At 35.9% G+C, this 115,343-nt stretch carries 127 protein-coding genes and 1 riboswitch (2 of these 128 cut by a window edge); of the genes, 31 read left to right on the top strand and 96 right to left on the bottom strand.

Annotated elements, in window-relative coordinates; all coding sequences use genetic code 11:
* The 31 genes from OCL94_RS04780 to rpsJ all read right to left on the bottom strand — a co-directional run.
* Positions 1-38, bottom strand: partial view of an energy-coupling factor transporter ATPase gene (locus tag OCL94_RS04780; protein ID WP_262995096.1) — the beginning only. The gene continues 763 nt to the left of window position 1, outside the view; the window shows 38 of its 801 coding nt (coding positions 1-38); its start codon is at positions 36-38; its stop codon lies off the left edge, out of view.
* Between the two features lie 335 nt (positions 39-373).
* Positions 374-742 (bottom strand): 50S ribosomal protein L17, encoded by a 369-nt coding sequence (rplQ, locus tag OCL94_RS04775; protein WP_096077481.1) that lies wholly within the window; start codon positions 740-742, stop codon positions 374-376.
* A gap of 19 nt (positions 743-761) precedes the next feature.
* Positions 762-1,706: a DNA-directed RNA polymerase subunit alpha gene (locus tag OCL94_RS04770; RefSeq protein WP_262995094.1), complete on the bottom strand. Its 945-nt coding sequence runs from the start codon at positions 1,704-1,706 to the stop codon at positions 762-764.
* Between the two features lie 83 nt (positions 1,707-1,789).
* The gene (rpsK, locus tag OCL94_RS04765; RefSeq protein WP_096077483.1) at positions 1,790-2,179 is read right to left on the bottom strand and encodes a 30S ribosomal protein S11; all 390 of its coding nucleotides are present in this window, start codon (positions 2,177-2,179) and stop codon (positions 1,790-1,792) included.
* Between the two features lie 20 nt (positions 2,180-2,199).
* Complete coding sequence (rpsM, locus tag OCL94_RS04760; protein ID WP_233682045.1) at positions 2,200-2,565, bottom strand: 30S ribosomal protein S13; 366 nt, start codon at positions 2,563-2,565, stop codon at positions 2,200-2,202.
* A 22-nt stretch (positions 2,566-2,587) separates the two neighbouring features.
* On the bottom strand, positions 2,588-2,701 hold the full coding sequence (rpmJ, locus tag OCL94_RS04755) for a 50S ribosomal protein L36 (protein ID WP_003156543.1): 114 nt from the start codon (positions 2,699-2,701) through the stop codon (positions 2,588-2,590).
* 35 nt (positions 2,702-2,736) lie between these two features.
* The gene (infA, locus tag OCL94_RS04750) at positions 2,737-2,955 is read right to left on the bottom strand and encodes a translation initiation factor IF-1 (protein ID WP_001118443.1); all 219 of its coding nucleotides are present in this window, start codon (positions 2,953-2,955) and stop codon (positions 2,737-2,739) included.
* A gap of 20 nt (positions 2,956-2,975) precedes the next feature.
* Positions 2,976-3,257, bottom strand: a complete 282-nt coding sequence (locus OCL94_RS04745; protein ID WP_262995086.1) for a KOW domain-containing RNA-binding protein — start codon at positions 3,255-3,257, stop codon at positions 2,976-2,978.
* Positions 3,258-3,308: 51 nt separating this feature from the next.
* Positions 3,309-3,956 carry an adenylate kinase gene (locus tag OCL94_RS04740; RefSeq protein WP_262995084.1) on the bottom strand — a complete coding sequence of 216 codons (648 nt, stop codon included), beginning with the start codon at positions 3,954-3,956 and terminating at the stop codon, positions 3,309-3,311.
* Between the two features lie 17 nt (positions 3,957-3,973).
* Positions 3,974-5,263 carry a preprotein translocase subunit SecY gene (gene secY, locus OCL94_RS04735; RefSeq protein WP_262995082.1) on the bottom strand — a complete coding sequence of 430 codons (1,290 nt, stop codon included), beginning with the start codon at positions 5,261-5,263 and terminating at the stop codon, positions 3,974-3,976.
* Positions 5,263-5,703 (bottom strand): 50S ribosomal protein L15, encoded by a 441-nt coding sequence (gene rplO, locus OCL94_RS04730; protein ID WP_262995080.1) that lies wholly within the window; start codon positions 5,701-5,703, stop codon positions 5,263-5,265. The genes secY and rplO overlap by 1 nt, the downstream gene beginning before the upstream one ends.
* A gap of 27 nt (positions 5,704-5,730) precedes the next feature.
* Positions 5,731-5,910, bottom strand: a complete 180-nt coding sequence (gene rpmD, locus OCL94_RS04725; RefSeq protein ID WP_099578977.1) for a 50S ribosomal protein L30 — start codon at positions 5,908-5,910, stop codon at positions 5,731-5,733.
* 14 nt (positions 5,911-5,924) lie between these two features.
* Complete coding sequence (gene rpsE, locus OCL94_RS04720; protein WP_099578979.1) at positions 5,925-6,422, bottom strand: 30S ribosomal protein S5; 498 nt, start codon at positions 6,420-6,422, stop codon at positions 5,925-5,927.
* An 18-nt stretch (positions 6,423-6,440) separates the two neighbouring features.
* Entirely contained in the window at positions 6,441-6,803 is a 363-nt protein-coding gene (rplR, locus tag OCL94_RS04715; protein WP_262995075.1) for a 50S ribosomal protein L18, read from the bottom strand.
* A gap of 27 nt (positions 6,804-6,830) precedes the next feature.
* Positions 6,831-7,367, bottom strand: a complete 537-nt coding sequence (rplF, locus tag OCL94_RS04710; protein WP_262995073.1) for a 50S ribosomal protein L6 — start codon at positions 7,365-7,367, stop codon at positions 6,831-6,833.
* 28 nt (positions 7,368-7,395) lie between these two features.
* Entirely contained in the window at positions 7,396-7,794 is a 399-nt protein-coding gene (gene rpsH / locus OCL94_RS04705; protein WP_262995071.1) for a 30S ribosomal protein S8, read from the bottom strand.
* 29 nt (positions 7,795-7,823) lie between these two features.
* On the bottom strand, positions 7,824-8,009 hold the full coding sequence (gene rpsN / locus OCL94_RS04700) for a 30S ribosomal protein S14 (RefSeq protein ID WP_036787751.1): 186 nt from the start codon (positions 8,007-8,009) through the stop codon (positions 7,824-7,826).
* A gap of 28 nt (positions 8,010-8,037) precedes the next feature.
* A complete protein-coding gene (gene rplE / locus OCL94_RS04695; RefSeq protein ID WP_096077493.1) occupies positions 8,038-8,583 on the bottom strand; it encodes a 50S ribosomal protein L5 in 546 nt (181 codons plus the stop codon).
* Positions 8,584-8,606: 23 nt separating this feature from the next.
* On the bottom strand, positions 8,607-8,915 hold the full coding sequence (gene rplX, locus OCL94_RS04690; RefSeq protein ID WP_262995068.1) for a 50S ribosomal protein L24: 309 nt from the start codon (positions 8,913-8,915) through the stop codon (positions 8,607-8,609).
* A 33-nt stretch (positions 8,916-8,948) separates the two neighbouring features.
* Positions 8,949-9,317 carry a 50S ribosomal protein L14 gene (gene rplN, locus OCL94_RS04685; RefSeq protein ID WP_086041702.1) on the bottom strand — a complete coding sequence of 123 codons (369 nt, stop codon included), beginning with the start codon at positions 9,315-9,317 and terminating at the stop codon, positions 8,949-8,951.
* Between the two features lie 30 nt (positions 9,318-9,347).
* Positions 9,348-9,611 (bottom strand): 30S ribosomal protein S17, encoded by a 264-nt coding sequence (gene rpsQ, locus OCL94_RS04680; protein WP_262995067.1) that lies wholly within the window; start codon positions 9,609-9,611, stop codon positions 9,348-9,350.
* A 25-nt stretch (positions 9,612-9,636) separates the two neighbouring features.
* Complete coding sequence (rpmC, locus tag OCL94_RS04675; protein WP_041635771.1) at positions 9,637-9,849, bottom strand: 50S ribosomal protein L29; 213 nt, start codon at positions 9,847-9,849, stop codon at positions 9,637-9,639.
* Entirely contained in the window at positions 9,839-10,273 is a 435-nt protein-coding gene (gene rplP, locus OCL94_RS04670; protein WP_233682053.1) for a 50S ribosomal protein L16, read from the bottom strand. The genes rpmC and rplP overlap by 11 nt, the downstream gene beginning before the upstream one ends.
* Positions 10,274-10,275: 2 nt before the next feature.
* Positions 10,276-10,929, bottom strand: coding sequence for a 30S ribosomal protein S3 (rpsC, locus tag OCL94_RS04665; protein WP_096077496.1), 654 nt, complete (start codon positions 10,927-10,929; stop codon positions 10,276-10,278).
* A 27-nt stretch (positions 10,930-10,956) separates the two neighbouring features.
* The gene (rplV, locus tag OCL94_RS04660; RefSeq protein ID WP_262995064.1) at positions 10,957-11,334 is read right to left on the bottom strand and encodes a 50S ribosomal protein L22; all 378 of its coding nucleotides are present in this window, start codon (positions 11,332-11,334) and stop codon (positions 10,957-10,959) included.
* 22 nt (positions 11,335-11,356) lie between these two features.
* Positions 11,357-11,635 carry a 30S ribosomal protein S19 gene (rpsS, locus tag OCL94_RS04655; protein WP_012656110.1) on the bottom strand — a complete coding sequence of 93 codons (279 nt, stop codon included), beginning with the start codon at positions 11,633-11,635 and terminating at the stop codon, positions 11,357-11,359.
* 66 nt (positions 11,636-11,701) lie between these two features.
* Positions 11,702-12,532 carry a 50S ribosomal protein L2 gene (rplB, locus tag OCL94_RS04650; protein ID WP_262995060.1) on the bottom strand — a complete coding sequence of 277 codons (831 nt, stop codon included), beginning with the start codon at positions 12,530-12,532 and terminating at the stop codon, positions 11,702-11,704.
* Between the two features lie 47 nt (positions 12,533-12,579).
* The gene (gene rplW / locus OCL94_RS04645) at positions 12,580-12,855 is read right to left on the bottom strand and encodes a 50S ribosomal protein L23 (protein WP_096077500.1); all 276 of its coding nucleotides are present in this window, start codon (positions 12,853-12,855) and stop codon (positions 12,580-12,582) included.
* Positions 12,855-13,478: a 50S ribosomal protein L4 gene (gene rplD, locus OCL94_RS04640; protein ID WP_133423691.1), complete on the bottom strand. Its 624-nt coding sequence runs from the start codon at positions 13,476-13,478 to the stop codon at positions 12,855-12,857. The genes rplW and rplD overlap by 1 nt, the downstream gene beginning before the upstream one ends.
* Before the next feature lie 28 nt (positions 13,479-13,506).
* Positions 13,507-14,169: a 50S ribosomal protein L3 gene (gene rplC, locus OCL94_RS04635; RefSeq protein WP_233682058.1), complete on the bottom strand. Its 663-nt coding sequence runs from the start codon at positions 14,167-14,169 to the stop codon at positions 13,507-13,509.
* 27 nt (positions 14,170-14,196) lie between these two features.
* Positions 14,197-14,505 carry a 30S ribosomal protein S10 gene (rpsJ, locus tag OCL94_RS04630; protein WP_096077503.1) on the bottom strand — a complete coding sequence of 103 codons (309 nt, stop codon included), beginning with the start codon at positions 14,503-14,505 and terminating at the stop codon, positions 14,197-14,199.
* Positions 14,506-14,887: 382 nt separating this feature from the next.
* Between rpsJ and OCL94_RS04625 the strand changes: the two genes are divergently transcribed.
* Positions 14,888-15,283, top strand: a complete 396-nt coding sequence (locus tag OCL94_RS04625) for a hypothetical protein (RefSeq protein WP_262995054.1) — start codon at positions 14,888-14,890, stop codon at positions 15,281-15,283.
* 33 nt (positions 15,284-15,316) lie between these two features.
* Here OCL94_RS04625 and OCL94_RS04620 read toward each other — a convergent pair whose 3' ends face one another.
* A complete protein-coding gene (locus tag OCL94_RS04620; RefSeq protein ID WP_262995052.1) occupies positions 15,317-16,654 on the bottom strand; it encodes an NCS2 family permease in 1,338 nt (445 codons plus the stop codon).
* 244 nt (positions 16,655-16,898) lie between these two features.
* On the opposite strand from OCL94_RS04620, the gene OCL94_RS04615 reads away from it, so the two are divergent.
* Positions 16,899-17,771 carry a nuclease-related domain-containing protein gene (locus OCL94_RS04615; RefSeq protein ID WP_262995050.1) on the top strand — a complete coding sequence of 291 codons (873 nt, stop codon included), beginning with the start codon at positions 16,899-16,901 and terminating at the stop codon, positions 17,769-17,771.
* A gap of 137 nt (positions 17,772-17,908) precedes the next feature.
* Here OCL94_RS04615 and OCL94_RS04610 read toward each other — a convergent pair whose 3' ends face one another.
* Positions 17,909-20,038 (bottom strand): DNA topoisomerase III, encoded by a 2,130-nt coding sequence (locus OCL94_RS04610; RefSeq protein ID WP_262995048.1) that lies wholly within the window; start codon positions 20,036-20,038, stop codon positions 17,909-17,911.
* Positions 20,039-20,166: 128 nt separating this feature from the next.
* Between OCL94_RS04610 and OCL94_RS04605 the strand changes: the two genes are divergently transcribed.
* On the top strand, positions 20,167-20,979 hold the full coding sequence (locus tag OCL94_RS04605; RefSeq protein ID WP_262995046.1) for an HAD-IIB family hydrolase: 813 nt from the start codon (positions 20,167-20,169) through the stop codon (positions 20,977-20,979).
* A gap of 5 nt (positions 20,980-20,984) precedes the next feature.
* Complete coding sequence (locus OCL94_RS04600; protein ID WP_262995044.1) at positions 20,985-21,836, top strand: GNAT family N-acetyltransferase; 852 nt, start codon at positions 20,985-20,987, stop codon at positions 21,834-21,836.
* A gap of 135 nt (positions 21,837-21,971) precedes the next feature.
* Here the strand turns inward: OCL94_RS04600 and OCL94_RS04595 are convergent, their stop codons facing one another.
* The 3 genes from OCL94_RS04595 to ybaK are packed head-to-tail and all read right to left on the bottom strand — an operon-like array spanning position 21,972 to position 24,453.
* Positions 21,972-22,877, bottom strand: coding sequence for an AEC family transporter (locus OCL94_RS04595; protein ID WP_262995042.1), 906 nt, complete (start codon positions 22,875-22,877; stop codon positions 21,972-21,974).
* 21 nt (positions 22,878-22,898) lie between these two features.
* Positions 22,899-23,981 carry a metallophosphoesterase gene (locus tag OCL94_RS04590; RefSeq protein WP_262995040.1) on the bottom strand — a complete coding sequence of 361 codons (1,083 nt, stop codon included), beginning with the start codon at positions 23,979-23,981 and terminating at the stop codon, positions 22,899-22,901.
* Positions 23,971-24,453 carry a Cys-tRNA(Pro) deacylase gene (ybaK, locus tag OCL94_RS04585; RefSeq protein WP_262995038.1) on the bottom strand — a complete coding sequence of 161 codons (483 nt, stop codon included), beginning with the start codon at positions 24,451-24,453 and terminating at the stop codon, positions 23,971-23,973. Before ybaK ends, OCL94_RS04590 begins: the two co-directional genes overlap by 11 nt.
* Positions 24,454-24,530: 77 nt before the next feature.
* Between ybaK and OCL94_RS04580 the strand changes: the two genes are divergently transcribed.
* From OCL94_RS04580 to mspA, 4 genes are all read left to right on the top strand, one after another.
* Positions 24,531-25,004, top strand: coding sequence for a GyrI-like domain-containing protein (locus OCL94_RS04580; protein WP_262995036.1), 474 nt, complete (start codon positions 24,531-24,533; stop codon positions 25,002-25,004).
* A gap of 3 nt (positions 25,005-25,007) precedes the next feature.
* Positions 25,008-25,166, top strand: a complete 159-nt coding sequence (locus tag OCL94_RS04575) for an SE1832 family protein (protein WP_262995034.1) — start codon at positions 25,008-25,010, stop codon at positions 25,164-25,166.
* Positions 25,167-25,256: 90 nt separating this feature from the next.
* Positions 25,257-26,402, top strand: coding sequence for an MFS transporter (locus OCL94_RS04570; protein WP_262995032.1), 1,146 nt, complete (start codon positions 25,257-25,259; stop codon positions 26,400-26,402).
* The gene (mspA, locus tag OCL94_RS04565; RefSeq protein ID WP_262995030.1) at positions 26,399-26,719 is read left to right on the top strand and encodes a membrane stabilizing protein MspA; all 321 of its coding nucleotides are present in this window, start codon (positions 26,399-26,401) and stop codon (positions 26,717-26,719) included. Before OCL94_RS04570 ends, mspA begins: the two co-directional genes overlap by 4 nt.
* Positions 26,720-26,745: 26 nt before the next feature.
* Here the strand turns inward: mspA and OCL94_RS04560 are convergent, their stop codons facing one another.
* From OCL94_RS04560 to OCL94_RS04535, 6 genes are all read right to left on the bottom strand, one after another.
* Complete coding sequence (locus tag OCL94_RS04560) at positions 26,746-27,906, bottom strand: aminotransferase class I/II-fold pyridoxal phosphate-dependent enzyme (protein ID WP_262995028.1); 1,161 nt, start codon at positions 27,904-27,906, stop codon at positions 26,746-26,748.
* An 11-nt stretch (positions 27,907-27,917) separates the two neighbouring features.
* On the bottom strand, positions 27,918-28,754 hold the full coding sequence (locus OCL94_RS04555; protein ID WP_262995026.1) for a MetQ/NlpA family ABC transporter substrate-binding protein: 837 nt from the start codon (positions 28,752-28,754) through the stop codon (positions 27,918-27,920).
* 22 nt (positions 28,755-28,776) lie between these two features.
* Positions 28,777-29,439, bottom strand: coding sequence for a methionine ABC transporter permease (locus OCL94_RS04550; RefSeq protein ID WP_262995024.1), 663 nt, complete (start codon positions 29,437-29,439; stop codon positions 28,777-28,779).
* A gap of 1 nt (position 29,440) precedes the next feature.
* Complete coding sequence (locus OCL94_RS04545; protein ID WP_262995022.1) at positions 29,441-30,451, bottom strand: methionine ABC transporter ATP-binding protein; 1,011 nt, start codon at positions 30,449-30,451, stop codon at positions 29,441-29,443.
* Between the two features lie 70 nt (positions 30,452-30,521).
* Positions 30,522-30,626, bottom strand: a riboswitch (SAM riboswitch).
* A gap of 65 nt (positions 30,627-30,691) precedes the next feature.
* On the bottom strand, positions 30,692-33,847 hold the full coding sequence (locus OCL94_RS04540) for an efflux RND transporter permease subunit (RefSeq protein ID WP_262995135.1): 3,156 nt from the start codon (positions 33,845-33,847) through the stop codon (positions 30,692-30,694).
* 107 nt (positions 33,848-33,954) lie between these two features.
* The gene (locus OCL94_RS04535; RefSeq protein WP_262995020.1) at positions 33,955-34,809 is read right to left on the bottom strand and encodes an NAD(P)-dependent oxidoreductase; all 855 of its coding nucleotides are present in this window, start codon (positions 34,807-34,809) and stop codon (positions 33,955-33,957) included.
* Between the two features lie 76 nt (positions 34,810-34,885).
* Here OCL94_RS04535 and OCL94_RS04530 point away from each other — a divergent pair, with 76 nt between their 5' ends.
* Positions 34,886-35,197: a hypothetical protein gene (locus OCL94_RS04530; RefSeq protein ID WP_262995018.1), complete on the top strand. Its 312-nt coding sequence runs from the start codon at positions 34,886-34,888 to the stop codon at positions 35,195-35,197.
* A gap of 52 nt (positions 35,198-35,249) precedes the next feature.
* Here the strand turns inward: OCL94_RS04530 and proC are convergent, their stop codons facing one another.
* Complete coding sequence (gene proC / locus OCL94_RS04525) at positions 35,250-36,035, bottom strand: pyrroline-5-carboxylate reductase (RefSeq protein WP_262995016.1); 786 nt, start codon at positions 36,033-36,035, stop codon at positions 35,250-35,252.
* 32 nt (positions 36,036-36,067) lie between these two features.
* Positions 36,068-37,312 carry a lipid II:glycine glycyltransferase FemX gene (locus OCL94_RS04520; RefSeq protein WP_262995133.1) on the bottom strand — a complete coding sequence of 415 codons (1,245 nt, stop codon included), beginning with the start codon at positions 37,310-37,312 and terminating at the stop codon, positions 36,068-36,070.
* 176 nt (positions 37,313-37,488) lie between these two features.
* On the opposite strand from OCL94_RS04520, the gene OCL94_RS04515 reads away from it, so the two are divergent.
* Positions 37,489-37,746: a hypothetical protein gene (locus OCL94_RS04515; RefSeq protein ID WP_262995013.1), complete on the top strand. Its 258-nt coding sequence runs from the start codon at positions 37,489-37,491 to the stop codon at positions 37,744-37,746.
* Here OCL94_RS04515 and OCL94_RS04510 read toward each other — a convergent pair.
* The 11 genes from OCL94_RS04510 to OCL94_RS04460 all read right to left on the bottom strand — a co-directional run bounded on the left by OCL94_RS04510 (position 37,739) and on the right by OCL94_RS04460 (position 50,535).
* Positions 37,739-38,491, bottom strand: coding sequence for a VOC family protein (locus tag OCL94_RS04510; protein WP_262995011.1), 753 nt, complete (start codon positions 38,489-38,491; stop codon positions 37,739-37,741). The two genes, OCL94_RS04515 and OCL94_RS04510, sit on opposite strands and share 8 nt — an antisense overlap.
* A 191-nt stretch (positions 38,492-38,682) precedes the next feature.
* Complete coding sequence (locus OCL94_RS04505) at positions 38,683-39,375, bottom strand: LutC/YkgG family protein (RefSeq protein WP_317618542.1); 693 nt, start codon at positions 39,373-39,375, stop codon at positions 38,683-38,685.
* Positions 39,375-40,808 carry a LutB/LldF family L-lactate oxidation iron-sulfur protein gene (locus OCL94_RS04500; protein WP_262995009.1) on the bottom strand — a complete coding sequence of 478 codons (1,434 nt, stop codon included), beginning with the start codon at positions 40,806-40,808 and terminating at the stop codon, positions 39,375-39,377. The genes OCL94_RS04505 and OCL94_RS04500 overlap by 1 nt, the downstream gene beginning before the upstream one ends.
* Positions 40,808-41,542: a (Fe-S)-binding protein gene (locus OCL94_RS04495; protein ID WP_262995007.1), complete on the bottom strand. Its 735-nt coding sequence runs from the start codon at positions 41,540-41,542 to the stop codon at positions 40,808-40,810. The genes OCL94_RS04500 and OCL94_RS04495 overlap by 1 nt, the downstream gene beginning before the upstream one ends.
* 123 nt (positions 41,543-41,665) lie before the next feature.
* Positions 41,666-42,367: a FadR/GntR family transcriptional regulator gene (locus tag OCL94_RS04490; RefSeq protein WP_262995005.1), complete on the bottom strand. Its 702-nt coding sequence runs from the start codon at positions 42,365-42,367 to the stop codon at positions 41,666-41,668.
* 108 nt (positions 42,368-42,475) lie between these two features.
* On the bottom strand, positions 42,476-44,662 hold the full coding sequence (locus OCL94_RS04485; protein ID WP_262995003.1) for a thermonuclease family protein: 2,187 nt from the start codon (positions 44,660-44,662) through the stop codon (positions 42,476-42,478).
* A gap of 211 nt (positions 44,663-44,873) precedes the next feature.
* Positions 44,874-46,541, bottom strand: coding sequence for a glycoside hydrolase family 13 protein (locus tag OCL94_RS04480; RefSeq protein WP_262995129.1), 1,668 nt, complete (start codon positions 46,539-46,541; stop codon positions 44,874-44,876).
* Between the two features lie 15 nt (positions 46,542-46,556).
* A complete protein-coding gene (locus OCL94_RS04475; RefSeq protein WP_262995000.1) occupies positions 46,557-47,621 on the bottom strand; it encodes a GTPase domain-containing protein in 1,065 nt (354 codons plus the stop codon).
* A gap of 94 nt (positions 47,622-47,715) precedes the next feature.
* On the bottom strand, positions 47,716-48,714 hold the full coding sequence (locus OCL94_RS04470; RefSeq protein WP_262994998.1) for a FecCD family ABC transporter permease: 999 nt from the start codon (positions 48,712-48,714) through the stop codon (positions 47,716-47,718).
* Positions 48,714-49,730 (bottom strand): FecCD family ABC transporter permease, encoded by a 1,017-nt coding sequence (locus tag OCL94_RS04465; RefSeq protein WP_411268475.1) that lies wholly within the window; start codon positions 49,728-49,730, stop codon positions 48,714-48,716. The genes OCL94_RS04470 and OCL94_RS04465 overlap by 1 nt, the downstream gene beginning before the upstream one ends.
* Positions 49,723-50,535 carry an ABC transporter ATP-binding protein gene (locus OCL94_RS04460; RefSeq protein WP_262994996.1) on the bottom strand — a complete coding sequence of 271 codons (813 nt, stop codon included), beginning with the start codon at positions 50,533-50,535 and terminating at the stop codon, positions 49,723-49,725. Before OCL94_RS04460 ends, OCL94_RS04465 begins: the two co-directional genes overlap by 8 nt.
* A 140-nt stretch (positions 50,536-50,675) precedes the next feature.
* Here OCL94_RS04460 and OCL94_RS04455 point away from each other — a divergent pair, with 140 nt between their 5' ends.
* Positions 50,676-51,713, top strand: coding sequence for an NAD(P)/FAD-dependent oxidoreductase (locus OCL94_RS04455; protein WP_262994994.1), 1,038 nt, complete (start codon positions 50,676-50,678; stop codon positions 51,711-51,713).
* 141 nt (positions 51,714-51,854) lie between these two features.
* Here the strand turns inward: OCL94_RS04455 and OCL94_RS04450 are convergent, their stop codons facing one another.
* The 5 genes from OCL94_RS04450 to OCL94_RS04430 form a co-directional block, all read right to left on the bottom strand.
* Entirely contained in the window at positions 51,855-52,580 is a 726-nt protein-coding gene (locus OCL94_RS04450) for a glucosamine-6-phosphate deaminase (protein WP_262994992.1), read from the bottom strand.
* Positions 52,581-52,592: 12 nt separating this feature from the next.
* A complete protein-coding gene (locus tag OCL94_RS04445; RefSeq protein ID WP_262994990.1) occupies positions 52,593-53,444 on the bottom strand; it encodes a YitT family protein in 852 nt (283 codons plus the stop codon).
* 122 nt (positions 53,445-53,566) lie between these two features.
* Positions 53,567-54,505, bottom strand: a complete 939-nt coding sequence (locus tag OCL94_RS04440; RefSeq protein ID WP_262994988.1) for an L-lactate dehydrogenase — start codon at positions 54,503-54,505, stop codon at positions 53,567-53,569.
* 61 nt (positions 54,506-54,566) lie between these two features.
* Positions 54,567-56,162: an L-lactate permease gene (locus OCL94_RS04435; RefSeq protein ID WP_262994986.1), complete on the bottom strand. Its 1,596-nt coding sequence runs from the start codon at positions 56,160-56,162 to the stop codon at positions 54,567-54,569.
* 482 nt (positions 56,163-56,644) lie between these two features.
* The gene (locus OCL94_RS04430) at positions 56,645-57,850 is read right to left on the bottom strand and encodes a NupC/NupG family nucleoside CNT transporter (RefSeq protein ID WP_262994984.1); all 1,206 of its coding nucleotides are present in this window, start codon (positions 57,848-57,850) and stop codon (positions 56,645-56,647) included.
* A 303-nt stretch (positions 57,851-58,153) separates the two neighbouring features.
* Between OCL94_RS04430 and OCL94_RS04425 the strand changes: the two genes are divergently transcribed.
* Complete coding sequence (locus tag OCL94_RS04425) at positions 58,154-59,428, top strand: D-alanyl-D-alanine carboxypeptidase (RefSeq protein ID WP_262994982.1); 1,275 nt, start codon at positions 58,154-58,156, stop codon at positions 59,426-59,428.
* A 9-nt stretch (positions 59,429-59,437) separates the two neighbouring features.
* On the opposite strand, the gene OCL94_RS04420 is transcribed toward OCL94_RS04425, so the two are convergent.
* Complete coding sequence (locus OCL94_RS04420; protein WP_262994981.1) at positions 59,438-60,031, bottom strand: TetR/AcrR family transcriptional regulator; 594 nt, start codon at positions 60,029-60,031, stop codon at positions 59,438-59,440.
* A gap of 210 nt (positions 60,032-60,241) precedes the next feature.
* On the opposite strand from OCL94_RS04420, the gene OCL94_RS04415 reads away from it, so the two are divergent.
* Positions 60,242-61,579: an ABC transporter permease gene (locus OCL94_RS04415; RefSeq protein ID WP_262994979.1), complete on the top strand. Its 1,338-nt coding sequence runs from the start codon at positions 60,242-60,244 to the stop codon at positions 61,577-61,579.
* A 69-nt stretch (positions 61,580-61,648) separates the two neighbouring features.
* Complete coding sequence (locus OCL94_RS04410; RefSeq protein ID WP_262994977.1) at positions 61,649-62,347, top strand: M50 family metallopeptidase; 699 nt, start codon at positions 61,649-61,651, stop codon at positions 62,345-62,347.
* A gap of 300 nt (positions 62,348-62,647) precedes the next feature.
* Here the strand turns inward: OCL94_RS04410 and OCL94_RS04405 are convergent, their stop codons facing one another.
* Positions 62,648-63,541: an NERD domain-containing protein gene (locus OCL94_RS04405; RefSeq protein ID WP_262994975.1), complete on the bottom strand. Its 894-nt coding sequence runs from the start codon at positions 63,539-63,541 to the stop codon at positions 62,648-62,650.
* Positions 63,542-63,635: 94 nt separating this feature from the next.
* Positions 63,636-64,823 (bottom strand): multidrug effflux MFS transporter, encoded by a 1,188-nt coding sequence (locus OCL94_RS04400; protein WP_262994973.1) that lies wholly within the window; start codon positions 64,821-64,823, stop codon positions 63,636-63,638.
* 120 nt (positions 64,824-64,943) lie between these two features.
* Here OCL94_RS04400 and OCL94_RS04395 point away from each other — a divergent pair, with 120 nt between their 5' ends.
* From OCL94_RS04395 to OCL94_RS04385, 3 genes are all read left to right on the top strand, one after another.
* Positions 64,944-66,395, top strand: a complete 1,452-nt coding sequence (locus OCL94_RS04395; RefSeq protein ID WP_411268474.1) for an NAD-dependent succinate-semialdehyde dehydrogenase — start codon at positions 64,944-64,946, stop codon at positions 66,393-66,395.
* A gap of 111 nt (positions 66,396-66,506) precedes the next feature.
* Positions 66,507-67,697, top strand: coding sequence for an MFS transporter (locus OCL94_RS04390; RefSeq protein WP_262994971.1), 1,191 nt, complete (start codon positions 66,507-66,509; stop codon positions 67,695-67,697).
* Positions 67,698-67,800: 103 nt separating this feature from the next.
* Positions 67,801-68,841 (top strand): SDR family oxidoreductase, encoded by a 1,041-nt coding sequence (locus OCL94_RS04385; protein WP_262995124.1) that lies wholly within the window; start codon positions 67,801-67,803, stop codon positions 68,839-68,841.
* A 42-nt stretch (positions 68,842-68,883) separates the two neighbouring features.
* On the opposite strand, the gene desA is transcribed toward OCL94_RS04385, so the two are convergent.
* The 7 genes from desA to OCL94_RS04350 all read right to left on the bottom strand — a co-directional run bounded on the left by desA (position 68,884) and on the right by OCL94_RS04350 (position 74,155).
* Entirely contained in the window at positions 68,884-69,897 is a 1,014-nt protein-coding gene (desA, locus tag OCL94_RS04380; protein ID WP_262994969.1) for a Delta(5) desaturase DesA, read from the bottom strand.
* Between the two features lie 223 nt (positions 69,898-70,120).
* Positions 70,121-71,134, bottom strand: coding sequence for a GTP 3',8-cyclase MoaA (moaA, locus tag OCL94_RS04375; protein WP_262995122.1), 1,014 nt, complete (start codon positions 71,132-71,134; stop codon positions 70,121-70,123).
* On the bottom strand, positions 71,112-71,744 hold the full coding sequence (gene mobA, locus OCL94_RS04370) for a molybdenum cofactor guanylyltransferase (protein WP_262994967.1): 633 nt from the start codon (positions 71,742-71,744) through the stop codon (positions 71,112-71,114). The genes moaA and mobA overlap by 23 nt, the downstream gene beginning before the upstream one ends.
* Positions 71,745-71,978 carry a MoaD/ThiS family protein gene (locus OCL94_RS04365; RefSeq protein WP_262995120.1) on the bottom strand — a complete coding sequence of 78 codons (234 nt, stop codon included), beginning with the start codon at positions 71,976-71,978 and terminating at the stop codon, positions 71,745-71,747. It abuts the gene before it with no gap.
* Between the two features lie 5 nt (positions 71,979-71,983).
* Positions 71,984-72,424 carry a molybdenum cofactor biosynthesis protein MoaE gene (locus OCL94_RS04360; protein WP_262994966.1) on the bottom strand — a complete coding sequence of 147 codons (441 nt, stop codon included), beginning with the start codon at positions 72,422-72,424 and terminating at the stop codon, positions 71,984-71,986.
* On the bottom strand, positions 72,411-72,914 hold the full coding sequence (gene mobB, locus OCL94_RS04355; RefSeq protein ID WP_262994964.1) for a molybdopterin-guanine dinucleotide biosynthesis protein B: 504 nt from the start codon (positions 72,912-72,914) through the stop codon (positions 72,411-72,413). The genes OCL94_RS04360 and mobB overlap by 14 nt, the downstream gene beginning before the upstream one ends.
* Positions 72,908-74,155, bottom strand: coding sequence for a molybdopterin molybdotransferase MoeA (locus OCL94_RS04350; protein WP_262994962.1), 1,248 nt, complete (start codon positions 74,153-74,155; stop codon positions 72,908-72,910). The genes mobB and OCL94_RS04350 overlap by 7 nt, the downstream gene beginning before the upstream one ends.
* 62 nt (positions 74,156-74,217) lie before the next feature.
* On the opposite strand from OCL94_RS04350, the gene moaC reads away from it, so the two are divergent.
* Positions 74,218-74,694 (top strand): cyclic pyranopterin monophosphate synthase MoaC, encoded by a 477-nt coding sequence (gene moaC, locus OCL94_RS04345; protein WP_262994960.1) that lies wholly within the window; start codon positions 74,218-74,220, stop codon positions 74,692-74,694.
* Here the strand turns inward: moaC and OCL94_RS04340 are convergent, their stop codons facing one another.
* The 11 genes from OCL94_RS04340 to OCL94_RS04290 form a co-directional block, all read right to left on the bottom strand.
* Positions 74,695-75,201 (bottom strand): MogA/MoaB family molybdenum cofactor biosynthesis protein, encoded by a 507-nt coding sequence (locus tag OCL94_RS04340; protein ID WP_262994958.1) that lies wholly within the window; start codon positions 75,199-75,201, stop codon positions 74,695-74,697.
* Positions 75,202-75,211: 10 nt separating this feature from the next.
* Entirely contained in the window at positions 75,212-76,207 is a 996-nt protein-coding gene (locus OCL94_RS04335) for a ThiF family adenylyltransferase (RefSeq protein ID WP_262994956.1), read from the bottom strand.
* A 17-nt stretch (positions 76,208-76,224) separates the two neighbouring features.
* Positions 76,225-77,382, bottom strand: coding sequence for a nitrate/nitrite transporter (locus OCL94_RS04330; RefSeq protein WP_262994954.1), 1,158 nt, complete (start codon positions 77,380-77,382; stop codon positions 76,225-76,227).
* A gap of 275 nt (positions 77,383-77,657) precedes the next feature.
* On the bottom strand, positions 77,658-78,164 hold the full coding sequence (locus tag OCL94_RS04325; RefSeq protein WP_262994952.1) for a hemerythrin domain-containing protein: 507 nt from the start codon (positions 78,162-78,164) through the stop codon (positions 77,658-77,660).
* Between the two features lie 11 nt (positions 78,165-78,175).
* A complete protein-coding gene (nreC, locus tag OCL94_RS04320) occupies positions 78,176-78,826 on the bottom strand; it encodes a nitrate respiration regulation response regulator NreC (protein ID WP_262994950.1) in 651 nt (216 codons plus the stop codon).
* Positions 78,827-78,836: 10 nt separating this feature from the next.
* Positions 78,837-79,877 (bottom strand): sensor histidine kinase, encoded by a 1,041-nt coding sequence (locus OCL94_RS04315; protein WP_317618541.1) that lies wholly within the window; start codon positions 79,875-79,877, stop codon positions 78,837-78,839.
* Positions 79,867-80,337 carry a GAF domain-containing protein gene (locus tag OCL94_RS04310; RefSeq protein WP_262994948.1) on the bottom strand — a complete coding sequence of 157 codons (471 nt, stop codon included), beginning with the start codon at positions 80,335-80,337 and terminating at the stop codon, positions 79,867-79,869. The genes OCL94_RS04315 and OCL94_RS04310 overlap by 11 nt, the downstream gene beginning before the upstream one ends.
* Before the next feature lie 16 nt (positions 80,338-80,353).
* Positions 80,354-81,028, bottom strand: coding sequence for a respiratory nitrate reductase subunit gamma (gene narI, locus OCL94_RS04305; RefSeq protein ID WP_262994945.1), 675 nt, complete (start codon positions 81,026-81,028; stop codon positions 80,354-80,356).
* On the bottom strand, positions 81,021-81,599 hold the full coding sequence (narJ, locus tag OCL94_RS04300) for a nitrate reductase molybdenum cofactor assembly chaperone (RefSeq protein WP_262994943.1): 579 nt from the start codon (positions 81,597-81,599) through the stop codon (positions 81,021-81,023). Before narJ ends, narI begins: the two co-directional genes overlap by 8 nt.
* A complete protein-coding gene (gene narH / locus OCL94_RS04295; protein WP_262994941.1) occupies positions 81,592-83,142 on the bottom strand; it encodes a nitrate reductase subunit beta in 1,551 nt (516 codons plus the stop codon). Before narH ends, narJ begins: the two co-directional genes overlap by 8 nt.
* Entirely contained in the window at positions 83,132-86,806 is a 3,675-nt protein-coding gene (locus OCL94_RS04290; protein WP_411268473.1) for a nitrate reductase subunit alpha, read from the bottom strand. The genes narH and OCL94_RS04290 overlap by 11 nt, the downstream gene beginning before the upstream one ends.
* Positions 86,807-87,075: 269 nt before the next feature.
* On the opposite strand from OCL94_RS04290, the gene OCL94_RS04285 reads away from it, so the two are divergent.
* Positions 87,076-87,585, top strand: a complete 510-nt coding sequence (locus tag OCL94_RS04285; protein ID WP_262994940.1) for a nuclease-related domain-containing protein — start codon at positions 87,076-87,078, stop codon at positions 87,583-87,585.
* A 105-nt stretch (positions 87,586-87,690) separates the two neighbouring features.
* Positions 87,691-87,969 (top strand): hypothetical protein, encoded by a 279-nt coding sequence (locus OCL94_RS04280; RefSeq protein ID WP_262994937.1) that lies wholly within the window; start codon positions 87,691-87,693, stop codon positions 87,967-87,969.
* A 107-nt stretch (positions 87,970-88,076) separates the two neighbouring features.
* Here OCL94_RS04280 and OCL94_RS04275 read toward each other — a convergent pair whose 3' ends face one another.
* On the bottom strand, positions 88,077-90,434 hold the full coding sequence (locus OCL94_RS04275) for an FdhF/YdeP family oxidoreductase (RefSeq protein ID WP_262994935.1): 2,358 nt from the start codon (positions 90,432-90,434) through the stop codon (positions 88,077-88,079).
* A 149-nt stretch (positions 90,435-90,583) separates the two neighbouring features.
* On the opposite strand from OCL94_RS04275, the gene fdhD reads away from it, so the two are divergent.
* On the top strand, positions 90,584-91,375 hold the full coding sequence (gene fdhD, locus OCL94_RS04270; protein ID WP_262994933.1) for a formate dehydrogenase accessory sulfurtransferase FdhD: 792 nt from the start codon (positions 90,584-90,586) through the stop codon (positions 91,373-91,375).
* Between the two features lie 66 nt (positions 91,376-91,441).
* On the opposite strand, the gene OCL94_RS04265 is transcribed toward fdhD, so the two are convergent.
* The 5 genes from OCL94_RS04265 to OCL94_RS04245 all read right to left on the bottom strand — a co-directional run bounded on the left by OCL94_RS04265 (position 91,442) and on the right by OCL94_RS04245 (position 94,518).
* On the bottom strand, positions 91,442-91,717 hold the full coding sequence (locus OCL94_RS04265; RefSeq protein WP_262994931.1) for a hypothetical protein: 276 nt from the start codon (positions 91,715-91,717) through the stop codon (positions 91,442-91,444).
* On the bottom strand, positions 91,695-92,033 hold the full coding sequence (locus tag OCL94_RS04260) for a hypothetical protein (protein ID WP_262994929.1): 339 nt from the start codon (positions 92,031-92,033) through the stop codon (positions 91,695-91,697). The genes OCL94_RS04265 and OCL94_RS04260 overlap by 23 nt, the downstream gene beginning before the upstream one ends.
* A 121-nt stretch (positions 92,034-92,154) precedes the next feature.
* The gene (locus OCL94_RS04255) at positions 92,155-92,706 is read right to left on the bottom strand and encodes a biotin transporter BioY (protein WP_262994927.1); all 552 of its coding nucleotides are present in this window, start codon (positions 92,704-92,706) and stop codon (positions 92,155-92,157) included.
* Positions 92,707-92,847: 141 nt separating this feature from the next.
* Positions 92,848-93,768 carry an ABC transporter substrate-binding protein gene (locus tag OCL94_RS04250; RefSeq protein ID WP_262994925.1) on the bottom strand — a complete coding sequence of 307 codons (921 nt, stop codon included), beginning with the start codon at positions 93,766-93,768 and terminating at the stop codon, positions 92,848-92,850.
* 150 nt (positions 93,769-93,918) lie between these two features.
* The gene (locus OCL94_RS04245; protein WP_262994923.1) at positions 93,919-94,518 is read right to left on the bottom strand and encodes a C39 family peptidase; all 600 of its coding nucleotides are present in this window, start codon (positions 94,516-94,518) and stop codon (positions 93,919-93,921) included.
* A gap of 127 nt (positions 94,519-94,645) precedes the next feature.
* Here OCL94_RS04245 and modB point away from each other — a divergent pair, with 127 nt between their 5' ends.
* On the top strand, positions 94,646-95,317 hold the full coding sequence (gene modB, locus OCL94_RS04240) for a molybdate ABC transporter permease subunit (protein ID WP_262994921.1): 672 nt from the start codon (positions 94,646-94,648) through the stop codon (positions 95,315-95,317).
* 50 nt (positions 95,318-95,367) lie between these two features.
* On the opposite strand, the gene OCL94_RS04235 is transcribed toward modB, so the two are convergent.
* Positions 95,368-96,360: a D-2-hydroxyacid dehydrogenase gene (locus OCL94_RS04235; protein ID WP_262994919.1), complete on the bottom strand. Its 993-nt coding sequence runs from the start codon at positions 96,358-96,360 to the stop codon at positions 95,368-95,370.
* 16 nt (positions 96,361-96,376) lie between these two features.
* Positions 96,377-97,435 carry a PTS transporter subunit IIC gene (locus tag OCL94_RS04230; RefSeq protein ID WP_262994917.1) on the bottom strand — a complete coding sequence of 353 codons (1,059 nt, stop codon included), beginning with the start codon at positions 97,433-97,435 and terminating at the stop codon, positions 96,377-96,379.
* 247 nt (positions 97,436-97,682) lie between these two features.
* Here OCL94_RS04230 and deoD point away from each other — a divergent pair, with 247 nt between their 5' ends.
* From deoD to OCL94_RS04195, 7 genes are all read left to right on the top strand, one after another.
* The gene (deoD, locus tag OCL94_RS04225) at positions 97,683-98,399 is read left to right on the top strand and encodes a purine-nucleoside phosphorylase (protein ID WP_262994915.1); all 717 of its coding nucleotides are present in this window, start codon (positions 97,683-97,685) and stop codon (positions 98,397-98,399) included.
* 155 nt (positions 98,400-98,554) lie between these two features.
* Positions 98,555-99,418, top strand: a complete 864-nt coding sequence (gene efeO, locus OCL94_RS04220) for an iron uptake system protein EfeO (RefSeq protein WP_262994913.1) — start codon at positions 98,555-98,557, stop codon at positions 99,416-99,418.
* A 6-nt stretch (positions 99,419-99,424) separates the two neighbouring features.
* A complete protein-coding gene (efeB, locus tag OCL94_RS04215; protein WP_411268472.1) occupies positions 99,425-100,660 on the top strand; it encodes an iron uptake transporter deferrochelatase/peroxidase subunit in 1,236 nt (411 codons plus the stop codon).
* Positions 100,635-102,332, top strand: a complete 1,698-nt coding sequence (locus OCL94_RS04210) for an FTR1 family iron permease (protein WP_262994911.1) — start codon at positions 100,635-100,637, stop codon at positions 102,330-102,332. The genes efeB and OCL94_RS04210 overlap by 26 nt, the downstream gene beginning before the upstream one ends.
* 152 nt (positions 102,333-102,484) lie before the next feature.
* A complete protein-coding gene (locus tag OCL94_RS04205; protein ID WP_262994909.1) occupies positions 102,485-103,093 on the top strand; it encodes a DedA family protein in 609 nt (202 codons plus the stop codon).
* A 288-nt stretch (positions 103,094-103,381) separates the two neighbouring features.
* Entirely contained in the window at positions 103,382-104,161 is a 780-nt protein-coding gene (locus OCL94_RS04200) for a TerC family protein (RefSeq protein WP_262994907.1), read from the top strand.
* A gap of 142 nt (positions 104,162-104,303) precedes the next feature.
* Complete coding sequence (locus tag OCL94_RS04195) at positions 104,304-104,729, top strand: hypothetical protein (RefSeq protein WP_262994905.1); 426 nt, start codon at positions 104,304-104,306, stop codon at positions 104,727-104,729.
* A 209-nt stretch (positions 104,730-104,938) separates the two neighbouring features.
* Here the strand turns inward: OCL94_RS04195 and OCL94_RS04190 are convergent, their stop codons facing one another.
* On the bottom strand, positions 104,939-105,373 hold the full coding sequence (locus OCL94_RS04190; RefSeq protein ID WP_262994904.1) for a hypothetical protein: 435 nt from the start codon (positions 105,371-105,373) through the stop codon (positions 104,939-104,941).
* Positions 105,374-105,597: 224 nt separating this feature from the next.
* Here OCL94_RS04190 and OCL94_RS04185 point away from each other — a divergent pair, with 224 nt between their 5' ends.
* Together OCL94_RS04185 and OCL94_RS04180 are read left to right on the top strand one after the other, a co-directional pair.
* Positions 105,598-108,279, top strand: a complete 2,682-nt coding sequence (locus tag OCL94_RS04185; protein WP_262994902.1) for a YhgE/Pip domain-containing protein — start codon at positions 105,598-105,600, stop codon at positions 108,277-108,279.
* Positions 108,280-108,341: 62 nt separating this feature from the next.
* Positions 108,342-109,175 carry a YitT family protein gene (locus tag OCL94_RS04180; protein ID WP_262994900.1) on the top strand — a complete coding sequence of 278 codons (834 nt, stop codon included), beginning with the start codon at positions 108,342-108,344 and terminating at the stop codon, positions 109,173-109,175.
* Positions 109,176-109,199: 24 nt separating this feature from the next.
* Here the strand turns inward: OCL94_RS04180 and OCL94_RS04175 are convergent, their stop codons facing one another.
* From OCL94_RS04175 to OCL94_RS04150, 6 genes are all read right to left on the bottom strand, one after another.
* Positions 109,200-110,105 (bottom strand): alpha/beta hydrolase, encoded by a 906-nt coding sequence (locus OCL94_RS04175; RefSeq protein WP_262994899.1) that lies wholly within the window; start codon positions 110,103-110,105, stop codon positions 109,200-109,202.
* Between the two features lie 103 nt (positions 110,106-110,208).
* On the bottom strand, positions 110,209-110,922 hold the full coding sequence (gene lrgB, locus OCL94_RS04170) for an antiholin-like protein LrgB (RefSeq protein ID WP_262994898.1): 714 nt from the start codon (positions 110,920-110,922) through the stop codon (positions 110,209-110,211).
* A gap of 2 nt (positions 110,923-110,924) precedes the next feature.
* Complete coding sequence (gene lrgA / locus OCL94_RS04165; RefSeq protein WP_262994897.1) at positions 110,925-111,356, bottom strand: antiholin-like murein hydrolase modulator LrgA; 432 nt, start codon at positions 111,354-111,356, stop codon at positions 110,925-110,927.
* 120 nt (positions 111,357-111,476) lie between these two features.
* On the bottom strand, positions 111,477-112,199 hold the full coding sequence (locus OCL94_RS04160) for a LytTR family transcriptional regulator DNA-binding domain-containing protein (protein ID WP_262994896.1): 723 nt from the start codon (positions 112,197-112,199) through the stop codon (positions 111,477-111,479).
* The gene (locus OCL94_RS04155) at positions 112,199-113,950 is read right to left on the bottom strand and encodes a sensor histidine kinase (RefSeq protein ID WP_262994895.1); all 1,752 of its coding nucleotides are present in this window, start codon (positions 113,948-113,950) and stop codon (positions 112,199-112,201) included. Before OCL94_RS04155 ends, OCL94_RS04160 begins: the two co-directional genes overlap by 1 nt.
* A gap of 75 nt (positions 113,951-114,025) precedes the next feature.
* Positions 114,026-115,343 carry the 3' portion of an acyltransferase family protein gene (locus OCL94_RS04150; protein WP_262994894.1) on the bottom strand. Its footprint extends 443 nt past the window's final position, so the window shows 1,318 of its 1,761 coding nt (coding positions 444-1,761); its start codon lies off the right edge, out of view; the stop codon is at positions 114,026-114,028.

The raw sequence follows: 115,343 nt of genomic DNA, 5'->3' as shown, positions 1-115,343 counted from the left end.
GCAAATGTAAGATTGTTTACTTCAATAATCGGTTTCATACAATCACCTTTCGCTGATTAGTTATGGTGAGTGAACTGCAAGTGTTGTTTATGGCTCACTCACACAAACAAAAAAATTTCATTCTCTGTTAATTACTTATACCATAAATCATTAACACAAAACAAAATGTCTGTATATAAATAAAAAACCCGGTATACCGGATTTAATAATGAAAAAAGCGCGCACTCCGCCTAGAGGTCACGCAAAACGTTATTCTATTATGGCGAAGTACTCTGAGCTAGACAATATCTGTGTGTGGCAAACATTATCGTTGCACTCATTTGCTTATGTGTGTGTATGTGTAAGATAAGTGATCCCTATATAAATATGATAATTATACTAATTCGATGATAACCATTTCTGAACCGTCTCCACGACGTGGTCCAACTTTCATAATTCTAGTGTATCCACCTTGACGCTCTGTGTAACGCGGAGCAATGTCAGAGAATAATTTTTGAATTGCGAATTGTGTAGTTTCATCTTCGTTTAAGATTTCAACACGACGTAAAACTTCTGCTGCTTGACGGCGAGCATGTAAGTCTCCACGTTTACCTAAAGTAATTAATTTTTCTACGATTTTACGTAATTCTTTCGCGCGTGCTTCAGTCGTTTCGATTCGCTCGTTAACGATTAAAGAAGTTGCTAAATCGCGTAACATAGCTTTACGTTGATCTGATGTACGACCTAATTTTCTGTAACCCATGAATCGTAACCTCCTTTAACTAGTCTTCTTTTCTTAATCCAAGACCTAAGTCTTCTAATTTAAATTTCACTTCTTCTAAAGACTTGCGTCCTAAGTTACGAACTTTCATCATATCAGCTTCTGATTTGTCGGCTAATTCCTGAACAGAATTAATACCTGCACGTTTCAGACAGTTATAAGAACGAACTGATAAATCAAGTTCTTCAATCGACATTTCAAGTACTTTTTCTTTGTGATCTTCTTCTTTTTCAATCATGATTTCAGCATTTTGTGCTTCATCAGTTAAGTCAACGAAGATATTTAAGTGTTCTGTCATAATCTTCGCACCTAAAGAAATTGCTTCTTGTGGTGTTAATGATCCGTCAGTCCAAACATCTAAAGTTAATTTATCAAAGTTTGTACTTTGACCAACACGTGTGTTTTCTACTGTGTAGTTCACGCGCTCAACTGGTGTGTAGATTGAATCAACTGGAATTACACCAATTGGTAAATCACTTGTGTTATTATCTTCAGCTAAAGTGTAACCGCGTCCTGAATTTGCAACCAAACGCATATTTAAGTGTCCACCTTTAGATACTGTTGCAATTTTTAAATCTGGATTTAAAATTTCAACATCGCTGTCATGCATAATGTCTTTAGCAGTAACAACACCTTCATCTTTTACATCAATTTCAAGCGTCTTATCTTCATCTGAGTAGATTTTAAGCGCAAGTTTCTTGATGTTCATGATCATTGTTGTCACGTCTTCAACTACATTCTCAACACTTGAGAATTCGTGTAAGACACCTTCGATTTCAATATTCTTAACAGCCGCACCTGGTAATGAAGATAATAGGATACGACGTAAGGAGTTTCCTAATGTTGTACCATAACCACGTTCTAACGGTTCAACTACGAATTTACCGAATTTAGAATCTTCACTGATTTCAACTGTCTCAATTCTAGGTTTTTCGATTTCAATCATGTAATAATCCTCCTTCAACAACGTCGAATAATTTTATTTTAGTTCCATATACTATTATAAGTGTCTTTGATACTAATTGAAAATTATACGCGACGACGTTTCGGTGGACGACAACCGTTATGTGGTACTGGTGTAACGTCTTTGATCGCTGTAATTTCTAAACCAGCAGATTGTAACGCACGGATAGCTGCTTCACGACCTTGACCAGGTCCTTTTACAGTAACTTCTACAGTTTTTAAACCATGTTCCATCGCTGCTTTAGATGCAGTTTCTGATGCCATTTGAGCTGCGAATGGTGTAGATTTACGAGAACCTCTGAAACCTAACGCACCAGCAGATGACCATGATAAAGCATTACCGAATTCATCAGTAATTGTTACGATTGTATTGTTGAATGTTGAACGGATGTGTGCAACACCAGACTCAATATTCTTTTTAACTCTACGCTTACGTGATACTTGTTTACGTGCCATTTAGCTCACTCCTTTACTTATTATTTCTTCTTGTTAGCAACGGTCTTAACTGGACCTTTACGAGTACGTGCATTGTTCTTAGTATTTTGTCCACGTGTTGGTAAACCACGACGGTGACGAATACCTCTGTATGATGCGATTTCCATTAAACGTTTGATGTTTAAGTTTACTTCACGACGAAGGTCACCTTCAACTTTGTATCCATCAACTTGTTCACGGATTCTGTTTAATTCATCTTCTGTTAAATCGCGTACACGCGTACTTTCATTAACATTAGCAGCTGCTAAGATTTTTTGAGCTGTTGTTCTTCCAATACCATATACGTAAGTTAAAGCGATAACTACGCGTTTCTCACGTGGTACGTCTACACCTGCGATACGTGCCATTATTATTGCACCTCCTGTTTTCTTATCCTTGTTTTTGTTTGTGTTTTGGATTTTCACAAATTACCATTACTTTACCTTTTCTGCGAATAACTTTACATTTTTCACAAATGGGTTTTACTGATGGTCTAACTTTCATGTTTCTTACCTCCTAATTTAATATTGGAGTTCTTATTATTTATAACGATACGTAATGCGTCCACGCGTTAAATCATATGGACTCATTTCAACTGTTACTTTGTCGCCAGGTAGAATACGGATGTAGTTCATACGAATTTTACCGCTAACATGCGCTAAGATCTCATGACCATTTTCTAATTCTACTTTAAACATTGCATTTGGTAAAGTGTCTAATACAGTACCTTCTAATTCAATTACATCTTGTTTAGCCATTTTCAAATTCCCCCTTTTTATCAAGATTCCGAAATTCGAGCGGTATATTTTTGCAAAACGTAACGTAATTTAGCGTCTGTTACAAAACCTGCTTCAGAAATACTCGATTTAATTTCAGGTGAGTGTACATCACTTAGTATTAAATGCGACAGGTTCTTTTTCTTTGGAAATTCATAAGTCCGTTTATCTCCGTCTGCAACGAGTACAAATCGATGATCGATAATAGCAATAATGACTCCAGGTAACCCTTTATCTTTGCCACGATTACTCGTGACAATTTGACCAATACTAACTTGATTCAACTGATCACATCCACTTAAGCAACTCACCTAGAGGTGAATCTCGGTAAACGATTAAAGCTGATTTAATACATTCTCAACTTCAGTTGTAACATCCTTAATATCTTTCGAACCATCAACATTGAAAAGCACGCCTTGTTTCGTATAGAAATCAATTAATGGTTTCGTTTGTTTAATGTTTACGTCTAAACGTGTACGAACTGTTTCAGGATTATCATCTGCACGTTGATATAACTTTCCACCATCAATATCACAAATACCTTCAACTTTTGGTGGATTGAACACTAAATGATATGTTGTCCCACAAGTTTCACAAATACGACGCCCCGTTAAACGGTTCATCAATTCTTCTTCTTGAACATCAATGTTAATGACACCTTCAATCTTACGATCTACAGCAGCTAACATTTCGTTTAAAGCAACAGCTTGTTCAACTGTTCTTGGGAAACCATCTAATAAAAATCCGCGTTTAGCATCTTCTTCTAACAATCTTTCACGAACGATACCAATTGTAACTTCATCCGGAACTAGTTCGCCGTTATCCATAAATGACTTTGCTTTTTGACCAAGCTCAGTGTTATTTTTGATAGCTGCACGGAACATGTCTCCAGTAGAAATATGAGGAATTGGGTATTTCTTAATAATTTCACTCGCTTGAGTACCCTTACCTGCACCAGGTAAGCCCATTAAAATGATATTCATAAAATGCCCTCCAGACATTAACGTCTTTTAAAACCTTTATATTCACGTTGACCAAGTTGAGCCTTTAACTGTGCAATTGTTTCCAATGCTACCCCGATAACGATTAATAAACTTGTACCACCAATACGAAGTGATTGTGGTAAGTTTAAGAAATCCGATACAACTAATGGTAGCACGGCAATACCTGCTAAGAATAAAGAACCAACAAAAGTTAAACGATAAAGAACTTTTGTAATATAGTTTTGAGTGTTTTTACCAGGTCGAATACCCGGAACATAACTACCCTGTTTTCTTAAATTGTCAGCCATTTGCTCAGGATTAACTTGAACAAATGCATAAAAGTAAGCAAATGCAATAATTAAAATTACATAAACTAACATCCCGATTGGCTGTGCCGGATCAGAATGAGTTGCTAAAGATTTCGCCCAATCTGCTTTCGGGAAGATCATTTGTAATGTCTTCGGAAGCATGAAAAACGCCATTGCAAAGATAACTGGAATAACCCCAGCAGCATTAACCTTTAATGGTAAAAATGTTGCTTGCGGTGCTAAACGGTTACTTGTTGTACGTTTTGCATATTGAATTGGAATTTTACGAACAGCTTGAAGTACGAATACTGCAAATGCTGTCAGTAATACCATACCAACAAAAATACCAATCGCTTCTAACACTGCCATTGTTGTATCGTTCGCACCAACAAATGATTGTTGGTAAAACTGAATTAACGCTGGCGGAATAGAAGAAAGAATACCACCGAAGATGATAATAGAAATACCATTACCAACACCGTATTGTGTAATCTGTTCACCTAGCCACAATAAAAATGCAGTACCCGCTGTTAATACGATTGCGATTAAGATAAAGTTCCATACACTAGTATTTGTGATCAATTGACCACCTAACATATTGTTGAAACTAAAGCTCATCCCAAATCCTTGAATGAAAGCTAATACAATTGTGAAGTATCTCGTAAATTGCGCTAGCTTTTTACGACCCACTTCACCTTGTTTAGACCATTCTGTAAACTTCGGTACAACATCCATCTGAAGTAATTGAACTACGATTGAAGCTGTAATGTATGGCATAATCCCCATTGCAAGAATAGAGAAATTTTTAAGTGCGCCTCCACCGAAAGTATTCATTAAGTCAGTAATACCTTTATTGGTCTGACTTTCGAATGCTGCTGGATTTACACCTGGAACTGGTATATAAGTCCCGATTTTAAAGATAATTAACATTGCGAGTGTAAAGATGATTTTGCTACGTATTTCTTTTACTTTAAAGAAACTTATAAGCGTATCAAACATTAGATCACCTCAGTTGTTCCGCCCTTACCTTCAATTGCTTCTTTCGCTGAAGCTGAAAATTTATGAGCTTTTACTGTTAACTTTACTGTTAATTCACCATTACCAAGAATTTTAATACCTGATTTCTCGTTAGATACTACGCCTGCTTCGATTAATAAAGCTGGTGTTACTTCAGTACCATCTTCAAAGCGATTTAATTGATCTAAGTTAACAATCGCATAGTCTTTGCGGTTGATATTAGTAAATCCACGTTTTGGTAAACGACGGAATAAAGGTAATTGTCCACCTTCAAAGCCTAAACGTACTCCACCACCTGAACGTGCTTTTTGACCTTTGTGTCCACGTCCACTTGTTTTACCATTACCTGAAGCCATACCACGACCTACACGGTTGCGTTCTTTACGAGCGCCTTCAACTGGTTTCATTTCATGTAATTTCATTTCGGCACCTCCTTATTCTTAAAAATATTATGCTTCTGTTACTGTCACTAAGTGACTTACTTTGTTAATTTGCCCACGAATCGCAGGGTTGTCATCAACTTCAACTGTTTGATGCATTTTGTTAAGCCCTAAAGCTTTAACAGTTTTACGTTGTGTTTCAGGACGACCGATAATACTACGAGTGAGGGTAATTTTAATTTTAGCCATTGTTTATGCCCTCCTTAATTGTATAATTCTTCGACTGATTTACCACGTAATTTAGCAACATCTTCAGCAACTTTAAGTTCTTTTAAACCTTGAACAGTGGCACGAACCATGTTAATTGGTGTGTTTGAACCTAATGATTTACTTAAGATATCAGTGATACCAGCTAATTCTAACACGGCACGAACTGGACCACCAGCGATAACTCCTGTACCAGGTGCTGCAGGTTTGATTAATACGCTTCCTGCTCCGAATCTACCTGTAACTTCGTGAGGTGTAGTACCTTTAACACGAGGAACAGTGATTAAGTTTTTCTTAGCATCTTCGATTGCTTTTTTAATCGCTTCTGGAACTTCTTGTGCTTTACCAGTACCGAAACCAACGCGACCATTTTTATCTCCAACAACTACTAAAGCAGTGAAACGCATACGACGTCCACCCTTAACAACTTTAGATACACGGTTGATGGTAACTACGCGTTCTTCAAATTCTTTAACTTCTTTTTCACGACGCATTAAGAGATCCTCCTTTTATTAAAATTCTAAACCGTTTTCGCGTGCTGCATCAGCTAATGCTTTAACACGTCCGTGGAATAAATATCCTCCGCGGTCGAATACAACAGCTTTAACGCCTTTTTCAACTGCTAATTTAGCAACTGCTTCACCAACTTTAGCTGCAGCTTCAACATTAGAAGTAGTTTCTAAACCTAAACCTTTATCTTGTGTTGATGCTTGCGCTAAAGTGATACCTTTAACGTCATCAATCACTTGTGCGTAAATGTGTTTGTTTGAACGATATACGTTTAAACGAGGACGCTCAGTAGTACCAGCTAATCTGCTACGTACACGAGCATGTCTTTTCATACGCACTTTGTTCTTATCGATTTTAGTGATCATGAATATTCTCCTTTCTTATTTTAGAGATTACTTACCAGTTTTACCTTCTTTACGACGAACATATTCGCCTTCGTAACGTACACCTTTACCTTTGTAAGGCTCTGGAGGACGAGTAGCACGGATATTTGAAGCAATAGCTCCAACACGTTCTTTGTTAATACCTTCAACTTTTACTTTCGTATTTTTCTCTACTGATAAAGTGATTCCTTCTTCAGCTACGATTTCAATTGGGTGAGAGTATCCAACGTTTAAGATTAAGTTTTTACCTTGCATTTGCGCACGGTAACCAACCCCGATTAATTCTAAGTTCTTTTCGAATCCTTTAGAAACTCCTTCAACCATGTTAGCGATTAAAGCACGAGTTGTTCCGTGGATTGTTTTATGAGCTTTAGAATCAGATGGACGAACTACTTCTAAAGTATTGTCTTCTAATTTATATGTCATTTCTTCGTTAAATGTATTAGTTAATTCACCTTTAGGTCCTTTAACTGTTACAGTATTACCGTCGATTTTGATTTCAACCCCAGCTGGGATTTCAATAATCTTCTTACCAACACGACTCATAAGTCGGCACCTCCTTCTTTAATAATTCTTACCAGATGTAAGCTAATACTTCTCCACCAATGTTACGTTGACGCGCTTCTTTATCAGTTAAAACACCTTCTGATGTAGAAACTAATGCGATACCTAAGCCATTTAATACTTTTGGTAATTCATCAGCTTTAGCGTAAACACGTAAACCAGGTTTTGAGATACGTTTTAAACCAGTGATAACACGTTCGTTGTTTGAACCGTATTTTAAGAACATACGGATAACACCTTGTTTATCATCTTCAATATATTCAACACTTTTAACGAATCCTTCACGTTTAAGGATTTCAGCGATTTCTTTTTTAATGTTTGATGCAGGGAATTCTAATTTCTCGTGACGTACCATGTTTGCGTTACGTACGCGAGTTAGCATATCTGCGATTGGATCTGACATAGTCATTTAAAATATCCTCCTTTCAGGTTTAAATTCTACCAGCTTGCTTTTTTAACGCCAGGAATCTGGCCTTTATAAGCTAATTCACGGAAACAAATACGGCAAAGTTTGAATTTGCGTAATACTGAATGTGGACGTCCGCAACGTTCACAACGAGTGTATTCTTGTACTTTAAATTTTTGTTTACGCTGTTGTTTAGCGATCATTGATTTTTTAGCCACTAAATTTAGCCTCCTTTTATATTAGAGATTACTTTTGAAATGGCATACCGAATTGTGTTAACAATTCACGAGCTTCCTCGTCAGTGTTAGCAGTTGTTACGATAACGATATCCATTCCGCGTGTTTTACTTACTTTATCATAATCGATTTCAGGGAAAATTAATTGTTCTTTTACACCTAATGTGTAGTTACCACGACCGTCAAACGCTTTGTTTGAAATACCACGGAAGTCACGTACACGAGGTAATGAAACGTTTACTAATTTATCAAAGAATTCGTACATTCTTTCTCCACGTAAAGTAACTTTAGCCCCGATAGGCATACCTTCACGTAAACGGAATGTCGCGATTGATTTTTTAGCACGTGTAACCATTGGTTTTTGACCAGTGATTGCTTGTAATTCTTCAACTGCTGAGTCTAAGACTTTAGAGTTTTGAACAGCGTCACCGATACCCATGTTTACTACGATTTTTTCGATTTTTGGTACTTCCATCACTGATGCGTAATTAAATTTCTTCATCATTTCAGGTGAGATTTCTTTAATGAATTTTTCTTTTAAACGTGTTTGTGTCAATGTGAGAACCTCCTTCCAGATAATTATTTAATGATTTCTCCAGATTTCTTAGCTACACGTACTTTCTTGCCATCTTCTATCTTAATGCCAACACGAGTTGGTTTGTTTGTTTTTGGGTCAATTAACATAACATTTGAAACGTGAATTGCAGCTTCAAATTCAACGATGCCGCCTTCAGGATTCATTTGAGTTGGTTTTTGGTGTTTCTTAACGATGTTTACACCTTCAACAACTACGCGATCTTTTTTAGGAAGAGCTTCAATTACAGTTCCTGTTTTACCTTTATCTTTACCTGTGATAACGATAACTTTGTCGCCTTTTTTAATATGCATGTCGTAGACACCTCCTCTTGATTTTGTGTTTTATTATAATACTTCAGGTGCTAATGATACGATTTTCATGAAGTTACCTTCACGTAATTCACGTGCAACCGGTCCAAAGATACGTGTTCCACGAGGTCCTTTGTCATCACGGATGATAACACAAGCGTTTTCGTCAAATTTGATGTATGAACCGTCGTTACGACGTACACCAGATTTAGTACGAACGATTACAGCTTTAACAACGTCACCTTTTTTAACAACGCCACCTGGTGTAGCATTTTTAACTGTACATACGATGACATCACCGATGTTAGCTGTTTTACGACCAGATCCGCCTAATACTTTAATAGTTAATACTTCACGAGCACCAGAGTTATCTGCTACTTTTAAGCGTGATTCTTGTTGGATCATTCGAGTTACCTCCTTTATCTAATTTACTTATTAAATGATAATTGATTCTTCAACAACTTCTACTAAACGGAAGCGTTTTGTAGCTGATAAAGGACGTGTTTCCATAATCTTAACGATGTCGCCCATTTTCGCTGTGTTGTTTTCATCATGTGCTTTATATTTTTTAGAGTACTTTACACGTTTGCCGTATAAAGCATGTGTTTTGTAAGTTTCAACTAATACAGTAATTGTTTTATCCATTTTGTCAGATACAACTTTACCTGTGTAAACTTTACGGTCGTTTCTTTCGCTCACAAGAGTTCCTCCTATTCCTTAAAAATTATTTTTGTTCAGTTTTTTGTTGCTCGATTTCTCTTTCACGTACAACAGTTTTCATACGCGCGATAGATTTTTTCACTTCGCGAATACGTGCTGTATTTTCAAGTTGACCTGTAGCTAACTGAAAGCGTAGGTTGAAAAGTTCCTCTTTAAGCGATTTTACTTTAGTTTCAATTTCAGAAGTGGTTAAATCTCTAATTTCCTTAGCTTTCATTTGTGTCACCACCCAATTCTTCACGTTTTACAAACTTAGTTTTCACTGGAAGTTTGTGAGATGCTAAACGTAATGCTTCACGAGCTACTTCTTCTGATACACCCGCGATTTCGAACATAATACGTCCAGGTTTTACTACTGCTACCCATCCTTCAACTGCACCTTTACCAGAACCCATACGTACTTCTAAAGGCTTTTTAGTGTAAGGTGTGTGAGGGAAGATTTTGATCCAAACTTTCCCGCCACGTTTCATGTAACGAGTCATTGCAATACGAGCTGATTCAATTTGACGAGATGTAATCCAAGCAGCTGTTGTTGCTTGTAAACCAAATTCACCAAATGTTACTTCGTTTCCGCCTTTTGAACGACCAGTTGTTTTAGGTCTATGTTGACGACGGTATTTTACACGTTTAGGTAATAACATTATTATTTTCCTCCTTCACTAGACTTCTTTGTAGGAAGAACTTCACCACGATAGATCCATACTTTAACACCTAATTTACCGTAAGTAGTGTCTGCTTCTGCATGTGCGTAATCGATGTCAGCACGTAATGTATGAAGTGGAACAGTTCCTTCTGAATATTGTTCAGCACGCGCGATATCTGCGCCGCCTAAACGACCTGATACTTGAGTTTTGATACCTTTAGCACCTAACTTCATAGCACGTTGGATCGCTTGTTTTTGAGCACGACGGAAAGATACACGGTTTTCTAATTGACGTGCGATGTTTTCCGCAACTAATGTAGCATCCATATCAACTTTCTTGATTTCAATAACGTTGATGTGTACGCGTTTACCAGTTAAGCTGTTTAAAGCGTTACGTAATTTTTCGATTTCTGAACCGCCTTTACCGATAACCATACCAGGTTTACCAGTGTGGATAGCGATGTTTACACGGTTCGCTGCGCGTTCGATTTCTACACGAGAAACAGAAGCGTCTTTTAAGTTTTCTGCGATATATTTACGAACTTTTAAGTCTTCATGTAATAGAGTAGCGAAATCTTTTTCTGCATACCATTTCGCATCCCAGTCACGAATGATTCCGACACGAAGTCCGATAGGATTAATTTTTTGACCCACTGTATTCCCTCCTTAATGAGATTGTAATTATTTAGCTTCTTCTGTAGTTACTTCTTTTTTTGAAGATTTAACTTCTTTTTCACCAACAACGATTGTGATGTGGCTTGTACGTTTGTTGATCGCACTTGCACGACCTTGTGCACGTGGACGGAAACGTTTTAAAGTTGGTCCTTCGTTTGCATAAGCTTCTTTAACGATTAAAGTATCAATGTTCATATCATAGTTATGTTCTGCGTTAGCTAATGCTGACATTAATAACTTTTCAACTACTGGTGATGATGCTTTGTTTGTTAATTTTAAAATAGCGATAGCTTCCGCTACTTCTTTACCTCTGATAAGATCTAAAACTAATCTCACTTTACGAGGTGCGATTCTGATTGTTCTTGCAACCGCTTTTGCTTCCATGGTTATTCCTCCTTATCTGAAATTAGCGTTTAGTTTTCTTGTCGTCTGCACCGTGACCTTTGTAAGTACGAGTTGGTGCGAATTCACCTAATTTATGTCCAACCATATCTTCAGTTACGTATACAGGTACATGTTTACGACCATCGTATACTGCGATAGTGTGTCCGATAAAATTCGGGAAAATTGTAGAGCGACGAGACCAAGTTTTAATTACTGTTTTTTTGCCGCCTTCCTCTAATGCTTCAACTTTTTTCATTAAGTGATCATCGATGAAAGGTCCTTTTTTTAGACTACGAGCCATTATGGCGCCTCCCTCATGTCTTACTAGCCGTTAGCGGTCTATGCCGCTAACATCAGTAAGTTATTATTATTTTTTACGTCCACGAACGATAAGTTTGTTAGAACGGTTTTTCTTCTTACGAGTTTTCTTACCAAGCGTTGGTTTACCCCATGGTGACATTGGAGATGGACGACCGATTGAAGTACGACCTTCACCACCACCGTGTGGGTGATCGTTAGGGTTCATTACAGAACCACGAACTGTTGGGCGGATACCTTTCCATCTAGAACGACCCGCTTTACCGATGTTGATTAATTCGTGTTGCTCGTTACCAACTTGACCGATTGTAGCACGGCAAGTAGATAAGATCATACGAACTTCACCAGATTTTAAACGAACTAATACGTATTTACCTTCTTTACCAAGTACTTGAGCTGAAGCTCCAGCTGAACGTACTAATTGGCCACCCTTACCAGGTTTTAATTCGATGTTGTGAATTACTGTACCTACTGGGATGTTTGCTAATGGTAATGCGTTACCTACTTTAATATCAGCTTCAGGTCCGTTAACAACTTGAGTACCAACTGTTAAACCTTTAGGAGCGATAATGTAGCGTTTTTCTCCGTCTAAGTAATGTAATAAAGCGATGTTTGCTGAACGGTTTGGATCGTATTCGATCGTCGCCACTTTCGCTGGGATACCATCTTTGTTACGTTTGAAATCAATTACACGGTATTGACGTTTATGACCGCCACCTCTGTGACGTACTGTTAACTTACCTTGGTTATTACGACCCGCTTTTCTCGGAAGGGGCTCAAGTAATGACTTTTCAGGTGACGTTGACGTAATTTCAGCGAAATCTGAACCTGTCATATTACGACGACCGTTTGTTATTGGCTTATAATGTTTAATTGCCATTGTCGTTTTACCTCCTTAATGGTAAATGTTTATTTTTTGTTTTGTTTTTAGCTGAAGAAATCGATTGAACCGTCTTTTAAAGTAACGATCGCTTTTCTTCTTTTGTTTGTGTAACCGCTGTGACGGCCAACACGTTTTTTCTTAGCTTTGTAGTTCATAACGTTAACTTTATCAACTTTTACATCAAAGATATCTTCGATAGCAATTTTGATTTGAGTTTTGTTTGCACGAGTATCTACATCAAAAGTGTATTTATCTTGTGCCATTTGTTCAGATGAACGTTCAGTGATAACGGGGCGCTTAATGATATCGCGATTTTCCATTAACCAAGCACCTCCTCTACTTTTTCAACTGCACCTTTCGTCATTACTACTTGGTTAGCGTGAACGATATCTAATACGTTTAAGCCAGTAGCAGTAATAACTGTTACGCCTGGGATGTTACGTGCAGATAATGCTACGTTTACATCTTCAGCTTCAACGATGAATAATACTTTTCTTGGTAATTCTAAAGTAGTCGTCATGTTTTTGAAATCTTTTGTTTTAGGAGCATCGAATGTTAATGATTCTAAAACTGTAAATGCGTTTTCTTTCACTTTAGCTGATAGTGCTGAGCGTAAAGCTAAGCGACGCATTTTTTTAGGCATTTTGTAAGAGTAACTTCTTGGAGTTGGTCCGAATACGATACCACCACCACGCCATTGTGGAGCGCGGATAGTACCTTGACGTGCACGACCAGTACCTTTTTGTTTCCAAGGTTTACGTCCGCCACCGCGTACTGCTGAACGGTTTTTAACTGCGTGCGTACCTTGACGCATAGAAGCTCTTTGTAAGTTGATTGCTTCGAATAATACATGTTGATTAGGTTCGATTCCGAATACACTTTCGTTTAATTCGATTGAACCAGCTTTTGTTCCATCTACTTTTAATACATCATAATTTGCCATTATGTTTGTTTCCTCCTTTCGTGGTTACTTATTTATTACCTTTTTTAATTGAAGTTTGGATTTTTACTAAACCTTTTTTAGGTCCTGGTACATTACCTTTTACTAAGATAACGTTCGCTTCAGCGTCTACTTTAACGATTTCTAAGTTTTGCATAGTAACTGTATTACCACCCATACGGCCTGGTAACGCTTTACCTTTAAATACTTTAGAAGCGTCAGATGCCATACCCATTGAACCTGGGCGTCTGTGGTAACGAGAACCGTGACTCATTGGTCCACGTGATTGACCGTGACGTTTAATAGCCCCTTGGAAACCTTTACCCTTAGAAACTCCTGTTACGTCAACGATGTCACCAGCTTGGAACGCGTCCACAGTGACTTCTTGACCTACTTCGTAAGCATCAACGTCTACGTTTCTGAACTCACGAATGAAGCGCTTAGGTGCTGTGCCTGCTTTTTTAGCATGGCCTTCAGCTGGTTTCGTCGCAAATTTGTTTGATTTACGCGTTGCTTTGTAAGCTTGTTTGTCTTCAAAACCGATTTGGATTGATGAGTAACCATCAACTTCTTCAGTTTTCTTTTGTAATACTACGTTTTGTGCTGCTTCTACTACTGTTACTGGAATTAATTCACCGTTTTCAGCGAATACTTGTGTCATTCCAACTTTTCTTCCTAAGATTCCTTTGGTCATCGAAAGTCGCACCTCCTACTTTTTAAATTATAATTTGATTTCGATGTCTACACCTGATGGTAAGTTTAAGCCCATAAGAGCATCAACTGTTTTCGGTGTTGGGTTAACAATGTCGATTAAACGTTTGTGTGTGCGTTGTTCAAACTGTTCACGAGAATCTTTATACTTGTGAACGGCACGGATAATTGTATAAACTGTTTTTTCCGTTGGTAATGGAATCGGTCCTGATACTTCTGCACCTGAACGTTTTGCAGTTTCTACGATTTTCTCAGCTGATTGATCGATCACACGGTGATCATACGCTTTCAAACGAATACGAATTTTTTGTTTTGCCATAATTTTACCTCCTCTTATAACGTCTATTTTGGTTTGATAGACTTCTCCACGAAAATTGTCAAACACATCGCCATGGCAAAGCGGCCGGGTGTGTCAGTAACCTCTCGCTTCATCGCTTTTTAAAGTCCAACAGTAGATATAATACACGAAATCTATTGATAAAGCAATACTTTTGGTGATATTTATTAATTTATTTTTAAGATAGTCTAAATCTTTATTAATAATGTGTAAATATCGTTCAAATGTGTATTTATATTTATATAGTAGAAACTCTAAAAATGTCTAACTGAGCGTTTTTGCATAGGATTAGATTATACCATGATATAATGTATATACAAAGAAAAAGTTTCATTTGTTACTTTATAATATGGAGGAAACTAAATTGAAGAAACCAATTCGTATCATTTTGTTGATTCTAGGTGTTATTATGTTAATAAAAGAAGGCCTTTTAGGGTTACCTGTATTCGGCGGACTTTATAACATTTCTCTTGGACTCGCTCCATTAGGAACTAATATTAGTTTGTATATTTTGATGTTATTAATTACTGCAATTGATCGTACAAATGAAGCAAGAACTTCTTTGAGCACAATTGCTGTTGCTGGTATCATTGCTAATGCCATCGCTTTTATTCCTATTATAGGTATGTTTATGCACTGGTTGATGTTTTTCTTAATGATTGCCTATATCGGTATTGTTCTCAGTACGCGTGAATATCGCGGTAATACAACACATTACGATAGACATCGCGCCGGCGAAACTGTAAGAGAATACAAATAAAAAATCGAGACCTTTTGAAGGGTCTCGATTTTTTTATGAGTGTTGTACAAAGGCAAAGTAACAAATAAAAATAACGGCCATTACATACATAATTGGATGTACTTCTTTATGGCGTTTCGCCATTACCATTGTAATCGGATAGAAGATAAATCCACAAGCAATACCTGTAGCAATCGAATATGTTAATGGCATCATAATGATTGTTAAGAATGCAGGTACTGCAATCTCAAACTTTTGCCATTCAATTTTATTTAAATTACTTACCATTAATACCCCAACGATAACTAATGCTGGCGCTGTAACCGCACTTGTAACGACAGCCATTAATGGAGAGAAGAATAACGCTAATGCAAAGCATAGTGCTGTTACAACACTTGCAAAACCTGTTCTGGCACCAACAGCTACACCTGCAGATGATTCAATGTAAGAAGTTGTCGTTGATGTACCGAATATTGCACCAACAATTGTTGCTAATGAATCTGCGAATAATGAACGGCCAGCACGTGGCAATTTATTATCTTTTACTAATCCTGCTTGAGTTGCTACTGCCACTAAAGTTCCCGCAGTGTCAAAGAAATCAATGAATAAGAATGTTAAAACGATAGATAAGAACTTCCAGTTAAATAGTTCTGATGGTGTGCTGAATGCATCAAATGCTTTACCAAACGTCGGTTCAATGCTTGGTACAGCACCGATGATTTGTTTAGGTGCATCAATTAAGCCAAATAACATACCTGCGACAGCTGTAATCACCATGCCGATGAAGATACTACCAGGCACACGTTTCGCCATTAATATAATCGTAAGCACGATACCTGCTACTGCAAGCAATACATGTGGATCATGTAAGTTACCTAATGATACTAACGTTGCAGGATTCGCTTGAACGACACCCGCACCTTTTAAACCTACGAATGTTATAAATAAACCAATCCCTGCAGAGACTGCCATCTTAAGTTCAAATGGAATCGCATTAATAATCGTTTCACGTAATCCTGTCATTGTAAGTAACGCAAAGAAAATACCTGAGAATAACACGCCTGTTAATCCAGTTTGCCATGGAATATGGTATTGTAACACCACTGTAAATGCGAAGAACGCATTTAGTCCCATACCCGGTGCTAATGCGATAGGGTAATTTGCGATAAGTCCCATGAACAAGCAACCAACGATAGATGCTAATATTGTTGCAACAAAGACTGCCCCTGCGTCCATACGCATACTATCAGGAATATCTTTTACACCTGCTAATGATAACATTGCAGGGTTTACTGCTAATATATAGGCCATTGACAAGAACGTTGTTAAGCCCCCAAGAATTTCTCTTTTGTAATTAGTGCCTAACTCATCAAACTTAAAATAATTTCTCATAGTGCACTTCCCTTTTTTAATTTTTATACTTGTATAGTCTAAGCTCAATGTTCGGATAAATCAATACTTTTTTTATTTTTTTATTATGAATGTTCGTTTTAGACCATATTTTAGGAGAGTATCGCCAGAATTATTTTTTTAACTTAAATTTTCTATGAAATCTTTACGATACTTTACGCAGCGTTAATATTCAGTTGAAATTTATCTGTTAATTATGAAGTATATAATTTTTTGGAGGACATACATGTTACGACCACCTAGAATGATGATGTTAGAAGATGCATTGAAGAAAAGATTAGAAGGATATGTGTATAGTGAGGATTACTTTTTTGTTAGGTATGGTTTTTTTGGAGAGAAAGAATTTGTTGAAACATTTCCTATTATGTCTCACCATATTGAATTGTTTAATGTCGTGTTGAAATACTATGGCACATCATTTGAGGTCGATCGATTGGTGATTACCGGCGAAACGATTTATGCTTTTGATATCAAAAATCATAGTGGGCAGTACTGCGTTGATGGAGAAACGTGGACTAAAAATCAAAAAAATATTAAAAGTCCTACAACCCAGTTCGATGTTCTCGAAAAAGGCATGCGTCAAATAATAGGGAGTACAGATATACCTCATCGATTAGTTTGTAAAATGATATTTATAAATAAGACATTTACGATTAATAAGAACATACATGGATTAGTGACCTACTATGAAATCCATCCTATGATGCAACGTATACGCAACGAACTTCCTTCTGGTAAGTACGAACATCGCATTAAAAACTATTTCGTTAACCTTTCAGTACCCAATACATTAAACAAACAGCGACCTCAATTTGATATAAAACAACTTAATGGTGGCGTAACATGTTTGAAATGTGAAGGAAAGATTGACATGGAAAGAGGAAATAGTCCTACCATTTGTCCGAGCTGTGGCTCAAAATTAAAAAAAGATAAATTGATATTACAAGCATTAATTGAATATGAAATATTAAAAGATCGAGGATTTACTATGAAAGAAGCACATAGTTGGATTGGTAGAGATTTTAGAAACATAACAAAAAGAGTTATTGATAAACACTATAGCTTTAAAGATGGTTATTATACCTTGAATGATAGATAGAGTGGCACGAAATTTGGTGAAATCGTGCCAAATCGTTTAATTTGGCACGGAAATCATAAATAACGTGCCATTCCCTTTGATTTGGCAAGAAATCCACTTAAACCGTGCAGAAAAAGGTAACAAAGCAACGTATAATGCTAAAGGTTTAAATTCTTCAACGCGTCTGCAAATGGATTGTTAATTGGCTCGTCTTCTTTTTTCATATATTTTTTCATCTCATTTTTAGAAACTTTACCTGTCTTACGCGACTTAAAGCGTTTGTCCATCTGTTCCTGCGTTTCTCTGAAACCACATTTACAACTATACATCGCTTTCGGACCTTTGCCGTGCAATACTAATTTCTTCTTACACTCCGGACAACGTGCATTCGTTTGACGTTGTACATTTTTCTTAGTACCGCATGTCGGATCTTGACAAACAAGCATTTTACCGTTACGCGTCTTTTTCTCAAGCATGAATTTACCACATGTCGGACATTCTGTTGTCGTCAAATTATCATGCTTAAACTTATCTTCACTTGATTTAATTTCCTCAATTATCTCTTTCGTAAATGCACGCATTTCATTAATGAATTTATTTTTATCATATTTATTCTTCTCAATTAATGTAAGTTTATGTTCCCAGTCAGCTGTAAGTTCAGGTGATTTCAATGCATTAGGAGCTAGTTCTAGCAACTGTCGCCCTTTGTTCGTCACTTTAATATTGCCATTTATGTTCTCAATAGCATTTAAGTTATACAATTTCTCTATTATATCTGCGCGTGTTGCAACTGTACCGATACCTCCTGCAGACTTTAATGTAGATTGTGTTGTCTTATCAATCTCAAAAATGCTGCTCGGATTCTCCATCGCCTTTAACAAGCTACCTTCATTTAAATACGGTGGTGGCTCAGTTACATGCGTTGTCTTATTAAGCTTTACGGTATCTAACACCGCGCCTTTCTTAAATATATGATGTTTCTTTCCAGTATTAGCCGTACTTAACGCCGTAAATCCAGGATGAATTGTTTCTTCTTGTTTCGCAACAAATAAAGACTCCCCAATCGTGACAGTCACCTTTTGCTCCGCATATACATACGGTGGCATTAAATTACTTAAAAAGCGCTCTGCAATTAGCATATAAATATTGCGTTCACGTGCACTTAAACTATCTAAATTTACACGTACTTCAGTTGGCACAATGGCATGGTGATCACTGACTTTCGCATCATTAACAAAATGACTGCCTGCTTTGAGTGGCGATTTCATCAATTCTACAACTTGGGCTCTATATTCTGTTGAAGCAAGGGATGCTACTCTTTCTTTTAATGTGCTGACCATATCCGTCGTTAAATAATTTGAGTCCGTTCTTGGATACGTCACTAATTTATGCGTTTCATATAAGCTTTGCATCGTACTTAATGTTTCTTTTGCCGAGTACTTAAATCTACGATATGCATCTTGCTGTAGAGAGGTTAAATCATACAATTTCCCAGGGAATCGTTTCTTTTCATGAGATACCACATCTGTAATTACTGCTTTTTTCCCTTTTAAATCTTGCATCAATTGATCGACGACCGTTTCATCAAATATACGATGTGGCGTCTGCCAGTTCAATGTTACGCCATCAACAACAACATTTAAACTGTAGTACTGTCTTGGCTTAAATTGGTTAATGGCATCTTGACGTATTTTCACCATTTGAAGCGTTGGCGTTTGCACACGTCCTGTTGATAGTTGTGCATCGTATTTCGTTGTTAATGCTCTCGTTGCGTTTATACCGACAATCCAGTCCGCTTCACTACGAGCAAGCGCCGCTTGATATAAACCATGATAAGCACTGCCTGGCTTTAAGTTTTTAAATCCATCACGAATCGCACCATCTGTAACTGATGAAATCCATAATCGTTTAATCGGTTTATTAACTTTACATTTCTCCAGAATGAGACGTGCGACAAGTTCTCCTTCACGTCCTGCATCTGTAGCGATAATCACTTCATTCACATCTTGTCTTTCAATTTGTGCTTTCACAACATTAAACTGCTTACGCGTCTTGCCGATAATAACTGATTTCATACGTTCAGGTAATATCGGGAGGTCTTTCATATCCCATGCTTTATATTTACTGTCGTATTGCTCAGGATCTGCATTTGTTACTAAATGTCCTAATGCCCATGTAACGATATACTGATTATTTTCCATATATCCATTTTTCTTTTGATTACAATTCAATACGCGCGCAATATCACGTGCTACTGAAGGCTTTTCAGCGAGTACTACTGATTTCATATTATCCGTCCTATTCTCATTGATTTATTAAATTATAACAGATTTTTATTTCACTCACTTTTATACTGTTTACAATTGTTATTTTACCTTTGCTCCGTTATGCTTAAAATAACTAAGGAGGCATCGATATGAAACCACTTCAAATTCCAGATAACATTCAATATTTAGTGTGTTCCGATTTTGATGAAACATACTTTGCACACGATTTAAGCAATCCAGAAGACGTAAAAGCACTGGACACGTTTCTTGCGCAGTATGCTGCATCTAAAGGTATTCTATTCGGTATCATTTCAGCCAGTACGAAAGAAATGATAGAAACGTGTCTTGAGAAGGGACATTACGCTTATTACCCTCACTTTATCTCAACCAATTCAGGCACTGAAATATATTATGTTGAAGGTGGTAAATTAATACGGGACGCAGATTATTATCAGCAGTTTCAGCAGCTCAACTTTGATAAATCCGTTATATTAAATATTGAACAGCAATTAAAAGAAGACAACATTCACTTAATTACGCAAATCCCATTCGAACATGCACCATTTTCGCGTAATTATTATTATGAAGGATTAGGTGCTATAGATGCGCACAATATCGATAAGATTAAAAAGTTAGGGGCAGCGCATAACTTCATCGTTAATGTGAGTAAATGTAATCCACTTATCGGAGATCCTGAAGGGTATTATGACGTTGACTTTTATCCATCTATCGCAGGCAAACACGCCGTCGTGAAATATTTAACTCAAAAGTTTAATATTGATCCTGATAACACATTTGCTTTCGGCGATAGTGGTAACGACTTACTTATGTTAAACGAAGTAAAACATGGCTATTTAGTAAGTAATGCAACACCTGAAGCGAAAGCTAAATATAAACAACATACACATTCACCTTATAATAAAGGGATACTTGAAACATTAGCGCATTATTTCGAGGAGTGAACGACTTGCAAATTTCATATATGAATGATATTGAATTATTAGCTGAATTTTTATATCAATTGAATCAGGACAGCAAACATCATGTCGGCTATATCCGACTAACGAAGCAAAGTATTATTGATCAACTGAGTGCAATCCACCCTAATGATATGATTCAAATTACAGATAACGAAACCATTATCGCAGCATTCGGTGTTGAACACATTAACGAAACAGAAGCGAACGCCTTAGGTCCAATTACAACAAAAACAGATACAGAAACACTGGAAATGATTCAAGTCATGTGGCAGGATTTCTTAAGAGATCACCCTGATACTAAGACTTATTATTTTAGTTTCCACGAAGACCACAGGTTTGGTCAGTCGGTCATGAAGAGACTACGCACACAATATCTCGGTACGACATATATAATGGAAGCAACAGATGATAAAACAGGTGATATCGCACCACAAATCATTAAATATAAACCCATCTATAAGAAAAGCTTCACGCAACTCATGAAAGATTTACAAATTGATTATAAGACGATGCGTGACAAAATCCTTTCGACAATCGGTCATACACATGAGCTCTATCTGTACTTAAATGAAGGTTTGGCAAAAGCTTATATATGGATACAAATTAATGATGATGATGTCTGTAACATCGAATATTTAGCAACACATCCACAATATCGCAATAAAGGTATCGGACATGAACTTGTGTCATTTGCAGTCCACCATGCGTTTACTAAACATCACGCGAAGCGTATACAGATTTCAGTAAAAAGTAAACGAGAAAAAAATATCGCTTTCTATGAAGCAATTGGCTTTAAAAAAATAAATGAGATGAATCATTTTAAATATACTGTGGAATAATACTTAACACGTAAAGAAGATGATTTTTGATATTTTTTCTCGTAAGTGACATATTTCACTTGTCAATCATTTAACCTCCTGGCGCAACGCTCATAGTTTCGCCAGGAGGTTTTTTTGAATATTAGCAACATCTTTTTATATCATAATCATCTGAAACAAATATAATATTATGATTGAAATCACAATTGTAAGGTTAGTCACCATACTAATAAGTGGAACGGTCTTATATTTAAATTCAATAGCATATGGCACGATCGCCACCCCAATCGGTAATAGCCAGCCAATCAGCAAAGTCATTCTAAACATTTGATCAAACGGTAACAATGTATAACATAACACACCTGCTACAGCGCCAAGTCCATAGTGAATACATAAATATTTTACTGCTATCGGTAAGTAATATTTCTCAATTTTGAAATTCAAAAATACGCCGAGTAAGATCATCGATAATGGCATATTTGCTTTTGCTATAACTGAGAAAAATTCAACAATAGGTTCAGGTAAACGTACATGTGATAAATTTATGATGAGCATAATAACATATGTCATCAGAGGGACAGCCTTTAACAAACTTGTGAGCATATACTTAAAGTCGAAAGTATCGCCACCTTCACTATAATAATTCCCTATAAAATAAGTCACTCCAAACATTACAATAGCACCGCCGATATCGAACATCCCAAAATATAATAGACCTTTTGCACCAAACATTTGCTCGACTAAAGGATACGCAAATATCCCTATATTGAAAGCAGAAGCCATCATTCCAACAGAACCACGAATTTCATTATTATACTTTAAAAATAAACTTATCATGATTATCTTTGCAAAAATTGCATAGATAATCATAAATACTGGAATCATTAAAAGCGAAGTGTCTATTTCTGCCTTACTTAATGTAACAATCACTAGTGATGGTAAAGTTACATTCATTACCAATACAGCAATGACACGACCGTCTGCTTCTCTAATAAAATTCAATTTTTTTAGTAAATATCCTAGTGCAATTAAGCAAATCACAGTAATGAAACGCTGTGTCATACTCATCCTTCTCTCTTAATATTAAAGTACTTCGTCTGGCACCCATCCTGTAATACCATCTTTCATAATTAACGTATAACCTAAATAACTATCATCAATAACAGCAACTTCTTCCCCAATCGTCACATCCATAAAGTAATCTGTATAATCATCCTTCAAACGGTATCCGTCTTCAGTTTCCATAATAAATTCTGTCTTTACCATGAAATCAATACCCGTATGGATATGTTTCGCCTGCGTAAAATATTCATCACCATCAAAAACTTCTATTTCAAAATAAGGATAAGTAAACGTATGTGGTTCCTGGAAACTCACTTTAAAATCCTGAATAATTTCACATCGAGAGTAATCATCAACAGACATCATATCTAGCGTATAAACATCCTCTTCATATTGAATGATAAGCGCATTGAGTTGCCCGCTATACTTCACTTGATTGCCACCATCTATATCGATGATGCGAGCTGCTTTATTTTCTTTAATATTGTTATTCATTAATCCATCTGTTACAAAGTTACATGTCGGAAAGTGTCCTACTACAACCATCTTGTCTGCATCATGTGTCTGTTCAAAGAAATACGGCATATTTAGCGCATGATAACGCGATGTATGCATATAATTCTGTTGATCTAATCCAGCGTGCACGAATATGAAATCTTCCGCTTCAATCATTAAAGGTAAATCACGCACAACATCATGTAAATATCCGAAATGCGCTCTTATATCGGCTGCCATTTCACTTTGTGTTGTATAATCATCTAACGTCTTTCCAAGTTTATTTAATGCTTCATGTACAATCGTATGACGACGTTGCATATATCCATATAAATAATCCTCTTCTAATTCATCAAAGATACAATCACAGTTCCCTAACACCATATGTACATGTGGTCTTGTCAGCAATTCAGCAACATATTCAACGACTTCAATACTGTTAGGCCCTTTATCAATGATATCTCCCAATATAATCAATCGGTCTTCCTCTGTATAATTGACTTTATCGAGTAATTGTTTAAATAATGTAATCGAACCATGTATGTCTGAAATCACAATCGTTCTGCGATCTTTAAGTGATATTGTTTTGTAGTTATCTTTAATCAACATCCGCAATACCACTCACTTTCGCATTGATTAAATGTAATAAATCACTAACTTTCACTTTCATCTGTAATCCAATTTGACCCGCACTTACAATGATTGTCTCGTGATGTTGCACTGATTCATCCAGTACCGTCGGAAATTGTTTCTTCATCCCGACAGGAGAACAACCTCCACGAATATATCCTGTCGTCTTCTCTAAATCTTTCACTGCAAGCATTTCAAGCTTCTTCTCACCTACAACTTTACTGATCGCCTTAATATTAAGCGTTGCTTCAACTGGGATTACAGCGACGTAATGTCCATTTTTCCCGTGTAATACAAGCGTTTTATATACTTCATCAATAGGCTGACCAATCTTGTTAGCAACGGTTATGCCATCAACTTGATCCCCATCAACTGAATAAGTGAATATTTCATAAGGTATCTTTTGTTGATCTAATTTTCTTAATGCGTTTGTTTTCACTTTTTTACTCATTTGAAAGCCTCCAATATTCTTGTCACTTTATAATATAACACTTTTGCTGTATATTTCAGATATAAGGGGGTTTTAATATGACATATAAAGTTGTTTCGCTTGATGCTTTTTACCTATGTGGTTTAAAGAGAGAATTTACGACTGAAACGATGGGAGAAATTAAACCACTGTGGGATGTTTTAGATGAGGATGGAACACTCAATACGTTGCAGCAAATAAATGATGTCGAAACTTTAAAAGGACATATCGGCGCTTGCATCAAGACAGTACCTTCACAACACTTAAACTATCTAATTTCTGTTGCAACAAAGACGCCTCAGGACAACTATGAAACGGTACATATCCCTGCATCAGAATGGGTTGTATTTGAAGCAGTAGGACCGATTCCAACCGCAATTCAAGATACATTCGAATACATTTATGGCACATGGTTTAAAGATGCACCATTCATTCCGTTACAAACTGCAGATATGGAATTTTATCCGTTCGGTATGGAATTTGAAACCGATAACCCGAAAGTAGAAATCTGGATCCCTGTAGAAAGGAAATAATATATGAATTTAGAACAACAATTACTAGAACTAAAAGAAGAATATATACGCATTCAAAATGATTTAGAAAAAGTAGAATCAACAGGTCAATCTTCTCCTAAACTAGAAGAAAAACTTGTTGAAATTGAAAAAGCAATTCAGGAAACACGAGATAAAATGTAAACCTTACAGTCACGGTTAACCGTGACTTTTTATATGCTTTTCGTTCAATATTCGCTACAATAAAGATATTAAGTTTTTTGGAGTGACTTTATGAATAAACAAATCAAATTATTAATGGCAATACAGTTCTTTATATATTTCGGGTTCAGCATTGTTATCCCTGTCATCCCGGCACTAGTGCATAGCATGCATTTAAACGCCTTTCATATGGGATTACTACTCGCTAGTTATTCCATTTTTTCATTTATTGCTGCACCGTTCTGGGGACATCTTTCAGACAAAATCGGTCGCAAAAAAATTCTATTTATCGGACTGATTGGATTTACATTGAGTTTTTTAATCTTTGGGATATTTATCGATAATTTAGCAATGCTATATGCAGCACGTATTATCGGCGGAATTTTCTCAGGCGCGTGTTTCTCAACAACGACGAGTATGGTAAGTGATATGACAAGCGCTGAAGAACGCAATAAATATATGGGACTTATGGGGATGATGATTGGTCTCGGCTTTATCTTTGGACCAGCTGTTGGCGGTTTATTATCAGGCATCAGTTATCAAATACCATACTTCGTTACAAGTGGGATTCTTGTGCTGATTGCTGTGCTATCTATGATGACTTTATCTGAAACGTATCATGGTGAAACACACAACGAAGACAAGAAAATATCTCCTAAAATGATGACACCTCAAGTTATCTTAATATTACTATCAACATTTATCGTGATGTTCACTATGAGCGGTATGGAAAGTACGTTCCAGCTGTTTGAAATCGAGAAAATAAATATTACTTCAACACAAATGGGCATGTTATTCATGGTTGGAGGGCTTGTCAATGCCGGTCTGCAAGGTGGTTACTTACGTAAAGTTAAAGATGGTAAAGAACAACCTGTCATTATCACCGGACAAATCATCACAATTATCGCATTTATCTTGTTACCCTTCTCAATGAATTTATGGTTTGCCGGCCTTTGTCTTGTGTTACTAATGGCAGGAAATGCTTTAGTGAGAACGCTACTGACGAGCCAATTAACGAAAGAAGGCCATCGTGCGAATATGGGTAAACTGACTTCAATCAGTTACAGTATGGATAGTTTAGGTAGAATCCTTGGCCCGCTCGCTTTTACTGGCATATTATCGCAACAAATCGATGCACCATTTTATTTTGGTGCTATAATGACTGTAATCGGTACAATCGTTTTAATGATGTACTTTAAGAAAGGACGCACAATATGATCTTTTTAATCGCTTTATTTATACTAATGTATTTAATTATTAGCTATACGAGTATTTATCATGTTAAATTACCTGTTTTGAATGTATTACGCATAATTTTAGGACTTGGCCTGTGCTTCTTCATCTATACTACCGTGATGCATATCCCGGGAAATATGAAATACTGGATTACGTTGCTTGCGCTATGTTTGTTTATGAACATTGAAATTACAAGTTACAAAAATAAATTCAACGATCAAAAAGCTAAATTAATACTTGATATTTTTTCATTAATTATCGCACTGATGATTGTGGTGATTACTGCGGTATATATTTAAATAAAAGGATGCCAATCGGCATCCTTTTATTCATATAAAACATGCGTTTCTTTAATACGTTCTATAAACTCATCTAACTGCGCATCTTCTACAGCTAGAGATATTCGAATATAACCATCTCCTAAACTACCAAACGGTAATCCTGGTGTTGTTAATATACTTTGAGATTTGAGCAGGAATTCCACATATTCTACACTATTAAATTCAGGTGGCACTTTCACCCATAGAAATATTCCGCCCTGCATCGGTTCAAATGGGATTTGCACTTCTCGTAATGCTTGTGTCACTTTATCACGACGTCTTTTAAACAATGCATTTTGTTCTTCAAGGAAAGATTCACCTAATTCGAGCGCAGCAATAGCACCATCTTGAATAACACCCCACATACCGACTTGCGTATGATCCTGAAAGTAATTTAAGTTCTCAATCATCTCTGCATTGCCAACCGCAAACCCTATACGTACCCCTGACATATTAAATCCTTTCGATAACGAATAAATTTCAATGGCTACATCTTTTGCACCTGGCGATTGTAATATACTTGGGTTCTTCGCATCAAATCCAAATGCTGCATATGCAAAGTCATGGACAATCTTAGTATCTGTGTCTTTAAAGCGTTCGATCACACTATCAAAAAATGCTGTAGTCGCCACCGCACCTGTTGGATTACTTGGATAGTTCAAATATATTAACTTCGTGTTCGAAAGCTCTAATGCGTCCACTTGTTCAAAGTCTGGTAAGTAATTATTCTCGGGATAAAGTTTCAATTCATAATGTTCCCCACGGGCTAACTTTACCCCCGCTAAATAATCAGTGTAGCCTGGATTGGGCAACAGCACACCATCACCAGGTTCGATCACACATGTGGGTAAATGCACTAATCCACTCTTAGTTCCATATAGAATACAAATCTCCTTATCCTGATCAAGCTCAACATCATATATATCTTTATAAAATCGCTTGATTGCGGCCTTTAAAGTTTCTTTCCCTCGAAAAACACCATATTTATTGTTTTGTGGGTTTTGAATAGCTTCTGTTAATGCTTCAAGGACCTCATCTGGTACCGGCTTATCCGGTATACCAACCGCCATATTAATCAGTGGTTTCACACCCACTTCTAATTGTCGTCCCATCGTCTTCCCGAAATAACTTTCCGGAATTGATGCTAATATATTTGTATATGCCATTATTATTCCTCCTACGGTTTATCAAATCCAACAAATGAAGTATCAATCACTTTATAAAATTCTTTAGATTGAATCACTTTATTAATATCTTTCGTGATAGTACTGTTTTCATTCTTTTTATCCACCACAATTCTATTGCGGTAATGTTCGTCCATTTTCTCAAGTTGTAACGCTGACTTTAACGCCATCTTTGAAGCTAATGCATAGTTTCCAGGTACAGCAGATAATCCAATACTATCTTTACTGCGCGGTAATTGTGCTGCCTCAATCGAAACGAACTTTAAGTGCTTCTTATTAGTAATGACATCACGCTCAGAAATCGTTAATTCATTTGTCCCAGGTTTAATATCGATTAAATGTGCTAGCTTTAATGTTTTAAAAGCACGCGCTGCATTCACCGGATCATTCGGAATGGCAATTTCTGCGCCATCTGGCACTTCATCAAATGATTGATATTTTCCAGAATAAATGCCCATAGGCGCTGTAGGTACTTGCCCGGTCGGTACTAAATTCGTATGATTTTCTTTATTAAACATCTTTGTAAACTCTTGATGCTGATATAAGTTTGCGTCTAAATCACCTTTTGCTAAAGCTTTATTTGGTTGTATATAGTCTGAATACTCAACAAGTTCTACTTTATACCCTAACTTTTCTAAACCAGGTTGAATTGCTTTTTTCACCATATCTGCATACGGTCCACTCGTAGCACCGATTGTAACCTTACCTTTGTCGCTTTCTGCTGCTTTAGAGTCGTTCCCCTTTACAAATGGATTACCTTTATCAAGTAATATACTTGATCCTAACACGACGATTATTGCTGATAAAATAAAAATAACTATATTCTTCATCTATTCTTAACTCCTTTATCAATTATCGTTTATCTACACGTTTACTGATGAAATCACCAGTCACTTGAATGAGTTGTACTAACGCAATTAATATGACGACTGTGACGAACATTGTGACATTGTCATATCGATAGTACCCGTATCGGATGGCAAGATCACCAATACCTCCACCACCAATGACACCAGCTGTAGCACTATACGCTAATATGCTGATGATTGATAACGTTATTGCCTGGAATATACCTGACATACTTTCCGGAATTAATACATCTGTAATGATTTGTTTCAATGGTGCGCCTGTTGCAACACATGCTTCAATAACACCTTTGTCTACTTCTTTTAAAGAAGTTTCTATCAACCTTGCGAATAAAGGCACTGCGGCAAGTGTTAATGCCACACTCGCAACATACGGCCCATGTGACTGTCCAACTATTTTAGTCGCAAACGGGAGTATTGCTACCATAAGAATAATAAATGGAAATGAACGAATAATATTAACAATAAATCCTACAATCGAATGAATTGGCCCATTCGGCAATAATAAGTGATGACGCGTTAAATACAATAAGATACCGAGTGGCAAACCAATTAATACCGACAATGTAATGGCGATACTCGACATTAATATTGTTTCTAAAAACGCTTTATAAAGTTCCGGTAATAACGTCTGAAATTGTTCACGCATGCTATGCCACCCTCTCGATACCAGTAGATTTAGAAATATATGTATTGATTGCTAGGCGTTCTTCAGCACTCCCGGATACTTCAAAAGTTAAAATACCGATGGGCTGATTTTGTATATATTCAATACGTCCTTGAATAATGGATATATCACAATTAAATTTTTTATATAAATTATTAATAAAAGCACTTTCTGCACTATCTCCAATGAATTTAATTGTAATGATTTCTTTACTATCATCATTAGATTGTTTATATTGCTCAGGTAATTCTAAATGATAAATATCATTAACAAAATGTCGTGTTAAGTCACTTTGTGGATTTGAGAACACTGTAAATACATCAGCATGTTCTACTATTACACCACCATCCATAACGGCAACTTCATCGCAAATTTCTTTAATAACGTCCATTTCATGTGTTATCACTACGACAGTGATACCCAGTTTCTGATTGATATCTTTTATTAAATTTAATATGCTCTTAGTTGTTTCAGGATCAAGTGCACTCGTCGCTTCGTCACATAGTAGAATTTCTGGATTATTTGCTAGTGCACGCGCAATTCCGACACGTTGTTTCTGTCCACCAGACAGTTCTCTCGGATAACTATCTTTGCGATGACTTAAGCCAACCAATTCGAGCAACTCCGCAATGCGTGTATCATATTGCGCTTTCGGAAAATTTGCTGCCTTTAAACTGAATGCAATATTTTCAGCTACCGTCTTTGACTGAATTAAATTAAATTGCTGGAAGATCATTCCGATATTTAAACGCTGCTTTTGCAGTTGCTGCTTTGTAAGTCTGGTCATATCTACATCATTGATGATTACTTGTCCACTCGTTGGTCGCTCGAGCAGGTTAATGGTGCGAAGCAATGTGCTTTTGCCGGCGCCACTATATCCTATAAGACCGAATATTTTACCGGTTGGAATGGTTAAATAAATATCCTTTAATGCTTGTGTTGTCTTGCCATTTCTTCTGTACGTTTTACTCACATCAATAAACTGTATTGACACACATTATCCCCCCACTATCTATCCAAAGAAAAAAACGTCACTGCTTAATAGCAATGACGTTTGTATGAGTCACTTATCTATCAAGCTTTTCGCTTGTTGGATTTAGCACAGTACTCTTACGAGCCCGCTGCTGAGACTTCACAGGGCCAATTCCCTCCATCTCTCTGGATAAGATATTTAATTTGTTATGATAATAATATTATTATTCAAATTCCGAATTGTCAACCAATTCTGTTATATTTATTTGTTAATAATCGTTACGTTTGATGGTACTCGCTTATTACGTTTCGTGAATTTACGACGGACGCCCATCAATAGTTCATAAACAATTGGTACTACAATCAATGTAAGTAACGTTGATGATGTTAAACCACCAATCACTGTAACTGCTAACGCTTTAGAAATTAATACTGAACCATCTCCGCCGAATAATAAAGGCATTAATGCACCCACTGTTGCAAGAGCAGTCATTAAAATCGGGCGCACACGCGTTGTTGCTGCTTCAAGTATTGCATCTCGTGTCGATAATCCTTCCGCCTCTTTATTAATAACGCGGTCAATTAATACGATAGCATTCGTTACAACGATACCAATCAACATTAACATCCCAATCATAGAAGGTACAGATAACGTTTCTTTGAATATAAGCAACCCTAAGATTACACCGATAATCGTAAATGGTAATGAGAAAAGAATGGCTAACGGTGCTAAACCACCTTTAAACGTTAATACTAAGATTAAGTATACAATTCCAATTGCAGCAAGCATTGCAAGCCCTAATTGTGAGAAGCTATCGCCAATATCTTCGCTCGTACCACCCACATGTACATCAACATTGCCTGGATGTTTTATTTTAGCAACTTTTTCAGTGACTTCCTGCGTTGCTTTACCTACGTCTTTACCTTTAATCTTACCTTCTACAGAAGCTGATATATTGCCGTCTTGTCTTTTAATTGTATCTGAAGTTTTTGTTTCTTTAATCGTCACAACATCACTCAATTTCACTTCTTTACCAAGAGGAGATGTTATTTTCGTATTCTCTAACTTTTCTTTCGTCCAGTTATTTTCTTTCTTCTTTGTTAATATTACTTCAGTCGATTGACCACTTGTACCGACTTTCGTAACGACTTTGTCTTCACTTCGCTGATTTAATGCAAGCGCAATTTGACCCGCTGTTAGCCCAAGCTCTGATAATTTATTGTGATCAACTTTTAACGTATATGCATCGTAACTATCCGATAAAGATGTTGTCACGTTTGTAAGTGATTTTACATCTTTTAATGATTGTTCTAAATCTTGAACAACAGGACGAATCGCATCTGTCGATGGTCCGTTCACTGTAACTGTTACAGCATTCGTTGCCCCACCTGTTGCAAAGTCCTGGTTCTTCCAGTCTCCAGAATGATTCAGCTTTGCAATTTTGGATAAGACTCTGTCAGCCTCACCTTCCCAGTTCGGTGTATCTTTCTTGTATTCAACCATCATTGCCATATCATTTGAAGCAATCGGATTGAATGGATTTTTACCACCAACTGAGAATTGTGTATTGACGACATTTTTATTTTCAGCGAGCATTTTTTGCACTGCTTCACCTTTTTTAACGACATCTTCTTCTTTCTCGCCTGGTTTAGGTTTATAAGTTAAGGCAAGTAATTTATCCTCACCTGTCGAAATAAACGATGTCCCTAAAAACGGTGTTAAACATAAACTTCCGACTAACAATAGAATACTTAATGCAGAAACGATTGCTTTATGTCTTAATGACCAATCTAATATTTTGCGATAGAACCCAGCGATTCTACCAACTTTCGTTTCATCATCATGATGTCCTTTAATCCCATGTTTGAAGAATGTATGAGCAAGCATCGGAACAATCGTAATGGCAATTAACAAAGATGCAAGTAATGCAAATACTACCGTCCACGCAAACGGTCTAAAGATTTCACCGATTGAACCTGAAACTAAAGCGAGTGGTAAAAATACCGCAATGGTTACCATCGTTGAACTCATAATCGGTACAAACATTTCTTTCGTAGCACTGCTGATCAGTTCAAATCCACTTAATCTTTCTCCTTTTAATGACATACGTCTGAATATATTCTCAATAACAACGATTGAGTCATCAATTACACGTCCAATCGCGACTGTCATTGCACCTAACGTCATAATGTTCAGTGAAATATCCATCTGTTTTAAAATAAGCATCGCCATTAAAATAGACATTGGAATTGATACGACGGCTATTAATGTCGAACGAATATTTCTTAAGAAGATTAATATCATAATCACCGCAAATACTGCACCGATAATCGCTTTCTCTGCCATTGTTTTTACAGAATCTTCAATTGGCTTTGCCTGATCCATCATCAATACAGCATCCATATCAGGATTGTTTTGCTTAAATTTTTTCACTTTATCTTTAACTTCATTTGCTAAAGTGACCGTATTCGCGTCGTCCGATTTAATGACTTGAATGCTTAATGAATCTTTACCATTCGTTTTAGAAATTGACTCACGACTTTGAACAGTCTTAATTTCAGCTACATCTGATAATTTTACAGTCGGTATTTTAGCATTTTGCATTGCTTCCATCATTGCTTTTTGAGCTGCAGGGTCTTGTGGCATTTGTGATTGTCCACTTTGTCCAGTTGCATCTGTAACCGGAATCTTCAATGACTTTAAAGCATCAACATTCGTAAACTGACCATTCACGATAATACTCTTTAAATCATTACCGAATGTATATAAACCAAGTGGTGCATCCATCGTTGCACCTTTAATAAATTGCAGTACACTTTCTTCAGTTAATTTATTTTCTTTTAATTTCTTTTCATCAAACTGAAGCTCAACTTGTTCAACTTCTTGTCCAGAGAAAGTTACATTCGTAACGCCTTCTATCCCTTCAATCTCTGGCACTAAATCTTTTTTAATTTTTTCTGTTAATGTCTTGATATCTGATTTGTTACTTGAAATGGAGTAACTAATAATCGGAAATGTATACATCGACATTTGAGAAATTTGTTTATCCTGCACACCTTCCGGCAACTTCACTTTATCAATCTGTTTCTCTAATTCGGCTTGTGCTTTATCCATATCTGTACCGAATTTATACTGTACAGTCACTGCAGAAGCATTTTCTAAAGATTGACTCGTAACTTTTTCAACGCCAGATAAATTCTTTACTTTCTTTTCAATTGGATCGGTTATACCGTTTAATACATCTTCAGGTGTTGCACCTGGATACGGTGTTGTAATAGAAATGACCGGTGTAGACATACTTGGTAACATTTCCATTTTCATTTTCATTGCACTATAAACACCCGATGCTAAGACGATTAAAGTCATTAGCCAAATTGCTAATTTATTATGCAGTGAAAAATCAATTATTTTCTTAATCAAGACTTTTCCTCCGTTCAATTTTTCTTCCTATCATTAGGCAATTTTACATGATTCAAACACATAAAGCACTTAAAACACATAAAATTTATTAAATCTTAAAATACTTAATGTGAAGTATATTTTTCGTATATGATATGAGTGCCAGTCGATTGTTTAAGTTCATCTGATAATGCATCATATAACTGATAAGCTAAGTTTAATCCCGGTAATTTAATCTTCATTTTTTCTGCTTCTGATAACGCGATCTTCATATCCTTTAAGAAATGATGTGTATAAAACCCTGGCGCATAATCACCTTTTAACATACGTGGTGCTAAATTGGATAATGACCAACTACCTGCAGCACCTTTAGCAATTGTTTCAAGCACTTTCTCAACATCTAACCCTGCTGATTTGGCATAATACAAACTTTCTGCAACACCTAACATATTTGAGGCAATAGCAATTTGATTCGCCATCTTTGTATGTTGTCCACTGCCTGCAGGACCAAAATATGAAATTGAAGCACCGAAACGTTCCAGTAAAGGCTTCACTTGTTTAAATGCACTTTCATTACCACCGACCATGACTGATAACGTGCCATTTTTCGCCCCAACATCACCACCGCTTACTGGTGCATCTAACACTTCAATGCCTTTAGTTTGTCCAGCTTCATATAAACGCATTGCTAATTCAGGACTACTCGTTGTACAATCAACCAATATTTGTCCGGATTGACCATGCGTAATTAAACCATCCTCACCTAAATATATATGTTCGACATCATCTGGGTAGCCTAGCATTGTAAAGACGATGTCTGCAGATGCGACAACTGCTTTAGGCGTTTCACACCAAACAGCGCCATCGTTGATTAATTGTGTTGCTTTATCTTTCGTTCTGTTATAAACAAATAGCGACTCTCCAATATGCGCAGCCATACTACTTCCCATTACACCTGTTCCGATAAATCCAATATTCATCCTACACACCTCTTCATATTTTTATATTTTTCTCACGCAATATATATTACAATTATAATAGATTGGAGGAGAAATTATGCAAAAAGTTATGATGACTTTATTAATCGTCATGCATATCGTATTTTTATTAAGTTACTTTATTCATAGCGGAATTATCTTTTTAACAATTTATTTTTGGTTAATATTTTGTATCGTAACTTTTTTAATGGGCGTCCATTTCCATTTCTCAGATGATCCAACATTATCTAAAAATTTATCCTATCGTTTATTAGCGATTTTTCTTACTTCGTTAAGCGTTTTTAATTTCTTGTTTATATTATATGTCACTTTCGTTAATCCATTTTTATACATGAATACGAAACAATCGCTTTTTAATATATTGAGTTAATATAGCAAAAAGTAAAAACGATTCCGGATACTTGGAGTATCCGGAATCGTTTTTATTTTTTATTAAACTCATTAATGGCATCCATTGCTTTGGAAATCGCATCTCTAAAGCCTTTTTCTTCTAACATTTTCACACCTTGAATTGTTGATCCCCCAGGTGTTGTTACCTGATCTTTTAGTACGCCCGGATGTTGTTTCGTCTGGCGAACCATCGTCCCTGCTCCGATAATCATTTCACTTACCATTTGATATGCTAAATCACGGTTCAACCCTTCGCTAACTGCATTATCCGCCATCGCTTCTACAAGCATATAGATAAACGTCGGACTTGATCCCGTTACTGCCGGCATCAAATGCATCAACGATTCATCAATCCAATGTGTATAGCCTAAACGTTTTAATATTTCTTCAACTTGCTTTGCTTCTTTTTTCTCAACAAACTCATTTTTACTCATTGCCAGAACACCTGCATTTACCCCAACTGGCGTATTCGGCATCACACGGATAATTTTAGGATGTTCATCAAATTCATCATCTATCGCCTGAATCGATAATCCACCAACAATCGAAATAATAATATGGTGTTCACACAAATGTTTCGCCATTTTCGACGTTACTTCATGATAATTATTCGGTGTCACACCTAACACGATTGCATCATACTGCGCAATTTCACTCATTTTCGATAACGGCGTAATATTTCTTTTCGCACAAAAGTTTTGAAGTTTATCTTTATTGCGCATCCATATTCCTAATTCGGCACTTGTCAGTCCACTGCGATTAAATCCTTTTACCATTTCTGTTACCATCTTGCCGCCACCAATAAATGCTATTCTCAACAGATGTCACCTCTTCATTGTTATAGTTATCTTTACTTTTTCTTAATTTTTATTTTCTTTTTAAGGTTTGTTACTTTCGGTTTCACAACTTCAATTAACTGATATACAGGCTGGTTTAATACATAGTCAAACTCGCCCACTTTTTCACTTAAGTGTGTGCCCCAAACTTTTTTAAACTGCCACAAACCAAAATAATGCGAATCTTTATCCGGTTCTTTATTCGTACCACCGAAATCATAACTTGTTGCACCAACTGAACGTGCATATTGCATCATGCTAAATTGCATATTGTGATTTGGTAAATAATCTCTAAATTCGTTACTTGACGCACCATATAAATAATATGACTTCTTACCGGCAAATGTTAATAGTGCACCAGACAATACTTTTCCTTCCGGATGTGTTGTCTTTAACTGCTCTAATTCTGCAATTTGTTTATGCAACTTTTCCATTTTTACATTTAAATCATTGATTTGATTTTGTGCTTTTTTCTGATCTTTCTTTTGTAATAATTTCTCTTTTTCTCGTTCGGTCGATCCTATATCTTGTTTTAAATTGTCGATAACTTTACCTGGCACTAGTTTCACCAGAAATACTTCCGCATCACCATTCGGATGTAGTGCATCATAAATATTTTCAAAATATGATACGTCTCGGGTTAAAAAACCATCACGTTCTCCTGTAATTTTCATTAGCTCAGCAAACGTTTTTAAATCTTCGCGTGTACCTTTAAAACATTCTGTCCCCATCTTCAGACTACGTTTTACTTTCGAACGGTTATTACGCTCAAATGATTGTAGTAATGCATCATCATCCACGCTAATATCCGTAATCATCGTCATGCGGGGCTGTATATAATCTGGACTTAATCCTTCACCAAACCCTCTATGTTTAAATCCTAATTGCTGTAAATGTTCAACCATATTGCCCATATGTTCAACTTCTACGTCAGGATCTATTTTTATGACATATGCTTTTTCCTGTTTCGCAACAGCTTTCGCATTTTCTACTAAAGCTTCAACGGCTTCAGTATCCTCATAATCCACCACAAATCCTCTTGAAATATAACACATTGTAAAGGGTAGCTTCGGTATTTTCTTAAATAGTAATTGCCCTACACCAACCACTTCTCCATCTCTACCTACTGCGATACGGCGTGAATACCATCCCGTTAATTGTTTAGAAACAGCCCAATCTGTCAGTTGTAGTAAATCCCCATTGTTATGTGTTTTGACGAACGCGTCATGCACTTCATTACTAATGTTCATTTTTGAAATTGTCATTTTAAATATCCTTTCATACGTCACTCAACATTTATTTATTTTATTGCTATTTATTTTATTGCTATAATGTAGCTATTATTTAATCTATTGATTAATACTTTTCATCTATGAAACTAATGTTTAATTTTACCGAGAATTGATTGATTAATCTACTAAAACGAGGTCTTAATATGTTAAAAAATATCTTACTTTTAATCTTAATGCTAACGAACGGTTATTTTATATTGAGTTTAACACAAAATAATACAATTCAATTACTCAGTATTCATATTATCGTGGCAGGTTTTGCATTTATTATTTCAATCCTGTTCTTAATAACACGCGTGCCAAGATTGACACAAATCCTATCAACTGTAACAATGCTGATTACAACGTATCATATTTACTTGATCGTAATGGTCATCTATACGTATGTTTATGTTAAATAAATGCATATACCGCTTCATGCACAAGATGTTCGCCAACTAATGCAGCATCTTGTGTTTTTATTTCTAATCGTCGAATTTGATTGATATTACCGGGAATAATCTTAATACTTGGCATGCCTTCTCTTTTAAGCAGGAAGTAAGTATTAATGACACCACCAACCACTTCGTAACCGAGCCACTCCACAAATATTTCTGCAATATTATCAAAGTCTGCCGCTTCAATAATAATCGTATCAAGCTTTAAATGTGGCTGCATATCTACAGCTAATTGCGCGTACCTCTCTTCGTCAGTGGCCCCCCATTGAATAAAGAATGGTAATTCAAAATTTCGCTCTTCATCAATATACAGTAACTGCCATTGAATAACTTTCCCGTCTGGCGTGACACGTTCCATTTGAAGAGGGCCAATTGTGTTTAATCCTAGTGAATGAAAGTGCTGATTTAATGCCGCTATATCATCCGTTCTATAGCATAAACGTTTAAATCCTTCCGTATAGTGCGTTCTCCCTAAACTACTCGCAAAACTGAATCGCTCATTGTCATCCATCATTGCTTGCTCAACAAGTTGTTTATCAAATATATCAATGAATTCAATATAAGATAAATCGATTCTACTTAATTGATTCTTCGTACCTAATGCAAGATGTTTACCACCTGGTATTATCTTTAATTTATTTCCCGGAAAATGCAAATCTTCTATCCCTTTAACATAATGGATTATGTGATCAAACTGTAAATTCATCATTATCTCGACACCTTATCGTCAGTATTTACTTCTATTTTATACAATACACCATTTGATTGAAAGTAATTGATCATGCTCTACATAATGAAAGACCTTAAGCGATATGAAATATGCTTAAGGTCTTTCAATGTACATCGTTATGCTATTATTTTATTATTATCTTTATTATTAGCTTTATTACTCAATATCTGTTATTTATCATCAATTACGATATACGTTGCTTTAATTGGTCCATGCACACCTACAACGAGCTTCATTTCAATATCCGCTGAATTTGAAGGCCCTGTAATTAAATTAATACATGTTGGGAAATGCGATGCCTCTTTCATCATCTTATTCATTTCCTGTGCAGCTTGTGTAAATCTTGGTACGATTGTAGATTTAGGTACAATCGCAATATAAGTTGCAGGCAGTAAACTCACACTACGTCCAATGCCTTTATGTGCATATAATACAACCGTGCCACTTTCCGCAAGTGTTTGTTCACTAATTGTTATCCCTACATTCGCGCGTTCTGCGACATGTAAATTCTCTGCACCTTTCGCTTCATCCCAGATGAATGCACCGTGCTGCGCTAAATCAATTCCTAAATCCGCATAACGTTTATCATTCGTAGCAATAATTTCACCTTTACCGTATTTTGCGATAACGTCTGTTAATGTCTTATTCACTTCTTGACTTGTCGTTACAACTAAATCTGTATGAATAAATTCACATTGTTGTTTCAGAATATCCAGCAATTCATCTTGAGAAAGTCCAGTTAACGTCTTATCTTGTGGTCTGAACTTCCATTCTGGTATTTCAACAGTCGAGGGCATCTCACGGCTTAAGTTTTTAGAGATGTTACTAATAAATGAATCTTTATTATAAATTGTGCCTTTCATTATTTCGCACCTCTTTTCAATCTATTTTGCATCCAGTCGCGGAAATTCTCTTCATCCGGCATCGGGAAGTCACGTGTAGCTGTCCATGCTTGTAATGGTTTAGGACCTTTAGTAATCATATGTTTATCTTTATTTTCGAATGGTGACATGACAGTTGGTGCAACTTTCGTACCGTATTTAAATAACGTTGCATTAGATGCGCCCATACCGAAACCTTTCATAACAAGACGTTCAGCTACCGGTGACATCTTCTCTTCTTCAACGATAACACGTCTATGCTCTAATAGCAGGTCGTGTAATGGAATTTTCACTGGACACGCTTCAGTACACGCACCACATAATGTAGATGCATAAGGTAATTCTTTGTAGTCTTTATAACCACCAAGTAATGGTGTCAGTACCGCACCTACTGGTCCTGGATAAATCGAACCATACGAATGACCACCAACTTGACGATATACTGGACATACGTTAACACATGCTGCACAGCGAATACATTGCAGTATTGACTGGAATTGAGTCCCTAAAATTTTAGAACGGCCATTGTCTACAATGACTAAATGGAATTCCTCTGGTCCATCAATTTCATCGTCTGCACGTGGGCCTGTTAAAGTCGTTACATAACTTGTTAAGTTTTGACCAACCGCGGCGCGTGTTAACATTGAAACTAATACTTCCAGCTCTTCATGTGTTGGCACGATACGTTCCATACCCATTACTGTAATTTGCGTCTTAGGTAAAGTGGTTACCATACGTGCATTACCTTCATTGGTCACTAAAGTGAATGAACCACTTTCAGCGACACCGAAGTTACATCCCGTAATGCCGACATCCGCCGTTAAGAATTCCTGACGTAATTTCTCACGGGCAAATAATGCTAATTCTTCCGGCGCACTTGATTTATCGTAACCTAATTTTTCAGTAAATACTTTTTGAATTTGTTCTTTGTTCATATGTAACGCAGGCGCTACGATATGAGAAGGTGGATTGTGATCATCGATTTGAAGAATGTATTCCCCTAAGTCCGTCTCAATAACTTCACAACCAACAGCCTCCATCGCTTTATTTAAATCAATTTCTTCCGTTACCATTGATTTCGATTTTGCGACTTTTTTCGCTTTCTTATCAATCAATACTTTCTGAACATATTGATTGGCTTCTTCAGCAGTTTCCGCGAAGAAGACATGACCACCTTTCTCTGCAACGTTCTCAGCTAACATGTTCAAATAATAGTCCAGGTTGGCAAGCGTATGTTGACGAATTTCTTCAGAATGGTTTCTCCATTCTTCCCAGTTGCCTAAACTTTCCTGGGATTTAATTTTACGCTCACGCAATCTATCTTGTGCACTTGATACGGCGCCACGCATAAAATCATCTTTAAGTTCTGTTTTAACAGCTTTTTTAAACGATTCTGTACCAATCTTCATGCTCATTATACAGTCACCGCCTCAGTATTATTGTTTAAGATTTCAACGATGTGATAAACTTTCACTTTTTCTCCACGACGCTTTAATCGCCCTTCAATGTTCATTAAACAACTTGCATCAGCACCAACTAAATAATCAGCTCCACTTTTTACGATGCAGTCAACTTTATCATCTACCATTTCACCTGAAACGTCATTCATCTTAACCGCAAATGTACCACCGAATCCACAACAGTTATAGTATTCAGGTAGCTCAACAATTTCTAAACCTTCAACTGCTGCAAGTAATTGTTTCGGAGGTTCTGAGTTGTGTAACAAACGTGTATTGTGACATGATGGGTGCATTGTTGCTTTGCCCTTTAATTTAGCACCCACATTTGTAATCCCTAGTACATTCACAATGAATTGCGTAACTTCATACGACTTATTAGCTAGACGCTCAGCACGTTCACGCCATGCAATATCATCTTTAAATAAGTCAGGATAATGTTTAAACATCGTAATACATGATCCAGATGGTGCGACAACATATTCTGAAGCTTCAAATGCTTGAATCATATTTTGTGCTACTTTCTTCGTTTCCTCGTGATATCCAGAGTTGTAAGCAGGCTGTCCGCAACATACTTGTGCTGCCGGATAATCTACTTCGCAGCCTAATTTCTCAAGTAATTCAACCGTTGCGATACCAACTCTTTTTTCAAATACATCAACTAAGCACGTACTAAATAAACTGACTTTCATTAATATACACCCCTCTAATTAATCCATATTGCCCAATATCGATTAAATTTTCAGTCATCCGATGACTATATCTCTAACATATACATTCTATTGAAATCGTTACCAAATTGCAAGTCGTAATCTTTAATCAATTTCTAAGTGTTCTAATAGTACGTATTCCACTTCTTCTAAATGATTAAGCATTTTTTCTTTTGCGCGTTCAACAGACTGAGTTTCAATCGCTTCGTAAATTTCTAAATGCTCTTTATATAATTTTTCAATAGATTTCGTTTCTGTATAAATCCATATTTTACGCGTCTCTTTCATCGTTGTTTTTATTTTATCTGATACTTCTTCCAGCAATTGAATCAGCAGTTCGTTTTTCGTTGCACGCGCAATACTCATATGAAAGGCTAAATCACTTTCTTCACCAACTGCTTTATTGTTTATCACTAACTGCATTTGGTCCAATGCTTGTTTAATTTGATTTAAATCTTCAGTTGTACGATGTTGTGCCGCTCTTTCAGCCGCACCTACCTCAATTATTTTACGTACTTCCAGTAAATCGATAATATCTTTTTTTGTGTATATCGCCATTTCTTTTGAGAATACTTTCGGTTTTATATTTTTAACAAATGTACCTTCGCCGTGACGAATTTCAAGTAATCCCATTACACGTAAAGCATTTAACGCTTCACGAATAGAAGCTTGCCCGACGCCATAATCTTGTGCAAGCTTTTGGATCGAAGGTAATTTTTCATTGACTTGATAGTCACCATTTTTTATTTGTTCACTAATTAAATCAGCAATGCCTTCGTATAATTTTTTCTTTTCAATTTTAACCACTTTCATTCCTCCGTAACATGTTATTGGTGATATTATAACAAAGGATTTATCCCTATTGTTTTATTTCCAAAATAAAAAAGACAGGTTCTTTGACCTGTCCCTAAACGATTACTTGCGTTTCATTTTCCCTACTGGTTTCGTATATCCTGCTGAAATATTTTGAACATCCTGATTATTAATCACAACATCAACTTTACCATCAGAAATATCTGAATCAACATTCTCGTCCGCATTGTTTTCAAACGTCTCTACTAATCCATTGGGTACTTCGAATTTCAATGTATAATTCCCATTCAGCAGCAATGTATTATACGCACCAAATTCATCTGTCACGACTTCTTCTACAAGTTGATTGTCCTTATAAATTGATACTTTAACATTCTTTAATACTAAATCTGGTCTATCATATTTACCGTTGTGATTCTTATCTAAAAATGCAATGCCTGATACAGTCTTTGGTGTTTCTTTCACAATTTCTTTTTCGACAATTTCAGTCGGCAATAATTTATAGTTATCATAGCTAAATGTCACAACACCTGTAATTGCGTGGTATGTTTTTCCGACTTCAATACCTGATTTCGCTTTAATCATAAATGTATGACCTGATTTATCTTCTACAGTATATTCAGAATGCTCATTAACAGATTTCACTGTCACATCATTAATTGTGATTAATTCAGCTTCTTCACTTTCTCCAATTGAAGAAAGTGTCTTCTTCTCAGGTGTAATATTTGATTGTCCTGTCACTTTAATCTCTTCTGATTCTATTTGATATAAACCAAAATACTCTCCAGTTTCACCTGTTGCTTCAATGACATCACCGATATTTGGTTTAACTGTCTTGCTACGTACAACAATACCACCTGTTTTATCCTGAATATAAATATTATATCCATCTATGTGTGTCACTGTTCCAGTTACAATTGCATTTGTACCTTTACCTGCTTTACGTGCAGCATCAATATCCATCGCTTTTGCTGGTTCAACTGTTATCTCACCTTCTCCGTTGCCAGCTGCTGGTTTGTACCCTTGTGCAATCGCCTCTTCTTTTGAGAAGAAGATACGCTTATCTACAGGCACTTGCGCAAAGTTTTGTGGATCATAGAACACTTTCGTATCTGAGTTTCCTACATATCGTAATAAACCTTTGCCATCATAACGTGCACGGAATTCAAATGGTAACTCTAATTGAGGGTTTGATTTATTCCACATACCTAATCCCGCATCTTGTGCTGCTTTTACGGCAGATTGGAACATATTATAATCTTCCATACTCATCACTGGCCAAATGAAGTATGTTGATGCAAATCCTTCTTTCACCATACTTAAGTTAACATTCACGTTATCACTTGTACGAATGACTTGCCCTAACACACGACCGTAATCATCTGTTACATGTTCTTTATTTACTTTAACTGTAATATCCATACCCGGCGTTAACTTTTCATTCAATGCTTTCTTTGCAAGCTCACCAAAATACTTTTGGTTTTGATTTAAATCTGTCTTAATTAAACTTTCGTCATAACTCGTTAAATGATATGTTTCTGCTGTATCAATATTCACGAAACGAATAGTATCTGAACCCATAATTGCCGGAGATATTTTAATTGTGTCTCCATCTACTACTCTTAACACTTTAACTTGATACTGATCTTTAGCTACTTCAGCTGGAGGTGCCACGACACCACCATCAAATCGCCCTAACTGATCAAATGTATCTTTCGGTAAAGCGATAAATTGTTTCTCCGGATGATATGCATCCTCAATATTTGTATCCGGTGTTAATAAATCGTTTGTACGCACTAACGTCATATCTAATGTTGAAACATCTGTCCCGAAGTTTGTACCTGGATCGACTCCAATTTGTCCGACAGCATCCTGAACTTCTCCATTTTTCGTCGTCGCATCATAGTTTTGGAATAACACTAATGTATCATCCCCGTTAAAGTTCATTACTGCATTACCTGTTGTCATTTGTGCTTTAGATAATACCGCTTCACTCGCACTTTTATTAGCAATTACATAAGTTGATTTCGCCTCAATCGTTCCTGATAATTTAAGTTCTGTTACAGTACCCGTCGTTCTATCTGCACCATTTGTGAAAGAGACAAGACTATAACTTGATAAATCTACTGCTGTATTGCCTGGGTTATAAATTTCAATCGCTTTGTTATAACTTGATCCTTCAACATATTCTGATATTAAAAGATTCGATGCTGCTTTCGCTTGATTCGAAAAAGGAATCAGCGTCAATACAAAAATAAAAGCAATAACACATTTCAAAACTTGTTTCATATGTATTTACTCCTTAATATATGATTGTTCCTTCCGTTAATTACTTTATCAATCGTTTGTGGATTTTTCTTTGCCGCTTTGTAAATTTATTGTTAACAATATAAAAAGACGAAACTCCATTTCGAAGTTCCGTCATTTATTTCTGATTCGTATTATTTTTATTATTCCTATTCGTCTATTCTTTTTAATACTGATATTTTTGTTAATGTTGTTATGCGTGTACTTTATACACTCTTGCCTCAAATGGCAATAACGTAAATACATCATTAGATTGTTTGTCTACCGGATAATTGTTCAATACTTGTTTCTCAACGGCTAAATCTAATGTTGCATCATGCTTTAAAGTCACTTCATCATGACTTAAATTACCAAGAATAATAAACTGTTCATTATCAAGCGTACGTGTATAAGCAAATACTTTTTCATCTTCTGGATATATCAAATCAAAGGCACCATAAGTTAATGTCAGATTTTCTTTTTTCAGACGAATCATTTTTTTATAGAAGTTCAACATCGAATCTTCCTGTTTCTCCTGAACGAAGACATTGATTGCTTCGAAATTCGGATTGACATTCAGCCACGGTGTTCCCGTTGTAAATCCTGCGTTTTTTGTATCATCCCACTGCATTGGGGTACGCGTATTATCACGTGAAATACGCCCTAACATTTCAAGTATCGCTTCTTTTTTCATCCCTTTTTTGAGTTCCTGATTATAAATATTTTTCGCATGTACGTCATCGAAATCATTAATCGACTCAAAAGGATAATTTGTCATACCAATTTCCTGACCTTGATAAATAAATGGTGTTCCTTGTAATAAGAAATATACAACACCATGGCTTGTCGAGCTTTCAAACCAATAATCAACATCATCACCCCAAGTTGAAGAAACACGTTGACGATCATGATTTTCAATAAACAATGCATTCCATCCAGTTTTCTCTAATCCTTTTTGCCATGCATTTAATACCTTTTTATAACCTAATATGTCAAAACTTTTACCGACGTTATGATCCCATAAATTTAAATGTTCAAACTGGAATACCATATTAAACTTGCCGTTCTCTTTACCTACCCATTCATCTGCATCTTCAGTCGTTACACCATTTGCTTCTCCGACGGTCATAATATCATACTTATCAAAAGTGTTTTCTTTTAATTCCTGTAAATACTTTTGAATGCCTGGCTGGTTCATATGTCCTGCAAATGATTCCGCATAACCTAATTTATCGGGATTTGGCAAATCTCCTTTGTCGAAACTTTTCTTAATGTGACTAATAGCATCCACTCGGAAACCATCTATGCCTTTGTCTAACCACCAGTTCACCATATTATAAATCGCATGGCGCATGTTTTCATTTTCCCAGTTTAAATCTGGTTGTTTACGACTGAAGACATGCATATAATATTGATCTGTTGTCGCATCATATTCCCATGCCGAACCTTCAAATATACTTGCCCAGTTATTCGGTTCTTTACCGCCTTTACCATCTTGCCAAATATACCAGTCTCGGTATTCATTATCTTTACTTTTCTTGGCCTCTACAAACCATTGATGTTCATCACTCGTATGGTTAATTACTAAGTCCAGAATCAACTTCATGCCACGCTCATGGACTTCTAACAACAATCGATCAAAGTCTTCCATCGTCCCAAAATCGCGCATAATTTCCTGATAGTTACTGATATCATAGCCATTGTCATCATTCGGCGACTCAAATATTGGACTCACCCAAATGACATCTATCCCTAAATCTTTTAAATAATCCAACTTCTCTGTAATACCATTTAGATCGCCAATACCATCTCCGTTTGAATCTTTAAAGCTTCTTGGATAGACTTGATAACATACTGCTTCTTTCCACCATTTTCTTTCGATTGTCATAGTGACCTCCTAGTGTGTGTTCATATATTGTTTTTGGTCATCTTCTATTACTTCACGTGCAATTTCTTTAATTTCATCGACATATTTTGCAATCGCCTGAAATATTGGAAATGTATTCGTTAACCCCATTTCGACAATTGAAGATACCGCCATTGTAACCGGGTTAATACTTTTCATTTTAAAGGATGATTTAATTAATTGCACAATCTTTGTGAACTCCATGAGATGTGTCAGCCCACTTGATTTTTCTTTTGCTTTTAATGCCTCAAATTCTTTAATAAATGTTTCAATATCCAGCCATTCTTTTCTGCGTTCCATAATATCATCTTCCTGTATTTTAAAGTGCGTCATGACCGTACGTTCAATCACTTTATAATGTTGCTTTAACACAATGTTTTTGAAACTTGGCGTAAATAACTTCGGAAAGGCTGAATTCACTTTATAATTTAAATAACTATTTACATATGCCGGATCATTATACTTTTGTCGGTAAGCTTTCTCTTCTACCAACAATAAATCATTAATTAATGTTGTCAGCGTTTCGATACCCGTACCATCTAAAGTACTCGTAAAAATATAAGACACCGGTGTTTTTACATAATGTTTTAAAGTGACTTGTAATTCTGTATTTTTATCACGCATCAATAATAATCGATCTTCATTGCCATTCACATCCACCAATGTATCAGTTTTATTATATACAAAAGTAATGTGTTTATTGTGTTTTGTTAAAAATTTTATCATTTCTATATCTACAGCTTTAATTTTACTTGAAAAGACATATAAGTAATGTCGAATTGGTTCATTTTGAATAATCTTTTTATATTTTTGAACGGTCACTTCTTCCGTGCCTACACCTGGGAAATCGATTAAATAACCATAAGCATTATATCGGTATTCTGTTGTTGCTAACGTTGCGTCTGTTTGTACAGATGTGTAAGCATTGACATTACACAAGTGGTTAATCAAGGCGCTCTTTCCTGCATCTGGCTGTCCAATAATGCCTATTTTATTGCATGATCTATTTTGAACAAACGTTTCATATGCTCTGATTAATGGATGTTTCTTCATCATTTACCCCTCCACGCTCTATTTCTTTTAGTATTCCCGATTATGTTGTGCCCAAGCATAAAAAGCCACATTTTCGCTTTGAAAATGTGACTATTATTTACAAACCTTTACGCATTAAATATAGAAAATAAGGTGCACCGATAATGCTGACAATAATACCCGCTGGCATACCGGCTGGTTCAATTAACAAACGACCTAACGTATCTGCAAAGCTCAGTAATATCGCTCCTAGCAATAATGTTATCGGTATAAACGCTTGATGTCTTGGACCGACAAGCTGTCTTGCTATATGTGGTGCGATTAAACCAACAAAAGCAATGCTTCCGCAAATGGATACAGCACTAGCGCATAACATCACTGCAATAATACAAATCAACAGTCGCTCCCGGTTAATATTGATACCTAATCCTGTCGAAATATGCTCATGCGTGTTTAATATATTAAGAATATTGAGCTTCATAAATAAAATCGGCAACGTAATCAGGAGGATACACGCAATCATTCCAACGAACGGCCATGTATCACCCCAAATATTACCTCCGAGCCATTTAGAAATAAATTCAACATCTTCTTTATTGAAAGTTGAGGTCATCATAATCATGGCCCCACTTAAAGCTGTTGATAATCCGACACCCGTTAAAACCATCTGCATCGGGTTCAGCCCTCTACGCGAACTGCTTAACATAAATACTACTGCAGCAGTAATAAGCCCACCAATCATGCTAAATAACGGTAAAATATAAACAAAGTTATTACTATCAACTGGCATAAAGATTATTAACAACGCGATAAAGAAACCACTTCCCGCATTAATACCGACAATCCCAGGATCAGCTAATGGATTTTTCGTTATACTTTGTAATAGTGCACCACTTAAACTTAATGCAGCACCACACAATATTGTTACAAGCAGGCGAGGCATTCGGAATTCATACAATACCATCGTGTCTGTTTCATTTCCCATACCAAACAATGTTTTTATAAATTGCATCGGTGCCATTTTGAAATCACCGACCGTCATACTTACAGTTATAATCGATAACAACATTAAGAGGAGAACGAAAAGCGTCGTAATATTTTTAGCTTTTGTATGCATTATGAAATCCCCAGCTTTCTAACGAGATAAATAAAGAAAGGTACACCCATAATAGAAACAACTGCGCCGACAGGTGACTCACCCATCATTCGTGCAAGCATGTCCGAAAACACTAAAAATATTCCTCCCAATAAAGTTGCGACAGGTAATAATTTACGATAGTCAACACCAACAAATATACGTGCGATATGAGGAATCATTAAGCCAACAAAGGCAAGGGAACCCGCCATTGCGACAGCTATACCTGCAAGTATCATCGTGAGTAGCGAAAAGACAACGCGTATCATCGTTAAATTAACACCCAATCCTTGTGCCATTTCATCCCCTAAAGATAATACTGTTAATTGATGACCAATCAGTAATATTAATATCATCACAACTACAATCATCGGTGTGGCAATCTTAAGTTGTAACCAAGTTGTCCCAGCTAGCCCACCACTCGACCAAAGCATTGCACTTTGATTTGTCTTAAAATAAAGCGATATCCCTTCAGCAATTGCAAGCAATAAACTACTGACCGCTGCACCCGCTAAAATGATTCGCATCGTATTAAAGCCACCTTTTTTACTTAATCCTAATAACAACACAATTGTTCCACCAACGATTGCACCGATAAACCCTGCTAGTATGATCACAAAGAAATTGGCACCACTTGAAATTGCAAATAATATGCTAATACCTAATGCGGCACCTGAATTTAAACCAATCAGGGCTGGATCTGCTAATGGATTCTTTGTTACGCCTTGCATTACAGCACCACCACATGCAAGACACATACCTACGAGCATTGCAGCGACTTCACGTGGTATTCGTATATCCCGAATGATATTATGCTCAGAAATATCTTGATAGCGGAAAATGGCTTCAAATATCGTTGTTAAACTGTACGTTTTTACACCTAACATAAACGAAAGCATCAGCATTAATAGTAATAGTACTGTTAACATTAAGATAAGTACGAATAATTTCCCGGAAAATAAATGACGTCTACCCACTACATCTCTTTGATTAACCATTGGTATCCCTACTATAATGCTTACATAACAAATCGTACGTTACGAGCATAGGCTTTCCATTACGTGGGTCTACACTTAATTCCGCATCGATATTAAATACCGTTTCTAAGACATCTTTCGTTAATACATGCATTGTATCCCCTTGTTTAATAATTCGACCATCTTTCATCGCAATAATATGGTCAGAGAAACGAATGGCTTGATTAATGTCGTGCAGCACCATAATAATCGTGCAGTTTTCCTGTTCATTTAATGCTCGAACAAGTTCTAGTATTTCTAATTGATGAGAAATATCTAAGTACGTCGTCGGTTCATCGAGGAATATAATATCTGTCTTCTGGGCTAGTGCCATCGCTATCCATACACGCTGGCGTTGACCGCCACTTAAATCATTAACATGCTTATCCTTAAAATCAAATGTACCTGTGACTTTCAGCGCCCATTCAATTTCATGATGATCCTGCTTCGAAAGTCTACCGAATCCTTTCTGATAAGGAAAGCGACCATAACTTACAAGTTCATATACACTTAAACCATCAGCAACATCTGGTGATTGTGGTAAAATCGCAATCTTCTTAGCAACTTCTTTCGTTGGCTGCTGATGTATGTTCTTTCCATCAAGTACAACTTCACCGTGTGATATATTTAAAATACGCGATAATGCCTTGAGTAACGTTGACTTGCCACAACCATTTGGTCCGATAATCGATGTCACTTTACCATCAGGGATTGACACATCCAAATTACGTACTATATCTCGTTCACCATAATTAATCGTAATTTGCTTACCTTCTAATCGATTCATTTATATCCTTCTTTCATATATATCAATTCAGTTGAACGTCTAAATCAAAACGATTCTCATTTAATTGATAATCATTATCAACACTGTTATATTTTATAGTATAATAACATTCAAAGCAAGATAATTAGGGAGACTAACATATGAATAACATATTAGATATAACGATCATTGGTGGTGGACCAGCAGGTTTATATGCCGCTTTTTACGCTGGTCTTCGCGGTTTGAAAGTACGCATCATCGATCAGAATGATACATTAGGTGGGAAGCTTAACTTATTTCCGGAGAAAATTGTTTGGGATGCAGGTGGAATACCACCACAACCCGCTTCAGAAATCATGAAGAATTTAATCAAACAAGGTACAACATTTAATCCGGAAGTTATTTTAAATACAGTTGTAACGGATATAAAAAAAGTTAATGACTATCATTTTATTGTTGAGACAAATCAAGGGATATACCATTCTAAAACGGTCATTGTTGCTGTCGGTTCAGGGATTATTAAGCCAATCAAACTGGATATTGAAGGCGCTGAACGCTATGAAGTGAACAATTTGCATTATGTTGTTCCTTCGTTAAAGCGATTTAAAAATAAACGTGTGCTGATTTCAGGTGGTGGTAACGCAGCAGTGGACTGGGCGCATGATATTGCACCTTTTGCTAAAAGCGTACATATTATTTGTCGCAAAGAAGATTTCAAAGGTCATGAAGAAACAGTACGTCAGTTAGATGATTTAGGTGTCGTAAAAATAACGAATCAAACGATACATTCACTGATTGCTGAAGATGATGAAATCAAGCAAGTTGAAATTATTCATAATATCGACGATACCATCAGTAAGCTAGATGTTGACGATGTGATTATTAATCATGGTTTCCATATGGATTGTGAATTATTAAATGAAAGTACCGTTCAGTTTGAACGTGTAGATGATTTCTATATTAAAGGAAATGCTAATACCTCTACAAACACACCCGGCATTTATGCTATCGGTGATATATTAAAGCACGATGCGAAAGTTAATCTTATTATCGGTTGTTTCCATGATGCCGCAACATCAATCAACCAAATTAAGATGTATCTTGATCCAAAAGCCGCTTCACATGGAATTGTATCAAGTCATAATCCTATTTTTGAAGAAGAAAACGAAAAGATTAAACAAAAACTCTTTAAAGATTAATCATTAAAAAGCTACGCCAAAATCGTTTGTTAATTTTGGCGTAGCTTTTTTGTGTTGCTATGCGGTTTAATTATCACTGTTTTACGTCGCGACTGAGCTGCAAACCTTACAAGCGGTTCACTCACCCTATTCCCTCAATTTCTAATACGGTGATGCTGCATCATCCGTAACGACTAATACATTTGGATGATGAATCAGTACACTTGCAGGTATCACTTCATCTGGATATTTCATTTGAAATAATTGTTTCATTATAGGCTTCTTCTTCTCACCTGTTGCCAGCAATATAATACGATGCGATTTTATAATCGATCTTATCCCCATCGTTACCGCTTTCGTCGAAACTTCCTCAATACTATCAAAATATCTGGCATTTGCTTGTATCGTCTCGTTCGTTAACTCTACCATTCTCGTATTTGAATCAAATGGTGTACCTGGTTCGTTAAATCCAATATGTCCATTCGTACCAATTCCCAGTAACTGAAGATTAATCGGATGATCTTGCATAATCAATCTATCATATGCTTCATTATCCGCTTCCAGCTGTACTGAATCATTATTAGGAAAATTATATTGTTCAGGTCGTATATCAATATGATTGAATAAATGATGCTTCATATAAAATAAGTAACTTTGCTTACTTTCTGTATCCAGCTCATAATATTCATCTAAATTAAATGTTTGAATTTCAGACAAATCAACTGGATTAGATTGAATCAATTGGACAAGTTGTGCATAAACAGGTTCCATTGTACCACCTGTCGCTAGTCCTAACTTCGATCGTTTATTACTTTGAATTTGTCTCAGTAATTCAATCGCTACATATTGTGCCGCAAGCGTTGTACTCCCTAAATTTATAAATTCCATGATCACTACTCCTTAATCTTCATTTATAAATCCATTACCTAACACATCACGAACATCATGTACTACAACAAATGCATCTTCATCGATTTGCTTAATCATTCGTTTCGTCTTCGTTAACTGTAGTTTATTAATAACGCAATACAACACTTCTGTTTCTCGTTTCGTATAATACCCTCGACCATTTAATATTGTGATACCTCGACCGATATCCTCATCTAACATTCTAGCAATCGGATCAGGCTTTTGTGAAATAATTGTAATCGCCTTTTTCGGATTAACGCCCTCAATAATTAAATCCATTGATTTCGTACCGATATACAAACTTAATACTGTGAGTAGTGCTTTCTCTACTGGAATAACGGTTAACGAAATTGCCACGACAATCAAATCAAAAAATAGCAATGCATACGACGTACTTACATCTAAATATTTATGTGCAATACGCGCTAATATCGTTGTCCCAGCCGTCGTTCCTCCAACGAGTACGATCATACCTATTCCAACACCGACCATAAAGCCACCAAAGATTGTACTCACTAATACTTCTTTAAGATGTAGTTGTAACGGTTCCGTCAATTTCAAAAAGATGGACAACGCAACGATTGAAATAATCGTTAATGCCATCGAACGTTTAGAAAGAAATTGATATCCAACAATCAATAAGACGATATTCATAATTAATGTTGTAATTGCAGGTGACCATCCAAAGCTATATAAGAAGATTAAAGACATCCCTGTGACACCACCTTCACCAAGGTTGGCAGGAATGATAAACATGTTGACTGCTAATGAAAAGATAAGCGATCCAAGCAGTACGAAGAATATTGATTTTAATGATAAGTTTAAATTTTTGATTGCTTTCATTTTATCCTCCTTCTAGTTAAAATCGATTGTAAGTGTAACGAACATTACAACGAATTTCAATCCACGTGCACAAAAAAGAGCATCATTAGCATGATGCCCTTAAACGTTAATATTTAAACATATTATTCAAAGAATGGTGTTTGAATACTTTTTAAAGTTTCTACTGATTTTGAAAATTTTTGTTTTTCTGTTTCTGATAATGGTGTTTCAAATACTTTTTGAATACCATTACGGTTAATTAAAGCTGGTACACCAATGTATACATCGTCATGACCATACTCACCATTTAATTTTGCTGATACTGTTAACACAGAATTTTCATTACCTAATATCGCTTTAGAAATACGTGTTAATCCCATTGCTACACCGTAATAAGTTGCACCTTTGGCTTTAATGATTTCATATGCAGCATCACGTGTATTAACAAAGATTTCGTTCATTTTTTCTTCATTATTTTCAAGAATATCAGTCACTTTAATACCCGCTACGTTGGCACTACTCCATACCGCAAGTTCTGAATCACCATGCTCGCCGATAATATATGCATGAACACTATCTGCAGCAACGCCAATTTCACTACTTAATAAATAACGGAAACGCGCAGTATCTAAAATTGTTCCAGATCCGATTACGCGGTTTTCTGGTAAACCAGAGAATTTTTGTACTGCATATGTTAATACGTCTACTGGGTTCGTTGCGATTAAGAAAATCCCATCAAATCCTGTTGCCATAATTTCATCAACGATTGATTTAAAGATTTTCATGTTTTTTCCTACTAAATCTAAACGTGTTTCACCTGGCTTTTGCGCTGCCCCTGCACAAATAACGATTAAGTCTGCATCACCACAATCTGCATACGTACCATATTTAATATTCATTGGGCTTGGTGCATATACTACACCATGATTTAAATCCATTGCATCTCCAATTGCTTTCGCTTCATTTAAATCGATAATTACAAATTCATCACATACACCTTGATTTAACATTGCAAATGCATAACTTGAACCTACTGCACCATTACCAACTAATACTACTTTATTTCCTTTTAATTGTTCCATTTTAAAAGACTCCTTTTATATTGTTTTTTTAATGAATACTTTGAGTAATGAAATTGATGAATTAAAGCACTAAACTTAATACAAATGTCCAGATACACACGAATACTAATAATCCAATACTATATTTCAATGTCATATTTAACAATTTAGATTCTTGACCAACCGCACCAACAGCTGCTGTTGCAATTGCAATCGATTGTGGTGAAATAAGTTTCGCCATTACACCACCTGCTGTATTCGCGGCAACTAATAATGCTGGGTTGGTTCCAATTGTACTTGCTGCTGTTGCTTGAATTGAAGCAAATAATACGTTGTTGTTGACTACTGATCCTGTCATAAATACGCCAATCCAACCTAAGATAGGTGATAATAATGGGAAGATTGAACCTGTTTTAGCAATTGCTTGACCCATTGCGACAGTTAAACCACCATATGTTGTTAATTTTGCGATTGCTAAGATTGCACAAATTGTAACGATTGGGATCCATAATTCTTTAATTGTTTTACCTAATAAATTAAAGCCTTTACTTAAATTAATTTTAGGTGAAAGAATGATCGTAAATAGCACTGCTAGTAAAATCGCTGTACCTGTTGCACCTATTAAATCTAATTTAAGCATCACGCCTTTTTTCAATGTTTCATTGAACGTACCAGGCATTTGATATTGAATTACCGCTTTGGCTAATGGCCCTTCTGGTAAAAATAATGCTTTAAATGCTGGTAAGCTCCAAACTAATACAAATCCAGTTAATAAATAGAAAGGACTCCATGCTAATACAATTTCTTTTATCGGATGTGTTGTTATTTTGACGTCATCATTTGATAATCTGAATATATTTTTCGGTTGCCATTTACTACAGAAAATCGCTAATGCTGCCATTGCTAATAATGCTGGTAATAACGCTGCAAGTTCAGGACCCATAAATAATGTAATTACAGCTTGTGCTACTGTGTAAACCACACCTGAAATTAAGATTGCAGGTAATGTTTCTTTAATACCTTTGAAGCCATCTAAAACAAAGATTAATAAAAATGGAATTGCGATATTAATGATTGGTAAAGTGAAAGCTGTCATTTGTGAGACGTCCATTGCTGTAACGCCACCTTTTAAACCTAACGTATTCACGATACCAACCGGAATACCTATTGCGCCGAATGCACCAGATGCACCATTTGCAATTAAACAGAACATTGCGGCTTTCAATGGATTAAACCCTAATTGAACAAGTAATACAGAACAAATTGCGATGGGTACACCAAAGCCTGCTGCACCTTCTAAAAATGCGTTAAAGCAATAACCGATTAATAAAAGTTGAATACGTTGATCGGCTGATATACCTGCAATGGAATCTTGAATAATTTGAAATTTACCACTTTCAACTGACACTTTATATAACCAGACTGCCATGATAATAATGTAACCAATCGGGAATAAACCTTGAACAACCCCCTCAGTTACCCCACCAACTGCTACAGCACCTGGTAATTTAAATACAAATAATGCAATAATCGCTGTAACGATCAATGTTAATAACGCTGCATGAATACCTTTCATCTTGAAAAGCGTTAAGCAAAGTAAGAATAAAATAATCGGTACTGCTGCGATAATTGCTGATAAAGCTAAATTGTTGAATGGATCAAATGAATTTACGAACATTTGCTTTTCCTTCTCTCTGTTTTTTCGATTTAAGTAGCAACCGTGAGTATGAAAATAAAGAAAACTGTATCTATTTTTATCTGTTGCTACTTGGTACAGTTACAATATACAACGGATATCATTGAGAAGCAAGTGTTTTTTGTGATTTTTTTCACAATTAGTACAAAAAACTTTTTCCAGTGATACAAAACTACGTCATATCAACGTTTAAACATGTTCAAAAAGTTTTCAAAAATACTTTCACCTCGCTAATTTTTTCAATATTATACACATACATCAAAATAAAGGAAAAGCAGGATTGGGTAAGTACCCAATCCTGCTTTAGTTTGCTAACGACTTTTTATTTGATTTAAATGCACGTTTCAAGCGTCTTCTAAGATCTCTTAACAGTCTTTTCATAAAGAACCGTCTCCCTTATTCGCTTTTTTACAATGCTATTATAACAAGTCATTATTAATTCTTTATGAAGTTATTATTAAATCTTACCAGCTGAATAATCCAACGAATCCTGCAGATAATAATGATACTAAAATCCCTGCAAGTAACATCATTGGTACGTATTTTGCAACAAAGTCAGATGTCTTCATGTCAACAATACCTTTTAAACATCCAATAATCATACCTACTGTAGAGAAGTTAGCGAATGAAATTAAGAATGTTACTAATACAGCTTTCATATGTGTATCCATTTTAGGAAGTGCTTTTTGAATATCAATCATAACAACGAATTCGTTAGTAATAACTTTCTTCGCCATATGTGCACCAACTGTAACCGCTTGATCCCAAGGTAAACCAAGTAATAAAGCAAATGGCGCCATTACCCAACCTAAAATTAAGTCTAATTTTAAGTCTTTGTTAATTAATCCTAATAACATATCTGCAAAGTGCGCTAAAGATACAAATGCAATTAAGAATGCGATGATGATTAAGATTAATTTACCAGCACCAATAACTGAATCTCCTAAGAATGAGAAGAACGGCTGACGGTTTTCATTATTGATTTCAACAACGTAATCTTCTTCTTCTGTAACCTTAACAGGGTTTAAAATTGCTGAAATAATAATTGCGTTAATAATATTTAATGGAATTGCTGTTAATACTAATTCACCAGGCACCATTGTTACATAAGCACCAACAATTGAACCTGAAATACAACTCATAGACATTAAAGCTAAAGTTAAAACACGCGTTGGATTCATTTTCGCAACTTGTGCTTTTGAAACTGCTAATGCTTCTGTGTTTCCTAATACCATCATTTCTACTGAGTAGAATGATTCAAATTTCGGTTGACCTGTAATTTTACCGATTAACCAGCCTGACCATTTGATAATAAATGGTAAAACGCCAATGTACATTAACATATCAAATAATGGAACGATGAATAGGATTGGTAATAAAGCAGCAACAGCCATATCCATCTTACCAGGGCCTGGTGCTGTCCAGCTACCAAACGGCATACCGATACCAACATAAGCTGCTTGTAACATCCAGCTGAATGCATCTGCTACAGCTTTAACACCATTACGTCCCCATGAGAACTGTGTAAAGAACCATGCTAAGAATAAGTTGACAACAAGCATAATCGCAACTGATTTCCAGTCGATATTCTTCTTGTCACGTGAGAAAGCGAATGCAACTAATACAAAGACAAAAATACCTAAAATATTAAGTAATAAAAATGTATTCATGATTTCCACCTTTTTTAATTTTTTATGTTTTTGATTATAGCATGATTACCTCGTAAACAATACACTTTTTTTCATTTATTTACGAACATTTTTTCACATCCGAATAAATCCTATTACTAAAACGCGAATATTATAAAATATGTAAACGTTTCACAAAAATTAACGTCTGTTTTTATTGTTTACCAATTCAACTTTCTTATGAGAAAAACATTAATATTAAAAAATTGTTAATCTCCAACTTCGCCAACCGTAATATGATAGAATGAAATCATTGTAAAAATGAATCAATAGGAGTCGTCACGAATGAAAAGAATTTCTTCAAGTACCATTATATTAAGCTTGCTTATATTATTAAGCTATTCGCACGTAGCTTACGCAGTATCACCTTACGAAATCGCGAATCAACAAGGTTATGATGTCCCACCGAAAGACAATCCACAAGGTACAGCAGTGATTGCATATAACGGACAATTGCTTTACGGGGAAGCAATGGATAAACAGTGGCCACCTGCTTCTATGTCAAAAATTATGACACTTTATTTATTGTTCGAAAAAATGGAACACGGTGATATTACATTCGACACGAAAGTGAAAGTAACAGATAAATATTACGGTATTTCACGACTTCCTATGCTAAGTAACAATAAGTTTCGCGAAGGTGCAACCTATACTGTAGAAGAATTAATTCAGTTAGCAATTACACCTTCCAGTAATGCTGCAACTTATTTACTGGCGAATCTTGTAGAGAAAGATGACTCAGATTTTATTGATAAAATGAATGCGAAAGCGAAAGCTTTAGGCATGAAAAATACGCATTTTTTAAATCCTGCTGGCCCTCCGAATAATTTATTACTTCAATATAAGGCGAAACGTTACCAGCAAGATGGTGATAATTTAACGACAGCGCGTGACTTTTCAATATTAGCGCAACACTTCGTATCCGAATATCCGGAAATACTGCGTTTTACGAACAAGACGTATGTCACTATAAAAGAAAATACAGAAGATGAGGAATCTTTCCCAACTTACAATCATTCATTAGAAGGTGCACGTTTAGGCGTTAAAGGTGTAGATGGATTTAAGACGGGGTCAAGTGATACAGCTGGGTTTAATACGACCATCACCTCTAAACGCAATAATTTACGTGTCATTGAAGTGATATTGGGTGTCGGTGATTGGTATGATTCTCCTGCAGAATTCAATCGTAATAAAATGGCCAATGCATTGCTCGATAAAGTTTACAATCAATATGAATATAAAAAAGTACTTTCAAAGGGCGTGCATAAATTTAACGGGAAAGAATATTATGTTTATAACGATTTATATGATGTCGTAAAAATTGGTCAGCCAGGTAAGCTCGTCTTAAATAAAGGGAAAGTGCATTATGATTATGATCGTGAATTTATTTCCAGCCAGTACAAACCAGCAACTGTAACATATGAAGGTTACAAGCAATACAAGTTTAAAAAATTCTGGAATGATCACTATTATGGATTAATGACACTACTCATCGGATCATTCTTGTTAGGTCTTGGTTTATTAATCTACTATTACTGGCCAAAAATTAAGAAGCGCTAAGTGAAATACTTAGTGCTTCTTTTTCATTTCCTGCTGTAACAATCGAATCGGACCGTTATAAGCCATCTCATATGCAAATTGTGCTATTTGTTCAGGTGTTTCCTGCATATCACTGCGTACCCATTGCTTAATCACACCAATTTGCGCACTTGACACGAAGGCAAAGTAATAATTAAACGGAATACCTTGAATCGTTTCCAGATCTATCATTCTTTCGAAATTTTCTTGTATTATTTTTCTAAATTTATATTCAAATGTCGTATTTAAATTAGGATGTAACATCACTTTAAAAAATAATTTATCATCTTTTAGAATATGCATTATTTTCTTGATAAATACTTCCTGAAACAAGCTATCCTCTTCTATAATTTGACTCACATCCATCATACGTTGAATTGTAATGAATTTCTGGATCATTTCATCTTCAATTTTTTCAAGTAGCTCGTATTTATCGACATAATGTAAGTAAAATGTACCACGGTTAATATCTGCTTTTTCAGCAATGTCGTTCACCGTAATATTATCGAATGGTTTTTCTAACATTAATTCCAGCACTGCAGTTCTTATACTTTGCTTCGTTTTTCTGACACGTCTATCTTCCATGCAATTCATCTCCTTAAAGTCATTATTAATGATGCTGCCAAGATTAGCGATGATTATTTTTCAATGATACGTCCTTTAATCAACATATAATGTTACTTTGTTCTTTAACTAACATATCGTCCCTTTTTGGTTATTGTATCGTTTATTAATCTGATTATAATAAACAATATATTAATTAATCAACACAATGTTCATTAGGAGGACAACATTATGAAAATATTAAAAAATAAATTAATTTATCTCGTTCCGATTGTCGCATTATTAATTATTGGATTATTGTCGCTCGCTTTCTCGCCAGCTTATAATCCTAAACCGAAAGAAATGCCAATTGCTATTGTTAATTTAGATAAAGGGATTGAAATTCAAGGCAAATCACAAAATATCGGCAAATCTTTTATCGATAAACTCCAATCAACAAAAGACTTTACAGAAAAAGTGAAATTGATTGAGGTCAAAGATGAACGTGAATTAACATCAGGCTTTAAAGATTTAAAATACTATGGCGCGTTAGTTATTCCAGAAACATTCACAAGTGACGCAACTAGTGCGATGCGTAAAGAAATCCAAACAGCAAAGAAAGCTGAAGGAGAACAAAAAGCAAAAGCATTCCAAACAGATATCCAGCAAAAAATAGCAAGTGGTACACTGGCACCAGCACAGGCTCAAGTGATTATCCAGGAAATGAAAACAAAACAAGCGAAAATGCTTGAAGCAAATAAAGATTTATTGAAGCCTATTGACGTTAAACAAGGTGAATTAAAAGTAATGATAAATCAAGGAGCATCAACACAAGGGGCTCAAATTACAGATACTATCTTATCAAACTTAACAACTAAATTGAATGACACGATTGCATCACAAGCCGTAACACAGTTAGATAAAGCAAATGTTTCAGTATCAGCAAAATCAATGAATCAAATCATGTATCCCGTTAACGTAGACCATACAGTTATGAATAAAATTCACGATCATCAGGCGATGGGTAACGCTCCAATGTTATTCTTTACACCAATCTGGTTAGGCTCATTACTCTCTTCTGTGTTATTGTACTTTGCATTTAGAGGTTCAAATATTGTACCTAAACGTGAACGATTTATTGCTTCATTATTCCAAATCATTGCCGCTTCAGTAACTGCTATCATCGGTGGTTTCGGTGGCGTATGGTTTATCACATCAGTATTAGGGTTCGACATGCCTGATACATTTAGTGTCAGTATTTATATCAGTATCGCAATGTTCGGATTTATTATGTTAATTTTAGGATTAATGTCTTGGCTAGGTATGCCAGCCTTACCATTATTCATGTTAGCCTTATTCTTTAGTATGCAGTTATTAACATTACCTAAGCAAATGTTACCTGAGTTCTATCAAGATCATTTATTTGACTGGAACCCATTCAAAATTTATGGCGATGGTATTAGACAACTTATTTATTTAGGACATGAGCTGGAGTTTAATACACCGATGCAAATGTATTTAGGACTTGGAATATTTGGTGTCATTGCAATTATATTAGCTGCAGTCATCCGTCCACATAAAGAGAAATAACATAAAGATGCGACTCCAGGTTGAGGAGTTGCATCTTTTTTTGTGCTACTATTTTGAAGAGGTGAGGTTGTGAATACATATTTATTGTTGGTAATTGGTACCATTTATTTAATATTAGCAATGTATTACTATAATCGACCGGGTGTATTGATGTTATGGCTGAGTTATGTGCCAACATTATTACATGAGTTCGGTCACGCTATCGTCTGCCAGTTAACAGGTGGAAAAGTTAGCGATATTGTTATTGTTACGAGAAGATCTGAGCGACTACGAACAGGCCGAAACGGATATGCCATTTCTCAAACTATTTCAGGATGGAATAGATTTGCAACGTTTATAGCAGGCTATCTATTTCCTCCATTCTTTCTGATTATAGGCGTATATTGTTTGTTAAAGACGTGGCAAATAGGATTTTGGATTATGTTTGGCCTTGTGTTTCTCTATTATTTTGTGAAAACATCTAGAAAGATATTTCCTTTCTTCGTTATGTTACTCATTGTAGGTGGATGTTACTTGTACTACCAATATCCTGATGTCGTTTCATTGTGGGTGATAGGAAATTGGGCAATTTATATTGTTTTAGGTATTCTATTAGCAGATACGCTTCTATCGAGTTATACAATAACGTTGATATATCTACAACGAAATACGACGTGGGACGGTGCGATGCTCAGTCAGTTAACGAGATTACCCGTATTGATTTACTATTTGTTGTTTGTGACTGTACAACTAGGCAGTTGCTGGTTTGTGGTGAAGATGTTGATTTAAGAAAGTGGTATTAAATATTGATTATAGAAAGTTGGCACGCGTCACGTCTGATGCGTGACACTTTCTCAGTTTTGGCACGCGTCACAGCTGGTGCGTGACACTTTCTCAGTTTTGGCACGCATCACAGCTGGTGCGTGACATTTTCTCAGTTTTGGCACGCGTCACAGCTGGTGCGTGACACTTTCTCGGTTTTGGCACGCGTCACAGCTGGTGCGTGACATTTTCTCGGTTTTGGCACGCGTCACAGCTGGTGCGTGACACTTTCTCGGTTTTGGCACGCATCACAGCTGGTGCGTGACATTATTTTAAGTCGTTATAATATTTCTCAAAACTATAAAAACCACGTTCACATTTATTAAAGTTTCTTTCTAATACGCGTTTAGTAATATTCCTCTGCGCTCTTCCTATCCATTTATTTGCTTCACTTAACGTTATCGGTCGATCCAGTAATACCTCTAGTTCAACCAGGTTTTCGCGAACAAGCTCCATCTTCGTATTACGTTTTAGACATCCTTTGCAAACAATGTTTTTACATTTATCGGCTTCTATCGTCACACTCAATCCACAACGCATACATTGAATCCCCGACTTTACCTTTTTAAAATTAAAATTTGGTCTACGGTGGTGCAATTCAATCGGCCGATGAATATCTGTAAAAAAATTAGCCATTTTCCTTTCTAAACTCCCTGCAGGTGCACATTCACCAATACGTTTCATCACACGCCCTATATCATAATACTTCACGACTCCATCTACTTTTCTATCTATTGAAAACCCTTTGTTAATAAATATCATGTTGCTATGAACACTATGACCAGTATTCATAAAATCAATTAAGCCACTGAATGTACTATCCATCGTCACAAATTGTGGTTCCGGATTTTTGATTGAACCACCCGATTTCTTCCAGTAATATTCATCATATTGAAAGTTTCCAAAATAATTCTTAACATCAAATGCAAAAATTTTGTCGCCTGTTAATACAAGACGATCAATTTCAAATCTCTGTTTATCATATTCAATACACATATTAAACAACTGCACATATGCTTCATCAACGGGGAATTCTTTTAAAAATTGTACTTCCCCTAAATAACCGTAATAACTTCTATGATAATCTTCACTATATTCATATGTTGGCAAACGACGTTTCAATATATCTTCAAGCACAACAATACGTGGTGGTTGTATCATGTCTGTCCTCCGATGTTTGTTACCACCTTTATAACAAAATATTGTAAATTACATATTACAACACTTTAAAAAATTTCTAAAAAAATACACACCACTACACTGTGATGTGCTTCAGATATTGTATACGTATGAATTGCGCTAACATCGTGCAAACGAATATGATAACCATAAACGGTACAGCTGATGTTTCACCCATCACTCCAACGAGTGGTGACAATAATCCACCAACTAAAAATTGCATTAATCCTAATATAGAAGACGCACTACCTGCACCTTGTTTCTGAACTTGCATCGCAATTGAAAATCCTGTCGTTCCAATCATACTCACCGGTGTTATTAACAAGAAGAAACTTATCCATAAACACCACATCGGTAAATGCATCACCAGCACTAAACATGTAACAATCATACCGATCAATTGAATTGTCTGACCTAATTTCAGTATTTCTACTTCACTCATTTTATCGACTAACTTCCCAGTAAGTTGGCTAAATAATATTAAGCCAATCCCGTTAAACGCAAATAAATAACTGAATTGCTGCGCATTCATATGATATATTTTCTGGGTAATAAAAGGTGACCCTGAAATATAACTAAACAATACGCCATACGTTAATGACTGTAACAAGAGTACCGTGACAAATTGTTTGTTCGTTAATAGCATCTTAAAATCATTAAACACTGATTTCAAAGCACCTTCATGACGCGCCTCACTTGGTAAACTTTCTTTCAAGGTAAATGATAGTACAAACATCAACGTACCGTAAATTGCCAAAATTATAAATACGGTATGCCATGTTGATAAACTTAATATCACCCCTCCAATAACAGGTGCTAATACGGGTGCTAAGCCGTTAACTAGCATCAATACTGCCATAAATTTCGTCAAGTCTTTCCCTTTATATAAATCACTTGAAATCGCACGAGATAATACTGCTCCGGCTCCCCCTGAGAACCCTTGAATAAATCGAAATGCCACGAGCATCTCAATCGTTGTACTTGTTGCAGCTAAAAATGATGCAACTGCATACACAAGTAACACAACCGCTAATGGTTTCTTTCTCCCTGTAATATCACTGAGTGGCCCTACAAATATTTGTCCTACTGCTAAACCAATCATACAAGCTGTTAAACTTAATTGTGCATTAGAAGCATTCGTATGCAACTCATCAGCAACACTTGGTAACGCCGGTAAATACATATCTAGTGACAACGGTCCAAATGCCGCAAGTAACCCTAAAACAATGACGAGCAGGAATCGATTTTGCTGTTGACGTTTCATGTTAACCTCCAAAGTAAAATAATAATAAGTATACATTAACTTACAATGCATATCACTTGTTTAACTCATTTATGAAAGGGAAAATATAACTATAATCACAAATCTGAAAGAGGGATAGATATGACTGAATCAATTAACAATCTCAAAAAAGATTTATATATTAACGGACAATGGATGACGACTACAGACTATAAAGATGTAATTAATCCAACGACGAATGAAGTTATCGCTCAAGTAGCTCAGGCATCAAAGGAACAAGTAGAAGATGCGATTCAGGCGGCACACGATGCATTTAAACATTGGAAATCATTAGAACTTAAAGAACGTACAACTTATCTGCATAAAATCGCGGATTTACTTGAAGAAAATGCTGACCGATTAGCAGAAATTATGACAGTAGAACAAGGTAAACCAATTAAAGAAGCGCGACTTGAAGTTATTAGCGGGGCAGAAAGCTTCAGATGGAATGCTGAAGAAGCGCGTCGTTTGTATGGCGAAACAATTCCTGCACCAAACAATCATAAATACGAAGTCGCTTATGAACCGATAGGCGTCGTCGGTGCAATCACACCATGGAACTTCCCGTCAGGCATGATTACCCGTAAACTGGCCCCAGCTCTAGCTGCTGGTAATACAGTTGTCCTCAAACCATCAGGTGATACGCCACTTTCAGCGCTTGCGATTTTTGAATTATTCGAACAAGCTGAACTTCCTAAAGGTGTCGCAAACATTGTCATGGGAAGCTCGAAAGATATTGGTGAAGCATTTACTACATCTAAACTTGTAAAGAAGATTACATTTACAGGATCAACACCGATTGGCAAGACTTTATATGCTCAATCTGCAGACACATTAAAGAAAATGTCACTAGAGCTGGGTGGACATGCACCATTTATCGTGAATGATGATGCTGATATTACAGCTGCTGTAGAAGGTCTTATGGCTGCCAAATTCCGTAACAACGGACAAGTTTGTATTGCGCCGAATAGAATCTTCGTCCATGAATCAGTGAAAGAAACGTTTTTAGCGCAACTCAAGGAAAAAGTAGAAGCATTAAAAGTAGGCAATGGTCTTGAAGTAGATACGAATGTCGGCCCTTTAATTCGAGAAGATGCAATCGACAAAATCAAAAAACAAATCGTTAATGCAACAGATAAAGGTGCAACACTTATCACAGGTGGACATCGTTTAACTGGTGATATATACGATAACGGTTTCTTCTTCCAGCCAACAATTTTAGATAATGTCAACACCACAATGGATATTTTCTATGAAGAAACATTCGGTCCCGTTGTTCCTATCATTACGTTTACGACTTTGGAAGAAGCAATCAGCATGGCGAATGACAGCGAATATGGTTTAGCAAGCTATGCATTTGCAAAAGATGGTAAAGCTATCAATACATTAGCAACCAACTTAGAGTATGGCATGGTAGGTATTAATGCTGTCGCAATTTCAAATCCTGAAACACCGTTTGGTGGTGTAAAGCAATCAGGTTTCGGACGTGAAAATTCACATCTAGGTATTAAGGAATATGTAACTGCTAAATTTATCAATACGAAATTTTTATAATAGTAAAGCTTAAGGTGCTGCCTTAAGCTTTATTATTTACATATAATTTTTCAAGGTCTATAATATTATAGTTATTAATTCAGAGTAATACTATAAGAAAGGAATGATTATTTGTCTCACTCAGTTGATAAATTATGGACTCTCGAATTCATACTTGTTTCACTTATTAACTTTATTATTATGCTTTCCATGTTTTTATTACTTGTTACAATTGGCGGCTATGCAGTTGAGCACTATCATGTTTCTACAAGTACAGCTGGTCTCGTATCTGGTATTTTTATCGTTGGAAGTTTATTCGGTAGATTTTGGGCCGGTAAATATATTGATATTCTAGGTCAGAAAAAAACTCTCGTTATCGGAGTATTTATATTTACTATAACAACTGCGCTTTATTTTGCTTCTTTTGATTTAACCGTTCTCATTATCGTCCGTTTACTAAATGGTGTTGGATGTGGGGTTGCCTCTACAGCTACTGGTACAATTGCCGCTTTTATCACACCGAAAAGGAGACGCGGCGAAGGCATTAGTTACTTTAGTATGAGTGCTGTAATGGCCACTGCTGTTGGTCCTTTCCTTGGCATGTTCTTACTTCAATTCATCTCATTTAGACAGCTTTTCATTTTCTGTTTAGCACTTGCTTTAATTGCACTATTCATGTTACCGATCATCAAAGTAAATGAAGATTTAGAAAGTTTAAAATCTCAGTCTCCTAATGGTCTGCATATTTCTAATTTCATCGATATAAATGCAATACCAATTGCGATTGTCGTACTCATCTGTTGTACTGCTTATTCAAGTGTATTGAGTTTCATCTCTTTTTTCGCTAAAGAAAACAATTTAGTCACTGCCGGAAGTTTCTTTTTCTTAGCATACGCAATCGTTGTATTAATTTCCCGTCCTTTTACAGGTCGTTTAATGGATACACGTGGTACCAATATCGTGATGATACCTGCATTGATTTCATTTGTAGCTGGATTATTCACTTTGAGTCTAACGCATAGTGCATTCATGTTGATTATCAGTGCAATGCTACTCGGTTTCGGTTATGGTAACTTTTTATCAATTGCTCAAGCAATCGCAGTTAAAAGAACAGAACCTAAAAAGATTGGACTTGCAACCTCAACTTTCTTCATATTTTTAGATTTTGCATTAGGATTCGGTCCATATTTACTTGGTATATTCATACCAATCATCGGTCTTCATGGACTATATTTCTATATGTCACTTGTCGTCATTTTTGGTATGATTGTGTATTTTATACTTCACGGTAAAAATGCTCATAAATACGATGCATTAAACTAAGACATTATATCGTCTTAGTTTTTTTGCTATTTACATATGTTTTCACTTTACTTAAAATGCTATTTTTAGCACAATAGAATGTACGGATTAAAAAATAATGGATGTGAAAACTTTGAAAATATTTTTAACAGGCGCAACCGGATTTGTTGGCGCACAGTTGATTAATCGTTTATTACAAGACGAACAACATGAACTTTATGTATTATATCGCGATGAACATCGTAAAAATAAACTTATTACAGAACAGAATAAATATAGACTACACTTTATACAAGGAGATATCACGCTTCCAAACTTCGGTGTTGACGCTGAAATCATCGATCAGTTACCTCCGATGGATTATTTCTACCACCTGGCAGCACTTGTTAAGTTTGATGAAGACTTGAGAGAGGATTTATTTAAGATTAATTATGAAGGCACAAAAAATGCCTTAGACTTCGCCCAGGCAATTAATACACAACACTTTCTCTACGTTTCAACTGCATATACTGTAGGCATTAATGAAGATGCAAAAGAAGTACTTCATGATATTCATGCTGAAACAAATAATCCTTATGAAGAAAGTAAAGTGAAAGCTGAGCATTTAGTTGCAGCATCATCGATGAAGACATCTATCCTTCGTCCAGCAATTATTATTGGTGATTCCGTAACTGGTGCAGCTGATTCTAAATTTACGATGTACGGCTTTATGAAAGCATTAAAAGTATTTAAGCGTAAGATGGATCGAAATGCTAATCACCAACACTTAACTTATCGTTTATTTGTCGATGATAACTGTACATCCAACTTAGTCCCGGTTGACTATGTAGTGAAGGTGCTGGCACACGCCATCCCACATGCTGAAGACAAGACAATCTATCATATTACAAATAACGAACCCCCTGAAAACTTAGCCGTGCTATCAATGATTAAAAAATATTTAAACTTTGACCAACTTACTGTTGCGCCAACAAGTGAAAAACATACGATGAATGACCAGGAAGCAATATTAAATGGCTATATCGAAGTATTTGAACCTTATTTCAAAAAGTCAGTTGTCTTTGACGAGACAAATACGAAAGCTATGCTCTCAAAAGCAAGTGAAAACACTTTAACTTTAACACCAGAGCAACTTGAACACATTATAGCTGTATTCTTTAAATAGTTATAAAAAGGGATGCGGGCCACAACGGCCCACATCCCTTCTTTATATTACTTTCTTACCGCTATAGTTCTGATAATACTCTTTAAATGTAATAAACACTTTCTTCTTCTCATCGTACAGTTTATAACGAATCGATTCTAGACTTGTCTTTAACGTGATTGTTGTCGCATGTTGTAATGGTGGTGTTTCTTCATGTGCTTTCTCTAAATAATAGTTTGGAATTCTAGGACTTAAATGATGTACATGATGAAATCCAATATTACCTGTTAACCACTGCAATAATCGCGGTAACTTATAGTAAGAACTACCTTCTACAGCAGCTTTCACATAATCCCACTCTGAGTTTTCCTCGAAATATGATTCTTCAAATGTATGTTGAATGTAGAACATCCATATACCTAACATCCCACCAATAAACATTACTGGAATAAACACTGCAGCAAACATCCCGAATCCAAAGAAATAAATGATTGCGCCATAAACAACTACAATCGCTAAATTATGTAACCATGTATTTACACGCTCTTTCTGCCTTGCATCTTTTCTATTCAAACGATTTGCTACTAACAATAAATAAATTGGTCCCAGAATAAACATCACAAAAGGATGACGATATGCACGATAAGCTAGTTGTGTCTTCTTATCAGCCGCTTCATATTCTTCAATCGTCATCATCCAGATGTCGCCAACGCCTTTTTTATCTAAATTGCCACTCGTCGCGTGATGAATATTATGCTCTCTTTTCCACTGTTCATATGGAAATAGCGTCAGAAATCCAGTGAAATTCCCTAATCGATCATTCCATTGCTTATTCTTAAAGAATGAGCCATGACAACAGTCATGAAAAATAATAAAGCTTCTCACTAAAAAGAATGCACCAATCACACCTAATGTAATTGAAACAAATGGTGATATTCGATACGCTAACATGCCTAACACGATACATAAAATATACGGTACAAGAGTATTACAAATTTGTATGATACTAAGCTGAAACTCAGATTTCTCATACGGCTTAACTGCTTTTCTTAACATTAACTTTTTATCCCTTTCCATAGGTCACCTCTAAATAAAATAATAATGAAGCCAGTATTCCCTAATCAGTTACAAAAAGTTATTACTTATTCATTATAAACGTTTAATCCAAATAATAAAATACAAAAATAGCACCTAGTCCTAAAATCAGACCAAATGCTATTCCACTATCATATATAAAGATATTTTTATTATACCTTCAATTTACATATAAAATAATCGGTATATTAATATAATAAAAAAATTATCCACCAATATAGTTCATATTAATTTTCTTTTTCTTTCGATTGTTCACTGTTTCTTCCGTACGCTCATCCGAATAACGATCACTACGATTATTCCATAATTGTGTAAGCTTTGCTTCTAATGCTTCATCACTCACACCACTTCGCATGAATGTTTTTATATCATAACCATCTGTCGCGAAAAGGCAGCCAAATAATTTACCATCTGAGCTTAAACGTGCACGTGTACAGCTTGAGCAAAATGATTCTGAAACACTTGTAATAAAGCCAAGTTTCGCTCCATTATCATGTGTGTAATATTTCGCAACTTCTCCAAAATATTTCGGTGGTTCAGGTTGAATATCAAATTTATTCGATATGATTTCAATCATTTCTTTTTTTGAAATGACTTTGTCGAAGTTCCAGCCATTATCATTCCCTACATCCATAAACTCAATAAAGCGAAGGGTAATCTTTTTATCTTTAAAATACTGTACCATCGGAATCATCTGATCATCATTCAATCCTTTTTGAATGACCATATTCATCTTAACTTCCAGCCCAATCGATACGGCATAATCAATTTGCTCTAATATTTGAGATGCTTTAATCCCGCGTCCATTAATCTCTTCGAATGATTCATCTAACGCATCAAGCGATACATTGATACGACGTAATCCTGCATCATACAAAGCTTGCCCATGTTTTTTTAGCAGTAATCCGTTCGTTGTCAAACCGATATCTTCTATTCCTTCGATTTGATTCAGTGAGGCAATTAAATCAGGTAAATCGCGGCGAAGTAAAGGCTCTCCACCTGTAATACGGATCTTTTTCACGCCTAGTTTAGCATAAATCTTTGCAAGACGTACTAATTCCTCAAAGGTTAACAACTGATCTTTCGGTAAAAATACATAGTCGTCTCCAAACACTTCTTTAGGCATACAGTACGTACATCTAAAATTACAACGATCTGTCACTGATATTCTAAGGTCGCGGATTGGGCGCCCTAATTTATCTGTTATTTGTCCCATAATATCCACTCCTCACTTTTAACACGCGCTCTAAATCCTCTTTCGTATTAATATTTTCATACCAATACGGTGTGCTATTAATTCTATTCACATGAATCATTGTTGTATTATGTTGTGTAATTTCTTTCAAAGCAAGCTTTCCTGTTACTAATGATTGCTGGATGAGCGGCAAAAGCTCATATCGATATACTGCAATCGTTCGATGATATTGATCATTATCACGATAAAAAATTGCAGCACTTTTACGATGTATTCCCGCCATCTCAACTAAATAACGCAATGCAACCGACGTAATAAACGGTGTATCTACAGAAATAACACAATAATCTTCATGTGGTATCGCCTGCATCACAGCATAAATGCCCGATAACGGACCGCACTCTTTATACACGATATCATCTTCAATGACTTCGATATTTAGTCCACGCATCTTAATATCATCAATAAAATATTGCGATAACATCTTATTACTACTTATTACAACGCGTTCTAAACCACTCTCAATCATCGCATGATAAATATGAACATAAAACGGTTGTCCATCCAATGGGTACAGCGATTTGTGGCTACCAAAGCGTGATGATTTACCACCTGCTAGTATAACCCCTATCATTTAACCACCACTTACTGGTGGAATTAATGCCACGACATCCGAGTTATGAATTAATTCATCATCTTTTACAAATTCTTCGTTAACGGCGATTTGGTATGACTCACCTTGAATATTCGGATACGTCTTACCAAGGTGGACTTTGAAATCCGCTACTGTTATAGGATCTGAAAATGTAAACTCGTCTTGTGCGCGATTTACTTTCGCTTTAATATGTGCAAAATATAATACTTTCATCATTATCACCCTTTGTAATTTGGATGGTAGCCACGTTGTCCACCAATCCATTCCTCTCCGTCTTCCCAAATTTCTTTCTTCCAAATCGGAACGACTTCTTTAATTCGTTCAATAGCATATTCATTTGCTGCATAACTATCTTTACGATGTGGACTTGAAACACAAATTACGACAGCAATTTCTGAAACTTGTAAATTACCGATACGATGTGCAATACTCACAATTGTACCCGGCCATTTTTCATTAATTTCATCACCAATTTGTGCCAGTTTCTTTTCCGCCATCGGAACATATGCTTCATACTCTAAATATTCAGTCTTGACCCCTTGCGTCCACTCTCGGACGATGCCAGTAAACACACATACTGCACCTTGATGCGGTGTGACCGTTAGTTTTCTATAATGCTCAACGTCGATTGGCATTGTTACTATTTCAAAATGTTTCACGTGTATCATCCACCCATTTGTTTATAAAAGATTCTAATTGAGCTCTACATACGGCTTGATCTTTCGATGTATCAAGCATCATTTGTATATTGCTTAAAGATTGTAATTGTTGAATATCTTCTGATGTATTAAATAATACTATTTTATCATAGTTTGCTTGCTTATAACCTTCAATGAGCACGATATCCGGCTGTGATGTTATTTCATGATGAATGATCTGTTCTAAGTTTACGATGGGTTCATCATCAATCTGACGAATCAATTTATGCATATATTGATATCCTTGTACAATACTTTCATCTGCACCACTATTTAAATATGTAATATGATCGCGTGACTGTGGAATATCAATTTCATTGCCACTTTTGTCTCCGTGATGTTTAATAACTGCAACGCGTAATCCTTTCGCTTTCAATAAGCGAATTAATTGGTTCATCGTTGTTGTCTTACCACTTTTCTTATACCCAACGACTTGCAATATCTTTACCATGGTACGCCTGCTGTTGTCGACAATCGACATACTAATACATCTACAGTGTCTCCTGCTACAAATCCTCGTGTACCTCCCGGCAATACAATCATACTATTACTCGTGGCAATTGCGACTACTGCGTTACTTTTATTAAACCCGCTCGGCTTGACTGTCATCGTACTAAAGTCTAAATCCGCACGAATAAAGCGCGTAAACGGATTCGCTTTCGTAAAATCTTCAGATAATTGAGCCTTAACAAAAGTCGGGTATACTTCCTTTTCACCAATCATCTTACGGATGACCGGACGAGTATATAGTTCAAATCCTGTATAGCAGGCACTCGGATTTCCTGATAAGCCAAATAAGAATTTATTATCTTTAACCGCAACTGTTGTTACGCTACCTGGACGCATCGCAATCTTATTGAACAGTACCTGCGCTTCTAAATCCTTATACACTTGTGGCATGTAGTCGAAATCACCGACACTCACACCACCAGTCGTAATAACGATGTCATGCTGATCATATGCATCGCGCACTGCTTTAAATAACGTATCATAGTTATCTGCTTTTACATGATAACTATTCACGTCAATATTCATATCATGACATAATCCCATAATCATCGGACCGTTTGAATTTCTTATCTTACCCGGTGTTAATTCCGCATCAATATCTACTAATTCACTTCCGGTTGCTATAATCGCTACTGATGGTTTCGCATATACTTTAACTTCAGCAAATGAGAAGGTTGCCAGTACTGCAATTACACCTGCATTAATCACTGTGCCACGCGCAATAACAACGTCGCCTTGTTTACATTCCTCACCTTGGAAAGAAATGTTCTCACCTGCCGTAAAAGGCTTTCTCAACGTGAAGCCATCCGCTGTTTCAACTGTTTGTTCGAGCATCACAACTGCATCAGCACCTGCTGGAATTTCTGCACCTGTCATAATGCGAACCGCTTCATTATCACGTAGTGCTTTATCACTCACTGTACCTGCACCGATATGATCGATAACTTTAAACGCAATTCGATTGTCTCCATTTGCACCAACACTCGCTGCACTGCGAATTGCAAAGCCATCGTATGGTGATTTATTAAACATCGGAATATCGTACTTCGCAATAATATCTTCCGCTAATACATAATTTAAACTTTCTAAATAATTCACTGTGATTGTTTCTTTTAATTGTGCTGCCTGAATGCACTTTTCAATGGCCTCACTTACCGGTATTGGCGTTCTTTTCTCTAACATATGCATCCCCCTTTAAAAATGTAGTATGATAATGATAAGTCTATAGGAAAGGAAGTTATTCCATGAATGAATTAACGCATTTTAATGCGCAAGGTCGTGCCAAGATGGTCGACGTATCCGATAAACAAATAACAACGCGCATTGCCGTTGCTAAAAGTTCAATTAAAGTCAACGAAGTGATTCACAATCAAATTATGAATCATACCAATAAAAAAGGTGACGTACTCGGCGTTGCACAAGTTGCAGGCATTATGTCTGCTAAAAATACAGCACAAATTATCCCGATGTGCCATCCTCTCAATTTAAGTGGTATTGATATTAACTTCGAATGGGACACTTCTGATGGTTACGAAATATTAATTACATGTACCGTTAAGACGACCGGACAAACTGGTGTTGAAATGGAAGCATTAACAGGTGCTAGCGTAACAGCCCTTACCATCTATGATATGACAAAGGCTGTTGATAAAGGTATGATTATTGGTCCTACCTACTTAGCCTCTAAATCTGGTGGTAAAAACGGCGACTTTACACGTTAATTATTTATTAAGCTCATGCACAATGTGATGAATTTGTTGTGTAATGAGCTTTGTCATTGCAAGATTCACTGCACCAACTGAGCCTGGAATTGAGAAGATTACCGTACGGTCTTTAGTTCCACATAATGCACGTGAAAGAATCGCACGTGGGCCCACGTCTTCTGTATAACTTAAGAATCTAAAAATCTCCCCGAAACCTTCCATCTCTTTATCGATAACAGATTTTACTACTTCAATCGTTACATCGCGTTTCGCAACACCAGTACCACCTGTTGTAATAATTGCGTCTACATGCTCATTTAATAACTGTTGTATCGCATTCAGTATTGCATGCTGATCATCTTTTACAATTAAATAATGCGCTTTATCTACTTTAATATCCATATCATTAAGATGTGCGATAACAGCTTTCCCGCCTTTATCGGTATCAAAATCACGTGTATCACTAACCGTAATCACACCTATTATTAAGTCTTTACGTGCAATATTCTCATGTTCGTTACTCATAAATAGCCTCCTAACCAAATAATTGATAATAGATTTTCTTTGCGGCATTGACTGTCTTTACGTTATGAATCAACAATCTACCTCCTTTAAACCATATCATAGGATGGTCTGAAAAATTAAATCTTATGAAATATGGATTCTTTGCATGTGCAATATGATGACTTTTTAAATGTGCAACGAGCTCATCTTCATTAAACTTTAACGTTGTGAACTGTACCGTATCACGTCCACAAAGCATCGTCTCCGTATGTTTAAATGATAAATTCGGATACGATGGATTGTTACCACATGTTGGACAGCTTGCATCAAACATTTTAGAGAATTTTAGTGATGTGTGATCCATTTGCCAGACATCACCGAATACAAGTTTCGCATCAAATGGTGTCCTGCTTAATATTTTCATGCAGTACATCATTTGATAACTCGTCGCAAGATTTACTGCCGGTTCAATAATTCCAACTGTATCACATGTTCGATTCATAACAGGTAAGATGCCCATCACACAGTTAAAGCAAGGGGTAACACCTGGAATAAATGGACATGCGACATACGTTGATTCTACACATGCACCGTAAACCCATGGAATGTTGTGCTTGTAACTGAAGTCATTTAACAGCAAGCGCGTTTCAAAATTATCTGTCGCATCTAATATACAATCACATTGCAAAAACGCCGCTTCAAGAAGCGACGTATCACAATGTTCAATATACGTTTCGATTTCTAAATCACTACGAATGGCACGCAGTTCACGCTCACAAGCTACTACTTTAGGCGTGCTGTTTAATGCGTCACATTCTTTAAATAATGATTGTCTTTGTAAATTTGAAATTTCAACGTAGTCACGATCGACGATAACAATTTTTTTTACGCCACATCTCGCAATCGATTCTGCCAGATGTGTGCCTAACGCACCACAGCCGATAATCCCGACTGTTGCGTTTTGAATAAGGGATTGACCACTTTCACCAATCCCATAAAATTTAATTTGTCTATCATATCTCGTCATGACTACCCCTCAGTTCTTTACTTTCTGCCTTCTTTTTTATCCATCCAGAACATTGTTAATAAGGCAATTATACCAAACACTGCTAAGAATGCGAAAGCGGGTTTGTTTGTACCAAAGTTTGCGGCACACGCTGCGATAACTAATGGTGGGAAGAATCCACCTAAACCACCCATCATTGATACGATACCGTTCACGATACCCGCTTGTTTAGAGAAATATGTTGGTGCAAGTTTAAAGATTAATCCGTTTCCTAATCCTGCGCATGCTGCAATGATTAAACACCCAGTTGTGAAGAAGAAGATTTGATGATTGATAGAAAGTAATGCTGCACCAATGATTAAACCTACGAATACAACCTTTAAAACGTCCATTGCACGTAATTTATCACCTAATACCCCACCGATCGGACGAAGTAACGTTGCAAGTACGATGAATGTACCAGTACGCATACCTGCATCAACTTTGTCTAAGTGGAAGTTGTTCACTAAGAAGTTTGGTAAGAATAAACCAAACGCTACGAATGCACCGAATGTAATGAAGTACCAGAAACTTAATAAGTATAATTTGTAATCCGGTAATACACCTTTAATTTGATCCATTAAAGGTTGTTTTACTTTTGGTTCATCTTTATCACCAAATAAGAAGTTCAACAATGCGAATAATGCCATAACGATTAAGTAACATTTAACTGTGTTACTCCAGCCAATTGCATTTGCTAAAGGTGGTGCAAAGAATGCAGAAATGGCAGTACCGATATTCCCCATACCGTAAATACCGTTCGCTAAACCATGTTTTTCTTTCGGGAAGTATTTCGGAACACTTGTTACACCTACTGAGAAGATTGCCCCACCAATCCCTAAGAAGAGACCTGCAATCATTAACATTGTTGTAGACTGTGCCATACTTAATAAGAAGATCGGAATTAATAAGAATATGAATGCACCTAAGAATACTTTACGGGCACCAATTAAGTTTGCATAATAACCTAATGGAATACGTAATACCGATCCTAAAATTACTGGAATGGCTAAAATAATTGCTTTTTGACTTTCTGGAATTGTAAAATCTTGTGACATAAATGGTAATAATGGCGCGATAATAGTCCATGCCATAAATCCAGCTAATAAACTGAACGTTTGGAGTGTTAACTGCACTTTACCTGATGCTTTGTTCATACGATTCACCCTTTTTCATAAGTTTGTGATTTTTTATACAAACTTATTTTAAGCCTTTTTATATGTGTTTAGAATTGGGGATTTCCCCTATGATGCGGTAACTTTCCCTATATATCAGGAGAGGCTATTTTCAAAGCGTTTAGGTCCGAAGGGATTGGTGAAATTTGACGAGGACCTGCTTTGAAAATGCCGTTTATGAGGCCGTTGAACTTACGGTTAGCCATAAGCAAAAAAAGAAAGAGACTCGAATAATCAAAATTCGAATCTCTTTCGTTCTATATTATCTTCGTATTTACTGCTTCCAACAACAAATCTTCATCTTTAATCTTAAAGACTTTCTCTGCCATCGGAAATAGTACATTCTCTTCTTTATACATATGTACCATACAGATTTCATAACCTTCATTTAAATCCTGCATTATCAGCGGAATATCATCCACTTCATAATTCATTACTTTCGTCACTTCTAAAAAGTGTTCAAAGTATTGCATCATTTCGTCATGTTCCGCTTCAATTGTAATAATTGGTCCTTGATCTGTTCCAATATATGAACCTAATATCGGAAAGAAGAAACGTGATTCCTTTTCCTGATGCTTTATCAGCACCGGAATAAATTCTGTAAGCAACTTACGAATATTATTAACACGTTCAAAACGTGCAAGCGGCGCACATGTCTTAATGATCTGCATTTCACTAAACCATTCATGCATTAAACTTCTAATCAACATGTGTTCGTTCTCTAATACGCGTAGTGCTTTCATCTTCGTTTGAAATTGTTGCATATCGCCACGTCCTAAAAGTCTAATAATTTTTTCTTTAATGCATATTCGACAAGTTCCGGCTTCGATTTCAACTGCAACTTATCCATAATTCTCGCTTTATGCGCTTCTACCGTCTTAACAGAAACGAATAACATTTCTGCGATTTCTTTATTACCGTAACCTTTCGCGATTAACGGTAATATTTCAAGCTCTCGCTTTGATAATATTTTTAAATGGTCATTCTTTGCCGAATATTCACTATCATTGTGAATCAATTCATGTACGAGTGACGTTGCCATTTTCGGATCGATGTACGTATCACCCGCATATACCGTCTTAACTGCCTGTACAAGCTCTTCATCTGGTGCGTTCTTTAAGATGTACCCATTCGCTCCGTTCTTTAATACGTGGAACAAATACTCATCGTCATCATACATCGTTAGTATTAATATTTTCGTTTCAGGGAAAGCATCTTTGATCTTTCCTGTTGCAATTAATCCAGATTCACCTGGCGGCATACTTAAATCCATAATCAGCACATCGGGTTTATGCGTTGCTACAACCTGAAATGCCTCTAAACCATCTGCGGCTGTTGCAACGACCTCCATATCTTCTTGATAATTCAGAATCATAGAGAAACCTGTTCTGACAACCGCGTGATCATCTGCGATTACTATTTTCATGTTAATCCCCCTACAGTGGGATGGTGAGTGTTACAAACGTCCCCTTACCTTTCTCACTGTTAATATTTACAGAGCCGCCTACAATCTCAGCTCTCTCCTGCATTCCAAATAAACCTAAACCTGTCCCCTGAGGTGTTTGACCGATTTCAAAGCCATCACCGTTATCACTTATTTCAACGATTAACTCATCTGCTTCTTTCTGAACAAGCACATGGACTTCATCCACATTGGCATATTTCAATGCATTGAGTATCGCTTCCTGCGTGATACGGTAAACAGCTGTCTCAATTTCATTTGAGAAGCGCTCAGAAAGGATATTCGTATCGAATTGTACGTCTAATCCGTAGTTCTTCTCTAACTGTTTGAAATGCGAACGAAACGCCGCAACAAGTCCTAAATCGTCTAATGAAGACGGTCTAAGCTCTAACGACAAATTTCTAATATCATTCATCAAGCGAAACATAGAACCTTCAATCAATTGAATATGTTTATCTAATTCATCTTCTTGCTTGTACTTTATCAATCTTAAATCAACTACAACATTTAATAACTCCTGTACGACACTGTCATGTAGTTCACGGGAAATACGTTTTCGCTCGTTCTCTTGTGCATTAATGATTTTTTGAGTAATTGTTTTTTGATGGAGTATCTCCTGTGTTCGAAGCTGTGGCGATACATTTTGTAACGTCAATACTTTCACACCAGACGTGTCATTTAGCACGACGTAAGACGCTGAATACGCAACCGCTTCGCCAACATCATTCTTTAAAAATAACTGAAATGATTGTTTCGTTTGATTTTCTTTCATGAAACAATTCATACATGTCATCAATGCGTGTTCGTTCGTATAACCCATACATGTTGTACAGAAACTCTCAAGTAATGCATCAAGATTTGATTCGTAGTTCAATACACGTTTAGCCGCTTCATTCATCGTCAAAATGGAGTTATCGGCATTAATAAATATAATCAACTCTTCAGTATCATTATAATAATGTTTTATCAGTTTCTCCAAAGAAGTACTGTTCGAATCATTCATGTTATGTGACACTATTAATCACATCCTTACGATAAAACGCACCTAACCCTTTATCTAATGCTTTATTCACTTCTTCATATATTTCCAAATGAAATGGCTTTTTGTCACGATTGCCTATCAATAGTACAGCTGCAACTTTATTATATTTCCAAAGTGGTAATGCCATAAAATTAGTTAATTTTTCGAAACGAATAATTGGAAAATCAAAAATATGTGTTGCAATACTACTGGAAGTTACATCCAGTTCTATCCAGGAACGGCCGGATTTGAGCACAAATCCGGCGATCCCTTTACCTTTTTGAAGTTCAATTTTTTTATATCGTTCATTCAATGCACCTGATACAAACGTCCAGTGAATGTTCGTTTGAGAGATTAAGTCAGAGGGCATCGCCAGGCCTATGAAATCAACCTTCAAATTTTCTTTTAATTGGTCGATTTCCTCTTGATAATTATATTGCGTTATCGTATCCATGGTTACCCTCCTAAATTTATTTATGCTTTCTGTAAATAATATGACTACGTCCAACGTAGTTTACCGGCACACTCCAAACATGCACTAAACGCGTGAATGGCCATAGTGCAGTAATTAAGAATCCAGAAATAACATGTAATTTAAATGCTAATGGCACGTTCAACATAAATTCAGCTTGTGGTCTAAGAATCAATAAACCTCTGAACCACTCTGAAATGGTAGCACGATAATCAAAGTCTGGTGTCGTTGCATTCGTTACAATCGTTGAATAACATCCTAAAAATACGATGAGTAATAATAAAAAGTTAACTAATATATCAGATGCAGAGCTTAAATGTCTCACACTTTGATTCGTTACACGACGTGCTGTTAATAATAACATACCGATTAACGTCACGATACCGAAGACACTTCCGATATATACTGCTCCAATATGATATAAATGATCAGTCACACCGATTGATCTTAACCAGCTTGCAGGAATTCCTAAACCAACGACATGTCCCATAATAACAGGAATAATCCCTAAATGGAATAAGATACTTCCCCACATTAATTGTTTCTTTTCAACAAACTCACTTGATTTCGCTGTCCATGAGAATTGATCATATTTAAATCTGAAGATATGACCGATAATAAAAATTGCGATACATGCATAAGGGAATATGACCCATAATAATTGACTAAGCATGTGGTGTCACCTCTTTTTCATCTGCTAATAGGCATGCTTTACACGTTTCACGAATGGCTAGTATTAAGTTGTAATACGGACTTTGAATTTGCTGTAATGCATTTAATAAATTGTACGTACCATCTTCAATGACCATTAATACAAGTTGCATACTTTCTGCTGCACGATCATCACCACGCCATTCAGCTGCATAAATAAATTCACACATTAACGGTAAGAAATCCGATAATTCAGATGATGGCATCTCAAGGCCAAACATTTCATACAATACTTTTAAACGTGCTAACATTTGTCCACGTTCTTTTTTATCTTCAAACTTCACAAATGTCATATAAAGCGTCGTCTTCTTCTCAAAATCAAATGTAGATGTGTATACTTCCTGAATTTCAGAAAGACTGATTTCATGCATATCTTGCCAATATTGTGTTACCGCTTCATATGCAGGATGTTGTTCATCGAATACACCTTCAAACTCTCTCGGATGAAAGTTGAGTTTTTCAGGGTATACGAGCTGGTGGCTAAAAAATCCAAATGATTTTTTAAACTCGTATAATTTATTTAAATCAATCACGCCAAATGCCTCCGTAGAAGTTATCTTCATACACTTCTCTACCTGATTTACCAGCAGGTACTGGTCCACATCCGTCACAATCTGCACCGAAGTTGTTACTTGTATAACCCTCGCCACCTTGCGCGCTATACGTATTAACGTAACCTTCTTTATGTGATGTTGGAACAACGAAACGATCTTCGTGTTTCGCAATTGCAAGTAAACGATACATTGCTTTCACTTGTTGTGCTGTTAAGCCTACACGATCAAGTCTTGATTCATCAAATTCTTTACCACTTGAAATTGCTCTCATGTAACTACGCATCATCGCCATCTTTTGTAATGCACGTTTCACCGTTTCAGCGTCACCTGCTGTTAACATGTTCGCTAAATATTGAATTGGTAAACGCATTTCTTCGATTGCCGGGAAGATCATATCTGGGTTCTTAATTGAATCTTTCCCTTCGAAGTAGTTCATGATTGGGCTAAGTGGTGGGCAGTACCACACCATTGGTAATGTACGATATTCCGGATGTAACGGGAATGCTAATTTATATTCAATTGCTAATTTATAAACTGGTGAATTTTGTGCTGCTTCAATCCACTCCTGACTGATACCATCACGTTCTGCTTGTGCAATGATTTCAGGATCATGTGGATCTAAGAATAAATCTAATTGAGATTGATATAAATCTTTTTCGTCTGCAACAGATGCTGCTTCTAATACTTTATCTGCATCATAAAGTAATACACCTAAATAACGCATACGGCCAGTACATGTTTCAGAACATACTGTTGGAAGCCCCGCTTCAACACGTGGGAAACAGAATGTACATTTTTCAGCTTTGTTCGTTTTCCAGTTGAAGTAAACCTTTTTGTAAGGACAGCCGGTCATACAGTAACGCCATCCACGACAAGCATCCTGGTCGACAAGTACGATACCATCTTCATCACGTTTGTACATTGCACCACTCGGGCAACTTGCGACGCAACTTGGGTTTAAACAGTGTTCGCATAGTCTTGGTAGATACATCATAAATGTTTGTTCGAAATTGAATTTAATTTCTTCTTCAATTTTTTCGATGTTCGGGTCAGTTGGTCCAGTAATATGTGCTCCTGCTAAATCATCTTCCCAGTTTGGGCCCCATTCTAAGTCCATTTTCTTACCTGTAACTAAAGATTCTGCACGTGCCACAGGAGAGTGTTTCTTCTCCTTTGCATTCGTTAAATCTGCATAGTTATAAGTCCATGGTTCATAGTAATCTTTCATTTCAGGCATATCAGGGTTGTAGAAGATCTTACCTAAGGCGATCTTAGAAAGTTTAGAACCAGATTTCAGTTCTAACTTTCCTTTACGGCTTAATTGCCATCCACCTTTATATTGTTCCTGGTCTTCCCAACGTTTCGGATAACCGATACCTGGTTTCGTTTCTACGTTGTTAAACCACATGTATTCAGCACCTGGACGGTTTGTCCAGGTTGTCTTACAGGTCACACTACATGTATGACATCCAATACATTTATCTAAATTCATTACCATTGCAACTTGAGCTTTAATCTTCAAGCCAATCAACCTCCTTCATCTTACGAACAGCAACGTACACGTCACGTTGATTTCCGATTGGTCCGTAGTAGTTGAATCCATAACTAATTTGAGCGTAACCACCAACAAGTTGTGTTGGTTTTAAATGAATACGTGTTGGTGCATTGTGCGATCCACCACGTGTATCTGTAATTTCAGAACCTGGTGTTTGAATATGTTTATCTTGTGCATGATACATAAACATTGTGCCACGTGGCATACGGTGAGAAACTACCGCACGTGCTGTCACTAAACCATTTCTGTTGTAAACTTCTAACCAATCATTGTCGTATATTTCATGACTTGCTGCATCTTCGTTATTGATCCAGACTGTTGGACCACCACGGAATAATGTCAACATGTGAAGGTTATCCTGGTAAGTTGAGTGGATATTCCACTTACCGTGTGGTGTTAAATAGCGTAATACTAAGCTATCTACGCCACCTTTAATTTGTTTATCTTTCGTACCAAATACCATTGGCGGTAATGTTGGTTTATACACTGGTAATGCTTCACCCATCTGCTGGAATACTTCATGGTCGATATAATAACTTTGACGACCTGTTAAAGTTCTAAATGGTACTAAACGTTCGATATTTGTTGTAAATGGTGAATAACGACGACCTAATTTGTTTGAACCAGGGAATACAGCTGTCGGAATAACTTCACGTGGTTGTGCTGTAATATTTGCAAATGTAATCTTTTCTGCTGCACGTTCTGCAGAAATATCTTTTAATTCCACTCCTGTTTGTGCTTCTAAATCTTCATATGATTTTTGAGATACTTGACCATTCGTCGCTGAAGAAACATTTAAGATAACATCTGCAACGCGTTTGGCAGTATCAATTCTAGGTTTACCGTTCTTCACTGTATCATCTTCGTACATGCCTACCATTGAACGTAATTCGTTATATTGTTCTTTTACGCTGAAAGCCACACCATGCGCACCAACTTTACCGTTCTCAAGTAATGGACCTACTGAAATGTATTTATCATATACATCTGTATACGTTCTATCAACTACTGCAAATCCAGGCATTGTCTTACCTGGAATCGGTTCAACTTCACCTTTCGTCCAGTCTTTTACGATACCCATAGGTGTTGAAATTTCTTGTTGTGAATCATGTGCAAGTGGTGCTGTAACAACATCTTTAAACGTCCCTGGTAAATGACGCTCAGACATTTCAGAGAATGTCTTCGCAAGAGACTTGTAAATATCCCAGTCACTTCTAGATTCCCAAAGCGGATCAACAGCCGGGTTAAATGGATGTACGAATGGGTGCATATCTGTAGAAGATAAGTCATGTTTTTCGTACCAAGTTGCTGCTGGTAATACGATATCAGCATATAAAGGTGTTGTTGTCATACGGAAATCAAGTGCAACGAGTAAATCTAACTTACCTTCAGTATCTTCACGCCATGTAATTTCTTCCGGCTTTTCGCGTTCGTTTGGTTCAGCAAGTAAACCATGCTTCGTACCTAGTAAATGCTTCATGAAATACTCTTGACCTTTAGCTGAACTTGAAATTAAGTTTGAACGCCATACGAATAATGTTTTCGGATGGTTTTGTTTTGCATCCGGATCTTCTACTGCAAATTTTGTTTCACGTGATTTCACAGATTCAACTGCACGTTTTATAACTTCTTCATTCGTGAAGTTACCTGCGTCACGTGCATCTTCACCGAATAATAAACTGTTCTTATCAAACTGTGGATATGACGGTAACCAACCTAAACGTGCTGCTAACACATTGTAATCTGCTGGATGTTTGAATTTAACGTTTTCAGCTAGTGGCGATGTTAATGTATCTACACCCGCTTCTTCATATTTCCATTGGTCTGTCGCAAAATAGAACCAGCTTGTTGCATTTTGCAGGCGTGGTGGTGCTTGCCAGTCTTTCGCAAATGCAATCGTTGACCAACCTTCAATCGGACGGCATTTTTCTTGTCCAACGTAATGCGCCCAGCCACCGCCGTTCACACCTTGTGTTGCACAAAGTGTTACTAAGTTAAGAATTGAACGATAAATTGTATCTGAGTTAAACCAGTGGTTAATTCCGGCACCCATGATAATCATTGAACGTCCACCTGTATCAATCGCATTTTGAGCAAATTCGCGTGCAATTTGAACAACAACTGAAGGTTTTACGCCAGCAATCTTTAATTGCCATGCTGGTGTGTAGATTGAAGATTCATCATCATAGCCTTTCGCTTCTAAATCTGTATTGAATCGGTTAACACCGTATTGAGATAACATTAAATCATAAATTGTTGCGACGTATTTCGTTTCACCATTCGCTAAAGTCACTTTCTTCGCTGCGATTGGACGTTTGAACGTACCGTTTCCTGCGTTATCAAAGAAAGGGAATACAACTTCCACAACTTCATGGTCGTTATCTTTAACCGTCATTGATGGATCAATTTTTGTACCATCTGCAGTTTCTAATTTAATATTCCACTTCACATCTTTTTCCCAACGTTGACCCATTGTTCCGTTAGGTACGACGATTTGTTTAGAAATATCATCAAATACAACCGGTTTCCATTCACTATGTTCACTCGTATCACCTAAGTCACTTGAACGTAAGAATCGACCTGCTTTCAATGTATCTTCATGCGCATCTAACATGATTAAGAAAGGCATATCTGTATATTGTTTTGCATAGTTGATAAACATCGGTTCTTTTCTTTGCTCATAGAATTCATCAAGAATAACATGCGTCATCGCTTGTGCAACTGCAGCATCTGTACCTGGATTTGGCGCTAACCAGTTATCTGCGAACTTAACGTTTTCCGCATAGTCTGGTGCGACAGATACCACTTTTGTTCCTTTATAACGTACTTCTGTCATAAAGTGTGCATCTGGTGTACGTGTTAACGGTACGTTTGAACCCCACATAATAATATAACCTGCATTGTACCAGTCACTTGATTCCGGTACGTCAGTTTGTTCACCCCAAATTTGCGGTGATGCTGGTGGTAAATCGGCATACCAATCATAGAAAGATAACATTTCACCACCTAATAGTGAGATGAAACGTGCACCTGCAGCATAACTAATCATACTCATTGCAGGGATTGGTGTGAAACCAGCGATGCGGTCTGGACCATATTTCTTAATTGTGTAAATAAGTTGTGACGCGATTAATTGCGTAACTTCTTTCCAGTTCACACGGACATGGCCACCCATACCACGTGCTTGTTTGTAACTGCGTGCTTTCTCAGGATCTTCGACAATTGATTGCCATGCACGCACTGGATCACCATGCTCTTCTAAAGCTTGTTGCCATAAGCGCCATAATACACCACGTACGTATGGGAATTTAATACGTAATGGAGAATATTCATACCATGAGAACGATGCCCCACGTGGACAACCGCGCGGCTCGAATTCCGGCATATCAGGACCACATGACGGGTAATCAATTTGTTGATTCTCCCATGTAATAATCCCGTTCTTCACGAATACTTTCCACGAACATGAACCTGTACAGTTAACACCATGTGTCGTACGTACGACTTTATCATGACTCCAACGTTGACGATACATCTTCTCCCATTCACGACTCTTCTCTTCTAATACAGACCAATTGCCATTAAATCTTTCCGTAGGTTTAAAAAAACGTAACCCAGTACCAATTGCCATTCATAACACTCCTTTAGTTGCAGATTTGCCCTCTTACCATAGATTATGAAACTTTTCACAATTGATTGGTATTGGGGATTTCCCTAAGGATGTAGGGAAATCCCTTGAATGATTCTGTATGGGTGATGTACGGGATATAGGTGAGCATGATTGGTAGTTTATCGCTCACTCAACTTTCATTACAATTCATTAATAATTGTCACGAAAATATAAAAAATACTTTGGCAAATTTTCACGATAATATAGTGAATACTTTTCAGGAGGATACTATGTTTTTAAAATTGCATGCACCAGATGATTATATTAATTACTTATTGACCGCTGAGTTTCGAACAACGTTAGATCATAATGATTATCGTAATCTACAGCAATACAAGAGAGGTCTTCAAGGGGAAGGGAAATTTTATAACCTCATAAAAGATATTAAAGGTATTGTTTGCTTATGGGATTTAGTTTTGAATATTAACGGAGAAGTTCAATATGATTTTCTAATTATTAGTAACAAGAGAATCATTCATATTGATATCAAAAATTATTCTGGTATTTATCATTATCAAGATGGTAATTTTCAGAATGAAAGTGGATATGTACATCAAGGATTAATTAGTCAACTAGAGCGCGCTCACACAAAGTTAGAACAGTTCGTAAAACATCATAATTTAGATTATAAAGTATTCAGTAGATTACTATTTATCAATCCTAATTTTAGATTAGATCATTACACAGGAGACAAACGTATCATATTCCTGCATCAACTTGATACGTTTTTGGATTATTGAAGACAAGAAACATATTCAGACATTGATATTCAAACGGGGCATTTATTATGTAATCATCACTCACCTATTTCTAGAAATCGAATACATTATTATCCTTACGAAACGATGATAAAAGGTGTTCAATGCAAACAATGTGGCGCGATTGGTACATTTGTAGCACAAACTCAAAGAATAATGATGTGTAGTTGTGGTTCTCAAATATCTAAAGAAGCTTATATATTACAAGCAAATGATGAAATCACGCTTCTTAAAACCACCCCATTCAAAAGGAAAGAATTAAATGAATATACCAAAGTAAATATTTCTACCATCAAAAGATATTTAAAAAAATATTGCAATATTGTTGGTAATAACAAAAGTTCGAGATATGTAAAAAATGAGTGAGCCGCAAACACTTCTTCCGGCTCACTCACCCCAGAAACACAAAAAACTACACCCCAAACAAAAAAGAGTAGTCGACAAACTTTCATCGACTACTCTTTATGCATATATTATTGTGGAATTTCTTCTAAATCTGCAATTGGTTTTTCTACATATTCACGGTCTTTCTTTGCATGGAATCGATCCGCTTTCTCAATCTTCACTGTTACATTGAAGTCCGGAATTTGTGCGAATGATTCATAACGTCCGTGAGGTAATAAGAAGTTTCCTTCAGGGAAGTATACTTCTACGTTTGTTGGTAAGATATCAACAAATTTTGCACGGCCTTGGAATACACCATATTGGTTATGGACTACGATACCCTCACCTTCTGCAATACTTAAACGTTTACCATCTTCAGCTGACATTAATACATCATTACGGCCACCGCCATTAAATGCTTCTTTATCACTATAAATCATTGAGTTAAATTGTTTACCACGACGTGTTGTCAGTACAAAATCATCTGGTTCTTTATTTAAGTCTGGAATATCGACTGCAATTAAATGACCTTTTCCGTCTGGCGTTGGACAAATTCCATCTTCACATAACCAAGCTCCACCCCATTGGAATACGTCACCTTGCTTGCTTAAATTTTGAATACCGTCATAGTTCGGATTCGCTTTTGCGATTTCTGCACGAATTGCTGCACCGTCTTCGAAATGTACTTTATCATAGCTTTCAGGTTTAATACGTTTCGCTAAGTCCAGGTAAATCTTCCATTCTGATCGTGCTTCTTTAATCACATTTGCATTACCTTTAATTTCTGGTGAGAAGTATACCATACGCTCTGTTGACGTAGACGTTCCACCACCATCTTGTTCATAACGTGTCTTCGCTGGTAATACAATAACTGTCTCTTTTGCTTCTAATAACGTAGACGTATTTAAAATAATATCCTGATGTACACGTAACTCTAAATTTGTTAAAGCACGTTCCACATAATCTGGTTCTGGCATTGTTTCTAAGAAGTTACCACCTGACATGTAATATGCTTTTAATTTATGTTCATGATCTTCTGGTAATAACGCACTTTCTAATGTAACGCCAACCGAATGACCTTGCCAATCTGGTAACTCAAATCCCCATAGTTCTTCGATACGTGCTTTATTCTTCGCATCAAAATCTCCTCCTGGCAACACGAATGGATCTGCTCCCATTTCACCTGAACCTTGTACTGAAGAGTGACCACGGAATGGCATAAGTCCTGCATATTTACGGCCTAAATGCCCTCGTAATAATGCTAAGTTCGCAACTTGTGAAATATTGTCTGTCGCAAATTCATGCATTGTTAATCCCATCGCCCATGCGTAAACAGCATTGTTACTCTTTGCAAGTAGCTCTGATAATTCAATAATACGCGCTTTAGATACGCCACTTGATTGTTCGATTGCTTCCCAAGTGATTGACTCCACTTTCGCTTTCAAATCTTCGATACCTACGACGTGCTCTGCAATAAACTTATGATTTAACGCACTACCAACATGTACCGCTTCCATCTCAAACCAATGCTTCATAATCCCATGCATAAACGCGATATCTCCACCAATATTCACTTGATAGAAGTCATCAGCTATTTTCGTACCAAATAATGCTGATTCCATTACTGAAGGAATCCAGTATTTATCCATTGCAGGTTCTTTATATGGATTAATAACGATAATTTTCGTGCCACGTTTCTTCGCTTCTAACATGTACTTACTTGATACCGGTGAAGAGTTAGATGCTACTGAACCCCAGAATACAAGGACATCTGTTCCAATCCAGTCTTGGTAGTTAGCAGTAGATGCACCGACACCAATTGAACGTTTCATCGCCGTTTTACTTGGTGAGTGGCATATACGTGATGCATTATCAATATGGTTTGTTCCTAAGAAACGAGATACTTTTGCTGCAACATAGTACGATTCATTAGTAATACCACGTGCTGTTAAATAAAATGCTGTCTGTTTCGGTGTAACTGATTTAAATTTATCTGCAATTAAATCCATAGCGGCATCCCATGAAATACGACTAAAACGGTCTTCACCTTTACGACGAATTAATGGATATGGAATACGGCCAAGTTCACGCAATTCTTTACTGGATAATTTCTTCAACTCTGAAATCGGTTGGTGTAATACTTCCTGTTTAATCGCAGGTGCTGTATTTAAACGTAACACGCTAAATCGCGTCGTACACATATGTGGTCCCGTTAAAGTTTGGTCTTTTAACCCACTTACGCCTAACGCACATCCGTCACATACACCTTGTGTTAATATATTTTTGGCATAATTTAAATTATCTCGATTATCCCAGGCAATTTTCATTGTATCGCGAATGTGGTGCGGCTTTACGCGCCCTAGCCCAAATGGTACAGGACTTACCCATAAGTCCGGTCTGATTGTATGGTCTTTTTTCATTGGACCCATATGTTTTGTTTTACCCATGATCAATTCCTCCGCTTTTTATACTATAATTACTATAATACTCCTATTGGAAGCGCTTTTACAAGATTATTTCTGATATTAATTTATCAAAAAAAACGCATTCAATTTGAGAGATACTGTTATATAATATTTTTATAGGAGTTGAGAGCATGCCACACGACGTTTATCAAACGAAGCAAATCATTAAATACATAGATGGTCAATTATTGAAGATTGAAGATACAATTGCGAATGAATTTCCACTCACACTTTATGTGAATAAAGAAGAATTTGCGACGATTGTTTGTACGCCTAAATATTTGCGTGAATTAGCAATGGGGTTTCTGGCATCGGAAGGCGTGATTAGAAAGCATAGCGATATTAAACACTTTCATCTTGATGATTCTAAAGGGCTATGCCATATCGAGCTTACGAGAGAAGTTGATACTTCACAATCACAATTTACGAAAAGAATGATAAGCTCTTGTTGCGGGAAAAGTCGACAATTTTATTTTGTAAACGATATGAAGACATCTAAGGTTGCGACGACTACGCGTACAATAACACCACACGAAATATTAAATTTAATGCACACAATGCAAAGCCAGAGTACTGATTTCAAAGTAACTGGTGGACTCCATAATGCGTGTATTAGTGACGGGAAAGACTTTTATTTGCATCGTAATGATATTGGACGTCACAATGCACTGGACAAATTGTACGGTCATTGCATATTAAATAATATATCTATTAAAGACAAAATTCTTATTTTCTCTGGGAGAATTTCATCTGAAATATTAATTAAAGCTTCTAAAATTGGTGTCGGTATCATACTTAGTAAATCCGCACCGACCGATTTAGCTATTGGCCTTGCTGAAGATTTAAATATAACTGCAGTAGGCTTCGTACGTAACGATTCATTTAATGTCTATAGTCATCCAGAGCGCATTCAACACAATTAATATACGCTAAAAGCACCCATCGTCACTGTGATGATAGGTGCTTTACTCATTTCAAAAAGTTAAATACTACTTCAATTGTATCGTCCCTGCCAGCTTCAACTGTCTGCCACTCGTCACTTTGTATTCAATCACATTATTCGCTTGAAATAAATCGAGGTTAAGGCGTTCATGGCGTTCGATTGAATGCTTAAACGTTGCTTGATGCGATAGTACTTGTGGAACATTTAACATCGTAATGACTTTATGCATCACTAAATTACCAGGTACCTCTTTATCATTCATTTCAATACTTAGCGCTGTCATATATTGAAATAACTCATCATCCGTGATTTGAAATTGCATGGGCCACCTCATCTGAATATGTTGAAATTACCGTTGCTTTCATTGCATTATTTAAATAAAAATGCATTTCATATGTATATTGTTCATAATGCTTTATCGTACGTTGATCAATTAATTGGATGATGACACGATAAACTGTATCTACAACTATTTCATTATGCGTAATAAACTGCTTTACGTGTTTCATCAATTGAGATTGTTTAAAATATTGTGATTGATACCATGCTTTAATCAATAAAACGTCAGGTACATTGTTATGATTGCCGTTCAATAATGACGTCTCTTCTTTCGAAAAGCAAATCGACAACGTTTCCAATATATTTCCCACTCTTTCTAATATTTAATAGGAAAACCGAAAAATAGATGCTATTTCTATTAATATTAACACGAAAGTTAAAATATTTCCCTTTATAACTTAGAAAAAAAGTTTACGCACATTAATGCATGCGTAAACTTTTTTGGATAGATGGAATATTACGTAACTTCACTGCTAACACTGCAGCGATTAGCCCTTTAATACAATCTCCAGGAATAAATACTATTACAGATTTCAATGCAATGAATAAATCTTGCTTTAAATTCAATCCCATAAAAATACCACCGATTAAATTACAGAGTAACGCACCTATCAATGCATTAATAACAAACACTTGCCATACTTTCGGTGCCTGCATACGTTCCACAAATAATCCGATTAAGTACGCCACAATCGGAAAAGACAATATATATCCACCAGTCGGGCCAAAAAATAATGCAATTCCACCACGACCTCCTGATAGAACTGGTAAACCAATCGCTACTAATATAATAAAGATTAAAACAGATAATCCTCCTAGTTTTCTTCCAAGTAAACATCCTGCTAAAATATAACCTAAATTTTGAAAAGTGAACGGCACAGGAATACCGGGTATGCTAATCGGTGGTAATAGTCCTAATACAGCGATTAATGCTGTAAACATACCTGCAATGACTAAGTCTTTTGTCTTCATCAATTAACCCTCATTTCTCACAGAATAATCCTATTATATCAGTACTGTTAACCTAAATAAATATTAAGTTTACATTCTTCACAAAAAAAGCTGAGACATCACTGCCTCAGCTTTTAGGATACATATGCATCGATTCATTATTTACTTTTCCAATTTCAATAATGCTTCTTTTAATACTTTGCGTTGATGTTCTAAAGAAATAGGATCATTAAACCAGAAATCTTCAGCATCGTATTGTACTAATTTATTATTTTGAACAGCCTTCATGTTTTTCCAGACTTTTGATTCAGTAACTGTGTTAGAGACTTTTCCTGTGTCACTTGAAACAAGAACGATATCACCAGCATAATCTCCTAGACTTTCTGCAGATACTTTTTTCCAGCCTGTCGGTTTCACATCTTTCGTAATTTTATCCTGCATGTTTAAACCAAACGCTTGATAAACGATTTCAGATCCACGTCCCCAGTTATCACCATAAACATAAATTTCTTTTTGGAAGAACTGGAAGATTGAATATGTTTTGTCAGCGCCAAGATGTTTTTTAATTTCTTCTCCATCTTTCTTCGTTTCAGCATTCCATTTTTCAACGAATGCTTTCGCTTCTTTTTCTTTACCTACGATTTTACCTAATAACTCATGTACGTCTAAATAACCATGTTTTGTATAAGTAAAAGGAATCGTTGGCGCTATTTTAGCGTATTTTGCATTATCTTTATCCGTATCAAATGAAATAATTAAGTCTGGTTTTAATTTAATAATCTTTTCAATGTCGCCAGCGTTTAATTTCTCTACACCTTTTAATTTTGGTTTTAATATATCTGATTGGAATGCATATTGGTCCGCACCCACTGGTGTTACGCCTAAATCTAATAAGTTCCCTACATAACTAGCACCCATCACGACAATACGTTTCGGTGCCTTAGGAATCTTGATTGTTTTTCCATTGTCTAATTTAAAGTCAACCTTTTCTGATGTTTCTTTTGTATCTTTTTTATCATTTGTACCACCACAAGCAGCAAGAACCATGATACAAGCGATAAACAAAGCTAATAACTTTTTCATTTTTCCATCCTCCAATTGAGATTGATTATCAATACCATTTAATTATAATCACTTTCTTCAATTAAGCAAATAGATATTGATTATTTTATTAAGTTAATTTTACACAAAAAGGATAGACTTAAAACAATCTAAGTCTATCCTTCACGAATATTAAATGATAATGCTCATTCTACCTGCATTTTCATATCTTTTTTCTAACGTACGTCTTTTGACTTTCATCAATTGTTGTTTCATCGGGAATATTGCCGGTATTTTAATAAACCCAAATTTAGCCCATAAAGGATCGATGATATAATAATATTGATTATCCATACCAACGAGTAATGCGATATGAATATTCGAAACAAATTCCTGAATCTCACCTTCAACTTTAAACTTTCTAAAGATCGGTTCAATTTTAAAATGCGTTGCATATAATACGACTGAATGATTGTTCATAATGGCTTCTTCTAATTGCGCCATTGATTGGCCAGTACTATCCACCGCTTTATAATACTGACTCAAATAGTCAACCATTACATTCGGAAATACGGTTTGGTGTCGATCCGGCTTTATAATTCGCTTTGGACCTACATAACCTTTGTAAGGATTTGTTTTATGTTTCGGAATTTCATTTAATATTTTGCGCGTTGATAATTTCACACCTTTATATTTAAGACCCATAGATACGGCTACCGCTTCGCATCCTAGCAAATAAAAATGTGGAAACCATTGTGTTTTAGGTTTTATATTTAGTACTAACTTATTCATCGTCATCGCCCACCTGTCTCTTCTTAATGTAATTAAATAGCAAACGACATGAATAATCAAATAAATTGTTTAGACGTGCTATAATGAGCATAAATTAATTTGTAACGCGTGATTAAGGAGGATAAAAATGCATGATTTTTTAAGTAGTGATAACTTTTTATCACCAATCATTATCTCTTTAAAAGTTGCTACGATTGCAACACTCCTTAGTCTAATTTTAGGGATTGTATTGCATTATGTCATTGGACAACATTCATTTCCCGGGAAATCAATCATTGAATCCATCATTATGTTGCCGATGGTGCTCCCTCCGACAGTTGTTGGATTTATACTGCTGATAATGCTAGGGAAACAAAGTATGATTGGACAGTTGATAGAACAATTATTTCATCAACCTATTATATTCACGATATATGCTGCGATTATCGCATCAACTTTGGTCGCTATGCCTTTAATGTATCAGTCATTAAAAATAGGCATAGAACAAGTACCACAATCAATTATTAATGCTGCGATGATTGATGGTGCAAAAAAAACACAAATCTATAAGCAAATTATCATACCGTTATGTAAGCCCGCCATCATGACAGGCGTACTACTTTCATTTGCACGCGCGATTGGAGAATTTGGTGCAACGCTTATCTTTGCGGGTAATATACCTGGTATTACTGAAACAATGCCGACTGCAATTTACGTCGCGATTGAAAATAATGAAATGGCACTTGCATGGGGTTGGGTCGCTATTATGATGACATTATCATTTATGATGATGATGGCTACGCAATTATTAAGAAAATAAAGAAAAGAGGCTTCCGTCATACCGAAAGCCTCTTTTCATTTATCTCAAAACTAATTCACTCTATTTTGACATGTTCCTGTTTCAATTACTTCTTTTGCTGAATTTAGCCCACCTTCGACTAAATTCATTACTGCTGTTTCTGTATAAAATGCGATATGTTGCGTAACTTGAACATCGTCACGTTCAATGAGTTCTAACAACACTTTATCTTCAATTGATTTCTCTCTATAATCTTTCGGAAAATAATCCGCTTCAAATTCATACGTATCTAATGCGGCTGCAGTTACTTTACCAGAGTTTAAAGCATCAAGCAATGCTTGTGTATCTACAATGCCCCCGCGTGCCGTATTAACAATATATACACCATCTTTCATTTTTTCAAACAATGATTTATTAAACATATGTGCATTCTCTTTTGTAAGTGGCATATGAATAGAAATCAAATCTGCCTGACTGACTGCTTCCTCCAAAGTATCCACATATGTCATGAATGACGTCAATGTTTCATCTGGCAATAGATCATATCCAATAATTTCTGCGCCAAAACCATTTAATATTTGCCCCGTTATACGACCAATACGGCCCGTACCAATGATAGCGACTTTCATTGAACGCATTTCTTTACTAATAATCGATTTGTTCCATGTAAAGTCATGCATTCTCATTTTGCGCTGAATCTTCTCAGTATTACGAATAATATTCATAGCTGATGTAACAGCAAACTCAGCGATTGCATTAGGAGAGTAACTTGGTACGTTGGAGACAATGATATTGTGTTCTGTTGCCTTCTCCAAATTAAACATGTCATAACCCGCCGAACGTTGAGCTAATTGTTTAATACCAAGACGAGCGACCGCTTCATAAATATCATCATCAAACTTAGCTGTTTGACTTGTTGATACAGCATCATAACCTTTAACAAGATGCACTGTGTCCATCGTTAATGGTCCTTCATTAAATGTAACTTCAATTCCTTCACGTTCTGCCCATTCCATTGCCGCTTGCTTTTCATCTTCACGCGTGCCAAACATTAGTATTCTCATCGATTAACATTCACTCCTATTCACCAGACTGAAATTTAAACACTTCTGGTCCATACACTTTAAATTTCAAGCAAAGTGCATTGACAGCTAAACCTGTTATAACAGGAATTACAATATAAGATAATCCTAGTATACCTAAATTAATAAGTATATTGCCATCCATAAACTTTAATGCATTAATCGGTCCTACTAACCCTGAATAACCAAATCCTGCAGAAGCAGGTGTTCCTTGAATATTAAATATTGCACCCGCTAAACCACTCATTGCCGCTGTAACTGCGATCGGTAATATGATGATTGGATATTTTATTAAATTTGGCATCATCATCTTCATAGCACCCATCAGTATAGCGATTGTTACACCCGATTTATTTACTTTAATTGAACCAATTGCAAGCATCGTCGCAGCTGCAGCCACGCCTAAGTTTGCCGCACCTGATGCCATGCCAGATATACCGATCGCCATTGCAATTGCAACTGTTGAAATTGGAGAAATAATAAGAATACTAAAGACGATCGCTATTAACACACACATGACAATTGGTTGTAAATTCGTAAAGCTATTAACGAGTTGTCCTAACGAGCTTGTAATTAATTTAACATACGGTAAGCTTAATAATCCTACTAATCCAGCTAATCCCCCAGCAATAATCGGCAACAAGATGATATTTAATGAACCTAAACGATCTTTAATCCATAATATAATTAAGACAGAAATAGAAGCTGTTAACATTGTATTAATCAAATCACCAATACCCACTAACACCCATGCTTTTTCCTGGAACACGGCCGCTCCACTACCTACAAATGCTGCTGTACCAACAATAACCGTTTGTAATGGATTTAATTTAAACTGCATTGCAATGAGTACCCCAACAATTACGGGTACTGTGAACTGAATACCTACTACAACATTTAATAATGTACCGAAGAACGGATGGAATTGTGTTAAATATTTAAATAGTTCCCCTAAAATTGCATTAGGAATTAATCCAACAACAATACCAAGTGCCACACCATTTAAAACTTTGAATAAAAACGATTTTGCCGTGAGCTTTTGCTGTAATTCAGTCATATGAATGACCCCCTCAAATAGTATTATTTTTAAATCAATTTTTGCACCGCTACCTTAAATTTTATTATCATTTTACAACTCTTCTACACTTATAATATATCATCTTGTGAACGTATTCACAAATAGATTTTTTATTTATACATTTTGTCTTTATCGGCATATTTTAATTTACACTCTGACTTGAAATAATACGCATTACTCTGTAGACTGAAGGTAATACTATAGAAACGAAAAGGAGACTTACATTATGTCTAAATCAACACCGCACATTAAACCAGAAAACAATCCAATCGCAGAAACGATTCTTTTACCAGGTGATCCATTACGCGCGAAATTTATTGCTGACACATATCTAGAAGATGTTGTTCAATTCAATGAAGTACGTAATATGTTTGGATACACTGGAACGTATAAAGGGAAACGTATCTCTGTAATGGGAACAGGTATGGGTATTCCATCAATCGGTATTTACTCTTACGAATTAATTCACACATTTGGTGTTAAAAACTTAATCCGTGTTGGATCTTGTGGTGCTATGCAAGAAGGCATTAACGTTTATGACGTAATTATTGCACAAGGTGCATCTACTGATTCAAATTACGTTGCTCAGTACGGTTTACCAGGACACTTTGCACCAATCGCTGACTACAGTTTATTAGCACGTGCGAAACAATTAGCAGACGAAAAAGGTGTTCCAAACCATGTGGGTAACGTATTATCATCTGATATTTTCTACAATGCAAACCAGGAAGCGACTGATAAATGGCGTTCAATGGGTATTTTAGCTGTAGAAATGGAATCAGCTGGTCTTTACATGAACGCTGCTTATGCTGGTGGAGATGTAAAAGCTTTAGGTATTTTCACAGTTAGCGATCACTTATTAACACATGAAGAAACAACACCAGAAGAGCGTCAAACATCATTCACAAAAATGATGGAAATCGCTTTAGAAATCGTAGAATAATTTAATATATTATCGTTCAAACGATTCCGGATACTGTGAGTATCCGGAATCGTTTTTTTGTATTGATATTATAAATTCCCTATTGACGACTATACTTTGTTACCTTTATCATTAATTGAAAATGATTATCATTAACAATAAAAAGGAGATGTATCATGAAAAAACAATTATTAACTTCTATACTGCTTGCAGGTACGTTAATACTAACGGCTTGCGGGAATGAGAAAACAGAATCAACAAACAAGAAAGAAAATCAGTCTGCAACAGAAACAAAAAAATCAGTAGATTTATCTAAAGAAACTGATGCATACAAAGCTTTTACTGTTGATCAAATCGATCATTTTGTTAAAGATACAGAAAAATTTGTTACTGCATTTAAATCAGGCAAGATTGAAGAAGCAAAAAAGATTTATCCGAAAGCACGTATGTATTTTGAACGTTCGGAGCCTGTTGCAGAAAGCTTCGGTGACTTAGATCCAAGAATCGATGCACGATTAGCTGACATGAAGGCTGAAGGTAAAGAAAAAGAGTGGTCTGGATATCATAAACTCGAAAAGGCATTATGGGTTGAAAATAAAACTGAAGGATATGAAAAAGTTGCAGATCAACTCTTGAAAGATGCAAAAGAGCTTCGTGCTAAAGTCGATACAGCAGAAGTTACACCTAAACTAATGTTACAAGGCTCAATTGATTTATTGAATGAAGTATCAACTTCTAAGATTACTGGTGAAGAAGAAATTTTCTCACATACTGATCTATACGACTTCAAAGCAAATATAGAAGGTGCGGAAAAGATTTTTACTTTATTTGAATCTAAGATCAAACAAAAAGACGAGAAACTAGCTAAAAATATTCAATCGAAGTTTGATACAGTGAACAACCTATTAAAGAAACATGAAACAGGAAATGGCGATTACGTAAGTTATGAAAAATTAACAAAAGAAGATACTAAAAAATTATCTACAGCTGTTGACCAACTTGGTGAACCGCTTAGCCAAATGGCAATAATCCTGGAGTGATGACAATTGACAAATAACAATAATATGTCACGCCGAGATTTCCTTAAAATTGCAAGTATTGGAGGTGCCGGTGTAGTTGTTGGTTCAACTGGACTCGGCACTTCATTACTTGCTATCAATCATTTCGGTAAAGACAATAAACATACAAAACACAAAGTAAATTTTTACGGTAAGTATCAATCCGGCATTATTTCAGACGTGCAGAAGCATGTCTATTTTGTCGTTTTAGAGCTTCATTCTACTGAGGTAAATGAAGTTAAAGAAATGTTTAAGCAATGGACAGCTCATAGCATAAAACTAATGAACGGTGATTTAATCGCCCCCCTCACTAATAATACTATGCTGCCTACAATTGATACTGGAGAAGCAAAAGGTTTAGATGCTGCACGTCTTACATTAACATATGGTGTTAGCCCTACTTTCTTTGATAAATTAAAAATTACGGAAAAACGTCCAAAAGATTTAAAAGATTTGCCTCACTTTCCTAAAGATCAACTAGACGATAAATTCACCGGGGGAGATATCTTTATTCAGGCATGTAGCGATGATCCGCAAGTTAATTTCCATGCAATTCGTAACTTAATTCGTGCTTCAAGCGGTATAGTCACTATGAAATGGGCTCAAACCGGATTTAATTCATTTGAAGAAAAAGACGGTAAAGTACAAACACCAAGAAACTTATTTTCGTTCAAAGACGGTACTGGTAATCCAAAAGCACATGAACAAGATGCATTAGATCAATATATCTTTGCAAATTCTGGTTGGGAAAAGAATGGCAGCTACTTGGTAGTAAGAAAAATTCAAATGCATTTAGAAACTTGGGATAGAACTGCATTAGAGGACCAGGAAGCAACTTTCGGTCGCCACCGTGATTCTGGCGCCCCGCTCGGAAAGAAAAATGAATTCGATACAGTAAATATCGAAGAAAAAGATAAAGAAGGTAATTATGTCATTCCAGAAGATTCTCACGTTCATCTTGCGAAAAAAGCAAAGACAAAAATGCTACGACGCTCATTTAGTTATACTAACGGTGTAAATGAACAAACAGGCGCTTTTGATGCTGGATTAATCTTCGTTAGTTATCAGAAATCACCTGAGCAATTTACACGAATACAAAACATGCTCGGAAGAATAGATCGTATGAATGAATATATAACGCATCGCGGTTCTGGTGTATTTTTAGTATTCCCAGGTATAAAAGAAGGAGGTTATATTGGTGAAACGCTGTTTAATTCTATTTAGTATATTCTTCTTTATTATTTCATCAAATATACACGCTGCAACTTCTTTAAGTGACTTGTTTATCGGGATTACAGATATGAAGTCAAGTATTGAAAACGAGGATAATGCAACTTTTAATCAACAACTCGCAGATTTCGAAAAATCTTATCATAAACTCCCTAAAAATGATAAGCAGCTTAATAAAGAAATAACTACTCAAATCAATGAATTAAAAACATCTAAGAATAAAGAAGAACGTCTAAAAATCATCGATAAATTAACACCTAATCTGATAACACTCGAAAAAAAACTTAATCCAGAAGATAAAGACGCAAAGCGAAAAAAATTATTGACTGTACTAACGCCTATTATCCAGGATATGAAATCTTCAATTCAAAAGAAAGACTATGCTCAAGCATTAGAAAAAAATATGACATTAAATGCGGCATGGACAGCTAATGAAAAAGTAGTTCGTGAAGATGATATCGGCCGTTACGGACAAATTGAAACTGCATTAATGATGACGCGTATCGCATTAAGCAAAGATCCCGTAGATAGTAATAGTGCTATTACGCAACTTGATAATTTAACACGTGAACTCAATGAATATATCCAAGGAAAGAAAGCAAAAAAAGCAAAAGCAGGTGACGTATCCATCCTGTCTAGTTATTTAAAGGATGCTTCAAAACAAATTGAATCAAATGATATAGATGGCGCAAAAGCTACACTCACTCAATTTATTACAACATGGCCTAACGTTGAAGGAGATATCCGCAACAGTGATGCAGCACTATATTCACAAATTGAGCAAGACATCCCTAACTATGCCGGGAGTTTAAATAAGTCTAATAAAGATAAAATTAATATTGCCTTAAAAGAACTCAACAGCAAGATTGAAAAAGCAATCGCTAAAGATCATTATACTTTCATTGATTCAGCACTCATTATGTTACGTGAAGGTGTAGAAGCATTACTTATTATTATGGCACTTATTTCAATCACTAAAAATGCAAAACAACCGAAAGCAACACGTTGGATTATTGTTGGAAGTTTAATCGGCCTATTGCTTAGTGTCGTGCTTGCAATGAGCTTTAATATTTTATTTAAAAATGTAGGACAAGGGCGAGAACAATTAGAGGCCTATGTAGGTATTTTATCTGTTATCTTTATGATATTGATTGGTGTATGGTTACATTCTAAATCATCAATTCAAAACTGGAATAAGTTTATTAATAAAAATATTACCCAGGCAATTTCATCCGGTAGTATTTTTACTTTTGCGTTTATCAGCTTCCTATCTGTATTTCGTGAGGGCGCTGAGACAATCATATTCTATGCGGGGATTGCAGGGAAAATTAGCATGGTACAGTTGTTATCGGGGATAACTTTAGCTGTTTTCGTATTAATTTTATTCGCTATTTTCTTCGATCGAATAACACGAGTCATTCCGATCCGTACGTTATTCTTTACAATGTCTATACTAATTTTCTGTTTGGCCTTTAAGATTCTAGGCGTGAGCATCCATACATTCCAAGTACTCAATCAATTGTCCAATACAACTATAGATTGGATACCACATATACAAATGGTTGGTCTATATCCAACAATCGAAACATTAATACCTCAAATCATACTCATAATATTTGTAGTAATATATTTAATAGTGACTAGAAGAAAAGAAAGAATCTCATAATTACCAGACCTATTTCATAATATTTTGTCCAACCTAATCATATAAGTTTTATACAACAATCGACCGATTTATAATGAATCGGTCGTTTGTTTTGAATTCATTACTAAAAGTACGTTAAGATAAAAATCAATACAAATATTTGGAGTGACGCTATGCAAGAATGGATTATGAAGGTTATGGAACAATTCGGATACTTCGGTGTATTCTTATTGATCCTACTTGAGAACGTATTCCCACCTATCCCCTCAGAAGTTATCTTAACATTTGGTGGATTCATGGTAGATGAATCTCCGAAACTTACTTTTACAGGTATGCTCATTGCATCAACATTAGGTGCTGTTATTGGTGCCATCATACTTTATTATGCTGGACATGTATTAGGTCTGAAACGTATCGAAAAAATCGTTGATAAATATGGTTTCATTTTAAGACTTGATATTCACGATTTACACAACGCAAATAAGTGGTTTAATAAATATGGAAATACAGCCGTATTCTTATGTCGCTTCGTTCCATTAATTCGCAGTTTAATCTCAATTCCAGCGGGTCTTAGTCAAATGGCAATTGTACCATTCATAATATATACAACAATTGGTACGCTAATCTGGAATGCTGTACTGATTTATTTAGGCATGATACTCGGCCAAAACTGGGAACTTGTACTTCACTATTTTGATATATATTCAAATGTATTATATGTATTAATGGCTGTAGTATTAATCGGTTGTATTTTTTGGTTATATAGAAGGAAGAAACATTAAAATAAAGTCATAATACTATTTACTAAAAACAAAAAACTAGCCTCTTTATTATTTCTATGATAAAGTGAATACAATGATGTCTATTCAATATACTTTGAATAGACAAACAAATGAATATCCTAAGACTTATGTCGAAGGGGAGTAGCTCAGAGGGAAACCTCAAGCATAATATCGTCATTACGAAGTTACAGGACTTCCGGTATTATGGAACACCAGTTCAGTGAGACCTTTGCCAATTATTTTGGCATGGGTCTTTTTATATTCATTAAAATAAAAGGAGGAATTATTTTGGATCCAAGTATTTTAATGGCATATGCATGGGTAGTATTAGTTTTAATTGTTTTAGAAGGGTTACTCGCTGCAGATAACGCGATTGTTATGGCAGTTATGGTGAAGCATTTACCAGAAGAACAACGTAAGAAAGCTTTATTTTATGGATTAGTTGGTGCATTTATTTTCAGATTTATTTCATTATTCTTTATTACATTTTTAGCGAAATACTGGCAAATACAGGCGCTCGGTGCAGCGTATTTAATCTTTATGTCAGCGAAAAGTTTATACACTTATTTCAAACATAAAAATCATGTCGATGATGAAACAATACCTGACATTGCTGAAGAAGAAACGATGCCTAAAGGTAGTAGTTTCTGGATGACGGTCTTAAAAGTTGAAGGTGCAGATATAGCTTTTGCGATTGACTCAATGCTTGCAGCAATTGCAATTGCTGTCACATTGCCGAAGATTGGACCAGACTTTATGGGACTTAATGCCGGCCAATTTACAGTAATGTTCATCGGAGGTATGTTAGGTGTTATCTTAATGCGATTTGCAGCAACATATTTCATCAAAATATTAGAAACGTATCCTGGATTAGAAGCAGCAGCTTTTGCTATTGTCGGATGGATTGGTATTAAACTTGTAGTATTAGTTCTTGCGCATGAATCTATCAATGTATTACCTCATACCTTCCCTCATTCGATGATGTGGCAGTTCATCTTCTGGAGTGTGTTACTTTCAATCTTAGTTATTGGATTTGTTACGAGTAAACGTGGCACGAGTAAACAATAACAAAAACATGATTACACAAATCCCGTAATAACATATGTATTTCACATAAATAACTCAAATATAAGACTAGGGAATCCCCTAGTCTTATATTTGTGATATCTATAATACAATAGAGATAAATAAGTAAAATGGAGATGATTACATGCCAGTTGGACCATCATTAAGACAATTACATGCACATAGACAAATTCATGAAACAGGTTTAGGTTTAGCTGTTAACATGACGGATGAATTAATTCGCACATATCAAAATGGTACTGAAGAAGAAGTGATTCAGGAAGTGATTGCACTCGTAGATTTCTGGGAATCACGTGTCATTAGTCATGCTGATTCTGAAGAAGAAGCAGATGGGTTCTACTCAGAAACTGTAAATCAGCATCCGGAATTATACGATAAAGTACAACAATTAATTCGTGATCACGATATTATGCGCCAAATCGTTGCAAAGATTAAAACACAAATGGAACAAGAAGGATTTTCAACACAAATTATCGATTACTTTAGAAGCTTAATTATCGTAAATGAAATTCATTCACGTGATGAGGAAGCATTTTTATTACAAGATTAATAGCAAACATATTAAAAGCGAATCAGTGCGTCACCTGATTCGCCTTTTTTGTGAGATGGACCTAAACGCATTGAAAACTGCCTCTCCCTTAAACGGCGTTTTCAATGCAGCTCCTCGTCAAATTTCACCAATCCCTTCGAAATCAAAGACCGATTTCTTGGGATTGCTTCCAATTTGTTCGGACCTAAACGCATTGAAAACTGCCTCTCCTATAACAGTGTCATTGCATGTTGTCCTAAAAATGTTGTGAACAATTTATCTTCTTCAATTCTTAAATAACCCGCCTCTACATAGTCATTTAACAATTCATCCAATGTTTCTATCGTAAGTTTCGATTCTTGATGTGCAGCAATATTACGTAATTGCTGTAATGTAATCGCATCGCCTTCATGATACTCGATTGTATTGACTATATATTTATATAATTTCACTTCTTCCAATGCATTATTAAATTCTGCCTCTAATTCTTCCTCTTCAGCGATTTCTCTTAATATCTCTTCTGTCGTCATTCGCTCATGTTGTAATGCATCTACTCTATCTTCATCTGTATGTTGTGCTATCACTTCAGTATCATAAACCATTTCATGTGGTATTAACTCCGTACGTTCGTCAATTAACAATGACACTTTTTCTTCTTCGTTCATTAGTTACACCTCATTTCTAAGTTAATTTATTTTATCATGAAAGTACGCATAAGGTGAATGATTATCAAAAGATTGTAATATAGCAACGTCATTTAATATTGCGTATTACTTTTGCCTTTTATATTGTATCCTTTCTCCCTTTTTGTTATATTAGTATATGCTAAAAGTTGAAGACATTATATTTTTTTACACAAATAATTATATTGATATAAGAAAGGAGCCCTATGAAAAACGCATTCCGTCTTTTTTTACATGATTTAAAAAACATTAAACGTGCACCTAGCTTTATTATTCTGTTGATTGGGTTATCTATTCTCCCTTCATTCTATGCATGGTTCAATTTGAGATCTTCATGGGATCCTTATTCAAACACGAAACATCTACAAGTCGCTATAATCAACGAAGATAATGGTGCTAAGATTCGAGGGAAGTCGATTAATGTTGGTAAACAATTGACTCAAACATTAAAACATAATGATAAATTTAATTGGCAATTCACAAATGACATGAAAGCGGCTGATCATAAATTACGCATGGGAGAATATTATGCTATTATTCATATCCCTTCAAATTTCTCTGAAGATATGACAAGCATCTTTCATAAAAAGCCGAAACGTGCTCACATTGATTATAAAGTGAACCAGAAAATTAATGCTATTGCACCAAAAATGACAACTGCAGGTGCAACAGCAATTACTGAATCACTAAGCGAAAAGTTTATCGCATCTGCAACTGCATCCTTACTTCAGGAAAGTAATCGTGTCGGTGTATCCATTGAAAATAAAATTCCGTTATACCATAAAATTGAGAACGCCGTATTTGACGCTGAACGTGCTATCCCAGATATGGAACGATTCCGAGATGCTGTCATCAAAATAGATGAGCATCAAGGAGATATTTCAAAATATGCAGATGAGTTTTATGCATTAAGTAATTACCGCGATAAATTAAATGGTGGTGCTAGTAAAATCATCGAAGCAAATCAACACGCATCAGATATTAAAGCAGTCGGTGAATTAATCGTAAAAGTGAATAATAATCTCCCTGAGATACAAAGTGCGTTGCAAAAAGCAAATACGATTGAAGAAAAATTTCCTGAAATAAATGCTGCTGTATCGAAAGGCATTCAAGCAACTGAAACTGCACAATCTGTATTAAACACTTCTCAAAGTGCAATGCCAAAAGTACACGATAAAATTTCAAAAGCGCAAGACATGAATCAAAAAGGTAAAGCACAATTAAGTAAGGTAGATATCCAGCCCGCGTACACTGCTCTTCATGACGGTTTAAGCGCGATGAGCAAACTATCCGGAGAAGAGGCACTTGCAACGTTAGATACGCTGGACAAACTTAACACGCTTGCACAAAGTTATCCTGGTGGATCAGAACAATTGGCACAAAATTTAAAAATTTATCAAAATAATATTCAGCAAACGATTCGATTTAATAACGAAATGATTCGGATTATGAAAGAAGTAGCAAGTTTAGGTATAGACACAGCATTAATTACAGACAAATTTCAAGAAGTTAATTCAAAGCTTAACTTATTAAACGAGGCACTTTCAGTAAGCATTACTCAAGCAACTAAGAAAGAACGCGTCACTATCGATACAGATAAAATCGCTGCCGCACAAGCTGCATTAAAATCATTAAGTGACTTTACGAATACTACGATGCTTGAACGTTTAGAAACAGGTTTAACCACTTTAAACGGTGGACTAGATGTCATTGCAGAAAAATTAAACACAGCAAGTGACTTCGCATCAAAAGTTGATACTATTCTCGGTGATGCAATGCGCATTACACAAGAAGCAAATCAAACATTAAATACAATAAACCAGCAATTACCTGCTTTTGAGAACAGATTCTCTCAAGTTAACCAAATTGCTCAGGCTAATTATCCTAAGTTTGCAGCTAAAATTGGAAAAGCAAGTCAGTTCGTACAATCTGATTTAGGTAATGTCTTAACTGACTTAAATAAATTAAGCAACTTTGCAGAAAATGATTTACCTGGTGTATTAAAAAAATATGATAAAACATCCCAGTTACTCCAGAATAAATTACCAGGTGCACAAAGTGGCATACACGAACTCGCACAATTTGCCCGTAATGATTTACCTGGTATTGAGCAAGACATTAAGAAAGCAGCTCAAAAATTAAGAGACTTTGATGATAAAGATGCATTAAACAAACTCGTAAAGTTATTGCGCAATGATTTAAAAGATGAATCTGATTATTTCGCAAAACCTATTCAATTAGATGAGACACAAATATTCCCTATTCCGAATTATGGATCAGCAAGTGCACCTTTCTATACTGCATTAGCACTTTGGGTTGGCGCATTACTTTGTGGTAACTTACTGACTACTGAATTGAAAGATCAATCAATTAAAGATAAATTTAGTTTAAGAGAACTTTATTTAGGTCGTATGATCTTATTTTTACTCATCAGTGTGGCACAAGCGATTATCGTTGTTCTGGGTAACCTATTCATATTAGATGCTTACGCAAAGCATCCTATATACAATGTATTGTTTGCGATTCTCGTCGGATTGGCATTTACGGTCATTGTTTATACGCTTGTCAGCTTACTCGGTAATATTGGTAAGGCGCTTGCTATCATTATTATGGTATTGCAAATTGCTGGCGGTGGCGGAACGTTCCCAATTCAAGTTACGCCATTATTCTTCCAACATATCCATCCGTTCTTACCTTTTACGTATGCGGTCGATTTATTACGTGAAGCAGTCGGTGGTATTACGCCTGAACTTGTATGGACGAAACTTGGCTTCCTTTATTTAATTACAGCCATTATATTTGCAATTGGTGTTATATTGAAACCGAAATTCGAACCGATTAAGAAGGGGTTCTATGCAAGAAGTCAAGCGAGTAATCTTGTAGAATAAGCACCTATTCATTCAAAAAAATACTTGTTATAATGGCTATACATGAATAAAGGAGCTTAACAATGAACTATCGGGACAATGTATTATTTAAAATGGTAATTACCATTATCGGATCATTTCTAATCGCATTTGCCTTCAATGTCTTCTTATTATCAAATGATGTATTGAGCAGTGGCATAGGAGGATTAGCATTATTATTAAATAAATTATTGCATGTCGATGCAGGATTACTGAATTTATTGCTCAATTTACCGCTGCTCATACTTGGGTTTATGAAATTAAAGAAATCTGTCATGTATAATACGGTACTTAGTGTAGCTGTTCTATCATTCTTTTTATCCGTTATTCCTGTAAAAAGTATCGCCAATGAAGTGTTTGTTAACGTCATCTTTGGTGGTGTACTCGTTGGCATTGGTGTAGGGATTATATTAAAATACTCAGGTACAACGGGTGGCATGGATATTGTTGCTATGATTATTAGCCAGAACAGCAATATTTCTATTGGCTTAATCATGACTATTCTTAACGGTATCATCATTATTTGCTCAGGATTCTTATTCGATTGGAATTTAGCATTAATGACTTTATTATCTATCTACATTACAGGTAAGACGGTAGATACAATCTTTACATCTAACATTAAACTTACCGTAAATATCATCACCTCTAATTACGAAGGTATCCGTCAAGGATTGATTGATGAAATTTATCGCGGCATTACCGTTACTGACGTATATGGTGGATATTCTAATGATAAAAAGCATATGATTACGATGGTACTGACACGTTATGAACTGCAAAATGTAATACGCATTGCGAAGACACATGATGAAAACTGCTTTATCAACGTATATGAAACGACTGAAGTACATGGTAATTTTGCAAGAAATAATTAAAGAAAGAGGATGAAGACTTATGTCTCATCCTCTTTCTTCTATTATTCCTTTAAAAAATTTCGTTTCATCTAATGTACATTGCCTTGCATATGGTCTTCTAATATCCATTTGAAAGTTATGTTGCGCAAAGTAATCACCTTGACCATATTCACGATAGATGGTTTTCACGCCTTGCTTTCTTAAATATAAAAGTATATCCGGTGACTTCCCTACCAACATATCATTTACACTACTTGCTACAAATGTTGCAGGAAAATTTGCATTAATATACGGCTCAAAGTTAATCTCCTGTTGTTTCACGTGAAAGTCCTTCCCGATATAATCTTCCATTAATCCACGCACCATATATCTTGTTAATGACTTTTTCTTCGCAATTGCAATATCAATCGCATTAAAAAATCCACAATTAATTGCAACACCTTTCACGTTGATATCCGGAATTCTATACTGAAAATAGTGCTGATACTGTTCACTGGTTAACATCGTAACGTATTGTGCCATAATTTGTGCACCCGCAGAATCACCGATCATAAATAATCGCTTCATATCTATATCGTACTGTTCACCATTATCCTTTAACCAGTGCACACACTCATTCAACTGCACGATAGGTGTCGGATATTTCTGCATTGGTGCTAAATCATAATCATAACTCACAACTGCAAATCCATGCGTAGCTAAAGTCATACAGTATCCTTCGTAAGTTTCTTTATTTGAATAGACATACCCTCCGCCATGTACATTGACGATTACAGGATACTGATTTTGCTTAATCTCAGGATAATAAATATTTAATGTATTATTCTGCGTTCGATCACTATATGCAATACCCCTTATTACCCGAATACCGTTAGGTAGTTTGTTAAACGTATCTTTATATTGATCCAATGTTTTTATCATGACGTTAAATAGTTTAGATTGTATCGTCATTCTGTCACCCCTTGAATGTCTTCTTATTCTAACTATAACAAAATGGACCAGCATATGCCGGTCCATTTCATTCGTCATTTCGCTAATTACTTTTAACTATATATTAAGCACCGAGTAATATAGGTGTAAGCATGGGGATGATAACTACTACAATTACACCTACAATTACTAAAGCGATACTTGCCATTGAAGTTTCTGTTTCACCTAATTCAGTTGCAGCAGACACACCTAATGCATGACCACTCGTACCTAACGCTAATCCTCTGGCAATTGGGTTGCTAATTTTAAAGAAACGTAACATTTTATTACCTAGTGCATAAATGATAACTGCATTTAATATTACTGCTAAAGAAGTTAATTCCGGAATACCTCCAATGCCTTTTGACACTGGTAAAGCAATTGCTGTTGTTGCTGCTTGTGGTAACATTGACGCAATAATATCCGTACCAAAGCCGAAGAGTTTCGCAACACCGAAGATACCAAAGATTGCACCAGTCGTACCTAATGCAATACCACCGATGATGTGTAACCAATATTTTTGTAATACATCACGCTTTTTATATAAAGGTATTGCAAAGCAAATTGTTGCCGGTTCTAAGAAGAAACTAATAATACTACCACCTTTATTATACGTATCAAAGTCGATACCTGTAACCGCTAAAAATGTAATGCCAAATACCATACCTACGAATAGTGGTGCGAATAAGAAGAAACCATTAGACTTCTTAAATAAGATTTGTCCGATAACGAATGGTACGATTGTTAGCAATATACCAAAGTATACTGTGTTAACACCTAAATGATCTAATAAAGTCATGATTAACGCACCTCCGCATTACGATACTTTTTAAGTTCTTTTGTACTTTTTTCTGGAGCGTTCTCTTTACGCTCTGTCATCATTACAATCATTTGTGAGAAGAAGCCTGTGCATAATAATAATAATAACGTTGAAATGAAGATTAATCCGATAATTAAGAATGGATGTGCACTAATCAACCCTAAAGATTTCACTACTGAAATACCAGCAGGCACGAATAATAAACCGATGTTATCCGTAAGTGCTGTACCCACTTTCTCAACTTGCCCTAATTTCACGATACCTGTACATAAACAAATAAATAATAATACGAGTCCAATCACTGAAGCTGGCATTGGAATTGGCATGAATGTTTCAATAATTTTTGAGATGAGTAAAATTACTGAAATAACGATGACTTGATGGAAAAAGTTATAAGTTTTTGTATTTGTCATTTTAAATGACCTCCCGTTTTTTATCTTGAGTTCATATTACAATGAAAAATACATCAATAAAGCGTTTTCACTTTGAAATGCAAAAATGAATACTTGAAATGCAAAAAAATAAGGCTAAAATTAATTTAGCCCTATCTCATGTTTAAATTGCTTAATATACGAGCGTGATACTTGTAGCTTTACATCTTTCGTAAGCTTTACCTGATACGTATTATTAAACCACTGCTCTGCAGATTTAATATGATTTTTATTAATGATACTCGAGCGATGAATACGCATAAATTTATCTTGTGGCATCTTTTTCTCGAAAGCACTCAGCGGTTCATTAATGACATAATGATTGTTCACTGTCACGATATTCAACTTACCTTCTTCCACAAATAATGCAATAATGTCATGTGTGTTAATCACATAAATTTTATCATCAAGCTGCACAGAGATGGTCGAAATCGGATTCCCTTGTTTGTGAGGTAGCTCTTCACTTTGCATTCTCGCCTGTGCTTTCTCAAGTGCGGTTTGAATACGATTTAATTCAAATGGTTTGAGTACATAATCCAGTGCATTGAGTTCAAACGCTTTTACCGCATACGTATCATGTGCTGTTGCAAACACAATCATTGGTGGTGTTTTCATTTTGTTAATTTTTCGAGCTAAATCAAGCCCACTTTCATTGATTAAGTTAATATCTAAAAATAATAAATCATATGTTTCTGATAATAACGCAGTTAACGTCTCTTCTACCGAATCCGCTTCATGCGTGATATGTGTATCATCAATTTTATGAATTAAATACTGCAACTCATTGCGTGCTAAAGGTTCATCATCTACAACTAATATCTTCATTATTCATCCTCCTTTCTTTCGTATGGAATATGTGCGAAAAATTGTGTCCCATTATCACCGGTTACAAACTGTAATCTTGCATCCATATTATATAATCCAACGAGACGTTTATTTAAATTTTCAAGCGCACTTCCTGTGCCTGAAGTTGAATCCACTTCAATTAATCCAATTTTATCACGTTTATCAACAGGTATTCCGTTCCCGTTGTCACTTACTGCTATAATGATTTCATCCAAATCTCTCTTTACTTCTACATCAATAATATTGCCAGTCTTACGATTATGAAAAGCATGCTTTATAGCATTCTCAACTAATATTTGAATAATAAACGGTGGTACTTGTGCATCCACACATGTTGGCTCAACATTAAAGTGAATATTAAATCGGTTCGGAAATCGTGCCTGTTCAAGTGATAAATAAGCTTCGACTTGCTGAATTTCTTTATCGATCGTAATGGTTTTCTGTCTCGCACCTTGTAAATTCGATCTGAAGAAATGACTTAAATTCAGTAATAATTCACGTGCTTTCTCACTATCCACTCGAATGAGTGCAGATATTGTATTCATCGCGTTAAAGAAGAAATGAGGATTCACCTGTGCCTGTAGCGACTTAATTTCGGCATCCTTTAATAATTTCGTCTGCATTTCAATTTCTCCTAATTCAATTTGACTAGAAAATATTGCCGCTAATCCTTCAGCTAAACGACGTTCAACATAAGTCAGCTTCTTATTATCCGTAAAATACAGTTTCAATGTCCCTACGACTTCGTCATTGACATATAATGGTATCACAATTGCACCTTCAAGCGGACATCCAGGATGTGTACATCCGATTTCTTCTTTAGAATGTGCTTCTTTAATTTCGCCGGATTTAATCACTTGCTTCGATAACTCAGTAATAATCTTTTTCTTTGGGACGTGATGGTCACTCGCTGCACCAACATGGGCTAATATATCGGTCTTACTCGTAATAGATACTGCAGATACTTTCATTAAATCTTTAATAATTTGCGCCGCCTGTGTCGCACTAGATTCGTTTAAACCTAGTCGAAAATACGGCAATGTCTGATTCGCAAGATTTAATACGTCATGCGTTTGAACAGCACGCATATGTTGTTCCTGTTGTAACGTCGACAAGATGATTGATAGAAATATCGCCGTACCTAAACTATTAATTAAAGTCATCGGTAAGATAATAAATGAGACAAGTTCTTTTGCGTGTTGTATGTCAGAAGCAAAGCTAATAATACAAATCATTTGTATTAATTCCATCATAGCACCAAGAATGATACCTTGAATAATGGTCGGGTACTGATTGTTCTTTAACGCACGGTAGCCGAAATAACCCGATACTAATCCAATGAGACATGATGAAATGACGTAAGTATAAGCATCTACGCCTCCAATTAAATATCTCGAAATACCGGAAACGATTCCTACACCGATCCCTACTGCCGGTCCTCCTACAAGACCTGCCACACTAATCGTAAGGACACGTGTATTCGCGATAGCTGCATCACTTGATATCGTTCTGAATATTTGGCTCGAAACGATATGATTATCTCTAATTTCAACGCCCGTAAAGTTTGATACGACAGCAAATAATGCAAAAATAATAAATAACTGAATTTGAGATGAAACTTTTTCTCTTTCACTCATAACCTTTTTAAAGTGCGCAATATTCATTAATATGTACGCAACAATGATAATTAGCCCAACTCGTTCTAACAAAAAGATAAATAATTCAAACATAGGCGCCTCCTTATTTACTATTATTATACGATTAAACATAATAAAAAGGATAGGTCGCCCTATCCTTTCATCAACTTATTTTTCTACTGTTTTTACAATTTCATCTGTAACAATTTTATTCATTGCTTTAATACCTGGGTATTCTAAGTGAATACCGTCCGGTGCAAAGTATTCTGGATGCCCTTGTGACACTTTGTACCAGTCAATAATATGAACGTTTTTATATTTTTTCGCTGAACGGTACATCTCTTCATTTACGTGCGCTTCGTAATCTCTCGGCACACGCGCTGTAACTAGAAATACTTGTGCCTTATTAAACTTCTTCAATATTGTTTCCATATGATAATCTTCAAAGTCACCATTCGTTCCTAAATAGAGTACGACAATACCATCTTTACGATTAAATTCCGGATAATTATCTGCGACAGGAATCGCTTTATATATACTACGCCCAATTTCTCCGTCAATCGTTGCATTCGGAAATACGCGCTTAATATAATCATTAATATCAACAAGCACAGAATCTCCAATAAATAATGGTGCATGCGGATAAGTCTTTGTTGGCACTTCTCCTTCTTTACCATCTACTTGAATTGGTGCAATACGTTTCACTGCGGGTGCAATAGATTTCGTTTTCGTTACTACAATTTTATCTGTATTTTCCGGCGCTGCAGCTTTAACTGTCGCCACTAAATAAGGCGTTACCAGTAATAAATACAAACTAATCAGTAACGTCGTAAATTGCTTCACTGATTTAATATCGATAAACGTCTTTAAGCCTCTTTTACGGAATGGCTGCTCAATCAATTGATAGCTAATGATTGCCATTACTACAGTTAATACAATCGATAGTATATGAATATACCAAGGAATTTGACCTTGAATAAAGTGTGACTGCATTAGTACAATAATTGGATAATGCCATAAGTATAAACTATATGAATATCGTCCGATCCATGTTAATAACGGTAAACTAAAGAATTTAGAGATTAACGTTTGTGGATGTACGATTGCCATTATAAATAGCAACGTAAATATACCTAAAATATATAAACCACCCTGGAAGACATTCGCACTATGATCCGTATATACAAAGAACGAGCGAATTAAAAATATCGCACCAATTAATCCGATAACATCAATCACTCTTACTGCATACATTGGTGCGTTTTGTTTCAATTTATATGCCGGCCAGATGAGTGCTAACATCGCGCCTAATAACAATGTTTGAAGACGTGTATCTGTACCAAAGTAAATACGGGAAATGCTGATTGCAGGATTGTACATTGCCCACATTACGCCCATAGAAATAATAGAAATCACGAAGAATACGATAAAGATATTCGACTTTTTCTTCAAAAATTTAAACAGCATTAATAAGATAAACGGGAAA

Origin of the sequence: Macrococcus capreoli (assembly GCF_025628935.1) — a bacterium.
Classification (GTDB): Bacteria; Bacillota; Bacilli; order Staphylococcales; family Staphylococcaceae; genus Macrococcoides; species Macrococcoides capreoli.
The sequence above is the reverse complement of the archived record's forward strand: the minus strand, read 5'-3'. Positions and strand labels throughout refer to the sequence as shown.

What these genes read in the sequence shown, in the direction of transcription:
- rplQ (WP_096077481.1), bottom strand. Translation starts at nt 742, where the DNA reads ATGGGTTACAGAAAATTAGGTCGTACATCAGATCAACGTAAAGCTATG.
- OCL94_RS04770 (WP_262995094.1), bottom strand. Translation starts at nt 1,706, where the DNA reads ATGATTGAAATCGAAAAACCTAGAATTGAGACAGTTGAAATCAGTGAA.
- rpsK (WP_096077483.1), bottom strand. Translation starts at nt 2,179, where the DNA reads ATGGCACGTAAACAAGTATCACGTAAGCGTAGAGTTAAAAAGAATATT.
- rpsM (WP_233682045.1), bottom strand. Translation starts at nt 2,565, where the DNA reads ATGGCACGTATCGCAGGTGTAGACGTACCACGTGAGAAACGCGTAGTT.
- rpmJ (WP_003156543.1), bottom strand. Translation starts at nt 2,701, where the DNA reads ATGAAAGTTAGACCATCAGTAAAACCCATTTGTGAAAAATGTAAAGTT.
- infA (WP_001118443.1), bottom strand. Translation starts at nt 2,955, where the DNA reads ATGGCTAAACAAGATGTAATTGAATTAGAAGGTACTGTATTAGACACT.
- OCL94_RS04740 (WP_262995084.1), bottom strand. Translation starts at nt 3,956, where the DNA reads ATGAATATCATTTTAATGGGCTTACCTGGTGCAGGTAAGGGTACTCAA.
- secY (WP_262995082.1), bottom strand. Translation starts at nt 5,263, where the DNA reads ATGTTTGATACGCTTATAAGTTTCTTTAAAGTAAAAGAAATACGTAGC.
- rplO (WP_262995080.1), bottom strand. Translation starts at nt 5,703, where the DNA reads ATGAAATTACATGAAATGAAACCAGTTGAAGGCGCTCGTAAAGAACGC.
- rpmD (WP_099578977.1), bottom strand. Translation starts at nt 5,910, where the DNA reads ATGGCTAAAATTAAAATTACCCTCACTCGTAGTATTATCGGTCGTCCT.
- rpsE (WP_099578979.1), bottom strand. Translation starts at nt 6,422, where the DNA reads ATGCGTCGTGAAAAAGAAGTTAAAGAATTTGAAGAACGCGTAGTTACC.
- rplR (WP_262995075.1), bottom strand. Translation starts at nt 6,803, where the DNA reads ATGATCACTAAAATCGATAAGAACAAAGTGCGTATGAAAAGACATGCT.
- rplF (WP_262995073.1), bottom strand. Translation starts at nt 7,367, where the DNA reads ATGAGTCGTGTTGGTAAGAAGATTATTGAAATCCCAGCTGGGGTTGAA.
- rpsH (WP_262995071.1), bottom strand. Translation starts at nt 7,794, where the DNA reads ATGACTATGTCAGATCCAATCGCAGATATGCTAACTCGCGTACGTAAC.
- rplX (WP_262995068.1), bottom strand. Translation starts at nt 8,915, where the DNA reads ATGCATATTAAAAAAGGCGACAAAGTTATCGTTATCACAGGTAAAGAT.
- rplN (WP_086041702.1), bottom strand. Translation starts at nt 9,317, where the DNA reads ATGATCCAACAAGAATCACGCTTAAAAGTAGCAGATAACTCTGGTGCT.
- rpmC (WP_041635771.1), bottom strand. Translation starts at nt 9,849, where the DNA reads ATGAAAGCTAAGGAAATTAGAGATTTAACCACTTCTGAAATTGAAACT.
- rplP (WP_233682053.1), bottom strand. Translation starts at nt 10,273, where the DNA reads ATGTTATTACCTAAACGTGTAAAATACCGTCGTCAACATAGACCTAAA.
- rplV (WP_262995064.1), bottom strand. Translation starts at nt 11,334, where the DNA reads ATGGAAGCAAAAGCGGTTGCAAGAACAATCAGAATCGCACCTCGTAAA.
- rpsS (WP_012656110.1), bottom strand. Translation starts at nt 11,635, where the DNA reads ATGGCTCGTAGTCTAAAAAAAGGACCTTTCATCGATGATCACTTAATG.
- rplB (WP_262995060.1), bottom strand. Translation starts at nt 12,532, where the DNA reads ATGGCAATTAAACATTATAAGCCAATAACAAACGGTCGTCGTAATATG.
- rplW (WP_096077500.1), bottom strand. Translation starts at nt 12,855, where the DNA reads ATGGAAAATCGCGATATCATTAAGCGCCCCGTTATCACTGAACGTTCA.
- rplD (WP_133423691.1), bottom strand. Translation starts at nt 13,478, where the DNA reads ATGGCAAATTATGATGTATTAAAAGTAGATGGAACAAAAGCTGGTTCA.
- rplC (WP_233682058.1), bottom strand. Translation starts at nt 14,169, where the DNA reads ATGACCAAAGGAATCTTAGGAAGAAAAGTTGGAATGACACAAGTATTC.
- rpsJ (WP_096077503.1), bottom strand. Translation starts at nt 14,505, where the DNA reads ATGGCAAAACAAAAAATTCGTATTCGTTTGAAAGCGTATGATCACCGT.
- OCL94_RS04620 (WP_262995052.1), bottom strand. Translation starts at nt 16,654, where the DNA reads ATGAGAAATTATTTTAAGTTTGATGAGTTAGGCACTAATTACAAAAGA.
- OCL94_RS04615 (WP_262995050.1), top strand. Translation starts at nt 16,899, where the DNA reads ATGTTACGACCACCTAGAATGATGATGTTAGAAGATGCATTGAAGAAA.
- OCL94_RS04610 (WP_262995048.1), bottom strand. Translation starts at nt 20,038, where the DNA reads ATGAAATCAGTAGTACTCGCTGAAAAGCCTTCAGTAGCACGTGATATT.
- OCL94_RS04605 (WP_262995046.1), top strand. Translation starts at nt 20,167, where the DNA reads ATGAAACCACTTCAAATTCCAGATAACATTCAATATTTAGTGTGTTCC.
- OCL94_RS04595 (WP_262995042.1), bottom strand. Translation starts at nt 22,877, where the DNA reads ATGACACAGCGTTTCATTACTGTGATTTGCTTAATTGCACTAGGATAT.
- OCL94_RS04590 (WP_262995040.1), bottom strand. Translation starts at nt 23,981, where the DNA reads ATGTTGATTAAAGATAACTACAAAACAATATCACTTAAAGATCGCAGA.
- ybaK (WP_262995038.1), bottom strand. Translation starts at nt 24,453, where the DNA reads ATGAGTAAAAAAGTGAAAACAAACGCATTAAGAAAATTAGATCAACAA.
- OCL94_RS04580 (WP_262995036.1), top strand. Translation starts at nt 24,531, where the DNA reads ATGACATATAAAGTTGTTTCGCTTGATGCTTTTTACCTATGTGGTTTA.
- OCL94_RS04575 (WP_262995034.1), top strand. Translation starts at nt 25,008, where the DNA reads ATGAATTTAGAACAACAATTACTAGAACTAAAAGAAGAATATATACGC.
- OCL94_RS04570 (WP_262995032.1), top strand. Translation starts at nt 25,257, where the DNA reads ATGAATAAACAAATCAAATTATTAATGGCAATACAGTTCTTTATATAT.
- mspA (WP_262995030.1), top strand. Translation starts at nt 26,399, where the DNA reads ATGATCTTTTTAATCGCTTTATTTATACTAATGTATTTAATTATTAGC.
- OCL94_RS04560 (WP_262995028.1), bottom strand. Translation starts at nt 27,906, where the DNA reads ATGGCATATACAAATATATTAGCATCAATTCCGGAAAGTTATTTCGGG.
- OCL94_RS04555 (WP_262995026.1), bottom strand. Translation starts at nt 28,754, where the DNA reads ATGAAGAATATAGTTATTTTTATTTTATCAGCAATAATCGTCGTGTTA.
- OCL94_RS04550 (WP_262995024.1), bottom strand. Translation starts at nt 29,439, where the DNA reads ATGCGTGAACAATTTCAGACGTTATTACCGGAACTTTATAAAGCGTTT.
- OCL94_RS04535 (WP_262995020.1), bottom strand. Translation starts at nt 34,809, where the DNA reads ATGAATATTGGATTTATCGGAACAGGTGTAATGGGAAGTAGTATGGCT.
- OCL94_RS04530 (WP_262995018.1), top strand. Translation starts at nt 34,886, where the DNA reads ATGCAAAAAGTTATGATGACTTTATTAATCGTCATGCATATCGTATTT.
- OCL94_RS04515 (WP_262995013.1), top strand. Translation starts at nt 37,489, where the DNA reads ATGTTAAAAAATATCTTACTTTTAATCTTAATGCTAACGAACGGTTAT.
- OCL94_RS04510 (WP_262995011.1), bottom strand. Translation starts at nt 38,491, where the DNA reads ATGATGAATTTACAGTTTGATCACATAATCCATTATGTTAAAGGGATA.
- OCL94_RS04505 (WP_317618542.1), bottom strand. Translation starts at nt 39,375, where the DNA reads ATGAAAGGCACAATTTATAATAAAGATTCATTTATTAGTAACATCTCT.
- OCL94_RS04500 (WP_262995009.1), bottom strand. Translation starts at nt 40,808, where the DNA reads ATGAGCATGAAGATTGGTACAGAATCGTTTAAAAAAGCTGTTAAAACA.
- OCL94_RS04495 (WP_262995007.1), bottom strand. Translation starts at nt 41,542, where the DNA reads ATGAAAGTCAGTTTATTTAGTACGTGCTTAGTTGATGTATTTGAAAAA.
- OCL94_RS04485 (WP_262995003.1), bottom strand. Translation starts at nt 44,662, where the DNA reads ATGAAACAAGTTTTGAAATGTGTTATTGCTTTTATTTTTGTATTGACG.
- OCL94_RS04475 (WP_262995000.1), bottom strand. Translation starts at nt 47,621, where the DNA reads ATGATGAAGAAACATCCATTAATCAGAGCATATGAAACGTTTGTTCAA.
- OCL94_RS04470 (WP_262994998.1), bottom strand. Translation starts at nt 48,714, where the DNA reads ATGCATACAAAAGCTAAAAATATTACGACGCTTTTCGTTCTCCTCTTA.
- OCL94_RS04465 (WP_411268475.1), bottom strand. Translation starts at nt 49,730, where the DNA reads ATGGTTAATCAAAGAGATGTAGTGGGTAGACGTCATTTATTTTCCGGG.
- OCL94_RS04460 (WP_262994996.1), bottom strand. Translation starts at nt 50,535, where the DNA reads ATGAATCGATTAGAAGGTAAGCAAATTACGATTAATTATGGTGAACGA.
- OCL94_RS04455 (WP_262994994.1), top strand. Translation starts at nt 50,676, where the DNA reads ATGAATAACATATTAGATATAACGATCATTGGTGGTGGACCAGCAGGT.
- OCL94_RS04450 (WP_262994992.1), bottom strand. Translation starts at nt 52,580, where the DNA reads ATGGAATTTATAAATTTAGGGAGTACAACGCTTGCGGCACAATATGTA.
- OCL94_RS04445 (WP_262994990.1), bottom strand. Translation starts at nt 53,444, where the DNA reads ATGAAAGCAATCAAAAATTTAAACTTATCATTAAAATCAATATTCTTC.
- OCL94_RS04440 (WP_262994988.1), bottom strand. Translation starts at nt 54,505, where the DNA reads ATGGAACAATTAAAAGGAAATAAAGTAGTATTAGTTGGTAATGGTGCA.
- OCL94_RS04435 (WP_262994986.1), bottom strand. Translation starts at nt 56,162, where the DNA reads ATGTTCGTAAATTCATTTGATCCATTCAACAATTTAGCTTTATCAGCA.
- OCL94_RS04430 (WP_262994984.1), bottom strand. Translation starts at nt 57,850, where the DNA reads ATGAATACATTTTTATTACTTAATATTTTAGGTATTTTTGTCTTTGTA.
- OCL94_RS04425 (WP_262994982.1), top strand. Translation starts at nt 58,154, where the DNA reads ATGAAAAGAATTTCTTCAAGTACCATTATATTAAGCTTGCTTATATTA.
- OCL94_RS04420 (WP_262994981.1), bottom strand. Translation starts at nt 60,031, where the DNA reads ATGGAAGATAGACGTGTCAGAAAAACGAAGCAAAGTATAAGAACTGCA.
- OCL94_RS04415 (WP_262994979.1), top strand. Translation starts at nt 60,242, where the DNA reads ATGAAAATATTAAAAAATAAATTAATTTATCTCGTTCCGATTGTCGCA.
- OCL94_RS04405 (WP_262994975.1), bottom strand. Translation starts at nt 63,541, where the DNA reads ATGATACAACCACCACGTATTGTTGTGCTTGAAGATATATTGAAACGT.
- OCL94_RS04400 (WP_262994973.1), bottom strand. Translation starts at nt 64,823, where the DNA reads ATGAAACGTCAACAGCAAAATCGATTCCTGCTCGTCATTGTTTTAGGG.
- OCL94_RS04395 (WP_411268474.1), top strand. Translation starts at nt 64,944, where the DNA reads ATGACTGAATCAATTAACAATCTCAAAAAAGATTTATATATTAACGGA.
- desA (WP_262994969.1), bottom strand. Translation starts at nt 69,897, where the DNA reads ATGGAAAGGGATAAAAAGTTAATGTTAAGAAAAGCAGTTAAGCCGTAT.
- mobA (WP_262994967.1), bottom strand. Translation starts at nt 71,744, where the DNA reads ATGATAGGGGTTATACTAGCAGGTGGTAAATCATCACGCTTTGGTAGC.
- OCL94_RS04365 (WP_262995120.1), bottom strand. Translation starts at nt 71,978, where the DNA reads ATGAAAGTATTATATTTTGCACATATTAAAGCGAAAGTAAATCGCGCA.
- mobB (WP_262994964.1), bottom strand. Translation starts at nt 72,914, where the DNA reads ATGGTAAAGATATTGCAAGTCGTTGGGTATAAGAAAAGTGGTAAGACA.
- OCL94_RS04350 (WP_262994962.1), bottom strand. Translation starts at nt 74,155, where the DNA reads ATGTTAGAGAAAAGAACGCCAATACCGGTAAGTGAGGCCATTGAAAAG.
- moaC (WP_262994960.1), top strand. Translation starts at nt 74,218, where the DNA reads ATGAATGAATTAACGCATTTTAATGCGCAAGGTCGTGCCAAGATGGTC.
- OCL94_RS04340 (WP_262994958.1), bottom strand. Translation starts at nt 75,201, where the DNA reads ATGAGTAACGAACATGAGAATATTGCACGTAAAGACTTAATAATAGGT.
- OCL94_RS04335 (WP_262994956.1), bottom strand. Translation starts at nt 76,207, where the DNA reads ATGACGAGATATGATAGACAAATTAAATTTTATGGGATTGGTGAAAGT.
- OCL94_RS04330 (WP_262994954.1), bottom strand. Translation starts at nt 77,382, where the DNA reads ATGAACAAAGCATCAGGTAAAGTGCAGTTAACACTCCAAACGTTCAGT.
- OCL94_RS04325 (WP_262994952.1), bottom strand. Translation starts at nt 78,164, where the DNA reads ATGCAACAATTTCAAACGAAGATGAAAGCACTACGCGTATTAGAGAAC.
- nreC (WP_262994950.1), bottom strand. Translation starts at nt 78,826, where the DNA reads ATGAAAATAGTAATCGCAGATGATCACGCGGTTGTCAGAACAGGTTTC.
- OCL94_RS04310 (WP_262994948.1), bottom strand. Translation starts at nt 80,337, where the DNA reads ATGGATACGATAACGCAATATAATTATCAAGAGGAAATCGACCAATTA.
- narI (WP_262994945.1), bottom strand. Translation starts at nt 81,028, where the DNA reads ATGCTTAGTCAATTATTATGGGTCATATTCCCTTATGCATGTATCGCA.
- OCL94_RS04290 (WP_411268473.1), bottom strand. Translation starts at nt 86,806, where the DNA reads ATGGCAATTGGTACTGGGTTACGTTTTTTTAAACCTACGGAAAGATTT.
- OCL94_RS04285 (WP_262994940.1), top strand. Translation starts at nt 87,076, where the DNA reads ATGTTTTTAAAATTGCATGCACCAGATGATTATATTAATTACTTATTG.
- OCL94_RS04280 (WP_262994937.1), top strand. Translation starts at nt 87,691, where the DNA reads ATGATAAAAGGTGTTCAATGCAAACAATGTGGCGCGATTGGTACATTT.
- OCL94_RS04275 (WP_262994935.1), bottom strand. Translation starts at nt 90,434, where the DNA reads ATGGGTAAAACAAAACATATGGGTCCAATGAAAAAAGACCATACAATC.
- fdhD (WP_262994933.1), top strand. Translation starts at nt 90,584, where the DNA reads ATGCCACACGACGTTTATCAAACGAAGCAAATCATTAAATACATAGAT.
- OCL94_RS04265 (WP_262994931.1), bottom strand. Translation starts at nt 91,717, where the DNA reads ATGCAATTTCAAATCACGGATGATGAGTTATTTCAATATATGACAGCG.
- OCL94_RS04255 (WP_262994927.1), bottom strand. Translation starts at nt 92,706, where the DNA reads ATGAAGACAAAAGACTTAGTCATTGCAGGTATGTTTACAGCATTAATC.
- OCL94_RS04250 (WP_262994925.1), bottom strand. Translation starts at nt 93,768, where the DNA reads ATGAAAAAGTTATTAGCTTTGTTTATCGCTTGTATCATGGTTCTTGCT.
- OCL94_RS04245 (WP_262994923.1), bottom strand. Translation starts at nt 94,518, where the DNA reads ATGAATAAGTTAGTACTAAATATAAAACCTAAAACACAATGGTTTCCA.
- modB (WP_262994921.1), top strand. Translation starts at nt 94,646, where the DNA reads ATGCATGATTTTTTAAGTAGTGATAACTTTTTATCACCAATCATTATC.
- OCL94_RS04235 (WP_262994919.1), bottom strand. Translation starts at nt 96,360, where the DNA reads ATGAGAATACTAATGTTTGGCACGCGTGAAGATGAAAAGCAAGCGGCA.
- OCL94_RS04230 (WP_262994917.1), bottom strand. Translation starts at nt 97,435, where the DNA reads ATGACTGAATTACAGCAAAAGCTCACGGCAAAATCGTTTTTATTCAAA.
- deoD (WP_262994915.1), top strand. Translation starts at nt 97,683, where the DNA reads ATGTCTAAATCAACACCGCACATTAAACCAGAAAACAATCCAATCGCA.
- efeO (WP_262994913.1), top strand. Translation starts at nt 98,555, where the DNA reads ATGAAAAAACAATTATTAACTTCTATACTGCTTGCAGGTACGTTAATA.
- OCL94_RS04205 (WP_262994909.1), top strand. Translation starts at nt 102,485, where the DNA reads ATGCAAGAATGGATTATGAAGGTTATGGAACAATTCGGATACTTCGGT.
- OCL94_RS04195 (WP_262994905.1), top strand. Translation starts at nt 104,304, where the DNA reads ATGCCAGTTGGACCATCATTAAGACAATTACATGCACATAGACAAATT.
- OCL94_RS04190 (WP_262994904.1), bottom strand. Translation starts at nt 105,373, where the DNA reads ATGAACGAAGAAGAAAAAGTGTCATTGTTAATTGACGAACGTACGGAG.
- OCL94_RS04185 (WP_262994902.1), top strand. Translation starts at nt 105,598, where the DNA reads ATGAAAAACGCATTCCGTCTTTTTTTACATGATTTAAAAAACATTAAA.
- OCL94_RS04180 (WP_262994900.1), top strand. Translation starts at nt 108,342, where the DNA reads ATGAACTATCGGGACAATGTATTATTTAAAATGGTAATTACCATTATC.
- OCL94_RS04175 (WP_262994899.1), bottom strand. Translation starts at nt 110,105, where the DNA reads ATGACGATACAATCTAAACTATTTAACGTCATGATAAAAACATTGGAT.
- lrgB (WP_262994898.1), bottom strand. Translation starts at nt 110,922, where the DNA reads ATGACTTTATTAGATCATTTAGGTGTTAACACAGTATACTTTGGTATA.
- lrgA (WP_262994897.1), bottom strand. Translation starts at nt 111,356, where the DNA reads ATGACAAATACAAAAACTTATAACTTTTTCCATCAAGTCATCGTTATT.
- OCL94_RS04160 (WP_262994896.1), bottom strand. Translation starts at nt 112,199, where the DNA reads ATGAAGATATTAGTTGTAGATGATGAACCTTTAGCACGCAATGAGTTG.
- OCL94_RS04155 (WP_262994895.1), bottom strand. Translation starts at nt 113,950, where the DNA reads ATGTTTGAATTATTTATCTTTTTGTTAGAACGAGTTGGGCTAATTATC.